We start from the raw sequence: 115,343 nt of genomic DNA on the forward strand, positions 1-115,343 counted from the left end.
ATTCACGATGAATATATCGCCCGGAACGACCTCATAGTTTTTCTCACCGAAGTAAAAAATGCCTCTGCCGGAAACGCAGAGGCCGATCTCCAAGCTGGAATGATAATGCAATGGCTTTGCCGTTACGCTCGGTGTCCAACGGAAAGCATTGATCGGGATGCTATGCTCGTAAGTAATTGTCAGCTTCATTAATGAACCAACCTCAAGGAATAGAATGGTATCAGCGAACAACAGTTTGACCGCTACATTCTCATTCTATCACGTGGCCGGGAACAGCGCTAGGATGTGTTGTCAAACTAAAAAAAATTGCTCAGCACCGACTTGGCACCATCAACCTGAGTGTAGGCAGTAACCCGATCACCGTAATAGTGACGGCCGAGAACGGTACAACCAAGACCTAAACCGTTGCTGTAAACCGCGCGTCTAGAAATAGTAACGGTGGAGGCGGAGGAAGCAGTAGCCATTCTACACCTCCAACGTCCCCAAGCGACGGCACGGTGATTTCCACAGAAGGTAAATTAACACTGCACGCAGGTAAAACAGGCAAGGTTAGTTTGGGAGAGGAAGTCACGGTTTCTGTTCCGGCCGATGCTACGGATAAAGAATTGATAGTAACAATAGAAAAAGTACTGGACACACAAAAGCTCCTAGCGGATAAGATGGTTTAGCCAGCTCAATCCTTGAGATATTGAAAAACTTCCCGGAGAATTTCAGAAAACCGGTAACGCTGACCTTATCATTCGATCCGGCGATCTTGAAGAACAACCAAAGTGCAGCTGTATTCTACTATGACGAAGTGAAAAATGAATGGGTGGAAATCGGCGGCAAGATGAGTGGCCATTATATTACCGTAGAGGTAGATCACTTTACGAAATTTGCGGTCATGCTGATAAATGCGTTGAAGCCCAAAGAAGCAGGAGTGGCACTGACTTTCACAGATACAGCAAAGATACGGACTTGGGATTAGTGTGGCAAGCTTAGATTCTTCTCATGATCAGCTCGACTGGGCCTCTCTTCATCCATTTTCTCCACACATACGAAAAGATAATAGCGATGATGAAATAGCTGCACCCATATGCAATTGCAAAAGAAAGACTACCATTATCCAAATGGCCTACTGCCTCAAGAAAACCCAACCCTATGACTACATGCCCGATATAATGTGTTAACGAAAGCTGACCAGTATTGATTAATGCCTGGGTCAAAAGGGAATTCTGAAATTTGTCGACCACATATAGACTGACCGCAATGATGGCTATGGATGAACATGTCGCGGATAATACATACAGCATCGTGGGCGGCATCGGCTTTGTAGTAAACAAGTAAGTCGCAGCTTCTGTATCAAGTACAGGAGAGCTCCATGTGATCAGAGAATAGGAAATTGCCTCGAAAACAACAGTCCCGGATAACGAATAGAGCAGTACCTTCGGGCGGGTTGCCAAGTCCAGCCAACGCGTCCTACCGAACCACATGCCAATCAGAAAAAAGCACAGCCATGGAAAGATCGGATGGAAGCCATTTAAAAACAGATTGCGGCTAAATCCTTCAATCGTCCACAAATCCAAATATGTGTGAAAGCTCTTGTCCCATCCTTTGCTGTAATCAAATACGATCAAAAACAACTGTGAGGCTAACAGGATAATTGTGTATAGACCCAATAGTTTGTTGCTGGACACCGTAATCAAGACCGAGGCTGCCAGCATGAACACTGCGTAAAAATGTAAAATATCGGCATTCCAGCCCATCAGCAGCAATAACATACCGGCTATACTAAGAAATACAGCTCTTTTGCACAAGCTGATCCGATTATGACGAATGAGTTCCTTGTCCATCGAACCTCTTGCTTTCATGGTCATCAATGACACACCAATGCCTGCGAGCACGACAAATAGTGCTGATGCTCTTCCCTCGAACAGCCCCGCTATCGCTATCAACCATGTCGATCCGCCGTTCTCAGCCTGCATCGCAAGCTTATAGTTCACGATAATCATTCCGAAGATCGCCAAAGCCCTTGCAAAATCAAGGGCTGTTATACGTGGTGCCGATTGGCTCATTTCGTGTCCTCTCCCTTTACAATGGTCAGGACAGCTTTCGTCCATATGTCAGCATAATTATACTCAAACCCGTAGCTGATAAAATTGTCGATGCTGTCAATGATCATGTTCAGCATTTGCGCTCGAACAAGCGTATCTTTATCATGGATAGCCCCAATTGAAGCGCCGTGCCGCAGCAGTTCGACAAACCCCGTTGTAAATCCGTCCAATACTTCGAGCAATTTTTGGGAATACTTAGGGTTTCTGTAGCCAAGTGCCTGATATTGTTTCATGATGCGCGAATAATTGTCGTCTACTTTCTGTTTGGTAATGACATGAAGGCCATCAGCTATGAGCTTCTCTTCGAAATTATCCTTCGTGTAGTGCTGGATATTAAAAAAGTTGGCAAAATCGATACTTTTGCATATTTCTTCAAACAGCACATCAATAATGACTTCCTTCGACAAAAAATGATAGTACAACGCAGGTTTTGATATGTTCACTTCCTTGGCAATCATGGTCATACTTGTTTTTTCAAAGCCGTGTTCAGCGAATAAGCGGTAGCCCGTATTCAAAATATCAGCATAGGTTGAAGTCCTCTTCATGTTTTAATGTCCTCCCGAAATAACTTACTTACCGTACGGTAAGTAAAATTTACAGGAAATTGCTATTTTTTGCAATATGTTTTTTGGAATGACGATTTAACTAATAATTTATAATGGTAGGATGATCTATAAATATATTATAATTGCCACGTGTTGCGAGAACAGAACAGCTCGAGGATGGAAGGACAGCAACTATGCAAAGGGGATTCCAATGATAATCAAAAAAAATATTTTTTCTAAAATTAATGCCGTCATCTTCATATTTCTCATACCGATCTTACTTCTTTACGGCTTATCGAATCAGGTTAGCGTTCAGGTGGTGGAGGGACTGCTGCAGAAGGAAAAAAGCAATCAGCTGGAGTTTTTCCGCAAACAATTAGATTCGATAGCCCTAAGCTTAGCTATGAATGCGATCACACTTACGAGAGATACAACGGTCCTGGGCATGGAAAGAATTATGTTGGCTGGTGAACAACAGCTTTTCAATCAGATTGAATCGACCGTTCAGGAGAAGCTGACTCTTCAAAGCTCCGCCAACAGCTGGTACAACGATATTACACTGTATTTTCCATCCGTTCACAAAACGCTGTCTACCACGTTGCGTCAAGTTCCTTATGACGAGCAGAAACTAGATACAAATGTAAGAAATTCCGGTTGGAGCTACAGGTCAGATCCCTTCCGTCCGGATATGTCATCCTTCATTTACTATGCTGGCGGACCGATAAATGAAAATGGAACACTGGATCAAAGTGTGGTTATTGTGGAAGTGGCTTTTTATGAGCAAAATATGACTTCTCTGCTGGATCAGTTGAAGGCGGGCAGCAAGGGCGATCCGTTCATGGTTGACAGGCAAAATCATATCAGCTACAACCGAACCTCGGATAAACAAACTACAAATACTGTAGTGGATCACCTTTTTAAAAACCTATTGGAGGATAAGGGAGACTTTGTTACTGAAGTCGGTAAAAAAACCTATCTGGTCAACTACGTCTATTCACAAGCACTTGGGTATTATATTGTCGATTACACACCGCTAGAGCAAATTTTATCTCCCATTACCAAGATTCGAAACTTCTTCTACGGCTTTATTATGCTATTGCTGGCGGTAGGGATACTGGCTTCCTTCCTGTTGTACAAACATGTTCAGGCTCCTCTGCACGCACTTACCGGTGTATTGAAAAAATTCCAAAATGGCGATTTCAGTGTGAGACTGAATCAATGGTTTTATAATGAATTTGATTTTGTGGTTGTTCGATTTAATGATATGGCTGGGCAAATTCAGCACTTGATTGAAAATGTATATGAAGAAAAGAACCGATCTCGATTGGCTACGTTGAGGCAGCTTCAGGCGCAAATTAATCCTCATTTTCTATACAACTGTCTAAACTTCATCATTAGTTCTGCAAGTCTTGGCCGCAAAGAGTCCGTTATCGCGATGGCTTATAACCTGAGTGATTATTATCGTTATATCACCCGGCTTGATGACCCCGATACATGTTTACGGGACGAGCTGAAATTAGTAAAAAATTATTTGGAAATTCATTTGCTGAGGCTGCAGCGGATTCAATACGAAATTAACGTTCCCGAAGAAATGATGGATATACGTATGCCAAGGCTCCTCATCCAACCTATCGTGGAAAATGCTATTGTTCATGGTCTGGAGCCGAAGTTGGGTGGAGGAACCATTGTTATATGCGGAGAGAGGGTAGGGGAAAATGTTTATTTAACGATTGAAGATAACGGTGTTGGTCTCTCTGTGGATAGGCTGCAGCAGCTAACGGAACAGCTTGATCAGCCCATGGATGAAACCATCGGATATGGGCTTTGGAATGTGCATCAACGGTTGAAATATTGGTACGGGGAAGGTTCCGGATTGGACGTGAGAGCTGCATCAAGCTTGACAGGGTTAACTGTAACTATTTATTGGAGAGAGGGTTACCAACATGATTCGATTGCTTCTGGTTGACGATGAACCGGTTATTTTGGAGGATTTGGAAGTTTTTATTACCCAAACCATGAACTTTGAACATGTGTATACGGCTGCATCTGGACCGGAGGCCGTGCAATTTATTGAACAATTTCCCATTGATATTGTGATCACGGACATTCGCATGCCAGGGATGTCAGGACTTGAGCTTTGCCAATATATCAAACAAAAACAAATGGATATCGAGTGTATACTCTTATCGGGTTATGCCGAGTTCGAATATGCACAGCAGGCGTTAAAAACCAATACAGCGGCGTACCTGCTCAAGCCTGTGAAGAAGGACGAGCTGCTGCAAACGATTCTTCAAACGGCTGAGGCCTTACAGCAAAGAAGGAAAGCTACAGTATCAAATCAAAAGGCTCACGAAACACTACGATCTCATTTGGTGCGCTTACAGGCGTCGCTGCTGCTTGATTTACTCAAAGGGAAGAGCTTGGCCCCAGACAAATTGATAGAAGAAATGGAACGGTTAAATATTCCCTTCTTTACAGGGGATCGTGTGGCCATCATGCTGCTAAGAATTGAAAATCGTTTTCTGGAATATGACGAGCACAGCATTTCTTTGTTTGAATATGCCGTCGTTAATATTACTGAGGAAGTACTGCAAGAGCATTTTGAAGTCTGGGCATGCAAGGATGACAGTCATTACCTGGCTTTCTTGATCAAAATGAAAAACAGTGATGTGTCAGACGTTCCCGCAAAAAAGGCTATCGAGCAGTTAATCCCGCAATTGCAGCATTATATAACGATATATTTGCAAGGGAAAATCTCGGTAGTTGTCAGCGACTTCGAAGCTTTCCCTGTTTGTCCCGCGGAGTTATATCAAAAATCTCTGCAGCTGTTCAGAAGGCTGCCCGGCAGCGAGCAGGAGCTCTTTCTTCGCTTATGGGATCAACCCCCACAAACACCATTGCGCCCTCTACAGCGCTTGCATGAGCCTCCAACGTTTTTACAGTTGATTGAAACGGCTCGGTGGCAGGATGCGCTGGAGAGATTAAATTATATTATCGAAGAGTTAAGCAGCAATGGTATGGACACCGCGGAGTATGTAGCGGAAGTATATTTTGCTTTAACGAACGCTTACACCTATGTGATTCATATGAACGGACTGCAAATAGCGGATGTGATAGAGGAGCAGTATATGACAGGGAATCACGTCACCACATTTCGTACGGTGAAGCAGCTTCATGGGTGGGCTATGTTGGTTCTCGAACGAATTCATGAACGCATTTCCGACGGCAGTAAGGTAACGAGGGGCTCCTATGTTTTGCAAATTCATCAATATATTGAACGTTATTTATCCGAGGATGTAACCCTGCAGGCGATTAGCGAGCATGTGCATCTGCATCCAGCCTACTTGTCGGTAACGTACAAGCAAGAAACGGGTGAGAACCTGAGTGAATATATATACCGGTACCGCATGGAGAGGGCTGCCTACTTGTTAAGAAATACAAAGGCCAAAATCTATGAAATTTCCGCCCAGCTCGGTTATCAATATACCCCCTATTTCACAAAATTGTTTAAAAGCTATTATGAAGTATCGCCGCAGGAGTATCGTGCTATGTCTGGCCGGGAATAACATTATCTTTAGATTGTCATCTATGATCTTAAAATATCATCCGTATTCGTCTCCCCCTATTCCATCTATACTTTAGTTATGAATCGCTAATAACTTACACAATAATTAGGGGGACACAGCAATGAATCGCATGATACTTGACACAGATATTGGAACAGACTCAGATGATGCCGTCGCATTGTCGCTTGCACTAAGATCACCGGAAATTCAGCTTGAAGGCGTGACAACGGTATACGGTAACGTACATGTCCGTGCGAAGATTGCCAAGAAAATTATGGCGTTGTGCGGCGACATCGAGGTCGACGTTTATCCTGGAATTGTACAAACCCTACTGCACAACCGTGAAGTGTTCTGGGCAGGGATTGAGGGCGAAGGGCTGGATATTGAAGATCAGAGCATGAAGGATGGCAAACACGCTGTTGATTATATCATCGAAACGGTTATGAATAATCCGGGAGAGATTAATTTAGTGACCATCGGGCCTCTGACGAATATTGCTGCAGCCATTATACGTGAGCCACGCCTTGTCAAGAATGTCAAGGAAATCATCATGATGGGCGGGGTCGTACGATTGGGCAGCAGCGCTATTGAGCTCCCTGCAATTGAACATAATGTAAAATGTGATCCCGAAGCGGCATCGCTGGTATTTTCGAGCGGAGCTCCGATCCTTATGGTAGGGCTTGATGTTACGAGACAGGTGTCCATAACGAGACAGGACAAAGACGATTTGGCAGCCTCGGGAACCCCGCTGGCGGTTACGTTGACCAAACAAATCGAAGGCTATATGGATTATCGGAAAAGAGATTTTACCTTTATGCATGATCCCTTGGCTGTTGCGATGCTGGTAAACCGCCAATTGGTAACAACCAGAAGGATGAGCATCCAGGTTGATTACGATCATAGACATCCGACGGGAATTACGGTTGGGGAGCCGAATGAAGAGGGAAATGTTGAGGTTTGCCTTGAAGTGGACCGTGACTCCTTTCTGAAGCTGTTAAAAGAAAGAGTATTTTGCTGACACGCATTCATTTAGATGAGGGGGATTTACTCTGAAAAAAATACAAACCAGTATCGTGTGCTCGCTTGCTCTGCTGCTAGCTGCAGGATGCTCCAGTGCTCCTGACAAAGGTTCTCAACCCGCCAAACAAGCAGATAATTCTACAGGAACGACTGAAATATCGTACTTGGCTAACTCGATCTGGGAAAAGCCTATCAAAAAGGTTATCGAAGAGTTTGAAAAGGAAAATCCTAATATCAAAGTTAATCTACAGCTCAGTCCTTCGACCAAACTGACCGAAACGATTGAAATCAAGCTTGCTTCCAAAGCTCAGGATCTGGATGTGATCTCTGTCGATGTCCCGCTGACAATGGGCTATTCGTTAAAAGGATACTTGGAGCCGCTTGATGCTCTGCTTGGCGCTGATGCTAAGCAAAAATGGATACCCTCGGCAACAGATGCAGGGTCTTATCAGGGACAATTAATGGCAGCGCCGATGAACACCTCCAGTGTCGTCCTGTTTTACAACAAAGAGTTATTCCAGAAAGCAGGCGTTTCGTTTCCATCCGATCAATTGACATACAGAATGACTTGGGAGAACGTACTGGAAATCGGCAGGAAACTATCCAAGGATACGAACGGCGATAATCAAAATGATCAGTTTGGCTTCAGCTTCGACCAGGTTGGCAAAGCTTATCAGCTTATATCTCTTGGACAAAGTAAAAATGCGAAGGTGCTGAGTGACAACGGTCTGATAGCCAAGGATTACACGAATTCGCCGGAAATGGTGAGCGCTTTTCAGTTCTACTCGGACCTGTTCAATAAAGAGAAGATTAGTCCGAAAATCAAACGTGAGGAAGCATTGGATTACTTTATTTCCGGTAAAGTAGCGATGTTCTTGGCTTCAACCCAAAATATGCCCCGGATTAAAGACGCAGGTATGGATTTCGGGATAGCTCCTCATCCGTATTTTGCAGGAGGTAAAGTTGCGACTCCTACAGGCAGCTGGCATGTGGGTATTTCCAAATATTCAACGAAAAAAGAAGCAGCAGCCAAGTTTATCAAGTATTTGACTTTAGGAAAAGGCTCACAAATCTGGTTCAATGAAAATGGTGCGCTGCCAGCCAGCCTGGAGCTGCTGGATCAAGTTGATAAAGATCCTAAATATAAGGACTTCCCGAATAGCATTATGAAATTAGCTGCAGGCGAAGCACGCGAAACAGCAGCTGTACGCCCGAAAACGCCAGGTTATCTGGAGTGGGAAAACAACGTGAACAAGGCATTCGAGGATATCAAAAATGGAACGGATCCGAAGAAAGCATTGGATGATGCCGCAACTTTAATAGACAGTCAATTAAAGAAATATCAATCCGTGGTGAAGTAAACTACCGCGCTGGGATGGGGAGCCCATTTCCTCATCCCTTTCTTTTGGGGCTGTTAGAAATCTGGAGGATTGAAGGTGATTGGTATTAACGCAGGGAGAATAACCCCGTATATATTTTTATTTCCAGCCATTGTCGGCTTGTTGATGTTCAAGCTGTATCCGGTATTCAAAGGCTTGGAGGACAGCTTTTATGCACCGTCTTTTTTAAACGCAGGCAAAGCGTTCATCGGCTTGCAAAACTACAGCTTTCTTTTTACAGATCCGGTTTTTTGGAGTTCTTTGAAAATTACGCTGCTCTTCAATGTATTCGTTAATCCGATTCAGGTCATTCTTGCTTTTATGCTGGCCCTGCTGCTTAATGCCAAACTCAAGCATATCGCGCTGTTTAGAGGGATACATTTTGTTCCTGTTGCCGTTTCGGTTTCGACCGCTTGTATCCTGTGGAACATCATGCTGAGTCCTGAACAAGGAGTTGTCAATTCCATGCTGGTTGGTCTGGGAATGGAGCAGCAGCCTTTTCTAACTGGCGCTAAGCAAGCTCTTGCTTCCATTATCGGCATAGCGACCTGGAAAGGCATCGGGTATTGGGCTATCTTTTTTTTGGCCGGTTTGCAGGAGGTTCCTGTGTCGTTATACGAGGCGTCATCCATGGATGGAGCATCCCGCTGGCAGCAGTTTAAACAGGTCACTTTTCCGATGATGAAACGTTCCATCACCTTTGTTGCGGTATCCGTAACGGTATCCAATTTCTTGTTATTTTCCCCGATGTACATTCTTACCCAGGGAGGACCGGAGCACAGCACGAATGTCCTGATGCTGGAGAGCTATAACAGTGCTTTTCTTTACTCCGATTCAGGCAGGGCTTCTGCGATTGTTATTATTTTGCTGTTATTAACTTTGAGTATTGTTGCCTTGCAATTCAAATTTCTGAAGGCAAAGCACTAGAGAGGAGGAGATTCCATGAAACGTAATCAAGGCTCGGTTCCTTTACTGTATCTCGCTCACATCCTTCTGGGGTTAATCATTCTGCTTCCTTTGGCGTTTGCACTTGTATCTTCGCTGCGACCTCTGGATGAGATTTTTCGCTATATGTCTCCTGTTTCCTGGAGAACGTTTGTCCCGACTCAGATTACTTTTGATGCTTATACCTCCTTATTTGTAGAAAGAGGCTTCGGCCGTATTTTCTTTAACACGTTTTATGTCTCCATTGTTAATGTTGTGGTGGGGCTGGTCATCGCTTCTATGGCTGCTTTTGCTTTTGTATATTTCGAATTTAAGGGTAGAGCTTTATTGTTCTTCCTCGTTATTCTCACTTTTATGATACCTTTTGAGGTTATCGCGATTCCTCTTTATGGTTTGGTTGACAGCTTGGGGTGGATTGATACTTACTCCGGTATCATTGTTCCGGGCCTAGCTAATGGTTTAGTCATTTTCCTTTATAGGCAATTTTTTCTTGATCTGCCCAAGGCTCTTATCGAATCGGCTCGAATTGACGGGGCATCGTGGTTCAAAATATATGCGGGCATCATCCTTCCGCTGTGTAAGCCTGTTACGGTAAGCGCGGGATTGTTAATTTTTATCCATCAGTGGGAGTCTTTCATGTGGCCGTTGATCGCAACCCGCTCGAAAGAGTATAAAGTCATACAGGTTGCTTTAAGCGACTTTGTTACCGAGTTTGCAACCTATTGGAACGAAATGTTCGCCGGAATCATCATAGCTGTAATCGTACCTGTCCTTGTTTTACTGCCGCTTCAGCGTTATTTTGTCAATGGTATCGCAAATACGGGATCGAAGGAATAGTGCCTCGAAGCGGCTGATTGCATTTAGTTAGACATGGTGAGACAAATATGCATTTTGGCCAGGACAAAAAGGAGGTCGTTTTAATGGGAGGTATAGTGGTTGTAGGCAGTATTCATATGGATTTTATCTGTTATATTCGCAAGCTTCCGCTGCCAGGAGAAACGCTTCAAAGCTATAAGACAGAGATAAAACCCGGCGGTAAAGGAGCCAATCAGGCTGTTGCAGCGGCGCTTTCGGGTGGTAAGGTAACGTTAGTCGGGGCGGTTGGAAACGATTTGTACAGCCGTGATATCGTGTCTGGTATTAAAAGTCACCAAGTCAATATAGATCGAATACTGCGGAAAGATAACGACACTGGCATGGCTTTTATTGCAGTGGATGAGTCAGGTCAGAACAGCATTGTCCTTAGCGAAGGGGCAAATGGGTGCTTGACTGTAGAAGATTTAAAAGGGTTGCCAGAGCTGTTTGAGCCATCATCGGTTTTACTTGTACAGAACGAAATACCGTGGGCCTGCACGCGCTTCGCTCTCCAAGCAGCAAAGCAACGAGGAATAGTGACTTATGTAAATCCAGCTCCAGCCTCAGTGATTGATGAGGATGTATTTCCTTTAATCGATGTCATGATATTAAACGAATCCGAGGCGGATTGCTTGACTAAAGTGCCAGTGCGGCTAGATAAAGATTTAATTAACATTCAGCAAGCGGCTAGTCAGATTATTGCATTAGGGGTCAAAGAGGTCATTATTACATTGGGTGAAAAAGGCTCTTACTATATGAATAAACAGGAAGAAGCTATCTTTACACCTGCTTATTCTGTACATGCCGTGGATACAACCGCTGCAGGTGATACGTTTATCGGTTCATTTATTGTCGCTAGACAGCAAGGACTGGGAGTCGGGGATGCTTTGCAACAAGCCAGCGCTGCTTCTGCCATTGCAGTGTCACGTACGGGAGCTCAAGAATCTATCCCAAGTGCCGACGAAATTGCCGATTTCTTGAGCGAATATAACAAGCAGAAGCCCGTATGAGTTCATCGGGCTTCTGTTTGCTGTCATTTATTTAATCATAAGCCTAAGCATGTCTGATAAACTTCTTGCGATAGTTGAGCGGCGAGATTCCTTCCTTTTGAGAGAAACACGAAGAAAAATAGGAACCGTGATGGAATCCGACCTCCTCGGCAATACGGGCTACCGACCACTCGGTTTGAATTAGCAGCTTTTTGGCTTGCTCGATCCGATACAGCTGTAAATAATGGATCGGCGTTGTGCCGTAAACTTTAAGCATACATTTTGCCAAATAATTAGGGTGGTAATTCATTTCCTTGTGAAGCAGGGCATTGGTTATCGTGAGCGTATAATTTTGCCGTATAAATAATTCAACTCTTTCGGCCACATGAATGGCTGCCGCATCGGTCGTAGCCGCCATTTGTCGATCCAAATGCTGCATGAAAAGCTGAAAGGAATTTTGCCTTTTCCAATTTCGCAGTGAACGCGGCTCCAAATCCAGCAGAAAAAATTGCTGTAAAATGTCCATCGCTTTCGGAGTCAGCTTCATATATTTGGGAATAAAGATCGAACACACTTCGCTATGGTTCAGATAGGCGGTTTGTTTGTGTTTGTGGATTAGGCTGGATTGATTTTCAAGGCAATCACTCATGCTGCTGCACTCATCCCAGGCGCCGAAGGTGTGAAAGTGAATCCAGATAATATCGGTCTCCTCTTTGCAAGTCTCAGTTCCATAGTGACTGGCATCAGGTCTTAATATGCATGCCTCTCCCTGGTCAACCCTCCACTGATCATTTCCCTCCCCGAGAAATAAGGTACCCCTCGTAACCACGATCAAATCGAATACGCCAATTTGATTTCTGCTGATATGACGTTCGCCAATCCGATAAAAGTCCTTACCGCAATCAATAAAATAAGGAACAGGGGGAGAAATAAAATGAAGAATAGGTGAGTTCAATTGGTATCCCTCCAAAAGGTTGATATTTTTAAAAAACAGGTTGGTATTTATTGTATTAATTCCATAATATAACATGTATGATAATCAATAAAGCGCTTACTTGAAATAACCAAAACAAACAAAGGAGCTGCGCATCATGAATCAATTATTAAGCTCCAAACCCATTCCACTCAGCCATTTGCGTATTCAGGATAACTTCTGGTCCGAGTATGTCCGGCTCGTTCGGCATGTTGTCGTACCTTACCAATGGGAAGCGCTGAATGATCGGGTAGAAGGAGCGGAACCAAGCCATGCTATACAAAATTTTAAAATCGCGGCCGGTCTGAAGCAGGGAGAATTTTATGGCATGGTGTTTCAGGATAGCGATGTGGCCAAATGGCTTGAGGCAGTCAGCTATTTGCTGGAAACCGGTCCAGACCCCGAATTGGAGGCTGTGGCCGACGGGGTGATTCAGATTATTGCCAAAGCACAGCAGGCGGATGGATATTTGAACACCTACTTTACATTAAAAGAGCCAGGTAACAAGTGGACTAATTTAGCGGAATGCCATGAATTGTACTGCGCTGGCCATATGATCGAAGCCGCTGTTGCCTACTATCAGGCGACCGGTAAAAAGTTGATCCTGGATGTGGCCTGTCGCTTGGCGGATTGTATCGATTCGGTCTTTGGCACCGAGGAGGGCAAGCAAAAAGGCTATGACGGTCATCAGGAGATCGAGCTTGCGCTCGTCAAGCTGTACCATACGACATCACAAAAGAAATATTTGCGCTTAAGTCAGTTTTTTCTCGACGAACGGGGGCGGGAGCCGGATTTTTATGAAATGGAATTTGCGCGCCGTGGACACAAGGTCCATTTTCCAGCTTTGGATATGGTGCATGATAAGGCATACAGCCAAGCTCATTTACCAGTGCGACAGCAAAAGTCTGCCGAGGGTCATGCCGTGCGTGTCGTTTATATGTGCTCGGGTATGGTGGATGTAGCACTTGAAACAGGAGACCAGGAGCTGCTTGAAGCCTGCAAAAGCTTATGGCGTAATATAGTGACTAAACGCATGTATATTACCGGAGGGATCGGGTCGTCAGCCTATGGGGAAGCCTTCACGATGGATTATGATCTGCCCGGCGATACTGCTTATGCCGAGACCTGTGCGTCGATTGGACTGATCTTTTTTGCACAAAGAATGCTTCAATTTGAACCGGACAGCGAATATGCCGATGTGATGGAGCAAGCACTTTACAACACAGTAATCAGCGGGATGTCCAGAGACGGCCGACGTTTCTTTTATGTGAATCCGCTGGAGGTTTGGCCGGATGCCTGCGATAAGAATGCCAATGTTCACCATGTCAAGTCGGAGCGTCAAGGCTGGTTCGGTTGCGCCTGCTGCCCACCCAATATTGCCAGATTGCTTGCTTCGCTTGGCCGTTATATGTATTCACTTCAGGATAGAATCATTTACTCGCATTTGTATATAGGAAGTGATGTGTCCATGAGCTGGGAAGGAGGGGATGAGGTTAGATTAGTACAGGACTCACGTTTTCCATGGGAGGGTGCTGTACGTTTTGAGATCACAACAAGAAAGGAGACCGAGTTTACATTAGCGCTGCGGATTCCCAAGTGGTGCAGAGCAGAGGCAGGTCTTATGTTGAGCATCAACGGAGAAGAGGCTGCTTATGAGGGTCTGATGATTAAGGGATATGTACATATTCATCGGAGGTGGCAGTCGGGAGATGTGGTTGAGTTGCTGCTTCCTATGCAGATAAGCCGGGTACGCGGACATCCGCTAGTCCGTGAGACAATTGGAAAGGTAGCGCTTCAGCGAGGACCTATCGTCTACTGTCTGGAAGAAGTGGATAACGGAGCGAATCTACATCAAATCATTTTGGATAAACAAGCGGTGGAGGAGGTTCAGTTTGAATCGGAGCTTCTGGGTGGAGTTCCTGTCATTACGGTTCCGGCTCAAAGGGTTCAAGCCACCGACTGGGAAGGACAGCTGTATCAAGCCGATTCGGAAGTTCAAACCATGCCTGTAACGGCGCGGTTCATTCCTTACTTTGCTTGGGCTAACCGGGGACGCAATGAAATGTCAGTTTGGGTTAAAGAAGAATCGTAACAGCCTTTTAAGGAAAATGGAGGTAAGCGAATGTTCGGAAAATCAAAGCAAGGCCTGATCATTACGGCATTTATCGGTTTGGCAGCCTTAGGACTTACACTTTTCACGTCGGAGACAGCACGGGCATTTCCGTTGTCCAACAGCAATTTCAATATTCAGACAGGAAGCAATGGTGAAATATCCTCACTTCAGTTAACGGGAGATGCATTTCCTACCAACTATGTGATGAATGCCGTCAATGCGCCTAATCAAAATACAGCCGACCATGCGTGGCTCGGAGAGCTGATGTTCACCTACAAGCTGGGCAGCGGGGCTTGGACGAAAGCTTCCACTAATAAATCAGCGGATGTCAGAACACAGTCGCAAAACGGAAATGCTGTAACCGTTACGTACCAGAACTCCACTAACGCTGAGGGCATCAAAAACTTCAAGGTGGAGGAAACGTACTCGCTGGTCAGTGATTACCTATACTGGCAAATCAATGTAACGAACACCAGCACGCAAAATATTGAAATTGGCGATTTGGGCTTGCCGCTGCCGTTCAATCAATTCTGGTCAGGAGGCGATGAAATCTATGAAACCCGAGTTGTACCGCATTCCTTCATTGGCAATAACAGCTCATACATTACAGCGTCCAGGCCAAGTGGTATCGGTGCCTCCCTGCTGATGACGCCGGATGCAGCGACAGGTGCGGGATTTGAATATCAGGATCATTGGAGAGTCGAAGAGCATCCGGGCAGCACATGGGCACAGGATCAAGGTGGTTGGGCCAACGGGTTGAACGTATACTACATTCACTCCAATGTGATCAAGAGCACGAACAGAGGGTATTTGCCAAACACAAGCCTCATCCTTACACCTAATCAAAGTAAAACCTATGCGTTTAAATTTTTCAAAGTAGCGGATCAAAGTGCCGTACAGGATAAATTGTACAGTGAGGGCTTGGTGGATGTAACAGCGATACCAGGGATGATGTTCTCTACGGATATGACCGCCAAGGTTGATCTGCATACATCCAAAACGATTACTTCGGTTACAGCGCAGTATCCTTCCGAAACGACGATTACGTACTTGAATACCGTCGGCACCGATCATAAAATTTATCAGTTAAATCTGAACCATCTCGGACCCAATAATATTACGGTCAACTATGGATCAGGTGAAAAAACCGTCCTGCAGTTTTATGCCATAGAGCCAATTGCTAATGCGCTCCAAAGGCATGCGACCTTTATGGTGGAGAAGACACAATGGAATGACCCAACCAAAATTTATAACAAAGTATTTGATGATTGGATGATGAACACGAAGGCAAAGAGAGGCTCATTCTCCGGTTATTGGGGATGGGGAGATGATTGGGGCTTGACGCATGGTCAGTTTTTGGCTGAAAAGAATGTCATCACTCCGGTTGCCAGCGAAATAACGGCCGTGGATGAATATCTGGAGACGGCAATCTGGAATCAACTGATGGCAAACAATCATACCGACTATAAAATATATGATTTCCTGATGCCTGCACCAAACACGACACCAAATGGTCGGGGTTATGCTTATCCGCATATTTACAATACGTACTTCAGTATGTATAAAATAGCGAAGCTGTACCCTTCCATCATTACGTACAAAAATCCAAAAAATACGTATTTGCTTCGTGCGTACAACATTTTCAAGGCTTTGTATGGTGCAGGGGTTTCCTACAACTACAATACGGGGTTGATGGGCGAGTTGACCACACCGGACATTATTAAAGCCCTGCAGGATGAAGGTTTGACGACCGAGGCCAATGATATCATCGCCAAGATGGCGACCAAGTATAACAACTTCAAAAACACGACCTATCCATACGGTTCCGAATACAATTATGACAATACCGGCGAAGAAGCAGTTTATACGCTGGCGAAGATGAACAACAATACGAGCATCATGGGCAAAATCAATACAAAAACCAGAGCCGTACGCGGATCCCAGCCTGTTTGGTATTATTATGCCGACCCGGTAACAATTTGTGGGGAAAACTGGTGGAATTTCCAGTATACTGTTTCTTTAGCGGGATATGCGATGGATGACTGGCTGAGAAATCATTCAACTACACCTGAAAAAGACGAGCGGATGTCCTATGCGGCCAAAATTGCCAATGTAGGCAGTATTAACTCGGGACAGATCAGCTCAGACCCGGCGAATATTGGAACCGTATCCTGGACGTACCAAGCGGAAAAAGGCAACCTGGGCGGACAGGGAGTAGGCAACGGCACGCTGCAGAACGGCTGGAGAGATATGGCTGGTGAAGCTGATTTGGGCTTGTTCGGTGCCTTGAAAATTCTGAGCGCCGACATAGCTGTAGATCCGATATTCGGTTTGTTCGGATATGGCAGCGATGTTACTCAAAGCGGCTCCAATTATGTGATTACGCCAAAGGATGGCTTGTTCCAGAAGCTGAATCTGATCACGCAAAAGCTCTCAATGGAAATGGAAAGGGATCAGTATACGTCCGCTACAGTGGCAATTGCAAAAAACAATGTGAACCTTTCGCTGAAAAATGTGACTCCTGGTACGGCGCATACGACCAAGATTACGTTCACAGGGCTGGCAGCAGGCTCCTATAACATCCTGATCAATAATACAGCGGCTGGAACCGTTAATGCAGTAAATGGAGCCAAAACCGTTGTCAGCCTCGCAATCGGAACAGCTGCAACCTATGATGTCAAATTGCAGCTGGGAGCAGCAGCTCCGAATACCGCACCCGTTGTGAACGCTGGCACTAACAGCACTTTCACACTGCCTGCGAATGTAGTTTTAGCAGGTACGGTGAGTGACGACGGACTTCCAGGCGGAGCAGTTGCGACAGTTTGGAGCTTACAGAGCGGACCGGGAACGGCTGTCTTTGCCAATGCTGCAGCATTGAATACGACGGCAGTGGTATCAGCGGCAGGAACTTATGTATTTAAACTGACCGCCAATGATGGTGCTTTATCGTCGACAAGTACAGTTACGATGACCGTTAATCCTGTCGGCACCGTAAGCAACATAGCTCCTCAGGGTACGGCTACAACCTCGTTCGTTTCATCCTGGGAAAGCATAACAGGATTGAACGATGGTTACAGTCCAACGAGCTCCAATGATCGAGGGCATCCGGTGTATGGAAACTGGGATAACCCTGGAGCGGTGGAATGGGTTCAGTATGACTTTAGCCGCAGCTACACCATTTCGAGCACGAATGTGTATTGGTTTGATGATGATCAGGGTATCGACCTGCCGGCATCGTATTCGATTCAATACTGGAATGGTACAGCTTGGGTGAATGTGACAAGTCCTTTAGGTCTTGGAGTTGTAGGCAATCAATTCAATACGACAACCTTTACACCTGTCTCTACCACAAAAATCCGTCTTAACATTACAGCCAAGACGGGACTTTCTACAGGAATCGAGCAGTGGAAGGTAAACGGCTATTAAATGACGAACACCGATATTATTTGGAGGGATTTATATGGGAACGATTGGGCAGCTTTTGAAAATGGGAACCATTTCGGCATTTGCATTAGCTTTGGCAGCGGGATGCACCTCGGCAGGTACGCCGGCAGCAGGAACAACGACGACGGATGCCAAGCAAGCAGGCAGTGAGCAGGTCACGATCAAGTACATCGATTGGGGCGAAAAGGAAGAGCATGCGGCCAATGCCATTGGGATAGCGAATTTTGAAAAGGCGCACCCGAATATCAAAGTGGATTATCAAAGTATTCCCTATGATCAATACAACACGAAGCTGAGTGCCATGGCTGCATCCAAAACACTACCCGATTTGGCGAATCTGCTGGAAGCACAAGCTTTAAAATGGGCTGAATCCGGCGTCCTTCTCGATCTATCGCCCTATTACAAGGACGGCTCAGTGAAGCCGAAGCTGGAAAGCAATAAATTTACGACACCTGACGGCAAGGTCGTAGGTTATAGTGTGGCGAACGAAGTCGTTCTGCTGCATTACAATAAGGATTTATTCGATGAAGCCAAGGTGCCTTACCCGCCAGCCGAAACGGAAAAAGCATGGACATGGGATCAAATGGTAGATGCCGCCAAAAAGCTGACGAAGGATAAAAACGGCAAACACCCGGGAGAGAGCGGATTTGACCCGAAAAACATTGTGCAATACGGGATACAAATGAGTACTGGCGCAGATTTTTTCTGGACCCCGTTTGCAATCAGCAATGGCGGCGGAGAGGTCAGCCAGGATGGCAAGCAGCTGCTGCTGGACAAACCGGAAACGATAGAAGCCATTCAAAAAGTCGCAGATTTGGCACTGGTCGAGTATGTCTCTCCAAATCCCGCGCAAGCTAAATCACTGCCCGGTGATGTAGGGACAAAGCTATTCACCAAGAAGGTAGCGATGGTCGAGTCCGGTCAGTGGGAGCTATCCAATATTGGACCCCAGGTTAGTAAAGGCTTGAGGAACGGTATAGGTGTACTTCCGATCTTCAAGAAGCCGGCAACGACCAATACAGGAACACCGCTTGTTATTTTTAACTCATCCAAGCATGTCAAAGAAACCGTAGAGCTCTATAAATTTTTGATGGACCCAAACAATAACTTGGCTTTGATTGATAATGGAACCTGGATGCCTGCCGAAACGCAGTGGTATACCGATCCTGAATTGATCAAAAGATGGACGCAAAACCCTGTACATCCTCCTGAGTACAAAACTGCTGTTATTGATTATGCACTGAAAGCCACTTACCCGACCCCATGGTTTTTTCTTCCAACATATGGTAGAATTTCGGATGTGCTGAACCCTGGACTGGATCCGGTATGGTTAGGAACGAAGACAGCCAAGGAAGCTATTCTTAATGATATTATGCCTAAGGTCAAACCGATATTTGAGAGCGGCAAAGCGAATTAATTATACTTTGCTGCCACTGAATCGCAAGTGTGCTGAGACCTCTGTGCCTGCGAGTCTCAGCATGCTTCGGTTTGGAACATTCATTTCCAACAACTTTGAGGAGGATCTCCATGTCTGTGTCAAAGCCAGCTGCAATCCAGACCGCGGCAAGCAAGACTTTTACTGCAAAGCCAGCCAGCTACAAAAGTTTTTACAGGCAGCGGGTATGGGTGGGCTACATTTGTATACTCCCTGCCATACTTGGGATTTTCCTGTTTACCATAGGTCCGATGCTGTACAGTTTATATTTGAGCTTTACGGATTGGAACATATTAACCGATGCCAAGTGGATCGGGCTGGCCAATTATACGAACATCTTTACACAGGATTTGTTTTTCTATAACTCCCTGAAAGCTACAGCTATCTATTCCGTAGGCGCTGTCGCGGCTTCGATGATCTATGCGTTTATTATTGCGTTGTTTTTGAATCAGAATATTAAGGGTAGATCTTTGTTTCGGGCCATCTTCTTTATACCCTCGATCATTCCTGTTCTGGCGAGCAGTATACTTTGGACGTGGCTGTATGATGTGGATTTTGGTGTGATCAATCATATTCTGGGCTGGTTTGGAATCGAGAAGCAGTTGTGGATAGGCAGCCCGCAAACCTCGGTAATGTCGTTGATTATTCTTGCAGTGTGGGGCTCAGGTAATGTGATTGTTATATTTCTCGCAGGCCTGCAGGATGTTCCCCAGCATCTGCATGAGGCAGTTGAAATAGACGGTGGGAATTGGTGGCACAAGCTAAGAGCAGTTACGATTCCACTGATGACGCCAATTATTTTTTATAATGTGATTCTGGGTTTGGTTAACTCCTTCACGACATTTACCCAAGCTTATACGATGACCAAGGGCGGGCCTGAGGATTCGACGCTGTTCTACGCATTTTTTATACACCGCGAAGCCTTTGAGCATCAGAGTATGGGGTATGCGTGTGCGCTGGCTTGGATTCTGTTTGTAATCATTTCACTACTAACCTATCTGCTGTTTAAATCATCTTCAGGCTGGGTTCATTACGAAGGAGGCAAATCCTGATGAACTCTCGAACATTAGGCGCTATTTGCACGTATGTATTTCTCATATTGATGTCCGTTTTAGTGTTTTTGCCGATCTATTGGCTGCTTCGCAGTTCTCTTATGGATACCATGGAAATTTATGCATTTCCACCGATCTGGTTCCCGCACGTTTTTAGATTTGAAAACTATACGGAGGCCATGACCCGAGTTCCGTTCCTGCTTTATTTTAAAAATACACTGATTATTATCATCCCCGTCCTGATAGGTGTGACCTTAACCAGCGGTTTAGCTGCCTTTGCCTTCGCGAGACTGGAATTCCCGTTAAAAAACCTTTGGTTTACCATTGTCATCATGACCATCCTGCTGCCAAGCATCGTAACGCTGATCCCCACTTACATCGGTTGGTCCCGAATAGGCCTCGTTAATACATTTTGGCCATTGATTATTCCTGCTTTTTTTGGTGGGGGAGCCTTTAATATATTTTTGCTCAGACAGTTTCTGCTTACGATCCCGAAGGAACTGGATGAATCGGCGGTTATTGACGGTGCTAATTATTTTGTTGTTTATTTAAAAATCATTCTTCCATTGATCAAGCCTGCGATGGTGGTTGTGCTGCTGTTTACATTTGTTGGCGTCTGGAATGATTTCCTCGGTCAATTGGTTTACCTTGGTGATCAGCAAATGTTTACGGTCGCTCTCGGCCTGTTTCAATTCAGAGGCAATTTAACTACGGCATGGAGTCTGCTGATGGCTGCGGCCGCGGTACTGATAGCACCTGCTGTTGTGGTATTCCTGATCGGGCAAAGATACTTTATCGAAGGACTGACGATGACGGGAATCAAAGGATAAGGTTATACCTTCACAATCGTATGCATGCCATATAATCCAGCTTTCCTGTTTAAGGGATTGCTGGATTATTGTTTAATTTACAGCTGCAAGCAATCACAAACCGATGACTGCTGTTAATCATTGTGGGGATCCGAGCTTCCTTCTGTCAGCTCTGCTGCTTCATCACCGGAAGGTCGGGTTATTTTAATAACAATGTCCACACGTGTCCAGCGTCCCCACTCGGAAGTAATCACCATACCGCTGGATGGTTCATTTTGTGAATATAATCGGATACGCTCATGAACATTGTAAAGTCCGAAGCTCTGGATGGTGGCTGGTTCCGCAGATGGTTCAAGCAGCGTTTCAAGATGCTCTGGCGGGATGCCTACACCATCATCCAGCACCGTAATTGCCAGCAGCGAATTTTTTATGGAGGCCGTAATTGTGATCGTACCATGCTTGGGACGCTTCTGATTGATACCATGGAGAACGGCATTTTCAACCAATGGTTGAATAATCATTTTGGGTAGGTCGCAATAACGTGCAGCGTCTTCAATAAGGTAGACCATCTGGATTCCATCATCATTGCGTTTGTTTTGAATATGCATGTACGACCGTATCAGCTGCAGCTCTTCTTCAAGCGTTACGATATAACGGCCCTTGCTGAGGCTTTGCCTGAAATAAGCAGATAAGGATTCGATCATATCACTGATATCATCAGCTTTCCTTCTGACAGCCATCCAGTGAATACTATCGAGCGTATTATAAAGAAAATGCGGGTTGATTTGGGATTGCAGCACTTTGAGCTGCGAGTCCCGCTCCAATAGCTTGGCCTGATACGATTCAGCGGTGAGGTCATGAACGGTTTGCACCATACGAGCTACACCCTGCTCGAGCTTTCTGAGGTCGCCGCTATTCTGAGAATCCAGCCGGTCGATGCCTTCCGTCTTCAGAACCAGGATCAGCTCCCGGAGCCTGCGGTTTAACCTTTCAGCTGCATAGGCAAAGGCGAGTACCAGAATAAATATGAAAACGATAGAGAAAGCTGCGAGAATAATGACAGCCGAAATTTTGGTCAAGGCAATACTTTCTCCGGAAACCTCAACCGATGGGAGCTTGGCTACGATAGTCCAATCGGAGAGAGGAATATGACGATACAATATCGTGAGGTCCGAAGAATCGCCAGTTTGGAAATAACCGGCCCCCTGCTCCCATATGGTGTTCATTTGCTCTGCTGACAGCTCGGAATGACTCCCGATTCTGGATTCGTCAAGGAAGGAAACAATAGTTCCCTCCTTATCGATGATAAATACTTCCTGTGAGGGAGCAAGCTCAATGCGATCAAGAATTTGTCTTAATAATTGCTCCTTCACATCAACGACCAATGCACCAATTATCCGGTCGTAATTCTTCGGATCATGTAAGATGCGCGCTGCAGAAGCGACATGAACGGGTTCGCTTCCAATATAGGACTGCAGATGGGTGCTTCCCCAATAAATCGCGCCATTCCTCGAACGAGCCTTATCCAGCCAGCTAGAGTCCTGAATATCCTTAAGCGAAAAGAAATGTATGTCTTCATTCGCATAGATCAGCTCAGGCTTGACGAATATCCGGATCTGCCGAATATCGCGGTTTCTTTCACCGCTGCCCACCAGCTTTTCCAATACTTGAAAGTCATCGTATTGCAGGTAGGACGGCTTGTCGAGACTGGACAAAAAGCCAAACACATCCGGATTGGCTATGAATCCATCAGAGATGTTTTCGATGAGATCAAGTCGTCCTGAAATGTTATATTCAGCTTGCTTGAGTGTCTGGAGCATGGAGGTGCTCATGTCACGTTCGAGAATGGCAGATGTTTTACGGTAGTAGCCATACATAAGCAAGCAGCTGGGCAGCAGGATGAGAACCAAATAAATCAGCAGGGATTTCTTGATAATGCTGGATTTGGAAATGCCGGACAGAAGGAAGGCCAGACGGGTTCTCATAAGGGTATCTCCCGGAATTCACTGGGAGTGAGGCCTGTATGCTTCTTGAAAAGCTTACTGAAATAGCTGGGGTCCTTATAGCCGACCGCATAACAAATATCGTAGGTCTTATGCTGAGGATCGGCCAGCATTCGCTTGGCCTCCCGCAAACGCACTTCAATAACGTAATCGTTGATCGTCATACCCGTTTCCTGCTTGAACAACAAGCAGATGTACGTCGTTGTCAGATAAACCGTAGCGGCGATTTCAGCTATGGTCAGATCCTTGGCGTAATGCTCCTCAATATAGCCTTTAATCAATGTGACCACATTACGTGTCTTATGCTCCCGCTTGTCGGCAATCGCATCATAGGTCAAGCGGACATGCTCCAGCAGCGCAGACATAAGCTCGGAAACGGTTTCAAATCCGGCCAGCTTGTTCATCAGACGCTGTTCACTCTCCTGGATTGCGGTGACGGAAGCTTCCAGCTCAAGCAGCAGCTCGGAGCATGCAATAATCATATACATACTAATAATGCGTCCGTACTGAACCGGTGCGGTTCCTTTGCCTTTTCCAAAGACCTCATTCAGGAAGCTTGTAACGGTTATCCAGTTGGGTGCTTTGAGTACGGTTATGCAGGAGCGTACATCCAACTGCAGGGTATGATGGTGTGGTCCGGGGACGCTGGCCAGACTGTCCATTGTAATGATTTGATTTTTCCCGAGGAACCATCGATGCTCTGCTGCATCTGCGGCAATTCGATAGGATTCGGGGAGTGAGCTCCAATCCCGGACCGTGCAGCCGACGCCAATCGTTACATTCCGCTTGAGCAGGCGATTGATTTGGTTTCTGCATTCCTGAAGGGTCGTAAATAGCTGCTCTTCATCGTCATCGGTATGGAAGTGAACAATTCCGGCATATTCACCAGGCTTGGTCTCAAAGGTATGACCGCAGTAGTCCTGCTTCACAATATCCTCGCTAATATTCAGCAGTGCAAACGAAAGCAGTTGCTTTTCCCGCTCTGACATCTCGCTCAGAGCGGTTGAATAATCATCGATACGGATGACAAAAACACCCAATCGCGCCGCTTTTACAGGTAGATCAATATTAAGCAACTGAAATTTCTCCTGAAGGGTTTCGGTTGAGTGAGTTCCATCCACCACCAGTGTAGTTAAATATCTTTCGCGCAATAAAGGAATGCTTTGATTGAGCTTGATCTGTTGAGCCAGCCAGCTCTGCCTGGTCTGATCCTCTTCCTGCAGAAGACGGACCACACGCGTAAGCACCTCATGAAGCTCCTGAAGCCGAATAGGCTTCAGTATATAATCTACGGCTTCCAATTTAATGGCCGATTTTAAGTAATCGACATCCCCAAAGCCGCTGATCATGACAACCTTGACGGCTGGATGCATGTCCCTCAGCTTCTGCGCCAAAGCAATTCCGTCCATATGGGGCATTCTGACATCCGTCAGCACGATATGGATGGAGCTTGACGCTACCAAGGAAAGCGCGATTTCTCCATCCTCCGCCTCGCCGGCAAGCTCCAGACCGAGTGGTGCCCAATCCACACAATCCCGCAGACCGGAACGCACAGATGCTTCATCATCCACAATGAGTACACGATACATACCAAATTCCTCCTTGGATCCAACTTCACGAATGTGTATAAAGCAACACCAGAAATCGTAATCCGCTCCTCTGTATTCAATAACAGGATCCCTATACAATACATACAGAAGCTTCTTCTACCCAAATCTATTGTAAGAGTAAAGAGAATGCGGTGTAAACCCTTTTTCGGAAAGGAATGATGTTGGATGAGTAAAACGACCGCGTTACCCGGAAAGCCTTCAGTCGGGGAGAAGACTCGCAAGACAGGAGCAAGCCAATCAGGCTTCTGGGGCTATGCTCGAAAAAATATCGATTTATATCTCATGTCCATTCCCGGCATATTGTTCCTGGTGGTATACAAGTTTATTCCGCTATATGGACTTACGCTGGCCTTCAAGGATTTTAATCTATTTATCGGAGACAACATTGTGGATTCTGTGATGAAAAGTCCCTGGGTGGGTTTAAAGCACTTTGAGCGGATTTTTCATGAGCCGGTTTTCCTGCAAGTCATTGCCAACACGCTGATGATCAGCTTGTACAAGCTGCTGTTCTTGTTCCCGGTTCCGATCCTTATTGCCCTGCTGCTCAATGAGCTGCGTCTGCAGTGGATGAAGCGTTGGATACAGACGATCGTGTATATGCCGCATTTCCTGTCATGGGTCATTATTTTCGGATTATTTTATTCGATGATGGGCTCGTATGGGATGGTAAATCAGCTCTTGGGGGCACTTGGCTTTGAGAGTATTAGCTTCTTCTCGGATGCCAGTTGGTTTCGAACGCTGCTCGTCTTTACGGATGGCTGGAAGGACACAGGCTGGAACACGATTCTGTTTCTTGCAGCGATGACGTCGATTGATCCGCAGCTGTATGAAGCGGCCATCGTGGATGGAGCCGGACGATTCAAAAGAATGTGGCATATTACTGTGCCCAGTATCGGACCGGTCATCTTGTTGGTGTTTGTACTTCGATTGGGGCAAGTGCTCAATGCCGGTTTCGAGCAGGTGCTTGTGATGTACAATCCCGCCGTATACGATGTTGCGGATATTATCCAGACGTACGTGTATCGAATTGGACTTGGAAAGCTCGATTTCAGCATGTCTACGGCGCTTGGACTGTTTGAGTCGGTGGTTGCCTTCATTCTGATTATGTCCAGCAATGCGATCAGTCGTCGTTATCTGGGAAGAAGTATATGGTAGGAGGGGTTAAAGCATGAAGAGTAGAAGCATGGGAAGTCGCTGGTTCGATGCACTGAATGTTGCTTTTCTTGCCATGGTCGGAATCGTATGTATACTGCCTTTCCTCCATGTGCTTGCCAAGTCGTTAAGTGATCAAGCCTCAGTGATGGCCAATAAGGTTTCCTTTTATCCGATTGGCATGAACCTGAGTGCATTTGAATTTGTCATTACCAAATCGCGTTACATGGAAGCTTTGGAGGTGACGCTGTTCGTCACCATCGTAGGTACGATTCTGAGCATGGCCATTACGATCATGGCCGCCTATCCGCTGTCCAAGCCGGAGTTTCGGGGACGTAAGCTTATTGTACTCCTGTATGTGTTCAGTATGCTGTTCTATGGTGGGATTATTCCGGGTTATATCCTTATGAAGGGTCTGGGTCTGTTGGATACGGTTTGGGCGATGATTATTCCATTGCTGGTCGTCCCATTCAATCTGTTTGTTTGCAAAACCTTCTTTGAAGGCCTGCCGGAAAGTATAGAGGAATCGGCCAAGATGGATGGCGCCTCCAATCTTCGGATACTGGTTTCGATCCTTCTGCCTATTTCCCTGCCTGTTGTGGCAACACTGGGTATCTTTTATGCGGTGGGCTACTGGAACAATTATTTTCACCCTTTGATTTATATTAATGCTGTGGATTTAAAGCCGCTTCAAATCTATTTATATGATACGATTTCCAACACGGAGGATGTGTTGACCCAGCAGCCTGAGGATGTCCGGTTACGTTTGTCTTCTGAAGGACTCAGGGCGGCTACCGTGATTGCGACGATTCTTCCTATATTGCTGGTGTATCCGTTTCTGCAAAAATATTTTGTGCATGGTTTAACGGTTGGTTCAGTCAAGGGGTAACAAATCCAGCTTCAGTAATTATAGATGATAATTTTTGAGGCAATGCCTTAAAATAGATTACAAGATGATAAGGGAGGCTACACGGCATGAATGGAACTAAACGAACGATGAGCACGTTGATGTCGACTGTTTTAACGTTATCCTTACTTGCAGGCTGTTCAGCAGGAGGAAATCCGGAAACCAAGGGGGCGGATCTCAAGCCCGGAGCAAGCAGCGCCTCAACAGATGCCAACAAACCCAAACCGGCGCTTAAGGTGCTGGGATTCAATGTGGCCTTTGATCCGAACACCGATCCCGTGGCCAAGGATGTGGAAGAACGAACGGGGTACAAAGTGAATTATTCCGTGCTGCCCAAAGATAAACCTGAGGAGAAGCTGAATATTGAAATCGCTTCAGGTACGGAATATGACATTCTGGATTTGACGCCTTCCCAGTTCTATACGTTGGTCGCTCAGGGGGCCTTGCAGCCTATCGACGAGCTTGTCAACAAGAACGGCACGAATATGAAGCAGGCGATCTCGGCGTCCTCCTGGGAGCTTGGCAAATACAACGGGAAGCTGTACGGAGTGCCGCAAAAAAATGAAAGGGCCAATATTGAAAAAACGATGATTCTTCGGCAGGACATCCTGACTGAGCTTGGTCTTAAGATCCCTGAGACACTCGATGAATTATATCAGACGCTCAAGACAGTCAAAGAGAAAAAGCCGGACATGATTCCATTAACCGGCAACAATATGGACGTATTTATGATCTATAGCGGATTCAATCTATATACAGACTGGTCTGAAGTGAATGGACAGCTTCTTCCAAGAATTAAACAGCCTGCCATGAAGGACTATATGGCTTTTATGCGTAAGCTGTACACCGAGGGATTGCTGGATAAGGATTGGGCTGTGAACAAGACGGCGCAGGCACAGGAGAAATTCGTCAGCGGGAAATCATTTATGATCTCGGGTTCATGGAACGATGCTTCCAACATGAATGCGGCCTTTACGAAAAATGTACCGACCGGGAAGATGGGCTATATGCTTCCTCTCAAGGGTGCTGACGGAAAAGCAGGCGTACAAATGGAAGATAAGCTGCTGTATGTGCATGCCATTCCCAAATCCTCCAAGCATGCCGAGGATGCGATCAAGTTCATGGACGCGAAGCTGCAGATGGATACCTTCACCTTCCTGACACTTGGTGAAAAGGGTACCACCTTCAATGAAGAGAACGGTGTATACAGCCCCATCATGCCTATTTTCACTGAAAAACGGGGAAATGCTTATTGGTTCCTGGATGGAATTCAGGAGGTCAAGTACGCGGATATGTGGTTAGCCAGATTGCGCCGTACTCCAACGCTGTTCGAGGCTTTCAATGCGATTAACAAGGATTTTGACAAGTATGCCAAAAAGAATCCGATTGCTTTCATGCCTCCCATTGAGGTTGTTGGTAAGAACCAGGCAAGCCTGACACAAAAAGAAACCGACTATTTTATTAAGCTTCTGCTGGGCGGAGAATCGATCGAAAATTTTGATAAGTTCATTAAGGATTGGGATAACTCTGGAGGCAACGATGTAGTGAAAGCGGTCAATGAATGGTATAAAACTACCAAGAAGTAAGGCAAGGGTCCAGCTAATCTTATTAAATAGGAGTGGAGATACAATGAATGTTTACAATGAACCGGCTATGCAGGTGCCTGTAGTGGCTGAGCCTGACGTACTTGTTATCGGTGGTGGACCGGCGGGGATCGGTGCTGCGGTTGCGGCGGCCCGTAATGGAGCCAAGGTATTATTGGTGGAACGATATGGATTCGTAGGGGGTAACTTAACCGTTGCCATGGTCAATCCCATGTTTACCTTTCATGACGTGAACGGAAAGCAGGTGATCAGAGGAATTGCCGGAGAGCTTGTGGATCGGTTGGTAGCGAAGACCGTATCGCCAGGACATGTAACGGATTTGACGTTTGACAATGCTTCCATGTCCCCGTTTGACCCGGAGGGGATGAAGCTGGTGCTGTTTGAACTGCTTCAGGAGGCCGGAGTGGAGTTGCTGCTCCATTCTACATTCGCAAATGCATACTCGGACGGAAACGGTAAGGTCACGACGATTATTGTGGAGAATAAATCCGGGCGGCAAGCGATCTGCCCCAAATTAGTCATTGACTGCTCTGCGGATGCAGATGTTGTCGCCAGGGTCGGTGCACCCTTCGTGAAAGGACGTGAATCCGATGGGGCGATGCAGCCGGTTACGCTTTTCTACAGAGTAGCCGGAGTCAACATGTCCAACTTGAAAGCCTGGATGAAGGCAAACCGTCTCCTGCTTAAGGATTCCCCTACAGACGAAGAGATTGATGCACAGAGTGCTCTGGCCTTTCTCGGTATGAAGGAAATTATTAAGGAAGCGATGGAGCGCGGTGAATATCCGAAGGATGCAGCTCCGCGAATTCTGATGTATGAGCTGCCACAAGATGGACAATTTGCTATTAACTGCACGAGGTTGCAGGGTATCGATGGAACGAATGTATTCGATCTGACACGGGCTGAGGTGGAGACACGCTATCAGGCTTGGGCTGTGACCGAGTTTATGAAGCGTACTATTGGAGGCTTTGAGCATGCTTATATTCTTGATACGGGTGTTCAGGTAGGCATACGTGAAACGAGACATATTGTTGGCGATTACGCAATGACAGAACAGGATGTATTGAATAGCCGATCGTTCACGGATGGAATTGCCTGCGGAACGTTTGCTATTGATATTCATCCCCCGGAAGGCGAGCAGCAGGTGTTCACAGGCTCGGGTAAAGCCGTGTATGAGGTTCCTTATCGCTGCTTGCTGCCCCAGGGATTCGATAATTTGCTCGTTGCGGGTCGCTGCATTTCCGCATCGCATACCGCTTTTGGTTCGGTTCGTGTGATGGCTACGGCTATGGGGATAGGACAGGGAGCAGGTACGGCAGCAGCCATGGCTGCTGCGAATAGTCTGACCACACGTCAGGTCGACGTGGAGCTGCTGAGAAGTCTGCTTGTGGAGCAAGGCCAATATTTAATTACAGATGAAGCTGAAGAGCTGGTAGACCCTGGCTTGCGTTTATCGAAAGAGAACGGTTCAGGGGGAACGGCGAGTCATCACAACCCGTTTGCTGATCAAGTGAGTGGCAGCAAATCATAAAGCTTGATCGTGGAGCGAGGGACCGGAAAGTTCCTCGCTAATTAAGAGGGAACAGGAGCTGGAGAGATCGATGAAAGCATACTTGAAGGTGTATTCAGAAGAACGTCTGGGTGAGGTGAATCCGTATATTTACGGCCAATATTTTGAGCATTTGGGGAACTGCATCTATCCTTCTGTCTGGGACGATCAATCCTCGCATGCGGATGAAAGCGGCGTTCGGCTTGATGTGATTGAAACGGTCAGGGAACTGGGTGTTCCCGTGATTCGTTGGCCTGGCGGTTGTTATGTGGATTTGTATGACTGGCGTGATGGTATAGGTCCCAAAGAAGAAAGGCCGACGCGCGTTAACTGGCATTGGGGCGGACTGGAGTCGAATCAGTTCGGAACCGATGAGTTTCTGCAGTGGTGCGAGAAGGTAGGCACGGAGCCTTATGTCAATGTTAATTTGGGTACGGGGACGCTGGTCGAGTCACTGCGGTGGATGGACTATTGCAATGGAGCCGGAGAAACCGCCGATGCACAGTGGCGCAAGTCAAACGGACATGCCGAACCTTATAATGTCAAGCTATGGGGTATCGGCAATGAAACCTGGGGTTTCTGGGAGGCCGGTCAGCTGAGTGCGCGGGAATATGCACACAAGCTTGCCAATTGGGCGCAGTTTTATAAGAAATACGACGCTTCGCTTCAGCTGCTTGGGGTAGGCTCCAATTACGGCAATGACCCCGAATGGGACAGTCAGGTTGTCGTTCAGGCAGGGAAGTATCTGGACTATTTAACCTTCCATTTGTATGGAAGCTCGGTGGATCGGGAGAGCGGAAATGAATATTATCCGGTTGTTTTTACGCCTGTCTACTTCGAGAAGCAGCTGCGCAGGATGATCGACACCATCAGGACCACCATAGTGAATCATAAGCTTCAGCTTCATCAGCAGATCCGGATATCCATGGACGAGTGGAACATCCGTCATTATGAACCCGATCCTGAGAACATTGGGCATTATCGCTTAAACCGCAACAGTCCCCGCAATCTGCAGGACGCGTTATTCGTAGCCGGGGTATTCAACGCGATGATCCGGTTAAGTCCTTCGGTCGGAATGGCCAACTATGTATTTCTGATCAACGGCAATGGGGTCATTTCGGTTACAGAGGATGTAGTCATCAAGACGACTTTGTTTTATGTATTCAAGCAATATGCGGAATGGATGACCGGGCATTCGGTCCGGGTGAATGTGAGCTCGCCTTCAATACGCATACCCGCGCCTCAAATCATCGGTCCGGATATGAATGAGAAGATTCAAGCGATACATGAACCAAGCGACGAAGCCTATGTGGATGCTGTGGCCGTCCTTCGTGAGGATGGCGACCTGAATATTGCTGTTGTAAATCGTCATCAGGAAGAAAAGGCAGATGTAGAGCTTGAGCTGCCTGAAGGCTACCGTCTCGCGACCGTCTGGACCTTGACTCATGACGATATTTATGCGGCTAATACGTTAGATGCGCTTGGGAATGTGGTGCCCGTTCTGACAGCTGTGGACGATCAGGAGCTGCGGACATGGAAGGTTCCGGCACATACTGTAGTGTTATTGCAATGTAGGAAAACGTCTGCCGAGGCCGTTCAAGGATGAGCGACCGCGATTTCTGCGGAAGGTGCAAGCTCGGTTACATGATTTAAAATATAAGACCATCATTTGCCCAAAGCAAAGCTTCCTATACCGCTCAAAAGTGGAATAGAAGACTTTGCTTTTTCGTCGTTTGGATTTCAGAAAATTGTTCAGGACAGTAAAAGGGCAGTATTCGTATTTTGTGCTACAATACTAAGAAATAACGAAACGCTGCAAGGAGGATTTAAATGTCCGAAATGTCTTACACAGTCGAGGAAATCGCCAGGCTTTTGAGGATTTCCAAGGTCACCGTCTATGATTTGATTAAGAAAGGTGATCTGGTTTCGTATCGAGTGGGCAAACAAATGCGGGTAGATGCTGCTGACCTTGACGCTTACAAGAAACGTGAGAAAGGTGTATCACCGAACCCTCAAGAGGATTTTACGGATCGTCCTGCGGATCGCTCTCCATCTTATCCAGCGGTGGCTGCTGCCAACGGTATGCGTACCATCGTCATCACAGGCCAGGATATCAGTATCGACATTTTAGCCAGGCATATTGAGAAAAATGTTATGGGAATTCGGCCGTTACGCGCTTATGTGGGAAGCTTGGACAGCCTGATCTCTTTGTACCGAGGCGAATGCGATGTTGTCAGTACGCATTTGCTGGATGGGGAGACAGGTGAGTATAATCTGCCTTACATTCGCAGAATATTTATCGGATCATCTTATCTTGTTGTCAATCTGCTTTCCAGACCATGCGGATTTCTGGTTGCCAAAGGAAATCCTCTTGATCTCCATGGCTGGAAAGATCTCAAGCGTCCTGGCCTGCGGATGGTGAATCGTGAGAAAGGAGTCGGGGCCCGTGTGCTGCTGGATGCGCAGCTGTGCCTTCATGGTATACGGTCGGAGCGGCTTATCGGGTATGATCAAGAGGAGTCGAACCCGATCGGGGTAGCAGCCAAAGTTGCCTCAGGTGAAGCGGACATCGGGATTGGACATGAGAAAACGGCTGCGATGATGGATAATGTGGATTTTGTCAAATTGATCGAAGAGCGGGTAGATCTCGTGATGTTAAAAAAACCTCACAATCGCGAGTGGATCCAGGCGCTTCTGCAAATTTTAAATTCCAAGGCCTTTTTGAATGAATTACGTGTTATACCTGGAACCGATATATCGCAAACCGGTACGGTTATGCTGGAAACTTAGGGAAGCCAGCCCACAAGTTCCATAGGAGACACTTTACAAGCAACAGCTTGGTGAAGGTGTCTTTTTTAGCTTGTTGATGGCAGCGTAAATAATTGATGACATTAATAAATATCTAATATATTTGTTAATTTAATATCATTTGATATCATTTAGATAAAATTAGAGTTGTTTATAAATCTAAGATATGCTAAATTCATAATTGATTATCATTATCAATAGAATCTATATCTATTACTTAGGAGGAACGGCAATGTTGGAAATTCATATTCGGGACGGACGAACAGGTGAGCATCATAAAAAAATCAGGTTTGAGGATATTGAGAAATATCATTGCGGTCAATATTTAATGGCTATTGCTGTCGCATTTCGAATGCTGCAGGCAGGGATTCAAGAATTATGCGGCGATCAGGCGCCTCTAAGAAAAGATATCACCATCATGTCGGGCCATGGAGGACCAGGATTTCGTGATGCGATCGAATATGTGACAAGAGCGACGACGCATGGAACTTTAACTGTTGATGTTAATTATCCTGTAGCGCAGTACGATCCTCACCGTGCCCAATCCTACACGTTTGTTATTACTATATCGGGGGGCGATTCCGTGGAAATATCGTTGAACGACGGATTCTTGCCTCTGGAGTTTTATGATTTGTTGGAAAAAGGCCGGGCCGGCACGAGGACGGAGAACGATGAGCTGCGTCTTGACCAGCTGAAAAAGGAGCTATGTGAACGCGCATTGGCTATGTCTACAGAGGAATTGCTCACAATAAAACGTCTTAGCTCAGTAATCTGATTGTATGTTGGGGTCATCTGTGTTTTGCTTCATCAATAAGCTTCGAGCCATTATTTGTCTAATAAGGTGTCTTTCCCGTGGAGTCAGCATAGGGAAAGACACCTTTAATTTTTAAAATAAGTTGTGCTTTAATTGGATATTGTGAACTTGAAATTCAAGTGTTATTATAACTTTATATACATATCATATGAGTTGGTGAATACGTTGAAAGAGCTTGCGAGCACGAAAATATTGAATGAATTGTTACAACGCATCGATCAGGAGGTGTGGAAAGCGGGCGAGAAGCTGCCGTCTTTGGCGGCATTGGCCAAGGAATTACAGGTCGGAGTTTCTACCGTTAGGGAAGCGCTGCGTATATTGGAAAATAAGGGTTATTTGCTGATTGAGCATGGTCGGGGAATGTTTGTACGGAGCCGGAATCATTGGAGGCAGGACAACTCTCTCGATCTGACCTCACTTCCTGTCGGGGACCTCTTCTCCCTGCTGGAATTTCGTTGTGTACTGGAGCCTGAGATGGCTGCGCTTGCGGCAGAAAGAGGCTCACCTGGGCAAATTCGCAATATTAAAGACGCCGCGGCCCAAATGATCGCAGATTTGACCTCAGGTGAGGATTATTTTGCGTCTGACATTGCTTTTCATGATCATATTGCGGAGGCTTGCTCCAATGTGGTGATGGCCAGTGTCATGAAAGGAATCTCGGAGCTGCTATTGGAAAGCCGAAGAAAGACTACGCGTATCAAAGGCAGTGCAGAGAGAGCTGCGCACTTTCATATGCTGATTGCCTTGGCGATCGAGCAGAGAAATGTTCAGCTGGCGAAGGACATGATGAGGTCGCACCTGCTGGATGTGAAGCAGGACAGTATGAAGCTTAAGGAAAGCTTGGAAGGATAGCATAAAGCTTAAAAAAGCTTGAAAGTTTAGGCTTTCTGTATGCATGGGTCAGGGATCTGTTTGTAGATGATTCGGAAACGGGGAAGCGATATGAAAATAACAATTCAGAACAAGGCCAATTCCTATCAGGGCAATGTGCAGGGAAAGGCCAATGAACCGATAACAGTTGCAGGGCTGTTGGATCGCGCCAGGCGGGGGCTTGATGGTTATTATGGGGGCGGTGAGCCTGATTGGACGCTGGAACATATATACGATCGTCTGGAGCATAATGCACCGAGAATCGCCATCATTGGTGGGTCATCCGACCATCCGGCGCACATTTTGGATCACGAGACCGTATTCAAGGCTGCTTTAAAAATTTGGCAGGAGGGCGGTGTGCCTTTTTATTTCAGCACCCCGGTGCTTTGTGACGGAACGGCCCAGAACAATATCGGAATGTCGTATTCGCTGCAAAGCCGCAACGCAATAGCTGAAATCGTCGTCAACCAAATGGAAGCGCATTCTTATCATGGTGCCTTTGTGATCCAGGGCTGCGATAAGCAGCCCCTCGGTATTTTAAGCGGGCTTGCGCATTTGGATCGGGTTCGCCGTTACCGTGGGGAGCATCATGTATTTGCAACCTTTAGTCCTTCCCATGTGTTGAAGGGCGGTACGATTCCTGACGATTTGAAGCGGGAGCTGGCGGATCTGGCATCACAGGCCGACACCGCAGGTTTTGATGATATAGGTGCCGATATCCGCGAGGCCGTCAGCTATATTTTGCAATGCTCCTCCAATACATCCTTTCAGGGCGTGTTTCAACGTGCTGTGGAGCGTGGGCTTATGACGGTAGAGCAGCACCTTGATTTTGAAAAAAGACTGGCCGTTAATACCTGTGATTCCGCAGGCGGTATTTGTGCGTTTCATGGTACGGGCAACAGCTCGCGAGATATTACCGCAGGCTTCGGTATCGTAAGCCCTGTTCTGGAGCTGCTGATTGAGCCACCTACCCAGGTACAGGTCGACAAAGCGATTGAGCAATTATTTTCCATTATCCAGCTGCCGGAATGCAGTGTGAGTGAATTGGTACGGGCGAATATTGGCAATACGATCAAGCTGCACAGCGCCGGAGGCGGCTCGACGAACCTGATGATGCATATTGTCGGTGCGATGATTTATGCTGGATACGATTTTTGCTTGAGTGATCTGGAGGCAATCGTGAATTCACATCCCATTCCCGATTTGTTCGATTACAGCCTGACGGAGGGCAGAGACATCTATACCTTGGCGCAGCAGTGCTGCTCAGGGCAAATCCGAGGCATGGAGACTTTGATTTATGAGCTGTCACGCAATGGAGTCCCCATGGATTTGGATGCACCTACAGTAACGGGCCAAACCTGGCGGCAGCGGTTGTCAGACACAACGAATCTAAGTGCGGATGGCGTCAAGGAAAATCAGATTATATTGAGTACACCAAGAAGAAGCTTTAGCGGTGTCGATGTGCTGAGCAGCAACTTTTTTAACAATGCAGTCGTGAAGATTAGCGGAATGCCGACCAAGCAGCTGGATTTATTTGATCAAAGAATTGCATTTGTGCTGTATTACGAAAATGAAGAGGAGGCTAATCATCATCTGCTGGATGTGAACCTGCTGGATGGATTGAAAAAGCGCAGGTTATTCCGTCTGGAGCATATGCGGCAAATGGCCTGTCATAACGCAGCGGTTCCCCTGGATCAGCTGAAGGACATGGATTATGATGAGCTGTTTGATCAGATGATTCAGCAGGAATGGCTGAGGTTGGCTGTCATTATATCCGGACAAGGGCCTGAGGCATTTGGTATGCCGGAAATGATGACGCCGATGCAGCATATCAATGCAGACCGCAAGCTAAGACGCCTGACTACTTTAATCAGTGATGGACGGTATTCGGGTGTAACCTTTGGAGCAGCGGTTGGGCATGTGACTCCGGAGGCTTATCATGAGGGGGGCTTGCTGTATATGCAGGAGGGAGATCTGCTCCATCTGCAGTTCCGCAGCAAAAGAATTGATTTGCTTGATTCTGAAGCCTTCATTACTGGAGAAGTAGCGCTTTTTCAAGGAGAGCTTCATGTGCAGCGTAAGGAATTGGGTATGGCAAGACTGGATCGATTACGTCATCGACAGCGGATGGTAGCGGCATCTAACCGTCTGCGAGACTGTACGGATGCTTCACGAGGGGTTGTTCCGATGGGGGTGGCACTGGATGCGGACATGAAGTGGCCGCACAGCAGGATGCCGCAAGAGGCGCAATATCAGTAAGTTGCGGCCAGGCAAGTAAATGAATAAATCAGCAAGGGAAGGGAATGTGATTAGATGGATAAATCGAGAGCGTTATTAAAATCATTAGGTTTTCTGGAGCGGGAGGCTTATGACCTGCCGGATTCGCCAAAACGATTTCCCGATGGTGCGCAGTATCGGGTGGAAATTCCAAGTGTTGAAGGACCGGAGGCGTTAAAGACCGTTTTTGAGGAAGCGGACCGTTACGGGATTGTGATTCATCGCGTATCTCAAGGGAGTGGCATTATGCTGCTTACCGACGCGGAAATTTCTGAAATGGTCGAGCTCTGTGCAGCACGCGGCGTTGAACTCAGCTTATTCGTCGGACCGCGTGGAACATGGGATATTAGCGCGCTGCCACTAACACCTGCGGGTAAGGTCGTAGCGCTGCGCCATGAGGGTATAGATCAGTTGGTTTATGCTATGGAGGATTTACAGCGGGCTAACCGTTTGGGAGTACGTGGTGCGTTGGTCGCAGATGAGGGCTTGCTGCTGCTGACCAAAGAAATGAAAAAGCAGGGATTAATCGCAGCGGATTTTGTCGTCAAAGTATCGGTGCAAATGATGGCAGCGAATCCGGTTTCGATCAAGCTGATGGAGGATATTGGTGCAGATACGTACAATTTACCTACCGCATTGACACTGCCCAAGCTGGCCTCAATCCGTCCGGCTGTCGATATCCCGCTGGATCTCTACGTGGAAGCACCGGACGGCTTGGGTGGATTTATTCGTCATTATGAGATACCGGAATTCATTCGTGTGTTATCACCGGTATATATCAAATTTGGTCTGCGTAATCATCCGGATGTATACCCGAGCGGGCAGCATCTGGAGCAGATTAACATTAATTTATGCCGGGAGCGTGTTCGGCGGGCTTATATGGGCCTTGAGCTGCTTAAGCAGTATGCACCGGATTTGATAACCTCCGAGCTCGGTGCAGCAGATTTGGGAATTCCGATTCCCCCCAGGCCGTAGAGTCTTTTCATTGTTACCTTCTTTATGCTAAGGTGTTAATAGGAGTCTGACCGGCAAATTGTGGTTTGCGTTTTGTGGAGAAGACCCTTAGATAAGGAAGTGTGGAAGCCATGAAAAGGGTGCTCATAACAGGGTACAAGGCAACGGAGCTGGGTATCTTTTCGCAGAAGCATCCGGGAATTGCCATTATCAAGAAAGCGATTGCCAAACAAGTGACGGCATTAATGGACGAAGGTCTGGAGTGGGTCATCGTTAGTGGTCAATGGGGTGTAGAGGTGTGGGCCGCTGAAGCGGTGATTGAGCTCAAGCAGCAGCATCCCAATCTGCAGTTGGCAGTAATCACCCCATTTTTGGAGCAAGAGGAAAAGTGGAGCGATGACAAAAAAGAAATTTATAATCATGTGCTGCAGCACGCCGATTATGTCAATAGTGTAACGAAAACCAAGTACGAGGGACCGTGGCAGTTTAAGGAAAAAAACAGGTTCTTGCTGCGTAATTCCGATGGTATGATACTGCTTTATGATGAAGAAACCGAAGGCTCGCCCAAATATATGAGGGAACAGGCATTAAACCAGGCGGCAAAAACCAATGCGTATACACTTTATACAATTACAGCATTTGACTTGCAAAGTATCGCAGAGGATGAACAGAATCGCTATGATTAAAAAGTCAGGAGGAATGGCGATGTTTAAAGAAAAAATTCCCCGTTAATCTCGTGGTCCACCTCTTCTTCTATATATTATTGTAACCTGTTCAATAAGATAAGGAGAGGATGACAGCGATGTGGCCTAAATCTGTGGATTGGAAAGCCCTGAAATTTGGCATTGAGATTGAGTTTGTAGGTGGTAATCCGGAAGGCCTGGAGCTTTTACCTGATTGGGTTATATCCTTGGATGAACTTCAGATAGACGAGACAGGATCTGAGTCAGGCAGTGAACTTAAACCACCACCGATCCTGTGGGAGGATAGAGATCAAATACGAATCATGTTGAACCGGTTGCAGGAACAAGGTGCTACAGTAAATTGGAGCTGTGGTTTTCATGTTCATATTGGTTTGGAACCATGGGGAGAAGACATTGTGCTGCCGCTAATCGACGCAGCGCTGCTGTATCAACAAGCTATTCAAGAAATAGTGAGTACCAGCGAGCATCGGCTGCTGTATTGCCCTTCGCTTACTTCGGAGATGCGAAGTGAGTTTGTTGTAAATCCGGGTCCAAAGGCAGTTCGCCATCGGGGACGTCCACAATCTCATCGCTCTGGAATCAATACAGCAGCTTGGTTTGATATCGGCACTGTGGAAATTCGTTATGCTAACGGTACGATGAATTATGAGGAGATCCTCAATACGATTGAGCTTTATTTAAGGTTCGTGGCAGCGGTAGGTGCTGACCGTAAGCTTTCTCGCGATCCCCACAGCTTGGCAATTGAACTCGAAGCTCCTGTTAAGGGTTATCCGGCACCTATTCCGCCTCCAAGATGGTATCTAGAAAGAACATGGCTTGACGAAGCGATGATTCCCGCATTAACTACTCTTGCCAATGAACTTGTACCGGATGGGGAAATCCATCATGTGCTGCCTGTAGCTGACGGGATTCTAATGGCGATAGAAAACAATGGGGGCAAGCTGTCCAAATATGTTGTTCAACCACCTGCGGAGGGGTGGAAGCTTATCCGCAAAATCTTATAATGTGAATAAATGGTAAAAAATCAGACCCATTCGCAATAAAGACGAATGGGTCCTTTCTTTTGGATACCTATAGCGGCTCGCTTATTCCACACTTTTTGCTCTGCCGGCACCTGCCCAGCGCATAAGCCTGGGTGTGACGATCAGCAGAAAGCATAAGGAGCCAAGCACACGGAAGGTGCCTATTAAGGTCATACTCGCGTCATAATTAACGACAGTAAACAGCTTCATACCAACAATTGGAGCAAATATAGCTGAAATCTGCGATAACGTCGTATAAATCGCGATGCCTCTTTGTCGACCCTGCTCGGGGACAATTTCTAGCAGCCGATTAAAGACCGATTGCTGAAAGCCGGCTGTTGCAATCCCACCTATAAAATCATACAGATAGACCCAATTCATATTGGGGGCATGCAGCCAGAAGTAAGGGGTAAGTCCAAGCACCAATGCTGAGACAAATACGGTCCAGGCAGTACCTCTGCGATCGGCATAACGGGCAAATAAGCGATAGCCAAGCAGGGCGCCAAGTGCCCCTGCAATGACGTCGATGCTGATCATCGTATTGGTGGCGAGCAGTGTATCCGCTTTGATTTTGGCGTAGATCGGCCAAGCGGCCTGCCAGGCAAATATATAAACAATCGCGCTTCCACAGAACAAATAGTAGGTTCTTCCCTGGTTCAGCTTATACCGTTCGATCCAGCTATTGGACTGAAGACTCTGTTTATCCGGGACGATCTGTTCAATAATTTGATTGTGGGGAATGATTTCTTCACTGGGTATGCGAAGTCTCATGAAATACCACGTTTCAACGAAGGCAAATACGAAGCCAACGGAGAAGGCTACCTGATAGCCAAAAGGATAAGTAAGACTATCGATGCCCCAGCCTGCAATAAAAGCAACCAGGCATCCGCACAATCCCGTCCACATGTTACGCTGTGCAAATACCTTGTTGCGGTAGCTGGCGGGAATAATCTCGCCCATCATCGATTGCCATGCTACGGCAATAACCGAATTGGTGGCATTGTAGAGGCTAACCAATAAAATCAATGCCGTTATGGAGGACACACCCATGTAGGGGACGAATATTAACAAAAAATAAAACAAACGGCAGATCATGATTATACTGGCAATGATCCGCTTTTGCTTATGAAAGCGCCCGATAATAATGGAAGCTGGTATAACAAGCAAAATGGTAAACAAGGCAGGAATGGAAGAAAGCAAGGCATAATCATTGTTCGTGGCGCCTAAACGGGCAGCAAGCACGGCAATGAAAGGAGTCACGCAATTGAATCCGATTGACCAGGCAATTCCGTTCCACAGATTATTATGAATATTATTCCGCAGAACCTTGTATTCAGCTTTCATCAAGTCACCTGGATTCCTTTGTTATTGGGTAGGCACGTTCTGTGAAATCAGGTTAGAGACCGTCACGAATTGATAGCCGTGTTCTTTTAGATAAGCAATGATTTGCGGCAGCGCCTGGACCGTGTTGGACAGATTACCATTTTTACCACCAGCCGAATGCTGTAATATAATCGCGCCGGGCTTCACTTCTTTTTTTATATTTTGCAATATCCGTTCCGTGGAAATACCCTCCCAATCTCTGGAATCCACCGACCAGTTAACAATTTTGTGCGATTTTTCCGCGTATTCGACCACCTGCTGCGTTAAAGCTCCATAAGGAGGGCGGAGTAATGTTGTTGGCTGATTCGTTAAGCTTTGGATGATTTCATCGGTTTTGTCAATTTCCGCCTCCAATTGCTGCTCATCGAGCTTGGTCAGGTCTGAATGACTCCATGAATGATTGCCAATCTCATGTCCAGCGCTAATGATTCGCTTCATGACGTCTTTGTGAGCAGCAGCATGCTCTCCTATGACGAAGAAGGTTGCTGTTATATTTTGTTTTTTTAATAGATTGAGAATTTGATCCGTATACTTCGTATCAGGTCCATCGTCAAAAGTAAGGGCTACTACCTTCTTTTGGTTGCTGCGGGCACCAGAATATGTCACGTGCTCCTTAATGTTGTAGGCCTGGCTAACGGATAGTGCTGGGCCAATGACAACAGGCGCTTGCGTGGGTGTCGGTGCTGATGCGGAGACAGGTGTTGGCCCTTCAATAGGCTGATTTTCCGCGATGGGTGCCGGAACCGTAGCAGTTGGAGCAGGATCAACAGGGTGTCCACAGCTGGTAAGTACGAGCAAGAGCGTGAGCATAATTATGGCAATAATCTTAGGTTGCATGAAATCATCTTCTTTCTTAAGCCTTATATTACCATTATAATAGATTTGGAGAAAAATGTCGTTTACTAAAATAAAAACTCAGATAATAGTTGTTCATTGCTAGAAAGATTGCTAGCATATGGATAATAGATGGTTCTACCATTCTGGAACAGGCTTTGGGAAAGGAATGGAATCCGCGTATGACATTGTTTCAAATATGGGCGATTGCACCACGAGAGATTAAGATGCTGTATGTGACGATTTTTATGATGAACATGGGCTTTTATGCACTAATTCCCTATTTGACGCTATACCTGACAGGCAGCTTGATGTGGTCGATGGCACTAACGGGTGTTATGCTCGGCGTGCGTCAATTTTCCCAGCAGGGCATGACCTTTATGGGAGGACTAATGGCTGATCGGTGGGGCTGCAAGCAAACGATGGTTCTGGGTCTGGCTGTTCGATCCATTGGATTTATGGCTTTTGCGGTTAGTCTGTACCCGTGGCATTTTTTTGCTGCCGCTATAGTCGCCGGCTTGGGTGGAGCCCTCTTTGAGCCTGCGATCCAGGCTGCCTTTGCCAGATTAGCGCCTGAGGCTCATCGTAAGCAGCTTTTTTCGTTAAAAAATATGATTGTTAATATCGGCATCATCGCCTCTACGTTAATGGGCAGCATGCTGCTTTCAGTTGATTTTCATTATCTGGGGATTTTTGCGGGTTCGGTATTTTTGTTTCTAGCTATATATATCTATATGGTGCTGCCCGCTTTGGACATTGAAATCACAAAAAGTCATTTTCGTAAGGATATCGGCAGTATTCTCAGAGATGCGCCGTTTGTTGGCTATACCCTTATTTTGATCGGCTATTTTTATTTATATATGCAGCTATTCCTCACCATTCCGAGGCTTGCGGTATCCGTTACTGGAGATCCTTCCAGTGTCGCTTATGTCTATGGTACGGTTTCAGGAGCCGTTATATGCTTTCAATTGGCTGTCACCCGTTATTTTGAGCGCTATCCAAACCGATTTATTTTGATTGGCTTGGGCGCTCTGCTGATGGGAATCGGGCTCATGTTGTTTGGCTTATCGAAGGGACTGCTGATGCTCTGTATAGCCTCTGTGTTATTTGCTCTCGGCACGATGATCTCTGCTCCCCTGATGCTGGATGTGGTGCAAATGTTTGCTCCACCCCGGCTCATTGCCTCCTATTATGGTTTTAACGGGTATTCGATGGCACTTGGGGGAGCACTCAGTACGAGTCTTGGCGGCTGGTTCTATGATATAGGGCAAGCCAGAGGCATGCCGCTGCTGCCGTGGAGCCTATGTCTCGCAGTTTCAGTTCTGGTGACGGGTGGCATGTGCTTTTTCAAGGAAAGGAGTGGCGTTCAGCTTACGAAATAATCTGAAAATCTGGAGTCAACAGCAATCGGAGGAACACCTTGACCACATAGCGGAGACTTATTCACCGGACTTGGATCTGGAATCTTGCGAAGTCAGTTTTGCTACTCAAAACTTTAAGGAGGAAACAATCATGTCTACACAGCTGCAATTTCGACAAGATGGAAGCTTTACCATCGTTCAGTTTACCGATATCCACTGGAAGGATGGAAGCGCTAACGATTGGCGCACGGATGCCTTAATACGTGAGGTTATTGCGACAGAAAAGCCGGACCTTATCGTCATAACCGGTGATGTCATTCACAAGAAAGAAACCCCTCAGCCTTTGAGCGCATTCAGACAGGCGTTATCAGCGATATGCGATAGCGGCGTACCGTGGGCGTTTGTATTTGGCAATCACGAATTGGAGGCGGAGGTGGAGCCTGCTCAGCTGGTTGATATTTTACAGCAGCTTCCTAACAGCTTGTTCGAGACTGGACCCTCACATATTCAGGGCTTATCCAATTATGTGCTGCCTATCCGTGGAAGTCGGTCTGAGGCCATGTGCGCGCTGCTGTATTTGCTCGATACGGGTGCCAAGACGAAGATGCCTTTTGGAGGTGCGACATGGGTCCACCGAAATCAGATTGATTGGTACCAGAAACAATCAGCGGCAATGACCGAGAGGAATGGCGGTAGTCCGCTGCCTGCGTTGGCTTTTTTTCATATTCCACTTCCCGAATACAACGAAATATGGGATTTTCGGATTTGCTACGGAAGCCAGAACAAAGGCATAGACAGTCCACGAATCAATTCAGGCTTGTTTGCAGCTATGGTAGAAATGGGCGATGTGATGGGTACCTTTGTCGGGCATGACCATCTCAATGATTTTTATGGAGATTTGCATGGCATTCGGCTTTGTTATTCACGACTGAGCGGGTTCAGCGGCAAAGCTCCTGAGGATTTCCCAAGGGGAGCTCGGGTAATCAGGCTTCACGAAGGAGAACGCAGCTTTGAAACTTGGCAGCGTCTGGATGACGGTAGTGTGCTGAGCGAAGTGCCTGTGCATCTTCCTGAAGGCATAGACCGTTTCGGTAAGCGTTCATTGGGAGCAGCGGTTGAAAAAAGTGAAAAAGGTGAGGAGTAACTACTAGCAAATCATAAAACGCGTGGGTAAAATAACGAATAAAAGTAAATTGACAAAAAAGGGAATTTGGTTTACGATTTTGGTAACGTTTCCGGTAACGTTACCAATTATATGTTTCTACATATTTCAACCCAGTTAAGTACTGAGCTATTGCTTCCGAGATGAGTGTGTAAAGCTGCACTTCGCTCATATGAAAGGTGGTTGCAGAGTCACCATGAATATATTGCTTATAACAGTTGATCAACTGCGCTGGGATGCCATATCCTGCTCCGGCAATCATGAAATTGAAACTCCGCATATCGATCGGCTCAGCAGCCAAGGAGCTCGTTTCACTCATGCATTTACGAATGCGCCAGCCTGTATGCCAGCCCGATCATCGCTGCTGACGGGAAGATTCCCACATGCACATGGTGTTCGGGGAGGCGGTGTGCGGCTATCAGAGCAGGAAGTGACCTTTCCCCAGATATTAAGTCAGCGTGGCTATCATACTGCGCATATTGGCAAGCTGCATGTGCAAAATCATACTTATCGTGATCATACTTCCCCGCATCCCAGCTACGGCTATCGCACGCTACAGGTAACCGATGAGCGAGGGACCTATCGGGATCCCTATACCCAATGGGTGGAAAGGCACTATCCTGAATATGCCAAGGCTGTTCGAATTGAACCTGGTGCTTCGAGAGTAAGAAATGGAACGGATCATATGTCCTCTGAAGGCAGCTTTCCGGCTAAAGCCTCACACAGCAGATGGGTGAGTGACACCTCGATCGAATTTTTACGAGAGCATGGCGGTACGCCTTTTATGCTGTGGGCGAGCTTTTTTGATCCCCATTCACCTTTTATCGTACCTTCGGATTGGGCCGATAAATATGATCCTTACAGCCTGTCTTTACCCAGAAACTGTGAGATTACTCCAGAGAACGAAGACACTATACGCAGCAAAAAAGCTGCTTATTATGCTTTGGTATCCCATGTTGATGATTGTATCGGAAGATTGCTTCATTATTTGGACGAATCCGGACTTGCTGAGCATACAGCGGTGATGCTATCAAGCGATCACGGAGAATTTCTCGGTGATTGGGGCCGTTGGGGCAAGGGCAGATCGGAGGATGAAAGCATACGAATTCCAATGGTAATTCGAACTCCGGATATGAAAGGGAAATCTCGCGTTATTGAAGATGTTGTCCAACTGTTCGATCTGGCTCCGACCATCTGCGACTTAACGAACAGCATGAAGCCGCAATCGATGCAGGCCCGATCCTTGCTGCCCTTACTGAGGGGGGAGTTGGATGAAGAACGTACACCCTTCGCCTTGGTAGAAATCAATATGGAGGTTTCACGCATAAATACGACCGAAGTTTTTGAAAAAACATATCGCAGCAAGGATTACCGCTTAACTCTGTGGAGCAGCCGGCAGGAGGGCGTATTGTATGATCTGAATAAAGATCCGCTGCAATTGAACAATGTATGGGGCGAGCCCGATTATAAGGATATTCAGGCCGAGCTGATTTGGCAGCTGCTGCAGAGGCTTATGGAAACAGAGAATACGCTGCCGGCCCGAACCCATCCATTTTGAGAGGAATTATAAGTCCGTACAGCTTATGTGTAAATGCAAATCAAGTTTTAATTGACAAATACGGGGTTCTGTTTTACAATTTCGGTAACGTTACCGGAAACGTTACCGAAAAGGAAGTGAATGATGATGCCGACGATAAAAGACATAGCAAAAGAGCTGGGGATTTCCGTCTCTACCGTATCCAGAGCATTAAATAATCACCCTGATATACGTCAGGAGACGAAGCAGGAAGTGCTTGACGCGATGAAGCGCTTCAACTATACACCTAACGCTGTAGCTAGAAGCTTAATCCAGCGAAAATCGAATACGATCGGATTAATGATCCCCGACATCACGGACCCTTTCTTTTCGGCAATGGCGCATGATGTAGAAGAAGTATTGTCAGATAGTGGTTATCAAGTGGTCTACGTGAATACGTCCAGACGTCCTGAGAAAGAGAAAAGATTTCTGATCAGCGTATTGGAGCGAAAGATGGATGGTATCATTGTAACCCCGGATTTTCTTGATGAAGAGGCTATTGAACTGCTGCATCGCTTGAAGATACCTGTTGTGTTTCTTCGCAGAAGACCTCCGCAGGGCTTGAATGTGCCTTTTGTCGATGTCGACCATTACAAAGGTGCCTGCAATGCAATGGACTACTTGTTTTCACTGGGCCATAATCAAATCGGGTTTATAGGGATGCCGAAATATTCCTTCACAGGTAAAGAAAGATATCGTGGTTACATGGACAGCTTGAACAGGCGTGGTCTTGAAGCTGATCCGAGAGGTGTGACCTTCGATGGAAGGACCATGCAGTGCGGGTACCGTGCAATGGACAGTTTAATGGACAAATACCCATCAATGACAGCCGTTTTCGCAGCTAACGATTTGCTTGGAATCGGCGCATTGGAGTGGCTGGCTGAGCATAACATTTCCGTTCCCGGACAGATCAGTGTTATTGGCTTCGATAATCTTGAGGTAGCGAACCTGCATTGGATTAAGCTTAGCACGGTTGCCCAGCCTCGTAAGGAAATGGGAAGGAAAGCAGCAGAGCTGCTTATGGAGATGCTGCTATCCAACGAATTGACAGCGGAATCCATTTTATTGGATACAAATCTGGTTATCCGGCAAACCTGCTCGGAAGCTCAAATCGTCCGCACAAGATAAAAAGGTGCCAATGGGCACCCAATCATTTTCTCAAAATGAGAACGCTTACTTGCAGCTGGGTTGATGGATTCAGAAGAAATACATTCATGAGAGGAGAATGCTCGTGCCTGAACATACTAATGTGCAAGCAGAAGAAACTGGCGTTTATTTAGTTGTAGAAAGGGATAATGATAAGGACGATTTGCCCAAAAGATTTCGGATGTGTACATCAGAGATCAGCGGAGAAGATAGCGTGCTTCCTGACCTGCAAGGTTTTACTGAATTGAAAGCGTCCGCAAGTGGTCAATATTCCCAACGACAGCTGCAAACGATGAAAAAGAGCATTGGCGACGTTCCAATTATACTTGTTGACTTGCGTCAGGAGAATCATGGATTTGTTAATGGTATGGCTGTTAACTGGTTTGGCCTGCATAATGGAGCTAACAAAGGGATGAGTAATGAGGAAGTGCTCTCCAAGGAGCAGCAGCTGCTGGACGATTTGAGGGTGCAGCCTTCCATCACCTTTGACCAGGTAAAAGGGAAATCAGTGGATATCGGAGGACCTGTCCACGAGCCCAAGCTGATTATGAGTGAAGCGCAGCTGGCAGAGCAAGAGGGGGTAGGCTACAAGCGATTTTTCGTTACGGATCATCACCGTCCTTCCGATGCGGAAGTTGATCGTTATGTGGAGTGGGTGAAGACATTGCCCAAGGATGTATGGCTGCATTTTCATTGCAGAGGCGGGGTTGGGAGAGCCAGTTCCTTCTTCTGTATGTACGATATGCTGAGGAATGCCGACACGGTAGACTTCGATACTATAATACAACGCCAAGTTCTGATCGGTGGCAGGGATTTTCAAAGAATGGATCCCAGTGAAACCTATAAGTATGGCGCAGCATTGGAACGCTTGGCATTCATAAAGTCATTTTATACGTATTGTTCAGAGCATATCGGTAATCAATTTGATAAATCGTGGTCACAGTGGCTTGAGGAAACGAATTCCTGATAGAGCCTATTATATGGAATTATAAATACATTTAGATTAAGCGCTTAACCCCAAAAGGAGGGTAGTACAATGAATTTGAAAAAGAGATTCACGGTCAAATCGGCTGTAGCTGTGATGCTGTGCAGTACGGTATTGATGGTAAGTGCATGTGGCTCCAATACAGCGAATCCAGCAGCAAGTGGCTCTGACAAAGGTGCGGCGGGAGGCCAGACAAGCACAGCGTCCGCTTGGGCGGAAAAAGTTGGGCTTAACAAAACAGAAACGGCAGATGAACTGTACGCCAAGGCCAAGGAAGAAGGCTCGGTAGTCATCTACTCCATGTCAAGCCGGATCAGCGATACGAAGGATTCGTTTGAGGCCAAATATCCCGGTGTTAAGGTTGAAGCGTACAATGTCAGCTCCGTCGATATGCTGGAGAAGCTGATCAGGGAGCACGGCGCAGGCATCTACAATGCTGACGTAGTTTTTACGAAGGATACGGGTGGTACGTTCACGTTGGAGCTGTTGAAGAAAGGGATCGTGCATAAGTATATGCCGGTCGATCTGGTATCCAAAATGCCAGAGCCCTACAAGAGTCAAGTCGAAGGCTTGGTGCCTTACGTCGAAGTCAGAGGGATTTTCTATAACACGGATGTATACAAGACACCGCCTGTAACGAATTGGTGGGACCTGACAACACCGGAATGGAAAAGCAGAGTCATGCTGAGCGACCCGATGAAATCAGCGGATACGATGGACCTGTTCCTGGCGATGATTCAAAATGCCGATGACATGAAGCAGGCTTACAAAGAGAAATTCGGCAAGGAAATTGAATTAAACGGCTCCCCTAATGCCGGCTATGAATTTATTAAACGATTGTCCAAAAATGATCTGATTTTGACCAACTCCGGTGGAGATATTGTAAAAGCGGTCGGTAAGACAGGTCAGGCCAAGCCACCAATCGGTTTAGCGGTTTCCACCAAGCTTAGGGAAGGACAAAGCCAGGGACTCAAGCTCGGTGTTTCGTATGACGTCAAGCCCAAGGTATCGCAGGTTGAGCAGGCGCTTTTGTATATCGGCGACCAATCGAAGCATCCCAACGCAGCCAAGCTGTTAATACGCTGGATGGCCGGGGAAGCGGATGGCAAGTCAGCAGGCTTGAAGCCGTTTAATCTATCAGGATCGTGGCCGACAAGGTCCGATGTTACACCTGTTGAGGAATTGCCGTTGGCAAAGCTCAATGTGTGGAAGTACGATCCGGTATTCTTTTATGAGAATTCTCCAAAATTACGTGATTTTTGGTTGAAGCAGCAGTAAATCGGTTCGTTAATCAATCGGAGGTAAGGTATACATGAAAAAGCGAAAGTCTTATGGCTCATGCTTGATTGCTTTATCCTTAATGATAGCGCTTACTGCTTGTAACTCCAAGTCTACAGACACCAAAGCAGCAGATACAGCCAATAAATCTTCAGCAAAAACCGATGTCAGCGCGGCAGTTACATGGGCTGAGACCAACGGCTTGAACAAGACGGAAACGGTCGATGAGCTGTACAGTAAAGCAAAGCAGGAAGGCAAGGTCGTTGTTTACTCGCAATCCAGCCGCATTAAGGATGTAAAGGCGACATTCGAAGCCAAGTATCCAGGCATCAAAGTGGAAGCGTTTAATATGTCAACGAATGATATCGTGGAAAAAGTCATTCGCGAGCAGACAGCCGGTATTTATAACGCGGATGTGATATTCGTCAAGGATGCCAGCGGAGCGGTAACGACCGAGCTGACAACGAAAAAGCTGGTGCATAAATACATTCCCAAGGATCTGTCCGAGAAAATGGTTGAGCCTTATAAAAGCAACAGCAGTGGCTTGGTGCCTTACTTTAGCTTGCGGGCAATCTTCTACAATACGGATGTATATAAAACATCGCCAGTTACGAACTGGTGGGACCTGACAATGCCGGAGTGGAAGGGCAAGGTGCTGATGAATGACCCGATAGACTCTGCGGATATGATGGACTTGTTTTTGGCCATGATCCAGCATTCGGATGAGATGAAGCAGGCCTATAAGGAGAAATTCGGCAAGGATATTGTACTGGAGGGAACGGAAAACGCCTCGTATGAATTTATTAAACGTTTTCTCAAAAATGATCCTGTCTTGATGAAATCCAGCGATGAGGTTGTGGAAGCCGTTGGTGTCTCGACGCAGGGAAAGCCGCCAATCGGGATCGGGGCATCCAGTAAATTAAGAGATGTCATTGAAAAAAAGCTCAGTATTGCGGCTACGTATGATGTATTGCCGAAAATTTCGGTTGTCGGTCCTTCGTACCTGTATGTTGCTGATAAAGCGCCGAGCGTGAATGCAGCCAAATTAATGATTCGTTATATGGCAGGCGAAGCGGATGGTAAATCCGATGGCTTCAAGCCCTTTAATGTCATGGGCTCCTGGTCAACCCGGACGGATAATGGCCGGACCGATCAACCGTCAATCGACAAGTTGAAGGTATGGAATTATGACTCAGATTATTTTTATAAAAATTTTGTGAAGTTTCGTGAGTTTTGGCTGAAGATGCAGTGAGGGTTAAGGATGAAAAAAAGGAAAGCAGGGATAATTTCATGAAGATAACAAGAAATGCTCTTCCCATATTAATGACTTTCACCATCGCACTAGCCGCCTGCAGTAATACAGCTCCCGTAGTCAACAATGAAAAAACGACCGGAGGCGCAGCAGCCTCTGCAGCCCCCACAGCTTCCGCAGCAGCTCCCAAATCGGCATGGGCAGAAAGCGCCGGCTTGTACAAAACAGAAACGGTCGAAGAATTGTACGAAAAGGCCAAGAAGGAAGGGAAAGTGTCGGTATACTCCACCTCAGGCAGAATCAACGACGTTAAAAAAACTTTTGAAAAGAAATATCCAGGCATTGATGTCGAGACGTTCGATTTGAAATCCAATGTCATTATGGATAAGGTCATTCGCGAGCAGGCAGCCGGAATTTTTAATGCCGATCTCGTTTTAACGAAAGAAGTAGGCGGGGCGATTGAAGAGGAGCTGGTGAAGAAGGGTATGCTGTTCAAGTATTTGCCAAGTGACATCGCAGCCAAAATTCTTGAACCTTACAAAAGCGAAGGGATCGCCTTCGTGCCCTACTTCGAATTCCGTACGTTGTTCTATAACACCGAGCAAAATAAAACACCTCCTGTCAGCAACTGGTGGGACCTGACCACATCGGAATGGAAAAACAGAGTGTTGATGGTTGATCCGCTCCAGTCGCCTGCCCAGATGGATATGTTCGTTGCCTTTGTGGTCAACTCGGAGGATATGGCCAAGGCGTACAAAGAAAAGTTCGGCAAAGATATCGTGCTGAATGGCACCAAAAACGCAGGCTATGAATTTTTGCAGCAATTCTATAAGAACGTGATATTGGTCAAAAGCAGTGGGGACGGTCAAGATGCAGTTGGAAAAGCGGCACCTAACAAGCCAGCACCTGTATTTATCGGGGTATCCGGCGATATTCGGAAAATGTCGGAAAAAGGCTTGAAGGCAGACATTATATGGGATTTGAAGCCAAAGCTGTCTGTGGTGGATGAAGGGCTGCTTTTTGTAGGCAACAAGGCACCGCATCCTAATGCTGCGAAGCTGCTGGTCCGCTGGATGGCTGGTGAGGCCGACGGCAAGGGTGAAGGAACGGTACCGTTTAACGAGGTAGGCTCCTGGATGACACGCGCCGATGTTCAGCATAAGAATAGCAAAAATATTAATGAGCTGAACGTATGGCAGTACGATAGTGAGAAATTTTATAAGGTATATCAGGATGTTGTGAACTTTTGGATCAAGAATCAATAAGAAGATCAAAAACCAAGAGAGATGGGATGAAGGAATATGCTGGGATTTTCAATTCAGGCCCCCGTATTTTTGGGCAAGGCAAGCAAGGACAGCACGAATGACCTGATTGCGCATTATGACAACGTAGAGAAGCTGCTGGATGTTTTAAAGACCGCAGGTGTGGGTTCGATTGAGGTTCGCATTCTTCCTCGCGGTGCCGATGAATCGGCTTATCGGGAAGTGATCCAGTTAATCTGGAATGCTGGCTTGCAACTGTCGATTCATGGGCATGTGGCGGGAGATTTTGCGGGCAGTCGTTTTGCTGAGAATTATCCGTCGATGAGCTACGTATTATCCAATTTCCATAAATACCAAACAGGTTTGACCATGGCACTTCATGCTTTTGACGCCAAAACTGGTGTCGAAGAGGAACTGCATCAGCAAACCGTCAAGCTGCTGCATGAATGGGTGGCGATAATCGATGCCGAGCAGCTTCCTCTACGAATTGCTGTGGAAAATAACCGCAAGAAGTCAAGCAAGGTAGACCCGGGTGATTCGATAGACGGTGTGCTGCGGATTGTTGCAGAAGTGAATAGTCCACATGTAGGCATTACGTGGGATATGGGGCATTTTTATTCCAATTTAATGGATACGCATGGTCTGAAGCTTCCGCCGGAAACCTATCTGGAGCAGCTTCCGCGGGATGCTTTTCTGGAAAAGGTTATCCACACGCATATTCATGGACTTGGAGCAACGGGAACTCACAATCCTTTGACAGACCGCAGGAGCTTGCCTCTGGAGCTGTACGTGAATGCCCTTCAGCGGGTCGGTTACTCAGGCTTGTACAATCTGGAGCTGACCATGAACAAATTTGATCAGGATCAATCTCTCGGTGAGCATGTGCTGGCATCTGTCCACAGATTGAAAGAGGCCACATCATGAGACGACATAGGATCAGCCCATGGCTGAGAAGGGGTGCATAGCCAGTGAGCAAACTAGAATATTCGAGACCTGCCTCCAGGTTTACGATGACTCGAGCTGTTAATATTCTCAAAAGTATTTTTACAAATCCACTACATTTGATTAGCATTTTTGCGATTTTATTTCTCGGCTATACGATCGTTATTCCGATGTGGGAGATCGTGTCCCATACCATGACCTGGCATCCTGAGGACATCCGGGCCAATCCGCAAGCCGTACCTGGCAATCTTACGCTTAATCATTGGCTTCACGTGTTGTACAGCGATATCAGTCAATCGATTTTTTACAAGCCGCTGTTGAACTCGTTTAATATTGCTGTGTTCGTTTCATTTTTCTCCATGGTCATTGGGGGAGGGTTGGCCTGGCTTGTAACCCGGACAGATCTGCCGTTCAAAAAAACGTTTGCGTTTCTGGCCATTATTCCTTACATGCTTCCTTCCTGGATCAAGTCGTTTGCCTGGCTGATCGTTTTCAAAAACGACCGGGTTGGCGGCACACAGGGGATGCTGCAGTATGTATTCGGTATTAATCCACCGGATTGGATCTCTTACGGGTTTTTACCGATTTCCATCGTGCTGGTTGGCCATTATTATACGTTCTTTTATCTGCTGATTGCGGTTTCCCTTAGCTCTATCAACAGCAGTCTGGAAGAAACAGCAGATATTCTCGGAGCGAGCCGTTTTACGATTTTGCGAAAAATCACATTTCCACTCGTGCTTCCGGCCATTTTATCGGCATTGATACTAACGTTCTCCAAAAGTATGGGTACCTTCGGTGCCGCCGCATTTCTCGGACTTCCGGTCAAATATTATACGATTGCCACGATGCTGTACGGCAGTATGAAAAACCGGATGATCTCGGACGCTTATGTATTAAGCTTGATTCTGATCATCATTTCCGCATTGACGATTTACTTTAATCAGCGTGCAATTGGCAAAAGAAAAAGCTATGCCACGATAAGCGGCAAGGATTCGCGGAAAAATCTGAATCCGCTTGGCATATGGAAAATTCCTTCGGTAATGCTGGTCTTTCTGTTCATGTTCCTTGCCGGCATATTCCCACTCTTGCTGCTGTTCTGGCAAACGTTCATGCTGCAGGACGGGAATTACAGCCTGAGCAACCTGACCACGCACTACTGGTTTGGAGATTCGGATTTCTCGATTGCCTCCGGCGAGGTAGGTATTCTGAAGAGCGATTCGATTCTGTTGGGCTTAAAAAATTCACTGCTTATCGCACTTGCTGCTGCGTCTGTTGCCTCGGTAATGGGACTCATATTCGGTTATGTGATTTCGAAGGGAAGAAAGGCGCTTTCCTCTCGACTTGTTGAACAATTATCGTTCATGCCTTACCTGATTCCGGGTATTTCCTTCGCAGCGATCTATCTGTCCATGTTTGCTCAGCCTCACTTTCTGCTGCCGGCTTTATATGGAACCCTATCGATCGTAATTCTGATCACGATTGTTAAGGAGCTGCCATTCGCCACGCGATCAGGAACCAGCACGATGCTGCAAATCAGCGGAGAGCTCGAGGAAGCAGCCAAGCTGCACGGCGCATCGTTCATGCTGCGATTTTTCAGGATTATGCTGCCGCTCAGCCGCAAGGGTTTGATCAGTGCGTTCCTGCTCTTGTTTATAAGTGCGATGAAGGAGCTGGATCTGATCATCCTGCTCGTCACGCCGAAGACCAGCACCTTAACGACACTTACGTTCCGCTACGCAGAGAAGGGCTATCAGCAGTATGCGGACGCTATCGTCATTATTATTATCGCATTAATCATGATTACGCATTTTGTGGCAACGAAGTGGGGAAAAGCAGATCTTTCAAAAGGCATAGGAGGCTAAACATATGAGTGGAATCAGACTGTCGAAGATCAATAAATATTTTGATAAAAACCATATTTTGAAGGATGTCGATTTGACGATTGAGGAAGGAGACTTCATGACTCTTCTAGGTCCTTCCGGCTGCGGCAAAACGACAACGCTGCGGGTGATCACCGGGTTGGAAAACCCAGAGGAAGGCATCATGACGATCAACGGCAAGGAAATGATCAACGGCGCCAAAAACCACTATACACCACCATCCAAACGTGGCTTGAATCTCGTATTTCAGAGCTATGCTTTATGGCCGCACATGACCGTGTTTGACAATGTTGCTTTTGGGCTTGCGATTAACAAAATGCCCAAATCGGAAATTCGCTCCAAGGTCGAAAGTGCGCTGGAAAAAATGCGGATTTCCAAATATAAGGATCGCTACCCTTCCGAATTATCCGGCGGCCAGCAGCAGCGGGTAGCGATAGCGCGGGCTATTGTGACCGAGCCGAAAATTTTGCTGCTGGATGAGCCTTTATCCAATCTGGATGCCAAGCTGCGTCTGGAAATGAGAGCGGAGCTGAAAAGGCTGCACCGTGAATTGAAAACAACGATTATTTATGTCACGCATGATCAGGTCGAAGCGTTGACACTGTCAACCAAAATCGCGATCTTTTTCGAGGGAAATCTCGTTCAGGTTGACACACCGAGAAATATATACCGTCATCCCACTGATCTGAGGGTTGCCGATTTTATTGGAAATCCAAAGATCAATTTTGTGGATGCTGACTGCACCTATCACAATGGGATGCTGATGACAGAATCAGAGTTGGGCAAGCTTGCGATTCCTTGCACGCAGCCTCCTTCCGGTAAGGTTGTTCTGTCTATTTATCCCGAAGACATTCGTATTTCCGCAGAAAAGGTGGAGAACGGCATTCCGCTGAGAATTTATTCGGTCATGCCAGCGGGCTCGGAAACGTTAATTCAAACGACGAGCAATGGCGAAAACCTGATTCTGGTTAAGGTAATCGGGGAACTGGACTATGATATTGGCAAGATGGTATGGGTCACATTCCCGCTGGATAAAGTCAATGTGTATGATAAGCAAACCGGGATTCTGGTTAACCGGGAGCCGATCGACACCTCTACAATTGCTCCTAAGCAAGTATACGCATGATGGATCCAACAGATTGGGGGTGGGTCGGGTTGTCATTCGCAACGGCAAGTGTTTGGGAAATCACACATCTGGAGCTGGCGCTTCGTATGATATTGGCGGTAGTGCTTGGCGGTTTGATTGGGATTGAAAGGGAATGGAGTAATCATGCGGCTGGCTTTCGTACCCATATTCTTGTCTGTCTCGGCTCGGCTACGATCATGCTTCTGTCAAGCTACGGGTTCTCGCAATTTGTTAATGAGGGTAGTGTACGGATGGACCCCGCACGTCTCGCGGCGCAAGTGATCAGCGGCATCGGATTTTTGGGTGCAGGAGCAATTCTGCGCAATGGCAATATGATCAAGGGGTTAACGACCGCTGCTTCAGTATGGGTGGTGGCGGCTATTGGATTAAGTGTCGGAGCGGGCTTCTATATGGGAGCCATGCTCTGCACCTTTCTCGTACTGATCAGCTTGTATCTGCTCAATAAATGGGAGAAGAGCTTAATGGGAAACCGCAGATACCAGGAAGTGGACATTCAGATTATTGATAATCCCGGCTCACTGGGCAGGATCGCCACGATATTCGGGGAGTATGATTTGCAAATCGTTAACTTAAAAATGATTCCTCATGAAGAAGAGGCAGGTGGCGATGCATCGGCACTTTCCATGCATATGCAGTTCAGTCTGAAAATCCAAAAGCAGGAGAAGCTGGCCACTGCATTGGAACGAATAGCTGCCATGGACGTGGTACTTTCGTTGGAGTCGCATCATATTTCTATAAGGAATCAAGCATCAAAAGAGCATTCATTATCCACATAATTTAAGTAGGCTGGGTGGTTGGAGAACTTGAACAAAATACTGCTGGTTACCGATCTGGATGGAACCTTACTGGATAGACAACAACAAATCAGTATAGAGAATGAAACGGCAATCCGACGATTCAAGGAGCAAGGAGGCTTATTCACTCTGGCGACGGGAAGAATGGAGGCAGCTGTTCTGCCCATTATTCATAAGCTCGGAATTGACCTGCCGGTGATTCTGTACAATGGGGCCAAAATCTATTGTCCGGTCACCGATACCGTGCTGTATGAGAAGCAGCTGACGATCCCGCCTGCACTATGGAGTGTCTTGATGGAGAGCTTATCGGATGAAATCACCTTGCTTGTCTATCAGAATGGTCAGGTATATGCACCTCTACGAAATGCATTGCTGGAGAAGCACGAACGCAAGGATGGTGTACAATGCTTACCCTTTGAAGACAGAATCTTATCAGAGCCTGTGACTAAGGTAATGATCATTAATTCGAATTTAGACAAAGCCAAAAAACTGGAGCAAGCCGTTCTGGACGATGGGGTTCCGTGCGAAATGGTATATTCGGAGTCCAACTATCTAGAAATTTTACCTCAGTATGCTACGAAAGGAACTGCCTTGAAGGAACTGATCAACATCCTGCAGGTAGATGAATTGTATACTGTAGCTGTAGGCGATAATTTAAATGATTTGACCATGATCATCGAGGCAGATCGCGGATATGCGGTTGAAAATGCCAATTCGCAGCTGACCCAGGTTGCCGATGCTGTAACTGTTCACCACGAAAGGCACGCGATCGCGGCTATCATTGCCGAATTTTCGGAAAAGAGGAGGGAATTGGCATGAGTGTTATAGAAACTGCGAAAGCAATAGCGAGAGAAGCGGGTGCGATGATTAAGTCGCATATGGGTACCGGATTTATTACGGAGACAAAAAGCTCGAGCTTCGATGTCGTTACTGAAATTGACAAGGCTTCGGAGCAGCTTATTCGGCAGCGTCTGGCGGAAGCGTATCCTGATCATGCTTTTTTGGGTGAAGAGGAGTCGTTTGCTCATACAGGGGAGCTTCAGGAAAGGCTGGAGCTGGCCAAATCAGAGCCATTTGTATGGATTGTCGATCCGATTGACGGTACCAACAACTATGTGCAGGGGATTCCGGGTTTTACGGTTTCCATTGCACTGTCGTCTTACGGGGAGCTCATCGCAGGGGTCATCTATGATCCTTGCCGTGACGATATTTTCTGGGCTGAAAAAGGCAGAGGTGCTTTTCTGAATGGAGAGCCTATTCAGGTGTCAGCAGCGGATTCATTAGGACAAAGCGTGGTATCAACTGGATTTCCATCTAACACGAAGATGCGTCAAGCCGTCATGGACAGTCTGGAAGGTATCGCTCCTCAATGTCGTTCGATCCGTTCGCTTGGTTCTGCTGCGCTGCATTTGGCTTATGTGGCATCGGGAAGATTGGGAGCATTCTGGGAATATGGCCTCAATGCCTGGGATATTGCAGCAGGTGTGCTTATTATTGAGGAAGCCGGTGGCAAGGTCAGTGATACGCTGGGAAGTCCATATTCAATAACAGTTAAACATGTGGTTGGATCTAATGGTAGGATTCATGACACGCTATTGGAAACTTTGAAACCGATAGGAATTTGAAATGTGGAGTAATTCAGCGAAAAACTAAGGTTTTAACGACAAAACAGACCAATAAAGCGTTTTATCGGTCTGTTTATATATTTGTATAAAACCTAACATGCATCTATAATCCTCTTAGTGGTCACCTTTAATGTTACGTTTCATAACATTAAAGATGAAAATACATACAACTAGGAGGTTTGCATTATGATACTTACACCATCTTCATGGATTAAAACGACTTTTGTAGCAGGGCTTGCGTTAACTATGTTATTTCCATCAGTTTCGGTACTTCCGATTTCCAGCGCTTATGCGGCTGAAGCAGTAGCAGAGCAAACCTTGCCTGCCCCATCCGTACCCGCTTTACCTAAGGTTCAGGTTATTGCTACGGGAGGAACGATTGCAGGCAAATCTGTTGACGAAACCAGCTTCCAGAACTATAAGGCTGGAACTTTATTGATGGAGGATATGGTAAAGGCACTACCGAACAAAGATCAAATCGCGGATGTATCCACCTTTCAATTTGGTAATGCAGGCTCCGGTTCTTATACGATGCAGCAATTATACAATCTCTCTTTAAAAGTAGATGAAGTGCTCGAAACCCAGGACGGTGTAGTCGTCACAACGGGTACAGATACGATGGAAGAGATCGCTTATTTCCTTGATTTGACGGTTCGCAGCCCTAAGCCGGTTATCATCACGGGCTCGATGCGTCCTTGGACAGTAATCGGAAGTGATGCTCAAGCGAATCTGTATAATGCCATTAAACTTGCTGCAAGCGGCAAAACCAAATACTATGGTACTGTATTGATGCTGAATGACGAGTTCCATGCGGCAAGAGATGTAACCAAAACCAATGCGTATCGGACTGATACTTTTGAAACTCCGAAGCTTGGCATGCTTGGATATATCGATGAGAAAAACATTCGTGTGTATCGCGCCAATGCGAGATCGCTCATGAGTGCGGACAAATGGGCAACACCTTTTGATCTGAAAAAAATTGCTGATACCAGCTTGGCGAAGGTAGAAATTGCTTATGCTTATCAGGATGCAGGCGCAGGCGCTATCACAGGCTTTGTGATGGACGGTGCCAAAGGGATTGTTACCTCCGGTACAGGTGCAGGCGGAGTATCCAAGGCTATGGGTGATGCTCGGACGAAGGCTTTCAAGGAGCAAGGCGTGATCTTCGTGGCCACCACTCGCACTGGTTCGGGCAGCAATTACACAACAGGCGATGGTATTATTGCGGGTGACAGCTTAAACGCGGCCCATGCAAGAATTCTGTTAATGCTCAGCCTGTCATTCAGCAGTGATTTTGACACGATTAAAGGCTGGTTTAATACGTATGGCTCCGGTCAAGTTGAGATTCCAGCTAAATAACATAGTGGATTGTAACACCCCTTCTGGCAACAAGGACATTAACTGTTCTTGCAGCTCGAAGGGGTGTTTTTTCGTTGATGACGCAGTCGTGGCTGCTTGATTTTAGACGAGATTGCTAGCATATTAGCCCTATCAGTTACTTTAGATTCACTAGCGCACCTTTTTTTCCATTCTTGTTGAGGTTTGGAAACTTCCCTATAATGGGTATTGTTACTTAGCATTCAATTCGAAGGAGCTGACGTTACATGAAATACCGCAGACTTGGACAGACGGAGCTACAGGTTTCCGTGGTAGGCGTAGGCACATGGCAGTTTGGTGGAGCCTGGGGGAAGGATTTTACACAGGATGAAGTCGATGCAATTCTGGATAAAGCCGCAGAGCTTGGGATCAATCTGATCGATACGGCAGAATGTTATGGTCATCACCTTTCGGAGAGCTTTATCGGAGATTATATCGCACGCAGAAAAAGCAGGCCAGATTGGGTAATCGCAACCAAATTCGGCCATAACCATGCAGATAGAGAAAGCACAACGATCAATTACTGGTCACCTGAACAAGTGCTTATTCAATTGGAGAACTCACTGAAATCTTTGAAAACCGACTATGTCGATTTGTATCAGTTCCATTCAGGGTCTGATGAAGTGTTTGATAACGATGCCCTGTGGACGATGCTGGACAAGCAGGTGCAGGCGGGAAAAGTGAGAAATCTCGGTATTTCAATCGGCAGCAACGATAATTTACATCAGACAGATGCGGCGTCGAAAGTGAATGCCAAAGCGATTCAGGTCGTATACAATCGATTGGATCAAACACCTGAAAATCGCGTGTTTCCATCATGCGAACGTCAGGATCTAGGTGTGCTTGCTCGTGTGCCATTGGCAAGCGGGTACTTGAGTGGTAAGTACAAGCCTGGTGCGGAATTTGCCGAGAACGATGTGCGATCCCGACATAACAAGGAGCAGACCTTGATCAAGCTGCAAAAGGTACAGGAGATTCAACAAAATGAACTGCCGGAAGGCGTGAATATGGCAGAATGGGCCTTGGCCTGGTGCTTGAAGCATCCGGCGGTGACCAGTGTTATCCCAGGCTGCAAAAGTCCGGAGCAGGTGGAATCCAATGCAAGAGCAGCAGATTTTGATTTTGTTAAATAAGAGGGACACTGTCTCCAAGAGATTCAATAAAGAAGCCTCCAAATCACATTTTTCTAATGTGTGTTTGGAGGCTTAAATTATTCGATAGGGGTTTCTATAGCAAGGGGCTCGGCGGGTTGTGCGCGTTTTTTTCTTCTTAATAATAAGAAAATGATGGCGGCAATCAGGATTACAACAACCGCGACCAGGATGGATACATTCACCGTGTTCGGAGCTTTAATGTCCAGATTGACTTCATTATTGGCTCCGGCTAGCAAATCCCATTGATAGGTCTTGCCATCGTCCAATACTCTGGATGCGTTTTGCTGCTCCGCTTTATCAGGTAGTGTCAGCGTAAATTTTAAATCGATCTGACTGATCATCATTTTTTGCAAGCCCATCGTATCTTTGGCATCGGCTTTCATGCTGCTTAAATCAAAATTACCGATGAGATGATGGGTATTAAAGATGAAGCCTTTATCAACCGTCATGTCAATCTTGTTTTCGGCGTTGATACTGCCTTGATTGACACCGACATTTTTAATTTCCTTAACATCCTTAACATGCTTTTTGGCTTGTACACCTTGGTAATCTCCATCTTTATACTGCGAGACTTGATAGCCATCCGTTTCAAAATTCTTTTTTAATTCACCTAACATATCCGTCTTATTTGCACTATTCATACTCATTAATCCGATTAGCTGAGAGCTTAAGGCCAATTTGTAATCCAGCTCAGCAGACTGATCCCGGTTCACCGTTACATGAAAATCCCCTTTAACACAGCTGCTTAACAAAATGATAACAGAACTCAATATCACGAATAAAAGCCATTTTTTGTTCATATGTACCCCACATATCTATTATTTGGCAACATTAACCATTATATAGTGCCTATTACTATTTAGAAAGCCAAATATTTAAATTTGAGGATGTCCCTGATATTCAGTGTCCAGATACCGAAATGGTAGTCAGTAACCACCTCCCGAGTTGATTGGGAGGTGGTTAGATCACTACTTTAAAATGTTCTTAAAATAATAACAAGCAGAATATAGAGAACAAGAATAACGGCTGTAGTAGTTCCAAGACCATAACCTGCACAGCTTCCGCCAACTCCGAGTGCACCCATGTTTATCCCTCCTCGCGCCTTGTATAGTGCATCTTATGAATGTTAGCGGATACGTGATTGGACAGATGCAAAAATGGGTAATTGTCATTGAAAAGAGCAAGTTCCCCCCAATATTAAATATCTCCATATAAAGGGAGTAGAATAATAATAAATGACAAAAAATTCAATAAAAACGAAAATAATGTCGAAGATTTAGTGCTTTAATTCTATAAAAAATAGCGATATTTGTAGTATAATAGAATCGCATACGCAATATCGATAAAGGCAAAGCCATTGAAAAATGGGGACGCAAAACTATTAGGGGCTAAAGTCAATGCGACTATGCCAGCCAGTTACCGAAATACTCTCTTTTTTAAAATCAAAGGAGGAATGTGTATGGAGCTTACTAAAAGTCGACAGCTTCAAAAAGTAAGATTGGTTTTGCTTGTTGCAGAGATTGAAGCCTTAAAAAATTGCATGGTCAATGTGTACGATCAAACGGAAAGTTTACATGACCCTCTCTTGGTCCAACTTAGTGTAATGCTTGATCGAAAATTGAATAAATTTATTAAATATCAAAATTAAATACTTATAAATGTTAGAGCTGTAGACATACAGCTCTTTTTTGATGCCATTTAACGAGCATATGCTAAGGGCCTATGTCCTTTATGGAGTTAGTTTTCTGATGATGGTTTGTAAAACAGGTATGATTTTATGGATAGCTTCTTTTTGTAATGCATAGCCGGAGTCATAACGATTTGAGTTCAGTACACCCGTGTTGGCATTAAAACTATGGATCATTTCTTGAGTTCCGTTAGTTATATCTTGATAGGCCGACATAAGTTGTACGTGCTCGACTAAAAATAGATCAGGCACATTTAATGCTAAAATCTCATGTTGACAATGCACAAATGAGATTAACTCTTCCTTTAAATTCAGAATGCGTTTATCGGGATCCCATTTCTTATCAGGATGTTCATACAGCTCTTTGACAAACTTGCTTGCAGGCTGTATCGAAGCGTTAATCTTTACAATGATTTGAGCATAGTCGATGGGATTTAGATCAGAAGTGTCATCCATTTGTCTTCCTCCTTTGAATAGTAATATTTTAACATCTACTCATATGGAATAAAAAGGTAATTGAGCACATCCTGCTAAAGTTTGATGGGGATTCGTCATATCAATTATGCCCTAAGTCGGATTAATTTCTTGCGCCTGTATGTCATGAGAGGTATTATTACGTGAAAGAGTGTTCGGGGAGTGGACAAGGAATATGAACAACTTGCGGATAAAATGGGGGGATCGGACTTTCTCTGGTAGTCGGAGGTTTCGGCACTTGGCTTTCATCAAGTATGTAGTGTGGTGGTTAGTGGTGGCGGGTGTAGTAGGCGTCATGACCGGCTCAGCCTCGGCGTTATTTCTGTTAAGTCTGGATTCGGCTACAAGTTTACGATACGAACATCCGTGGCTGTTATATTTACTGCCCCTTGGTGGTGCTTTGGTCAGCTGGATGTATCATGCCTATGGCAGCAGCAGTATAAAAGGCAATAATCTGATTTTGGAGCAAATTCATGATGGACGTGAAACCATACCATTGCGTATGGCTCCTTTTGTGCTGATCGGCACGGTGTTGACGCATTTATTTGGCGGCTCGGCAGGGCGTGAGGGAACGGCGGTTCAAATGGGTGGCAGCTTGTCCGAGTATCTGGGCAAGCTGCTGCGTATTCATCCTGACGATCGTAAAATTCTGCTAATGTGCGGTATCAGCGCAGGCTTCGGATCGGTGTTCGGAACCCCGCTTGCAGGGGCTGTGTTTGGTATGGAGGTGTTAATCATCGGCCTGATCAGCTATGAGGCCTTACTTCCGTGCCTGATTGCAAGTTTGGTTGGACATGCGGTGACGTTAGGATGGGGAGTGACGCACGCTCATTATTCGATGGGGCAAGTGCCGCCGCTCAGTGCGGTCGTACTCTTGAAGGTTGCGGTTGCTGCGATCCTATTTGGCTTGACAAGCCGGCTGTTCAGTGAGCTAACCCATAAGCTGAAGGCTATATTTACACGACTATTCAGAAATGCCGCATGGAAATCCTTTGTCGGTGGTTGTATGATCATCGTGCTGACATTGGCTATCGGGTCAAGGGATTATCTCGGATTGGGATTACCGCTGCTCAATGACTCTTTTCAAGAAACAACGGCATCTTTCGCTTTTTTATGGAAGCTGATTTTCACTTCGATTACGTTAGGAGCTGGTTTCCAGGGTGGAGAGGTGACGCCGTTGTTTGTGATAGGTGCAACTTTGGGGAATACGCTGGGTACTCTATTGCAGCTTCATGGTCCATTTTTGGCGGGGATTGGCTTAATTGCCGTGTTTAGCGGAGCAACGAATACTCCGATCGCTTGCTTTTTGTTAGGTATTGAGCTGTTTGGCTCCGAGGCGGCAGTCTACATGTTTGTTGCTGTTGTGATCAGTTATTTATGCTCTGGACATACGGGCATCTACACGGCTCAGAGGCTGAAAGTTGCGAAGGGACGCAGGCTTCAAGATATAGATGAACATGAAACTCTTGGTACTTTAAAGTCCAAGCAATAAAGAGTGACGTTGTACTGTGCTAATTTCCAAAAAGCCCCGCTCGGAATTGGATATCCGGTGCGGGGCTTTCTCTGTTAACCAACAGGTATGAGTTTTTTTTCTTTGTCCTCTTCTTTAGTTTCATTTTCAATAGAATCTACATTCATAGAATCTACAGTTTTCGAAGCTGCTTGTTCAGCAGCAGGTTTCACTATTTTCTCTGTTGAATCTTGGCTGCTTTCATCGATGGCTGCTGTCTGTGGAAGCTGCTCTGGATGAATGGCTTCAAACTCACTCGAATCATAGAGGTTCGCGACAACCTCCTCCTCACTTAAGGCGTCATTAGCTCGACCTGCTCCAAGTTCTTCGATTTCTCCGAGATCTCCAATCTGAAATCGGTTCACTTCTTTAAATAACTTTTGCGATAGCAGCATCATGTCATCGGCTTGTGATGCAATTTGCTGAATGGCTGCATTTTGCTGAATAGATGAGGAGGTAACCTCTTCGACGCCTGCTGCTGTTTCCTGAGCGATGGCTGCAACGATTTGTACAGAATCAATCAGGCTTTCATTTTTCTTCTGGGCAAGGCCAATTTGGGTCTGGATCTGATTAATATCCTGTGAGAGTGCATCCATGGAGCTGCGGATTTCCTGAAAAGCTTCGACACTTTCATTCATTTTACCATTTTGCTGAAGGAAGGATTTACGTGCTTCTTCTATATATAGTTCCAAATCTTTCGTTTGTGCCAGCAGCGAATGTATGATCGAGGCAATAGATTTGGACGAATCATTTGTTTGCAGTGAAAGCTGCCTTACTTCCTCGGCAATAACCGAGAAGCCTCGTCCGTGAACTCCAGCCCTCGCCGCTTCTATCGCAGCATTCAGAGAAAGTACATTGGTTTGTTGAGAGATATCGGTAATCGTATTGACAATTTTGTTGATTTGTACCGAGCTGGCAGAAAGCGATGTCATGGTTCTATGTACTTTATCAAGTATGCTTTCAGACATTTGGGAAGCAGTACGGAGAGCCTCCATTGAGTTGGAGCCAGTGTGTGTATTGAAGGCAGCTTCGTTGCTTCTTTCATGAACGGCTTTGGACAATCCGGAGATCAGCTCGATTTCCTGGCCTAGCTCGGCAATGATATGAGTGCTTTGTTCGGAATGAGAGGCTTGCTGCTCGGCGCCAGTCGATATTTCCTGAATGGCTCGAACGATATCTGCATTTACAGTAGCTGTCGAGCCTGAGAAACCTTGAGACATCTTGGAATGCTCGGATAACGAGAGCGCAATGACTTGGGTATGGGCGAGCATACTTCGGACCTGATCGGTCATGTGATCAAAGCTATTGCTCAAAGCTCCCAGCTCATCCTTCGAGGCGCTGTTGATTTTATTACGCAAATCACCATTAGCCATAGCATGTACCGCATTCTGCAGCCTTTTGATGGGTTTAACAAATGAACTGATCAGCAAGAATGCGATGGCAATACTGGAGATAATGACAATTATGGAGCAAATAAGCATCATTGTTACGGTATTGTTAAGCAAATGCTGGGTATTGGCGACTGCGTTCTCGGCATCCTTTGAATAAGCAACATAGAATTGATCCACATTGACGAAGATGTCGCCCATGAGCGTTTGAGATTCATTGTATAGATATTCCATATTTTTGTTAAGATCGTCCGCTGTCAGCTTATTTTCCTGAACCAGCTTGGCCGCGACGTCAAATGTATTTGTATAATCGACTGTCAGCGAGATCAGCTTGCTGCGCCATTTGGCTTGTTCAGGTGTAGTAGCAGTGTCACCCACACGTTTGATCATTTTGTCGAAAATGGCTCTTTTTTCATTATACTTTGGTATGTAATCGGCTTTCTTGGAAATTTCGAGTCCGGATGCAATAATATTCAGCTCCTGAACCATCTCTTTAAGCTCTAGTGCCATCAGCTTGAGCTCGACCTTATCATTCTGCTGACTGAGCTGAATTCTGATGTCGTTAACCTGCTGCAAATTATAAAGCGCCATTCCCAGGAACAATACCAGCATCCCGGCAAAACCAAGCATGAGCTTTAATTTTAGGGACAACGCAGGAAGTGAAATTGTCTTCTTACTTATTAGAATGCTCATTTAATCCCTCCATTATTAAAATCAATAGTCCAAACGTTACAACTGGGTAGTCGTGATTTGTTTCCTATTATGCGAGTTGATTATTAAATACAAGTCCATAGTTTGTAAAAAAATGATTAAATTTAGCTAAAACTCGACATTAAAAACTTTTACATTCCGTTAACGTTTCGAGGGTTTAGACTTTACACTCGCTTGTTAAGATGTTCAAGTAAACAAAATACTAGAGGATAAAAGGGAGGACATGCAAAGATGTTGAAGCATTTCTCAAGAAAAGGCAGTCTTGCAATGATGACAGTATTATTAATGGGGGTACTCGCAGCGTGTGGTACTCAAACGGCAGCTCCAACTACGGATACAAAAGCACCAGCTACTAATGCAGCAGCACCAGCGGCTCCTGCTAAAGCAGAAACACCTAAAGAATTAACAGGTACAGTAACAGCCTCAGGATCAAGCGCACTGCTTCCATTAGTTAAACAAGCTGCTACTGAGTTTATGGAGAAAAATCCTAAAGTAACCGTTAACGTAACTGCCGGTGGATCTGGCACAGGCTTGAAAAACGTTGCAGACGGCACTTCCGATATCGGTAACTCCGACGTTGCTGCTGGCGACGAGTACAAAGACAAAAACTTGGTTGACCACGTTGCGGCAATTGCTCCTTTCGCATTGATCGTTAACAAAAATGTTCCTGTAGACAATCTTAGCAAACAACAAGCTGCTGACATTTTCATGGGTAAAATCACGAACTGGAAAGACATCGACGGCAAAACAGATGCTAAAATCGTTGTTGTTCACCGTCCAGACAGCTCCGGTTCCAGAACACTTGTTAAGCAAATCGTGCTTGACAACAAAGACTTCACTAAAGATGGCGTTACTCAAGAGTCCAGCGGTGCAGTTGCAACAACTGTAGGCTCTACTCAAAACTCTATCGGTTATGTGGACACGCCTTACCTGAACGACACCATCAAAGCTTTGAAATTTAATGATGTAGCTTTCAGCAAAGATACAATTAAAGATGGTAAATACCCGCTTTACGGTGTTGAACATATGTATACTAAAGGTGAAGCCAAAGATGCTGTTAAAGCATTCCTGGATTACATTACAGGTCCTGAATTCCAAGGCAAAAGAGTTGAAGAATTGAAATTCTTACAAGCCAACCTTTTGAAAAAATAATCTCTATCTCTTAATAACTAGGACACGGCATTCCGTGTCCTTTTTGTGTTTTCTTTAATCCCTAAGGTCAAAGGAAGCGGCAACGCAATGCTTCCTCCGTTCTCTACTACAACCCGGAAGTGCGGTGAATAAAGAGCGGAGGGGACGAAATTGTTTTGTAGAAGCGGAGCGTTCGCCTTTGTTCAAGGATTTCCACCTCTAAATCACTTACATAATGAAGAAATCCTTGAACAACAGCGATCGGAAGAACATTTCGTCCCTGCAGCACCACTTATTCACCGAACTTCCTACATTTTTTACATTCCCTTAACAATTGAATTGTATGGCATTAACAATTGTCCTCTATGATGATTAAAGAACATTCAGGCCGAGCTCACTGTACGTTATTCTTGAAGGCTCGTATGCTAATTTATTTGAGGGGGAACCATCCTGTGAATTCTTTCGCTGATCAACTCACTGAAAGAGCTGCTTTAAAACACAAACAAGTAAGCCAATGGACCAAACGGCAAAATCGGACCGATCAGATGATGAAACTAATTTTTGTCGGAAGCGCCATTATTGTATCGGCCATTATTTTCTCCGTCATCGCATTCGTCGGAATCCAGGGCGTCAAGACGTTTAATGACGTAACACCATGGACCTTCTTCTTTTCTCCAGATTGGACACCGACCAAAGGGGAATTCGGAATCTTCGCCTTTTTGTACAGCACACTGCTGTTGACGTTGATCTCGATAGTCCTATCGGTTCCATTAGCACTATCAGGAGCTGTATTCCTTGCCAAAATCGCACCTCGATGGGTTCGTGAAATTATGCGTCCGGCAACGGACCTGTTTGTCGGAATTCCATCCGTTGTATATGGTCTGATCGGTTTGACTGTAGTGGTACCTGGCCTTGCCAAGCTCACTGGAACCATTGGATACGGAATATTACCAGCGGCTATCATCCTGGCCATTATGATCCTGCCAACGATTCTCTCCATCTCTGAAGATGCGCTGCGTGCGCTGCCAAGTCGGCTTGAAGAGGCTTCATTGGCGCTGGGAGCAACACGCTGGCAGACGATATGGAGAGTGCTTGTACCAGCGGCGCGCCCCGGTATTATTACGGGTATTATTCTTGGCATGGGAAGAGCAATCGGGGAAACAATGGCCGTGTTCATGGTCATCGGTAACTCACCGCAAATCCCGGGTTCTTTATTAGAATCAACAACGGTGCTGACGACAGCTATCGTTAAAGATATGGGTAACACGAATTACGGCACAGTATGGAACAATGCCTTGTACATGATGGCCCTCGTGCTGCTGTTGATTTCCTTGTTCATGATTATCGCCATCCGGATCGTTGCCAAAAGGAGTGAAGTGAAATGACGAGCAAAACAACGGACCGCGCGGCCACTCTGTTTTTCTGGGCTTCTGGTGTTGTCATTATGCTGCTGCTGGCCTGGTTCCTGGTTCGTATTTTAGGGGATGGACTTCCTCAGCTCTCCTGGAACTTCATCACGGGGAAACCATCAGAGGTGATGGCAGGCGGCGGGGTTGGCCCGATGCTGTTCAACTCCTTCTATATTCTGTTTTTATCCTTACTGTTTTCCGTGCCGATCGGGATAGGTGCAGGTGTATACTTATCGATCTATGCCAAGCAAAATCGGTTTACAGATTTCATTCGGATATCTGTTGAGGCTTTGTCATCAGTGCCATCGATTGTTTTCGGATTGTTCGGTTTCTTGTTATTCGTTAATCTGCTTGGCTTGAAATTCTCGATTATCGGCGGTGCCGCAACACTTTCCTTGCTGAATCTGCCTGTATTGGTCCGAGTTACGGAAGAATCGCTTCGCTCCGTACCTGAATCGTATTGGGAAGCTTCGCTCGCGCTCGGCTCTACACGTTGGCAGGCCATTCGCAAGGTGCTTTTACCAGCCGCTATGCCGATCCTGATTACCGGTATTACACTAGTTGCCGGACGAGCTTTGGGCGAATCGGCCATTCTGATCTATACAGCCGGGTTATCGGTTTCCCGCCATTTTCCAGACTTTAGTCCTCTGGCAATGGGAGAGACGCTGGCTACGCATCTATGGTACGTGCAGTCTGAAGCCATTGTTCCTGATGCCAAGAAGATTGCCCAAGGAAGCGCAGCGCTTCTGCTTATCGTAGTTTTGATTTTCAACTTGTGTATTGCCATTCCAAGCAAAATGATTCAAAAAAGACTGACCGGGGGGAAATAATCGTGGCTGAGAAACATAAAATCAAAGTAGAAAAACTAAACCTGTTTTATGGAGATAACCAAGCACTGCACAATGTGGAATTGGATATTAAAAGCAATAATATCGTAGCGTTAATCGGACCTTCCGGCTGCGGGAAATCGACATTCCTCAGAACGCTGAACCGTATGAACGACCTTATCGATATTGTAAGAATTAACGGAAGCATCTATGTGGATGGCCAGGACATTTATGGTTCAGACACGGATGTCGTATCGCTTCGCAAAAAAGTAGGCATGGTATTTCAACGCCCCAATCCGTTTCCAATGAGTATTTACGATAATATTGCTTACGGCCCGAGAATTCATGGAACGAAGAAAAAATCGGTTCTCGATGAGATTGTAGAGAAGAGCCTACAGCAAGCGGCATTGTGGGATGAAGTCAAGGATCGATTGAACAAGTCAGCGCTCGGATTGTCCGGTGGTCAGCAGCAGCGTTTATGCATTGCCCGTTTGTTGGCAGTTGAGCCCGACGTTCTTTTGATGGATGAGCCTACCTCAGCGTTGGACCCGATCTCCACCTTGAAGGTTGAGGAATTGACGCAGACCTTGAAAGAAAAATATACGATCATCATCGTAACGCACAACATGCAGCAGGCAGCACGAATTTCGGACTACACCTCATTTTTCCTGAATGGATTGCTGATTGAAACGGATCAAACGGATAAAATTTTTACAACTCCGTCGGATCAAAGAACTGAAGACTATATTACAGGCCGTTTCGGCTAGAGGGGACAAGAACCAACCATGGATACACGCCATAACTTTCATCATTCGGTGGAGGAGCTGCAAAAGGTTTTACTCAAGATGGGGACATTGGTCGAGGATTCGATATCGAAGGCTATCGAGTCGTTAGCGACGCTGGATGAGAAGCTGGCCGTTACTACTGTTAATCAGGATGATATCATCGACGATTTGATGCTGGAGGTAGAAGAGCGTTGCTTAAGGCTTATCGCCTTACAGCAGCCAATGGCAAGCGATCTGAGAATCATAGGGATGGCTTTGAAGATTGCCACGGATTTGGAGCGGATTAGCGATCACGCAGTCGATATTGCCAAGATCTCGATTCGATTGTCCGGGGAAGAGCTTATCAAACCGCTTGAGGATATTCCTCGGATGGCCATGCTGGTTCGAAATATGCTGCAGGAAAGCCTGCTCTCCTACATGGAGCTTGATATTCACCGTGCTTCAGCGCTTGCCGAAAAAGATGACGAAATCGATAAGCTGTACAGTGCCTTGATGAATGAAATCATTACCCTGATGAGCAGTGATTTCCAACGTAATCGCCAGCTTTCCCATCTGATGTTTGTAGCTCATTATCTGGAGCGGGTTGCGGACCATGCGACTAATATTGGTGAAGGCGTGATTTATATGGTTACCGGCAAGCGAAAAGATTTGAACGTGTAATAGAAGCAAACTGGCATCGTGAGCAAAGAGCCTTACTTATGGCTCTTTTTTTGTATATTCGCTGAACGAAGGTTTTACACAAATTTAACAAAACCCTGGTCATTTTTGACATAGGGATGAAGGTTGTCTGTTATAGTTATGGGTATATAGCAACTTACTCAAAGTAGGGATCAATATGGATACTCACCAGCTTGCGAGTGCGAATGCGCATTCGGAAAATGATTTCCTCAAGGAGCAGTTTCGTAATATTTTGGAAGCCAAGCTCATTCATTCCGTTTATCAACCTATTATTTCATTGAAGGATGGTACCGTTTTCGGCTACGAGGCGTTAACACGCGGTCCGGAGAACAGTCCATTCCATTCCCCAATGAAATTGTTTCCTTTTGCCGAGGAAGAAGGATTCTTATACACGTTGGAAAAATTGGCCAGGGAAATGGCGATCAAAGGAGCTTTTTTCTCACGCAACAATGAAATGCTGTTTATTAATATTTCTGCAGCTATTTTACAGGACCCGCATTTTGCTCCTGGTAAAACCCTAGAGCTGCTTCAGGCACGCGGCCTGCAACCCGGCAACATCGTATTCGAAATTACGGAACGCAGCTCCATTGAGGATTTTACCACGACCAAACGTATACTTGACCATTATCGGAACCAAGGCTATCGTATTGCCATTGACGATGCGGGAGCCGGCTACTCCTCCTTACAGGCAATTGCAGAGCTGCAGCCGGATTTTATTAAAATCGACCGGTCTCTGGTACACCATATCCATCTTCATAAAAATAAAGAGTACATCGTGGAAACATTCGTTTCGTTCGCTGACAAGCTGAATATCAGTTTGATCGCTGAAGGCATTGAATCGCAGGAAGAGCTGCAGCTGCTGACGCGTATGGGAATCCATTATGTTCAAGGGTTTTTGTTGGGCAGACCTGCGGCAGAGATTGCGGTAATTGATCCGAAGTGGGTTGAATTGATTGTTCAGCACCGCAAAATCCGCGAAACGGGCGGCGGGACATTGACTATTGGTGATGTGATTTCGCCAATTCAAATCTTCGACAGCAAAGCGCTCATATCCGAGGTTGCTAATTTTTTTAAAAGCAATGTCAAAGCACAGGGAGCTGTTATCGTATCTAATGGCGAGCCTGTTGGCTTGATGATGCGGGAGCGTTTGTTTCAGAAGCTGGCCGGTCAATATGGCTTCTCCTTGTTCTGGAATCGCTCGATTGATCAAATGATGGACCCGAAGCCATTGATCGTGGACAAGGATACTCCGATTGAAACAGTTTCCCAGCTGGCGACCTCGCGGGATACGAATCTGTATGATTTTGTCATCATAACGAACCAGGGTAAGATGGCCGGTGCCTCTTCCATCCGGGCGATCCTGGAGTGCATCACGAATACCCGAATGGAAAATGCCAAGGTAGCAAGCCCGCTGACAGGGCTGCCGGGTAATATCCAGATTCAGCGTGAGTTGACCAGAAGGCTGATGGAGAAGAAGCCTTTCGCGGTTTTGTATGCAGACCTTGATTATTTTAAATGGTTTAATGACCGATATGGATTTCAAAAGGGTGACCAGTTGATTCAGTTCACGGCAGATGTGCTTCAGCATGCCATCGTGCTGTGCGGCAAGCCATTGGATTTTGTTGGTCATATCGGAGGCGACGATTTTATCATGATTACGTCTACGGATGAGCCAGATCGGATGTGCAAGGAAATCATCCGCCGGTTCGACCAAAGCGTACCGTTATTTTATGAAGGCGATGACTGGACCTATGTGGAGGATCGGAAAGGAAATCGGATTGAAACGAGCGGTTTGACGATTTCCTTGTCTTTAATAGTATGCGAAACCGAGACACCGATCACCCTTGAAGAGATTTCTCAATCCGCTGCAACCTTGAAAAAACTGTCCAAAGCAAGTATCGGAAGCGTGTATTGCAGTACATACCTTGGTTTGGCTGAATTGACAGAAGCGGAACCAGGCAAAGCAGATATGGAGTCCTATTTACTGGAATAGCTCAAGCAGCTGATTAATTTCCTGAATACAATAAATATTGCGTTTCCCGAGCTTTTGTCGGGAAATTTTTTTTGTGTTTCCCTGACTAGTCTGGAGCCAGATCACATCAAGCCCCGCCTTAACCGCACCGCAAACATCGTGTTTCCAAGAGTTGCCGACCATAACAGCCTGCCGCGGGGTTAGCTCCAGCGTCTGCAGAGCTGTTTTGAACAGAGAGCTTCCCGGTTTTTTCTCAGATAGCTTTTGGGCGGTGAATATTCGTTCTGACGGAAAAAAAGCGTGAAGCTGAAATCGCTCGAGCAAATGCATGACCTCGTTATGGGGACTGTTGCTAATAATCGCCAACTTGAAATGCCGTGAAAGCTCGCGAAGTGTGTTTTCTACACCATGTACCAGAGCTTTGCCCTCCATGCGTCTCTGTCGCACAAGCCGAAAAAAATCCTTCGCGAATCCTTGATGAACCGGAATCTGCTGCTCCTGGATCGCTTGCTGGAGGCACTGCTCCTGAAGCTGATCAAACGATACAGACGGTCCCCTCGTTTTTTTGTTGAGCTGCCAGTTGGCTTGGTATCGATCCCATAGGCTATCCACCTCACCTTGATCCTGCTGTAAGCCGCGAGCGGCGTACTCACTGCAGACGGAGCGAAAGGCCTGCTCAAAGTGAATGCCTTGGTGAATTAACGTCTCATTCAGATCAAAACAAATCGCTTTTTTTCCTGGGATCTTGTAAACTTTCCCTGTCAATGGTATCTCCTCCGTTCAAGCTTACTGCACACCCTGATATCCTATGTTTATGCTCGAATGTCTGGCGTCACACCTATGTACAGGAATGTGGGATTAAGCTTTTTATATTGCGTTGTCCTATGCTATCATGGAGGTAGTATGGAAAATGAGGTGCTATAATGTCCAAATTGATCGTCATTGATGGCAACAGTATTGCGTACCGTGCTTTTTTTGCACTTCCACCGCTAAGTAATTCAAGTGGTTTGCACACGAATGCTGTTTTTGGTTTTACTACGATACTTTTGAAGCTAATGGAAGAACACAAGCCTACCCACTTCCTCGTTGCGTTTGATGCGGGTAAGGTGACGTTTCGACATTCGAACTATAAGGATTACAAAGGCGGCAGAGCCAAGACTCCTCCCGAGCTGTCCGAGCAATTTCCGGTACTCAAGGATTTGATCCGGGCATTCGGCGTTTCTCAGTTTGAGCTGGAGGGCTATGAAGCGGATGATATTATCGGAACCTTGACGCGCATGGCAGATGAGCTTGGCAATATCGAGGTCATCGTCGTTAGCGGTGATAAGGATATGCTGCAGTTGGCTTCCGAGCATGTGAAGATTGCTTTGACACGAAAAGGGGTTAGTGATGTAGAGTTGTATGATCCACCCTATATTATGGAAAAATATGGACTGACCCCGAATCAGATCATTGATCTGAAGGGACTAATGGGGGATACGAGCGATAATATCCCAGGTATTCCGGGAGTCGGGGAGAAGACGGCATTAAAGCTGCTGCACGAATACGGTTCAGTTGAAGGTGTGCTCGCCAATACGGATCAGTTGAAGGGTAAGATGAAAGAAAAGGTCGTTGAGCACGCAGATGACGCGAGAATGAGTAAGGAGCTTGCAACCATCTTTCGCGAGGTTCCTATCGGTACACCTTGGGACGAGCTGGCTTATAACGGGTATGAGAAGCAGGCTTTGGCAGAGATGTTTTACAAGCTGGAGTTCAAGTCGTTAATGGAAAAAATGGATCTGACCGGTGGAGATGTGAAGCTGGCGGATCAGCAGCCGCAGGCAGAGCTAGTGGCGATAGCTATTCAAAAACTGGAGCAGCTTGCAGAGCTGACTGATGTGCTGGGCAAGGTCGAATCGATGCATGTCGAGGTCATTGGTGACAATCCTCACGCCGGGTATGTGCTGGGACTCTCGTTTCATACGGATCAGGCCTGTTATTATGTGCCATTCGAGCTGTTGAAAGAGAATAGCTCTGAGGTGGATACGCTCAAAGCGTGGCTGGAATCACCGGATAAGTCTGTTGCTGTGTATGACCAGCATAGAGCTGAGATTGCATTATCGTGGCAGGGGATTGCACTGCGTGGGACTACATTCGATGTGTTGCTGGCAGCCTATTTACTCGATCCTACAGAATCAGCGCTTACCCTGCATGGACTGCTGGTCAAATACAGCCTGCCTTCGCTCAAAGCGGATGAGGACGTATTCGGTAAGGGGGCAAAGTTCAAGGTTCCGGCGATTGAAATCGTTACGGACCACCTGTGCCGTAAGGCTAACGCGATTCACACCCTTTTGATACTCATGAAGCAGGATCTACAGCAAAAAGATATGGATCAGCTGTTCTACGATCTGGAGCTGCCGCTTGCGAACGTCCTGGCTGCTATGGAGCAAAAAGGTATCCAGGTTGATGTTGAAGGGCTTAAGCAGTACGGTGTGGAGCTTGCTGCACAATTGGACAAGATTATGAAAGCGATCTATGAAGCAGCCGGTGGCGAGTTCAACATTAATTCGACCAAACAGCTTGGGGAGATTTTATTCGAAAAGCTGAATCTGCCCGCCTACAAAAAAACAAAAACCGGCTATTCGACGGATGCCGAGGTGCTGGAAAGACTGGAGCCTTATCATCCGGTCATCAGCCATATTCTGAACTATAGGTCGCTTGCCAAGCTGCAATCCACCTATGTCGAAGGTTTGTTAAAGGAAATACGTCTGGAAACCGGTAAAGTGCATACGTATTACAGACAGACGATCGCTGCAACTGGCCGTCTAAGCTCACAATTTCCGAATTTGCAAAATATCCCGATCCGTTTGGAGGAGGGACGCAAAATCCGTAAGGTATTCGTCCCATCACAGCCTGGCTGGTCGATTCTGACCGCTGACTACTCGCAGATCGAGCTGCGTGTACTTGCACATATTTCACAGGATAAGAATCTGATGGAAGCTTTCCTGAACGATATGGATATTCATACGAAAACCGCGATGGATGTATTCGGTGTCCCTGAATCGGCTGTCGATTCCAATATGCGCAGACAAGCCAAGGCGGTTAATTTTGGGATCGTGTACGGAATCAGCGATTACGGCTTGTCGCAAAATTTGAATATTTCCCGTAAGGATGCCGCTTCGTTCATTGAGCAATATTTTGTCGTATTCCAGGGGGTACGCCGTTTTATGGATGATATCGTACTGAAGGCCCGTAAGGATGGCTATGTGACCACCCTGCTGCAGCGCCGCCGGTATTTGCCGGAAATCTCTGCTTCCAACTTTAATTTGCGATCCTTTGCTGAACGTACTGCGATGAATACTCCTATTCAGGGTACCGCGGCTGATGTCATCAAGCTGGCAATGGTCCAGATGGACGAGCGTATGAAGCGTGATGGGCTGGCTAGTCGTATGCTGCTGCAGGTACACGATGAATTGGTATTCGAGGTGCCTGAGAACGAGATCGAAGTGATGCGCACAACCGTAAAGGAAGTTATGGAGGGCGCACTCAAGCTGGATGTTCCGCTCAAAGTGGATGTGGATACTGGCTCCAACTGGTACGAAGCGAAATAACCCTATAGGACAGGTGAGGACATCATGCCGGAATTGCCGGAGGTTGAAACCGTCAGACGAACATTAAACGAATTGGTCATCGGTAAACAGATCGATCATGTTAGTGTTCATTTGAATCGAATTATTATCAAGCCTGAAGAAGTCGGCGAGTTTTGCATACAGTTGGCTGGGCAAACGATTCTTAGCGTAGAACGAAGAGGCAAGTTTTTGCGTTTTCTTCTGGATGATTACGCACTCGTATCGCATCTTCGTATGGAAGGCAGATACGGATTGTATGATAGCAGCGACCCATTAGAGCTGCATACGCATGTTGTATTTCATTTTACGGACGGCAGTGAGCTGCGCTACAAGGACGTGCGTCAATTTGGGACCATGCATCTGTTTCCCAAGGGAAGGGAGCTTGAGGAGCAGCCGCTCAAAAAGCTCGGTCTGGAGCCGTTGGAAGAGGCGTTCGATCTCGCTGCGTTTCGGGCAAGGATTGCCCATCGTTCCACGAAAATAAAGCCGCTGCTGCTCAATCAGGAATATATCGTCGGGATCGGGAATATATATGTGGATGAATCGCTGCATCTGGCTCGAATTCATCCTGAGCGTGAAGCCAATTCATTGACATCCAAGGAGCTTGCCGCTCTGCATGAAGCCATAGTGAAGACATTGAGTGAAGCTGTCGCCGCAGGTGGCTCATCGATCAAATCGTTTGTGAATGGACAAGGTGAGATCGGTATGTTCCAGCATCAATTCAAGATGTATGGGCGCAAGGGGGAAGCTTGCTATTCCTGCGGACATCCCATTGAAAAAAGCGTTGTTGCTGGACGGGGTACCCATTATTGTCCCCAATGTCAGCCTTTGAAACCTGCCAGAGGCAAGAAGATAAAGCCTATATAAAAGCTGCACCCTCCATCCCTATCCGCCATATAGTAGGGTAAAATGGTCGGGAGGGAATGCCATGCTTCCTTTTATCTCCTTAATGCTGCTGGCTTTAGCGGTTAGCTTGGATGGTTTTGGCGTAGGTGTGACGTACGGCCTGCGCAAGATTCGGATGCCCTTGGTATCGATTGCTATCATTTCAGGTTGCTCCGGTATTATTATTTATACATCGATGCAGATTGGTGTCTGGATTAGCTCGTATGTCGATCCGGTTTTTGCAAAAAGCATCGGTGGCATCATCCTGATCGGTATAGGCATGTGGGCGTTATATCAGGTGTTGGGAAGTAAACAGGAATCTACAGAAGCAGTACCGGCAGCAATGCCTGTAACGGCTCAAGCCGCTGCAGTTGCAGCAGAACGCGATGAGGTTGTGTTGTTGGACGCGAGTTATGGAGAACGTGCTGCTGTCGTTGATGAGACGGGTCATAAGACGTCTGTGGTGCAAGACATGGAAACCTCCGCTGGAGTGGTGAACGATCCTCCAGACGTGCAGCCAAGCGCCAAGGAAGTATTGTACATCGAGCTTAAACGCTTTGGCTTGGTCATTCAAATTCTACGAACACCTTCTATGGCGGATATGGATCGATCTGGAAATATTTCTCCTTATGAAGCTTTTCTTCTCGGTATCGCCTTATCATTGGATGCTTTTGGAGCTGGGATTGGCGCGGCCTTGATCGGCTTTACGCCATGGCTGACCTCAATGGTTATCGCTATGGCAAGTGGGGTGTTTTTGGCGGCAGGCTTGCGTGTTGGTTATAAATATGCAGATTTATCATGGATGCGAAGCTTATCTGTCTTTCCTGGATTTGTATTGATTGTGATGGGAATTATGAAGCTGTTATAATAAGCAGATACTTACGAAGTTAGTTTTGCTAAAGCAAAACTTAAAAGAGAATGCTTACGAAGACAGTTTTGCTAAAGCAAAACTTAAAAGGGAATGCTTACGAAGTTAGTTTTGCTAAAGCAAAACTTGGAGGAGACTAGCCACCATGAACATAGGGTTAACCGGAGGCATCGCCTGCGGCAAAAGCACCGTTAGCAATATGCTGGTGCAGCGCGGCGCGATGCTGGTTGATGCCGATCGGATCGCGCGAGAAGTTGTAGAGCCTGGAATGCCGGCTCTTGATAAGATAGTGGACCGGTTTGGCAAGGAAATATTATTTCCTGACGGGACATTGAACCGCAAGAAGCTGGGAGAAACGGTTTTCGGCAATGCGGAAGCATTAAAGGATCTTCAGAATTTACTGCATCCTTCGATCAGGGCATTAATGCGAGAGCGGATGGAGCAATATGAGAACCTATATCCGGACAAGCTGGTCGTTGCTGACATTCCTTTATTGTATGAATCGGGGCTGGAAGCAGAATATGAAGCCGTTATGGTGGTGTACGTTCCCAGAGCCGTTCAGCTTGAACGATTAATGCTGCGCGACGGGATGACCCTGCAGGCAGCGGAGCAGAGATTGCAAGCACAGATGGATATTGAATTGAAAAAGGAAAGGGCTGACATTGTTATCGACAATCAGGGTGACTTGATCCTAACGGAAGGTCAGGTGGACAGGTTCCTCAGGGAAAGGGGGCTGTTATGAGCGTCAGCTTTTGGCGGAAAAAACGGGTATTCGCCCTGCTTTTTTTTACCTTTGTATGTTTTCTTTTTTTAACCAGCAGTTCAGTTAGCAAAATGTTATATCCGATTCGATATCAAACTGAAATTCAAAAAAATGCAGCAGCTTATCAACTGGACCCGTTTCTGATTGCAGCTATCATTCGGGTAGAATCCAATTATCAGACCCATATTGAATCCAAAAAAGGGGCTTATGGCCTGATGCAACTTATGCCGGATACATCGGATTGGATAGTCGATACAGCTCGCTTTTCACCTTCATATAAGAATGATCTACATAATCCTGCTGTAAGTATCCAAATGGGCTCCTGGTACTTAAACTGGCTGCATAAGCAGTTCAAGGGAAATGCAGTGCTTGCGATAGCCGGCTATAATGCCGGACAAGGGAATGTCAGTCACTGGCTGAATGACGAGCAGTGGGACGGAACTCTGGAAAATGTTTCCTCCATACCCTACGGTGAAACAAGACATTACATTCAGCGGGTTTTGTATTATTATAATAAGTATCATAAGCTGTATGCAGAGGACTGGGGCATTCCGGCTGAAAAACAAAGAAGTATAGGACAAGCCACTAAGTAAAAGTGGCCTCCCATACTTCTTGTTCATCATCAAATCATTTGTTATTTAAATTGACCAGCAAGCTGTTGTTCTGCGATTTGTACTAATCGGCGTGTAATGTGTCCACCGATTGCACCAGTGTCACGAGTAGCCATGTTACCGTAGTAACCGTCTTGAGGAATGGAGATACCCAATTCCTGAGCTACTTCGTATTTCAGTTGATCCAATGCTTGACCTGCTTGAGGTACTACAAGAACGTTGCTGCTACGAGATTGTCCTGCGCCCATGTGTGTTTCACCTCCTTGTAGTTGGTAAACCTATTATGTGCGTTTCTGCGAACTTCATTACAGGTATTCGTTGCCAATTACATCCTAGCTTTTAATTCCGTTTAACAAGAGGAGCGTTACCCGATGAAATGTCCTTATTGTGACTACCATGGTACCAAAGTGCTCGACTCCCGAGCCGCCAATGAAAATAAATCGATACGACGTCGCAGAGAATGCGAAAAATGCACAAAGCGCTTTACAACCTTCGAAATGATCGAGGAAACGCCGCTTATTGTGATCAAAAAGGATGGCAGTCGCGAAGAGTTCAGCCGTGAAAAGCTGTTGAGAGGCTTGATTCGGGCCTGTGAAAAGCGACCTGTATCGATTGAGCAGCTCGATATGATAGTATCCGAGGTGGAGAAGCAAATCCGCAATACCGCCCACGCGGAGGTCAATAGCCGCGATATCGGAGAGATCATGATGGAACAGCTCTATCCAGTCGATGAGGTCGCTTATATTCGGTTTGCATCAGTGTACCGCCAATTTAAAGATATCAATATGTTTATGAGAGAGCTCACCGAAATTTTGTCTAAAAATCATGTCGGTGACGATACTAAATAGATACTACCATAAGTTGAGAAAAGACTGTTGACAAGCGGAAAGTACCTATGGTATGATCATTTTTGTCGCCAAACGTACTGGGGTTTTAGATCATCCAGAAAGCAAAAGCAGATCGTGGATTCTAACCCAAGAACAGACAAAACAAAATGACTTACCTTTTCCGAAGTATTATCAACTTGGGGTCATAGCTCAGCTGGGAGAGCGCTTCGCTGGCAGCGAAGAGGTCAGGGGTTCGATCCCCCTTGATTCCACCAAAACATGTAAACTCAAACGACAGAAATGTCGTTTTTTTGTTTTGATCCCACGTATGTCGACTCTTTGTTGACTGAGCAGGACTGAGATCATTATAATTTAGGTATGACTATTCCAATCATATCGACTAAACTATATATGCCTCCAATTCGGTCGAAAGTTGTTATCCGTCCTCGTCTGATCGAGCGGTTGAACGAGGGTCTTTACCGTAGACTGACCGTTATATCTGCCTCTGCAGGTTTTGGCAAAACGACGCTGGTCAGCGAGTGGCTAGCCAATTGCGATCGACCTGTAGCCTGGTTATCGTTGGACGAAGCGGATAACGACCCTATATGTTTTCTTAGGTACCTCTTCACGGCTTTGCAGACGATTGCAAAGAATATTGGAGAAGGCTTGTTTGGTTTGCTACATTCCCCTCAGCTGCCAATCGAATCCATTCTAACGACCCTACTCAATGAAATCACGGCTATCCCGCACCCTTTTGTTCTCGTCCTTGATGATTACCACGTTATTAAGTCTGGCCCCATTGACAATGTTATCTCGTTATTGCTTGAGCGCATGCCACCACAGATGCATTTGGTCATAGCCACCCGTGAGGATCCACGTCTACCTCTGGCCCGGTTACGTGCACGGGACCAATTAACTGAAGTGCGCACCACGGATTTGCGTTTCAACCACTCTGAAGCGGCGGAATTTTTAGATCAGGTGATGAGTTTAGACCTTTCATCTGAAGATATCTCTCTGCTTGAAACCCGCACGGAAGGCTGGATTGCTGGTTTGCAATTAGCTGCTCTTTCCATGAAGGGAAATAATGATCCTTCCAGCTTCATCCAATCTTTCAAAGGCAGCCACCATTTTATAGTTGATTATTTGGTTGAAGAAGTTTTGCAGCAGCAATCCGTGAGCATTCAAGCCTTCTTGCTGCGCACATCAATCCTCGACCGATTGTGTGGGCCTCTTTGCGATGCCATTCTTCGCAGGGGGGCCGCGGGGAACCAAAGTCCCATTTTTTCCGGGCAAGAAACCTTGGAATATCTCGAACGCGCCAACCTATTCATCGTCCCGCTGGACAACGAGCGGCGTTGGTATCGTTATCACCATCTCTTTGCTGATTTGCTGCGCAAAAAGCTGTACCAGAGTATCACCACGAATCATCTAGGTGAAGATAAGACATATGTAGCTGAATTACATATACGCGCCAGCATATGGTATGAGCATAATGGACTTGTGATTGAAGCTTTTCACCATGCCGCTGCTGCCAACAATACTGAGCGTGCCGCTCGTCTGATGGAGGGTGAGGGTATGCCCTTGCTTTTTCGTGGTGCGGTGGCACCTGTAATGAATTGGTTGGGCTCATTACCAAATGAGGAACTGGATGCAAAGCCCTCATTGTGGGTAATGTATGCCTCTGCCTTGTTGATGGTTGGCCAAATGGCCAGCGTTGAACAGAAGCTGCAAGCTGCTGAAAAAGCCCTGCAAGGTGCTGAGCAGGACGGTAAGAACCAAGATCTTATCGGACATATTGCCTCCATACGTGCCACTGTGGCTGTCAGCAAGCACGATGCAGAAACCATCATGACCGAGTCGCATCGTGCTTTGAAATATTTGAAACCAGACAACCTGCCTGTTCGCACAGCTACTACCTGGGCGTTGGGGTATGCTTACCAGCTACAGGGGAATCGTGCCGCGGCCAGCAAGGCTTATTCCGAAGCTTTATCGATCAGTCAGAGGATCGGACATATGATGATCACTATTATGGCTACGCTCGGCCTTGGGAACATACATGAGGTAGAAAACAAGCTTCATGTGGCGGCTGAGACCTATCAGCGTGTACTGGACATGACAGGCGATCCACCGCTGCCGATTGCTTGTGAAGCGCACCTTGGCCTAGCTCGAATATATTATGAATGGAACGACTTGGATGCTGCTATGGTGCATGGTCAACAGACAGTCCAACTCGCTAAGCAGTTTGAACAAACGGACAGAGTCGTTGCAGGTTGGGTGTTTCTTGCACGACTGAAGCTTACGCGTGGTGAGGTGAACGAAGCGGCCACTATTATAGCTAAGGCTGACCATGACGCTCGTCAGCATCATTTCGTAAATCAGATATTCGATATTAATGCCGCACATGTGCTTGTGCTGCTTCATCAAGGTAATCTGGCGGAAGCTTCACAGCTGGCGCAGAAGCACGAGAATCATATTAGCCAGGCTCGGGTAAATTTGGCACAGGGAGACACGTCCGCAGCACTTATGATACTTGAGTCATTTCGAAAGCAGCTAGAGGCAAAGGATCTGAAGGATGATCAGCTCAAGGTAATGGTATTACTGGCGGTTGCTTTACATAAGCATGGTGAAAATCTTAAGGCTAAGCAGCTACTTTTAGACGCTCTGACGATGGCCGAACCTGGGGGTTTTATCCGGATCATTGTCGACGAAGGTATCCCGATGTATAAATTATTATGTGAAGCAGCTTCTCATGAAATAATGCCGATCTATGTCGGTAAGCTGCTGGCTGAATTTGAAGCTGTGGAACTTAAAAGTGAAGTCCAAGCTGATCAACGATTAATCCAGTCTATGAAGTCCCTTATCGAGCCACTGAGTGAACGTGAGCTAGAGGTTCTGCGTCTCATTGCTCAAGGATTATCGAATCGACAGATTAGCGAGCGGCTTTTTCTCGCACTGAGTACGATCAAAGGACACAACCGGATTATTTTTGATAAACTGCAGGTGACACGGCGTACCGAAGCTGTTGCACAAGCGCGCAAGTTGGGTTTGTTATAAAACAATACTTTAGTATCTATATATCCATACCGTGTTGCAGATATACTAATTGCATATTGTGGTTAGGAGGAAGCCCATGAAAGCAATAGTATGCACAAAATACGGATCACCGGATGTTTTGGAGCTCACTGAGGCAGAAAAACCTATTCCCAAGAACAATGAAGTACGAATAAAAATTCATGCGACAACCGTATCATCGGGGGACTGTAGAGTTCGAGGTTTCAAAAGCCCTTTCTTGTATAGGCTCCCGATGCGACTATTTTTAGGCCTCAGAAAACCAAGAAAACCGATACTCGGTACAGAGTTAGCCGGAGAAATTGAAGCCATAGGCAACGATGTGAAACGATTTAAAAAAGGTGATCAGGTTTATGCATTTACTGGTATGGGATTTGGTGCCTATGCCGAGTACACCTGTCTACCTGAAGACGGATTGGTGGTAATAAAACCTACCAATATGACCTATGAGGAAGCCGCTGCCGTTCTTTTTGGAGGAACTACAGCACTGCATTTTCTAAGAAAAGCCAATATCCAGAAAGGTAGTAAAATTCTTATCTATGGAGCTTCTGGAGCAACAGGAACTTCCGCGGTGCAGCTTGCCAAATACTTTGGGGCAGAAGTTACGGGGGTATGCAGCTCCACAAATATAGATTTGGTGAGATCTCTGGGAGCCGATACTATCATTGATTACACGAAAGAGGATTTTACGAAAAGAGAAGAGCTCTATGATATCATCTTTGACGCAGTTGGGAAAAACACGAAATCAAATTGCAAGAAAGCACTGACGCCGAACGGGACATACGTGACAGTTGAAGGGCAGGGGGTTGCAGAGGTGCGTACGGAAGATTTAAGCTTCCTCAAAGAGCTTATAGAGATAGGGAAGATTAAATCCGTCATAGATAGATGCTATCCACTGGAACAAATTCCTGAAGCTCATCGATATGTAGAAAAAGGACACAAAAAGGGAAATGTAGTCATAACGGTCTCATAAAGCATTTTCATCCATGACTGCAGATAAAAAGGATCGCCTTACCCTTACTTATTGGGCAGGTGATCCTTTTTTGCTTTGGTGCAATACTAAGTTGAAAGGCAGTCAGTTGATTAATTATTGAATAGGCTTTAGCGAATCAACTTCGGCTTCGGATAGTCCACTTGCTTTGACAATGACTGAAACTGCGATTCCCATCGAGAGCATATTTTTAGCAATCTCAATGGCTTTCTTTTGTTCTCCTTGAGCCATGCCCTGAGCCATACCTTTTTCGGTAGCCCATTCAATCATGGAAGCTTCGTCATGCAAATACTTCTGCCGTTCCTCATACAAGCGGCGAGCTTCCCGATCCTGGCTTAGAAACTCCAGCGTATCCATCGCTTTCTTCAAAGTCGGCTCATTCATCCTCAGCACCTCCCAATTCGATTTGTCAGCACCTTTCAAGAACAATAACCAGTTGATCAAACCCCCTTCGACGGGAACAGATTGATCGTCCAGCTTGGACAGTTCCATAAAATGAATCTCGATATCGTCGCTTAGTTCAAGACCCGTATGGTCTTCCCTCAGATGGAACACATTATGGTAACGTTCATTAGAAATAAACGAGTAGTTCAAGATATTAATGGTGACACATTTTTTCAGTTCCTTGTAGGTTTGCCCTTCCTGCAACTGGCCGGAGTAGCGCTTGCTCCAGTAATAAAGTGTGCGCTTTTCAATATCGTATTTATTGAAAAGTTGCATCTCGATGTTGATCAATTTGTCCTCGATTGTCTTGGCCCAAATGTCGAAAATGGACTGCTTATCGAGTGGGGCATCTTTATCGGTGTATGGGTTCAGAAGAACGATCTCTGTCAGTGGCGGCTCACCCGACTCGGCAAACGTTCGATTCAAGAAAGCGAGCAGCACATCTTTATTGTCTTCACTGCCAAAAATTCGTTTGAACACGAAATCATTCCGGGGGTCAAGCAAATCCGGCATCTGACAATCAACTCCATTTCTTTTTATTATACCATGGTTTGGCTTGGGGATAACATTTTGGATGTTATGGACTTGAAAAACTCCATAAAACAAACAACCGATCCTGCTAGGGTCGGCTGTTTGCTCTGAAGTTGCCTTCAATATATTGTTCACCCAGAATTTCGTGGATTGTGTAAGCTTCGGGCGGAAGGTGTTCTTGTATAAAGGAGTCAAATTGATTGCGCTCAAGATCATACATAATCTCAACCTCTTTTGCGAACAAACGAGTTTCTTTTTCAAGAAGCTGGGCAAGCTCCGGCAACGGTTTGGCTTGAAGTGATTCTGACGGTAGAATTTGTTCCAGTCCTTTTACATAGTATTCCAGTTGGCGTGCACCGACGATTTTGACGCCTTGATTACTCTCGTTGGTCATAATGATCGTAGGGAACCCGCGTACACCGAGCGATCTGGCAAGGTCAAAGTCCTGTTCTAACAATTGCTGAGCGGCCGGAAGCTCTGCATGATCCACTATTGCTTCCCCATCAAGACCCATTTGATTTACAATATCAATCAGCACCAGGCTTTCCGCGATATTCTGATTATGTGCAAAAACAGCTTCTTTCGCCCGGCGCAGAAAAACTGTAGCCAGATGCTCATTTTGTTGTTGGATCACTTTAAACACTCGGGAAGGAGGATATGAAGAAAGAATTGGATTATGAAGCCATAATGAGCCGTCAATCGGCATACGGGAATGTGCGCCAACTTCTTTCCAGTGACCAGCTACATCGGCTGGACTGCCAATGCCATTCTTGACGTCAGCAAATCCATCCCAACCTTCCAATAAACCACCCATCACTGTATGGAAATTGACATAATGTCCGTACTGCTCCCCAAAACGCCGTAATACGGGTTCAAGCGCCCAACAATGGGAGCAGATCGGGTCAGTGATATAGTAAAGGTCAGCCTTTTTCTTGGACGGCTTAAGATCAATAAATTGTATGGACTCTTCATCTGCAGTACCGCATACGCCTGTTTCTAAATCGCAAATCATCTTATTGTTAGGGATTCGAATCGCCTCTTCCTTACAGATTCTTATATTCTTGTGCCCATTTCTGGACGGATTGGAGTGCAGTTGTGAGAGATCGTCCTTTTTCCGTTAATTCATACGAAATGATCACATTGGAGCCAGTCGTTACTTTTTTCTCGATTAAAGCATGCTCGACAAGTTCAGTCAGTTTCAATGAAAGTGCTCTTGGAGTAATATCAGCAAGATCCCTTTTGATTTCAGAAAAATGTGCCGCTCCATTCGGACAAAGGGAAAGGTAATGTATGATTAGGCCGTTCCATCTCTTACCCAATATCTGAAACGAGTATTCTAAATACGGACAAATGTCGATAACAATCACCACCTTGATATATATAGTATACTAGATATAATAAATATATCAAGATCGATAATTTAGTTGGGCGTATACGTACATATTGACATATAGTTAAGTTAGATTATGCTAATTAGCATCAAGAAAAGGAAACGGAACTCAAGCTCAAGCTCAAGGCATGCACCAGCATACGGAAGGGGAGCATCTATGTCTGGATATTTACGGGGACAAATGGCAAAAATGGCTAACGTGAATGTTGAAAATTTAAGATACTACGAGAATCATGGTTTAATTCCCTCACCCCTACGTTCGGAATCCGGTTATCGTCTTTATTCGGATGAAGTGCTAAGTAGACTAGTGTTTATCAAAAACGCCAAGTTTTGTGGATTCACGTTGAAGGAAATTAAAAAAGCGTTGACCAAGTCCGAAAGCAGCAGTATCAGTCTGGCTGATTTTTTGACTGTTATTGATAAAAAAATGGATAAAATTCATGTAGAAATGGCCAGGCAGCAAAAAACATTAGCGATGTTAGCAGAGCTGAAAACAAATTTGCAGGCAGAGGATAAGCATCCCGAGGTGCAGGCCACGCTCCAAATGCTTAACATGGAATCGTAGCTTGACTTTGTACCTTACTACAGGCTTTACAATAACGTTATTCTAACCTGTAGGGGGAATTCAATTGGAAATGACGAATATGGAACAGCTCACTGCAATCAAACAGTATTTGAAGGAAACAAGCAGATTTGAAGAAAAATCAGTGGACCTTCTTCGGCAGGAAATGGCTGAGTCTGCAGCTAAGATGAGCATCCATCCTACCGTTACGGTCCAAAAGGCAGCAATCGGATATTTGAATGGGGAGTGGATTATTCCTGCAAATCTTGCTCCTGAAATGGACCGAACTGTGATCCTTTATTACCATGGTGGTGGGTTTATTGCAGGTACCTGCGAATTTTACCGTGATCTGTGCGCGAGAATAGCAGAGTCCAGTGGTGTCAAACTATTGATCGTCGAATACCGTCTGGCGCCGGAGCATCCGTATCCCGCTGCGAACGACGATTGTTTGAGCGCCTATCAATGGCTGCTTGCGAACGGATATTCAGCAGGCAATATCATATTCGGGGGAGATTCAGTTGGAGGAAGTCTTGCGCTTATGACGCTGATTACTTTACGAGATGACGGCAAGGCGCTTCCGGCAGGCGCTTTTCTGATTTCACCACATACCGATCTTGTTCATCTGGATGGGGAGTCCTATATGAGTCGAGCGGAGCTTGATCCTACAGGGAGCATGAAGGGTAATCAAAGGATAGTAGATGCTTATCTTGGCAACGTATCGGAAGAAGTCTCCTTGTTATCGCCATTAAGGATGGATTTGAGCGGGTTACCTGATATATTCATCCAAGTTGGTGATCATGAAGTTTTGTTAAGTGATTCTATACGGTTTGCGGATCGTGCCCGAGCTGCAGGTGTTATTGTACATCTGGAGATATGGGATCATATGTGGAGTGTATTTCATTTTTTGGCCTACATGCTGCCAGAGGCACAGCAGGCCATTGCTCAGATTGGTCAATATGTTCAAACGAGGTTGAAGTAAGCAATCCATAAGAAATCGCAGCTCGATTTTATGTTACTATTTACTTGTGGAAAGTAAATATGATGTGAAAAGGAGCATACCAACATGCAAAAAATTAACCCGTTCTTGTGGTTTGATGGCACTGCCGAAGAGGCGATGAACTTTTATGTCTCGATCTTTAAAAACTCCAAAATTGAAAGTGTTGCTCGCTATGGAGAAGAAGGACCAGGACCGAAGGGTTCGGCAATGTCTTGTACATTCCAACTGGACGGTCAACATTTTATGGCATTAAACGGTGGCCCACACTTCACGTTCTCACCAGCCATATCGTTCTTTGTGAACTGCGAGACCCAACAAGAAGTAGACGAGCTGTGGGAGAAACTATCTGAAGGCGGGGAGAAGCAACGATGCGGCTGGCTGAAAGACAAATATAATTTGTCATGGCAGATCATTCCCACTGCATTAGGCCAAATGCTTCAGGACAAAGATGCAGAGAAATCGTCAAGGGTGATGCAGGCCATGCTGCAAATGGACAAGATTGATATTGAAATTCTAAAGCAGGCATATGACGGACAAGTACATTAAATCCAAATGTTACCAAGTAGCTCAAACGGCAGAGATGCCGTTTTTTATTTTGCTATATAATCGTTACATACGAGACAATTTGCTCTTAAAAAGAACTCAACAGACTTTCTTGACTAATCAGTCCGAAAAAGATAAGATAGATTTCAGCAGGGAGGTAATCAAAAAAAATATGGGCAGAAGTAAGGAATTCGATACTACGCTTGTGCTGCACAAGGCGATGGAAGTATTTGGCCATTATGGATATGAGGGCACTTCATTGCAAAATTTACTTGATGGGTTAGGCATAGCCCGTCAGAGCCTCTATGACACCTATGGCACCAAAAGGGATTTATTTATTTTGGCAGTGAAGCATTATGTGAATGAGAAAACCGCGGCAGTCATTTCATATTTGAAGCGTCCCGGTTCGGTGAAGGAAGCCATTGCCGCTATCTTCAGTGAAGCCGTAGCTGTTCTGAAGGATGAACATCGTCGTAAGGAATGTTTCATCATGCACAGTGCCATTGATCAGGTTCCTCATGACCCGGAGATCGCAGATTTATTCAAACAAGATATGGAACGTTTGGAGCAAGCTTTTTATGAAGCATTAGTTCTTGCTCGCAAACAGGGTGAATTGAGTGATCGCCAAGATGACCTGCTGGCTCTTGCCAGATATTTGAATCATGCGAGATATTCGTTGACTCAGGTGGCCAAATTAACCAAGGACCCTCGGATTCTGGACGATATTGCAGCCGTTACCCTATCCACGCTTGATTAATTATGGAGCGTATTTGACGCTTCATTATTTTTTGAATATATTGGACTGAACGATCTGGAAAAGAGGTGTTTAACTTGTTAAAATGATTCGTTTTGGAACTGGCTTAAATTTTTTTTGATAATTCCAGACTATTTAGTCTAAAAATGAAAGGATGCATATGCTCATGAATCAGAACAAACCAAAAGGCTTGGCATTAATACTCCTAGCAGTATCGCAGTTAATTTTGGCCCTTGATTACACGATTATTTTTGTTGCGTTACCTTCTCTAGCAGCTGACTTAGGCTTTACAGCCAACCATTTGCAATGGGTAGTTAGTGCTTATTCCTTGGCGTATGGTGGATTCTTGCTCATCGGAGGAAGATTGTCGGATTTGTTAGGGCGGCGGAGAATGTTTATGATTGCAATAGGCCTCTTCGGTTTAGGTTCTCTACTGGGCGGTTTGGCTGATTCTCAGCTGCTTCTTATCTTGGCCAGGGGACTTCAAGGTCTTGGTGGAGCGCTTCTGTCGCCTGCAACCTTGTCTCTTATTATGTCTAATTTTGAAGAAGGCAAGGAACGTAACCGTGCACTGGGGATTTGGGCTGCTATGGGTGGAGTCGGTTTATCACTTGGATTATTGCTTGGCGGAGTCCTGACCAGCTACGTTGGATGGGAATCCACTTTCTTTGTGAATGTCCCGATTGCTTTTCTTGTCATGATTCTTGCTCCTGTCGCCCTTGTGGAAAGCAGGACCGCTTCGGCAACACGTCAGTATGATCTGGCAGGTACGATTTCGGTAACGGCCGGGATGATTTTAATCGTCTATTATCTCATCCAATCCCCGATTGAAGGCTGGCTGCACGTAAATACGATCATCCCTGGTCTACTAGGGATTGTCTTGCTTCTGCTATTTGTAGTCATTGAGAATCGTACGCAGGAACCTCTGATTCCCTTTAGATTGTTCCGTTTACGAAGCTTAACCGGAGCTGCCTTTACCGCCTTTTTATTTTCGGCATCATTCGGAACTCTATATTATTTCCTGACTCTGTACACTCAAGAGGTATTGCATTACTCAGCTATTCAATCGGGATTCAGCTTTTTGCCGCTGACTCTAAGTGCACTCTTAGGTGCAAAGCTTATTAACAGGATGATAGCGAAGCTTGGCATAGCTGGCACCATTGCATCCGGTATGGGACTTGGTGCAGTCGGTTTTATGCTGCTCACTGGGCTTTCTGAAACAGGGACAGCGTGGGGATTCATTCCAGGTACAGTCATCATAGGTCTGGGTCAGGCGTTCGTATTTACAACGATGTATATTGCCGGCGGTACAGGTATTGATATGAAAGAACAAGGTATCGCATCCGCTATTGTCTCCACAGGACAGCAAGTTGGCGGAGCTATTGGATTGGCTGTAACGATGGCGATCATCTCTGCAAGCCTGGGTACTAGCGCTGCTATGGAATCGATGAATGCTGTACAATTGAATGGCGCGATACAGACTGCTTTTGTGATTAACGCTTGTATTGCTCTCATTGGCATCGTTATAGCTTTAATTGCACTTAAACCCAAAAAGTCTTCCACCGTTGATAGTAAGTATGGAGATGTTACGGCGAAGTGAACCGTATAACTGCAGCACAGGAAACAAGCCTGAGCCAGGATCCTTTGATCTTGTCCGGGCTTTTTCTGCTGACTGCTGTACGTATTGATTTGCGTAGGTGGGTATGAGACCATAGACTTGTCTTGTAGTCGCAGTCTAATTCTTACTAATAACAGAAAGATCAGGTGTTGAGAGTGGATTTACTTCAGCTTAAGTACTTTCAAACTGTAGCCAAATATGAGCATTTATCCAGAGCAGCTGAGGAATTAAGAATTGCTCAGCCGTCATTGAGCCAAACGATTTCACGTCTGGAAAAGAGTCTGGGATATCAATTGTTTACGCGCAATGGGCGAAAAATTGAATTAAATGAATGCGGCAAAGCCTATCTCCGGAGAATCGAAAATGTATTTATGGAGTTAAATGAAGGGCTTAGGGAAATGGAAGAGATTAGCCGGAAAAACAATGAGAAAATCGCAATCGCAGTAACCATTCCGAGCATCCTGCCGGATTTAATAGTTGGATTCAAAAATTTGTATCCTCAGGTCAGATTCAGACAGTATCAGTCATCGTCAGCGCTGATGAGCAAGCAGTTGGAAAATGCCGAGATTGATTTGGGAATTTCAACGGTAGAGCTGATCAGTGAGAATTTGCAATGGATTCCGCTGCTGCGAGAGGAAGTATTGCTGACGGTTCCACCAGGGCATCGTTTGGCGGAGCGCACAAGCATCAGACTAAATGAAGTGAAATCTGAGCCATTCATAGCTATGCCTGCGGGTCACGGGTTCAGAGACATCACTGAGGATTTTTGCAGGGAAGCCGGCTTCACACCTTTTACCGCGTTTGAAGGGGACGAGGCAGGCATTACACAGAAATTAGTAGCCAGAGGACTCGGGGTCGCTTTTTATCCATCGATTACGTCCTTTAATTCAGCTTCTTCAGATACCGTCAAATTGCGGATTGAAGAGCCTTCTTGTTTCAGAACCATCGGGCTATTATTGAATAAGAAGCATTACCTTACCTCCACCGTGCACAATTTTATCGATTTTGTTATTGACCATTTTGAACAAATCAAAATCAATCATCCATGACTCACGTTTCATATAGTTCTAAACCTATGAATATATACAATTAAATGTATTTATTATTATAAGTGGGATTCGTTATAATTTAGCTTATCATGAGTAAAGAGAGATGAGCTGATTGAATAGCAACCGGATATGGACCAAAGATTTTATGGTTATATGCATGAGCAGTTTTTTTATTTTTCTAAATTTCTATATGCTTGCTGCCGCGCTGCCGTTATTCGTGAAAGAGGTGCTGAATGGCAGCAAGCAGCAAATGGGATTGGTCATTACTCTATGGTCTCTGGGCTGCGTACTGATGCGCCTGTTCTCAGGGAGATGGGTTGATCGCTTCGGCATGAAAAAGCTGTCTGTAATATCATTATCCATTTTCGTAATTGCATCTTTTGTGTACTTTGGGGTATCCGGTATTTTATTATTATTGGTCATTCGTGCCATTCATGGCGGAAGCTTCGGAGTCGCGGCTACTTCCACGAGCGCATTGGCGACAGACATTATTCCGGAATCCCGCAAAGGAGAAGGCATTGGTTATTTTAGCATGTTTATGAGCATCGCCATGGTTGTTGGTCCGGCACTTGGGATCATGTTATGGAATCAATTCGACAGTGAAGCTGTATTGTTCACCATCAGCGCGGGTATTTCGTGTCTGGCTCTGGTATTCACCATGCTCGTCAAAAAGGATAATAAGCGTGAATCCATTCCGCAGGCAGCAGAAAAAATGTCATGGCGGAATCTGATCGAGAAAAAAGCGCTGCCGATCGCGTTTTCTGGAATGGTACTTGCGTTCTCCTACAGCTCCTTAACTTCATTCATTACCGCTTATAGTATAGAGCTCCATCAAGACAATGCAGCAGGGCTGTTTTTTATCGTATTTGCCGTGATGATCATTATTTCCAGACCGCTTGTTGGTAAAATATTTGACAGGTACGGTGGGAACTATCTGACTTATCCGGGTGTCCTTTGCTTCGCGATAGGTATGTTGATACTGAGTCAAGCGGATTCGAGCTTTGTGCTGCTGCTTTCCGGTGCTATCATTGGACTGGGTCATGGAGCTTTGGTTCCCTCCTTTCAGACACTCGCCATCCAATCGGTTTCCAGTGAGCGGCGTGGTGCTGCTACGGCAACGTTCTTTTTATTGTTTGATTTTGGTTACGGGCTGGGTTCGTTTATTCTTGGTCTGATTGCTGGCGCTGCGAACTACCGCATCATGTTTCTTGTTGCATGCGTTGTAGTGCTGTTATCGGCTTTCATTTATTACTTCATGGTTCATCGTCGAACCGCTCGTATGGTCAATTAAATGGAAGAAATGTCTACTATTAAAGCGACAGAAATGTCGTTTTTTTGTTGCATTTGAATGGGACGAGGCCGCACGGGTGGTGTGATCATATACTAATTTGGTCAATATTGGTATGATAAATGAAAGGATCTGATAACTTTTATTTCTACAAAGGGAGCTGTTAAGGTTGAATAGTTTTGTACAAACGGTTGTCATTTATTTTCCAATTGTATTTTGGTTAGCTGTTATTGTGGGTGTCATTACTCTTTTCAGAAGAAGAAATTTCCGATTCTCAAAAAAAGTTCGTGAATTTGATTTTGAATTATCCCAAAGAGGAACAGGATGGATAAAAATTCAGCCGTTAGAGGCCGTTCATATTGAAGAAGTGACGCAATGGGACGCGAGGAAGCAAATCATAAGCTTGAAGGATGGAACGCAAAAGAAAGTGCATAAGGTTCGTGCGGTTGGTATGGATAAGGAATTGGAATTTGTAAGAAATCAATTGGGGATCAAATTATCTTGAATTTAAGGGGAAGCTACGGAATGGAAGAAGAAGAATTGGCAAGAGAAGAGCTGAGGGTCCGATTAATTGAGGCTGAAATTGCTTTAAAAGAAGCTGAGGAAGCCTATGCGCTGTATGTCCAACAAATCGATCATTACAAGAGGACTATACGAAAGCAAAAGGTTGTGATTCTAGGAATCAAATCGAGTCTGGCCCATCATTTGCATGGAGACATAAATTAGGGCAGTGTAATAGTGGGTATATTAGTACTCATGAGATTGTGAGGAGTTGACCGATAAAATGAAGTACGAGGCAAATAGTCCAGAAGCCTATATCAGCCAACTACCTGAAGACAGAAAGCAAGCGATGGACAAGCTGAGAAATACGATCAAGGAGAATCTTCCAACAGGCTTTCTAGAAACCATATCCTATGGAATGATTGGTTATGTCGTACCCCATAGTATTTATCCGTCTGGGTATCATGTTAATCCTGAGGAGCCTCTACCCTTTATAAGCATAGCTTCCCAGAAGAACTATGTGGCGCTTTATCATATGGGAATTTATACATTTCCAGAGGTTTTAGCCTGGTTACAGCAGGAATATCCTAAGCATGTTCATACAAAGCTTGATATGGGAAAGTCATGCATACGTTTTAAGAAGATGGAGAGCATTCCTTATGACTTGATAGCAGAGCTGTGCAAGAAGATAACCTTAGAGGATTACCTCAAGAAGTATGAGATTGAAGTGAAACGAATAACAAAGTAATACTTTGGCATGAGTGTGACGGTTGCTTTCATTTATGCGAAAAGAATAATAGGCGGGAAAACAATTTATGTTTTCTTCGTCTTTTTTTGGATCTTGGGATAAACAGAGGACCCTCTTCTGACTTGTCTGAAATATCTTTGGATAGTAGCAACGTCAATTCTTCATTGGTTATTCCTTGAGAATTCATCTGTACACACCCTTTGAAGTAGTCTCGATTAGCTTATCATATTATTGAATAAAATAATGTATCAGATATCACGTTTTGATCGAAAGACACACTTATCGTCACGAAGGAGCTTAAATGATTGAAATGGGAGCTTTCCATAATTAGTGTGCCTTTTGTTAGCGGATTTAAACATAAGCATATCAACATGCACAGCAGATTTGTACAATATCGTTAATAACGAATTAATCCGTTGTATGATCGGAAATCATATACTACACTTTACATATTCGAATACAAGGCAGTATGAAAAGAGGTATAAAAAATTGAGCGCTAATAACTGGGAAGCTTTTTTTGATACGCATGCTCCTTTTTATATGAATAATGGTTTTACTAAAAATACGGCTGCCGAAGTTGATTTTGTTCTTGACGAATTGCAACTTCCCTTTGGTAGCTTCATTCTCGATGTGGGGTGTGGGACAGGAAGACATTCCATTGAGCTTGCACAGCGTGGGTATCAGGTTACAGGTATCGATATATCGTCCGGTATGCTGGAAGAAGCAATGACAGCAGCCAAAGCAGCAAAGGTTAACGTCGAGTGGATTCATCGTGATGCAGTAAAATTCTCCCGAAGCGAATCTTATGACGCTGCAATTTGTCTGTGTGAAGGTGCCTTTGGTTTAGTGGGTCAAGATGATGATCCCCTTGAGCATGATATGGCAATCCTCAGCAATGTGAGTCATGCGCTTAAACCGAAGGCTCGCTTTATTCTGACCACTTTAAATGCCTATTCAAAAATCAGGAAATTTACTCAAGAAGAGGTCGAACACGGTATTTTTAATCCGGTAACGATGATTGAGCAAAGTGTCGTTGAATGGGATTTGCCGGAGGGGAAAAAAGAAATACAGATGAAGGAACGCAGATATTTTCCAACAGAGCTTCAACAGATGTTTGACAACGCAGGATTTCACGTTGATAGCATCTGGGGTGGTACAGCAGGACGATGGGGGAAAAGAAAGATTAACCTCGATGAAGTGGAGATTATGGTAGTGGCGACCAAAAAATAATACAAAAACAGGGATTGCCGATGTTCAGGCGATCCCTGTTTTCATTGTAGACTAATGCTCTCTAAACATTAATGCCTTTATGGCGAATCGAGGCAAAATCAGCTGTCTTCGCCACCTCGACGGTTGTTTAATTAACCGATACAACCATTCTGCATGTAATTTCTGCCATACCTCAGGTGCCCGCTTGACCTTACCTGCAATAACATCAAGACTGCCTCCGACACCGATAGCGATTTTGGCATTCAGCTTTGATTTATATTTATGAATCCATCGTTCAGCGTATGGAGCCCCAAGTGCTACGATTAAGAAGTCAGGTGCCAAGGACTGAATTTCTTGAACAATCCTTGCATCATCCTCCTGTTTAAAAAAGCCATGGTGCCTGCCCAGTATGGATACATTCGGATAGGTTTGACTAATCACTTCCGCTGCTTTTTTACTTGTAGCATCGTCTGCGCCCAGAAAGTAGAACGACCATTTTTTGTGATTTCCAGCCTCCAGCAGCTTGAAGAGCAGGTCACATCCGGTAACCCTTTCTGGAAGATGCCCACCTTTCAAACGGGAAACCATGACGATGCCAATACCGTCAGCCGTAACGAGACCGGCCTCATCAACAATGGAACGCAGCGATTGATCGTGTTGGCAGGACATTACGATTTCCGGGTTACCTGTAACGACATGGAAAAGTTCTGATTTATGTTGATCTATGACCTCGTCAAGTACGTGTACGGTTTGGTCCATTGTCATTTTGGGAAAAGGAATGCCCATGATTTTGGCGACATTATCCATTGAAGAAACTCCACCTTCGTTTCAGATATCCCTATATATTAACACGATTTAAGCTAAGGGGCTATACTGCTGTCCAAGAAGTAAACGAATGTATCTGCCGATGTGCAACCGGGTACACGATGACAACAAACCGCAGGAAAAGGTGAAATTAGGGTCTGGCTACTTTTCAAATTCACGTTATAATCAAGGTGATACGGAGATTGCCATATCAGCTCGTCACACTTGTCATGAATCCGTTTGAATGCTGAAGATGGTAGAGGAGGAGTCAAAATGAGTTCAAATGCAAGTAAGCCTGTAAGCGTAATCATTGTAGGTGCGGGACAACGCAGTCTCGTCTATGCATCCTACGCAGAACGTTATCCCGACCAATTACAGATTGAAGGTGTAGTGGAGCCGGACCCGGAGCGCAGACAATTGGCTGCGGAGCGTTTTGGAATTTCTGCTCACAATACGTTTGCCTCCGTAGAGGAATTGTTAGACCGTGCTCAACTGGCGGACGCAGTGATTAATGGTACGATGGACGAGCTTCATGTCTCAACAACCCTGCCCTTGCTTGAACACGGATATCATGTGCTGCTGGAAAAGCCGATTGGTGTGACGGAGGAGGAGACGCTGGAGCTGGAAGCTGCCGCGCTCAAATATAACCGGATTGTGATGATATGCCATGTGCTTCGTTATGCGCCCTTTTACAAGAAAGTCAAGCAGTTGGTGTCTGACGGCGAAATCGGCGAAATCTTGACGATGCATACCTCGGAGCATGTGAGCTATCATCATATGGCGGTATCCTTTGTCCGCGGCAAATGGAGCTCCGAAGCCCAATGCGGGTCCTCGATGCTGATGGCCAAATGCTGCCATGATCTGGATTTGGTGTCCTGGCTGATGGGGGAGGCCCGGCCTCATAAAGTAAGCAGCTTCGGCAGTCGTATGCAATTCCGACCGGAGAAAGCACCTGTGGGAGCTGGCAGCCGCTGTCTGACCGATTGCAGCATTGAAGAATCCTGTATGTACTCAGCGCGTAAGCATTATTTGAATATGGAGCGCTGGGGCTTTTATGTGTGGAATAACTATCATCTGGGTATGAGGATGAGTGAGGAGGATAAGCTGGAATCGTTGCGTACGGATAATCCTTACGGCCGCTGTGTATGGCATTGCGATAACGATGTTGTAGACCACCAGTCTGTCATTATTGAATTTGATAATTTGGCAACAGCATCCCACAATATGGTAGGTACCGCTTCAAGATCCTGTCGTATCCTGCATATCATCGGTACGCATGGGGAGATTCAAGGGGTTCTTGAGGACGGCTATTTCTATTTGCGTCAGCCAGACCCGGTTAAAGGGCGGGAATACAAGGAGCACAAGATTGCCGTAGATGTAGCCGATGACAGTCATGGCGGGGGTGATCTACTATTAGTGGAAGATTTCGTGCGTGCGTTGCGCGGAGAACAGCCCTCTATCTCGTCTACTACACTTGAACAATCGGTAGATGGTCACCGGATCGGCTTTGCAGCGGAACGATCCAGACGTCTTAACCAACTGGTAACACTCGAATTTAAATAGAACTCTTCAAGTGGGATTTGCCTACTATGATTGGACCGCCCGGTGACAGCCCGAGCGGTTTTTCTATGATATAGCTGTTTTTACAGTTCATATTGCGAAAAGACTATATCATTTTTTCTAATGAAAACTATCATTTTTAATAATGAAATGGGGTAAATCAGGGCAAATCACCCCGATTTCTATGTCTTTTTGTTTAAAATGGATATTAATGTAATAAAACCATTTATCAGGATGAAATGTCTCCGTTGATCGTTTTGTTGTAATATGTTAGGTTAGTATTTGATGAAATGTCGATTTGGATAGAAAAAAAGATTTTATGTTTATGAGAGGTGGATATTGTTGCAACTTCAGGTAACGAACAGTCCTTTTAATCAGGAGCAAGTCGAGCTTCTTAATCGCCTTCTGCCAACCTTAACAGATTCACAGCAGGTATGGATCAGCGGGTATTTGTCCGCCCTACAAAGAACGGCAGCATCGGCACCGATCGTCGCTGATCAGCAAGCAAGTGCGGTCGCAGTGATGGAAGCACTTCCTACAGTCAGTCAACCTGTTATTTCCCGTGAAGTGACGATTCTTTTTGGTTCCCAAACCGGTAATTGTCAGCGTCTGGCTGGCAGCTTGTCCCGTAAGCTCGAAGAGCAAGGGTTTCAGGTAACCTTGTCTTCCATGAACAACTTCAAATCGAATGGCTTGAAGAAGGTCGAGAATTTGTTGGTGCTGGTAAGTACCCATGGTGAAGGTGAGCCGCCGGATAACGCCCGGTCCTTCCACGAATTCCTTTATAGCAAAAGAGCCCCTCAATTAGAAAACCTGCGTTTTTCCGTGCTTGCCTTGGGAGATACTTCATATGAGTTTTTCTGCCAAACCGGCAAGGATTTCGATACTCGTCTGGAGGAGCTTGGCGGTCAACGATTGACTCCGCGCGTTGATTGTGATCTGGATTATGACGAACCGGTAGCAGAATGGTTTGAGCATGTTCTAAGTTCTTTAAGTGGAAGCCAACATACATCTGCAGCGGCATCGAATGCTGCCCAAGTATCGGTTAGCACCATCGGGCAAGAGCAGTCTGAATATTCCCGTACGAACCCTTTTAAAGCCGAGGTGCTGGAAAATTTGAATCTGAATGGCCGCGGCTCAGATCGGGAAACCCGTCATCTTGAGCTGTCGCTTGAGGGCTCCAATTTGCAGTTTGAACCTGGTGATTGCGTAGGGATTTATCCTGAAAATCACCCGGAATTAGTAGATTCACTGATTAAGGCTATGAACTGGAATCCTGAGGAGTCCGTTCCGGTGAACAAGAAGGGTGAAGAGCATCCTTTACGTGAAGCGCTGCTGTATCATCTTGAAATTACGGTGCTGACAAAGCCATTATTGGAGCAGGCTGCGCAGTTGTTCTCCAACCCTAAGCTGAGCGAGCTGTTGGCACCAGGACATGAGCAGGAGCTTAAGGCGTATCTGGATGGCCGTGATTTGCTGGATTTGGTTGAGGATTTCTCACCGGGTCAAGTTTCGGCTCGCAGCTTTACAACTATTTTGCGGAAATTGCCCGCACGTCTCTATTCGATAGCCAGCAGTCTTAAGGCTAATCCGGATGAGGTGCATGTTACGATCAGGGCAGTTCGTTATGAAGCCCATGGCCGGGAACGGTATGGCGTATGCTCCGTTCATTGTGCAGAGCGTTTAGAGAATGGCAGCACCTTGCCCATTTATATTCAGCACAATCCGAATTTCAAGCTTCCAACGAATCCGGATGTCCCTGTTATTATGATTGGGCCAGGTACAGGAGTCGCTCCATTCCGGTCTTTTCTGGAGGAACGTGAGGAGCTTGGTGCACAAGGAAAAACGTGGCTGTTCTACGGCGATCGGCATTTTGTTACCGATTTTCTGTATCAGACCGATTGGCAGCGTATGCTTAAAGAGGGCGTGCTGACACGTCTGGATGTTGCGTTTTCTCGCGATACAGAAGAAAAGGTCTACGTACAGCATCGTTTGCTGGAAAAAAGTAGCGAGGTTTTCGGATGGCTTCAAGAAGGTGCACATATCTATGTTTGCGGTGACGAGAAGCATATGGCACATGACGTCCATGCTGCGTTGGTCACTATCCTCCAGCAGGAGGGCAACATGAGTCCTGAAGAAGCTGTCGCTTATCTGGACAATTTGCAGCAGCAGCAGCGTTACCAGCGCGACGTGTATTAATAGAAGATGGATTGAGTGCGAGAGGAGATAGCAACTATGGCGAATGATCAATTGGTGAAGCCTGTAGGCGGTCCGCCAAGTGAAGTTGAGCATATTAAGAGCGAAAGCAATTACCTGCGTGGTGCGCTCGTAGAAACGATAGGAAACCCGATAACCGGCGGTTTGCCCGAGGATGATAATCGTCTGTTAAAATTTCATGGGAGCTACATGCAGGATGATAGAGACTTGCGTAACGAGCGTGAAAAGCAGAAGCTGGAGCCTTCTTACCAGTTCATGCTTCGCGTAGTGGCGCCAGGCGGCGTAGCTACACCAACCCAATGGCTGACTATGGACAGTTTGGCTCAAAAATATGGTAATGGAACGCTGCGCGTAACAACACGTCAAGCTTTTCAAATGCATGGGGTTCTCAAATGGAACTTGAAAAAGACGATTCGCACCATTAACGACACGCTGATGACTACATTAGCTGCCTGTGGTGATGTAAACCGTAATGTAATGAGCAATCCGAATCCTTACCAATCTGAGGTTCATGCTGAGGTTTACGATTGGGCACGCAAGATTAGCGATCACTTGTCCCCGCGGACACCGGCTTATCACGAAATATGGCTGGATGGCGAAAAGGTGCTAGACAGCACGGAAGGCCAGGCAGAAGTAGAGCCGATTTATGGTCCGGTGTACTTGCCGCGTAAGTTCAAAATCGGTATGGCCGTTCCTCCTTCCAATGATGTAGATGTGTTTTCTCAGGATCTGGGTTACATTGCCATCGTAGAAAATGGCAAGCTGCTTGGGTTTAACGTTACGGTTGGTGGCGGAATGGGCATGACTCATGGCGATACAAGCACTTACCCGCAACTGGGTCGTGTTATTGGCTTCTGCACACCGGAGCAAGTGATTGATGTAGCAGAGAAGACGGTTACGATCCAGCGCGATTACGGAAACCGTTCGGTCCGCAAAAATGCTCGTTTCAAATACACGATCGACCGCCATGGTCTGGAGTGGTTTGTAACCGAGCTGCATAACAGATTAGGCTGGCAGCTGGAAGCAGCGCGTGCTTATCATTTTGATCATAACGGCGACCGCTATGGTTGGGTGAAGGGCAGCAACGGCAGATGGAACTTGACGCTTTACGTTCAAAGTGGACGGATTCAAGACCAAGAGGGCTACCTTCTGATGACCGCACTGCGCGAAATCGCCAAGATTCATACGGGTGACTTCCGGTTGACACCGAATCAGAACGTGATCATTGCCAACGTAACCACGCCGAAGAAGCGTAAAGTTATGGAGCTTGTCGAGCAGTATGGACTGTCTGATGGTGCTCATCAATCTGCATTGCGCAGAAGCTCCTTGTCCTGTGTGGCCTTGCCAACCTGTGGGCTGGCCATGGCTGAGGCCGAACGTTATTTGCCAGTCTTGATGGAAAAGCTGGAGCTGATCCTTGATGAAGTCGGTTTGCGCGAGGAAGAGATTGTGATTCGGATGACTGGCTGCCCTAACGGGTGCGCAAGACCTGGATTGGGTGAAATCTCGTTTATTGGTAAGGCGCCAGGCAAATATAATATGTATATGGGTGCTGGTTTTACCGGAGACAGGCTGAACAAGCTGTATCGGGAAAATATCGGTGAGGCGGAAATTCTGGATACACTCAAGCCTATTTTCCATCGGTATGCGAAAGAACGGACACAAGGTGAGCATTTTGGAGATTTTGTTATCCGCACCGGCTATGTAAAAGCAGTGACTTCAGGATTGAATTTCCACGACTAATTGGCTGTCATTCATATTGTAAGCTCAAAAAGACCAGAGACATTCGACTCTGGTCTTTTTGATATATTTACAATATTAAAGATATAAAAAGTCCGGTGAATAAGGAGCGGAGTGGTCAAATAATTCTGGAGAAGCGTAGCGGTCGCCTTTGTTTCCGTATATGTACAGCTAAATGTCTTATAGGATCAGAAAAATACGGAAACAACAGCGATTGGAAGGATATTTGACCGCGCAGCGGAGACTTTTTCAACGGACTTTTAAAGCAAGCAGCTATTTGGGTACACCATTTGAAGATCTAGATATCAAGTATCCCTTTTCCATTAATCTGTCAGATAGTATTCGTTCGCATTGACGCTGATTATATTTAGCCATACACACCCTCACCTCTATAATTTTTTAGCTATATTTTACCACATATTGAATACTAAATTGAGTTTGGGTTCAGCGAACTGAAACCTTTCACAATTGAAGTGCTGAGATCTGTCGAGAGTCGCCGGACCGGTTTTCGTACTGCCGTCTGTGGCCTGCTTGGCAGCTTTCCCGGGGAAAACGGGCATTTGGCCGTGGATATAGTGAAGCAGGCGGAGGATGGCAGCGGGTTGATCGTCCGGCTTCACGAGTTTGTCGGTGTCCGCGGGACCGTGGAACTGTCCAACAGCTCCCCTGTGAAGTCCTGGCAGGAATGCGATCTGCTGGAGCACATTGCGGGAGAGGAGACAGGGGCTCCGGTCATAAAAAGCGGCTGTACAGCCTTATAAGATCAAAACGTATTTGCTCCGCTTCTAAAGGTGCAGGATGCAGGGATGAAGCATCCCCGTGTGCTGTTAACCCGCCGCAGGCCCACAGGCTTGCGGCGGGTTTTTGTGAAGCTTCACATAAACAAATGCTGTGACAATGTGCAAATTTTATGGGAAGTTGCCGAAAGAATATGCAAAACCGGTCCAATCTACCCTTATTTTTGCGGCATTATTCTGCGCTTCATTACCGGAATAATGTGCTAATTCACACGTAAAGGTCTATATACAAGGCTGGGTCGGCTGCTTCTACGTGGCGCGGACACGAAGTTTCCTACCGATCACCCCACAGTCGGACAGGCCGTTTGAAAGCGGATTCAGGTAAATAACAAAAATCGTACAGAAAGACCTAAAGATTCTTAAGGCCTGGAATGGACGGATCACAGTACAGTGTAAGCATCCATGGAGCGAAGCTTTTAGTGAAAATGAAAGCGGTTTATTGTGAGCAATCATTTCCTGTCTGCCACAAGCTCCACATAAAATTCCCAAGGGAGGAAATTGTTGAATGAGGAGAATAGGTTTGTTTGCTGTGTCCCTGGCGGTACTGCTCGTAATGATGCTGACCAATATCGCCTATGCCGATGTATCATCCCATTATCTTAACCCGCTGATGAAGGGAGCCGACCCTACCATTGAACGTCAAGACGATGGATACTATTACTCGGCTGCAGGCGATGGCAATGTTGTATTGAAACGGCATGAAACCATTCTTGGCGTTTCCACCGCGAAGAGTAAAGAAGTATGGAAGTTACCTGAAAACCTGGAATTTATATGGGGGCCCGATGCGCACAGGATCGATGGCAAATGGTACATCTATTTCGCTTCCGGTCCGAAGACTAGTGATCAAGCGGGGCGCTTTGCTTATGGCCATCCCAGCTCCTATGTTCTGGAGAACAGCTCGCCCGATCCATTTGAAGGGACCTGGGTACTGAAGGGAACCTATGATAATGGAGACGGACTTACACCCCAACAGGGGTTGCTGAATACGCAAAGCTATGGTCTTCCTACCGGCTTTGTCACCATCAAGGGGCAGAGATACCTTACCTACACCAAATATTTCTATTTTATAGATCCAAAAACGGGAAACCAGAGATTTGATGAATGTCCCACGATTGTCAAAATGAAAAACCCGTGGACATTGGAAGGCGAAGAGATTACGTTAGCCAGGCCGACCTACGACTGGGAGAAGTATGTTGATAATGTTAATGAAGGCGCAGCCGTCGTGGAGCGAAACGGTAAAGTTTATTTTGCCTATTCCGCCAGCAGCTACACGCATGACAACTATGCTGTCGGCCTGTCCTGGGCCGATCTGGCCCAAAGTGTGGAGAATGAAGCGGCGTGGAATAAACATCCCGTGCCGATCATGAAACGTTCGGATGAAAACGGTTCTTATTCGACAGGCTCGCCGTTATTCCTGAAATCCGAAGACGGCACAGAGGACTGGATTACATACCATGGCATACCGACCCATAGTCAAGGCGGCAAGAACAGAGAGGTTCGCGCCCAGCGGATCAATTGGGACGACAATGATTTCATTAATCTGGGCATCCCGTCCAACCCCGGCACCGTGCTTAGCCGCCCCTCCGGGGAGGAGAAGAGCGAAGTCTATGAAGCGGAAGACGCGCAATTATCAGGGGCTGCAAGAGCAACCATGAACAGCATCTATGCCTCGTCCGGCCGATATGCCCGGTACAGCAATGGCAATAACAGCGACTTTGTAGAGTTTACAGTCAACACGAATGCAGGGGGGATTTACTCGCTGGACTTCCGCTACAACAACAATACGACAGAACCGGTCACCATGACACTGGGCGTGAACCAGGAGGCTCCTACCGCGCTTGTATTCCCGTCTAATGCTGGACCGGAGAACAAGCTGAACTTCGACTTGAAAACCGTTCACAACATCCGGCTGAATGACGGTAGCAACATCGTACGTCTTTCCGGCAAAAGCGCTTTAGGGCTGGACGCTATCATTGCCAAGAAAAGCGTCTTGTATGAAGCGGAGGGCGCAGTGTTGTCCGGAGGCACGGGAATTGCTCAAAATCATACGGGATATAGCGGTTCAGGCTTTGTCAGCGGGTTCTCGGAGCCGAACGCGGCGATCAGCTTTACGGTAAACGCTCCTCACGCGGGCAGCTATTCGGTCAAGCTGGCTTATGGCGCTGGAACTGGGAAAGATCGAACCTTGACCATGTATGTGAATGGCACCAGGATCAAACAAGCGAATTTCTTCGGTCTGAAGGGATGGAACAAGTGGGCCGACAGATATGACAATGTATTCCTGAAAGAGGGAAGCAATGTCATCACCTATAAGTATGATAGCGGCGATACGGGGAATGTCAATCTGGATTATATCACCGTTACCGATGCGGCGACCTGGACGTATGAGGCGGAATCCGCCAAAACGACAGGTGGTGCGGATTCCGCGATCGTTCAGGCTCAGGATGGGAACACGGGAATCGGTTATGTGAGCGGTCTGTCCCAAGTGAACTCGTCCGTGGAATTCTCTGTGTATACCGAGTATGCGGCTTCTTATGATCTCAAGCTGCGGTACGCCACAGAGCAGGTCGGCAAAATATTGTCGCTGGAGGTGAATGGCACGCCTGTGCAGAACATGGTCCTTCCCTACTCAGGGGGCGCCAATGTGTGGAAGGAAGAGATTGCAACCGTTCCCCTGAACAAAGGGAAAAACAGCATCACCTATAAGAGTGCAACCGGAGATTCAGGTGTCGTCCATATCGATCATATTCATCTGAATAAGCGCACGCCCTGGAAATATCAGGCGGAAGCAGCAGCCCTCTCAGGCACGGTGGGTATCGGAAGAGACCGTCTATGGTTTGAAGGCAACGGTTATGTCGGCTTATTCCAGACAAAGGGTGATTCGATTGGGTTTGAAGTGAATGTCCCCTATACAGCGGCCTATACGTCAACCTTGCGCTATTCGGGTGTACAGTCGTCGAATCGAACCATGAGCATGTATGTGAACGGCCAACGGGTCAAGCAAGTTTCCTTGCCGCCGACAGCGAATTGGGATACCTGGATGGACGCAACCGAGACGGTCAATCTGGCAGCGGGGAAGAATAGCATTGAATTCCGCCGTGAGGAAGGGGACACCGGACAGCTCAATATAGACAGCCTGATCCTGGATAAATTCAGCGGTGGATTCATGAGCACGACGGCCAGGGAACTTACTCCCGAGAAGATGGTGAAGATCCAGCCGAAGCATAGCGGCAAGGCGCTGAGTGTGGCAGGTGAGAAATACAATCAGGGAGCAGCCGTTACCCAATATTCCAATGGCGATACCAATAGTCAATTGGTGCGATTCTTGGATATGGGAACAGGCTATTACCGGATCCAAGTTATGCGTGGAGCACGCTTCCTCGATATCAAGCCTGATTCGGATATCCAGGAACTTATTCTCAATCAGACTATTGAAACTGCGCCCACCCCCTCCGATACTGAACTGTGGCGTCTGGAAAAGGAGGGCGATTATTACAAAGTGATCAACAAAAGCAATGGAAAGGTGATAACGGTCAATGAAGCGTCCAAAGGAAACAACGCTGTTATGCGGTTGGCCGATGACGAGGGTAAAGACAACCAGCGGTTTAAGATTGAGCTGCGCAACCTTTATGACACTACATTCCACGCGGTGTCGGACATAATTGCTGTCCCGGCTGCAGCGCAGGCAGGACAGGAGCTGACCCTATTCGGAACAGTCTCACCAGATTGGGCCACGCGCAAAAGTATCACCTGGAGCATCAAGGATGCCGGGCAAACAAGAGCTACCCTAGAAGGGAATGTGCTGTCCGCCACAAGAGCGGGAAAAGTCATTGTCACCGCTACAATTGAAGAAGGAAGCGAGATCGGCGTGAACTACTCCAAGGACTTCACCATTACTGTCTCCAAGAAAGACGCGGATGTTAGTCCTGAAAAGGCCACCTATGATCTCTATGTTCCCGGGGATGTAAGTACCAGCATCATATGGAATGGAGCCAAGTCTGTGACCGGGGTGGTATACGCATCAACAGTAACAGGTGCCGTATACAATGGCACATTGGGAACGGATGGTTATACAGTCAGCGGGAATATGTTGACCATCAAGCGCGAGACTATGGCAGCGCTGGGGTTGAAGAGCGGCGATAAGGCGGACTTCTCTATCCTGTTTAATCAGGGGAATCTGGCTGTGTTCAGTGTCAATGTGGCGGACAGCTTTGCTTTGACCAGCCAAAGTATTACAGTGGCAACCGAGGGACACGGCACTACCGGCGCCAATGTACCGTGGGCGGTCAGGGATACGGAGATTACCTTAACCGCCACGCCAGTCCGGGCCGGCTCTTTAAGGACTGGAAGGTGAATAATCCCAGTAGACTGAATGTGATTGGCAATACCTTCACCATGCCAGACGAGGCGGTGGTGATCACGGCGATATTCGGAACGCCGTCCACAGCGTGGCCTATAAACGGCAAGCGGTCTCGCGCCGGTAGGTGACAGCAGCTATGAGCAGGACGTCACGGTATCGGTCTATGGCAATACTGGCAATCTGAAGAGGCCGGGCTATCTCTTCGCCGGCTGAATGTATGGGCGGATGGCAGCGGAGCCAGCTACACTTAAGGCCAGGTATTCACAATGGGCGGGGCGAATATGACCCTATCCACCCTGTAAGCGCAATGGACGGTTGAAAAATCGGGTGGTTCTTCAGGAGGAGGGGCCACTTCTATTACCGTGAAGGTGAACAACGTTGCCAAGGTTGCGGTATTCGGCGTCGATCGAGCGGCAAGCCTGACCGCTCCGAAACCGACGGTCAACTTGAGTGACCTGGTGGCACACTGGGCGGAGTGCGATGTCAAACAAACGATTGATCTGGGAATCGTCAGCGGTTATCCCCAAAAAAATCAATACAACAAGGGAACGAGAAAATGAAAGCAATTTATGTAACTCATCAGGGCTGAAGGGTGGTGCTTCTACAGTTCGTACCGCGGGTAATCTATTGGCTTCTCTAGGTGAGCATGAACGCCATAGACAACAGGATGATAGGATTCCAAGGAGGATTGCACATGGTCAAAAAAAAATTCAGACATCTGCTGCTTTGTCTCGCAGTGCTGCTGATGCTGCCGCAATGGAGCGGAGTGGCTGCGGCGGCAGAGCCGACGTCAGCTAAGCCGGATTCGACGACTGCGCAGGAGGGGAAGAATGTGTCGGATTTCTACAATGTAATCATGCAGACAGGAGCCGATCCCTGGGTTTACAAGCACACGGACGGCTACTATTACAATGTATTTGCCAACTCCAGCGGCATCATGATCCGCAGAGCGAAGACCATCACCGGCATTGAGGCAGGCGAGAGGAGCCTGGCCTGGACACCGGTAAAGGGTACCATGTATAGCTCCAATGTTTGGGCGCCGGAAATGCACTATCTCAAGGATACCGACGGCAAATCCAAATGGTATATTTACTTTGCTGCTGACAACGGAACCAACGCAAACCACCGCATGTACGTGCTGGAGAACGCCAGTGAAAATCCGTTGACCGGCACCTGGGAGTTCAAAGGGAAGATTACCGATTCTACCGACCGTTGGGCGATCGATGGCACTGTGCTGACTGTAAATGAGAAACACTATTTCATCTGGTCCGGTTGGGAAGAAACGGACGGAAGCTTCCAGAATTTATATATTGCGCAGATGAGTGACCCACGGACCATCAGCTCGGAACGGGTATTGCTCTCGACGTCTGAACATGATTGGGAATCGTCCCCGGCCAGAATCAATGAAGGCCCCCAAGTCACGATAAAGGGCGATACGATCAATCTGGTCTATTCCGCAAACGGAAGCTGGACAGACAGTTATTGCCTCGGGCTGATCACGGCCAAGACCGGCGACGATTTGATGAATCCCGGCTCCTGGGTGAAAAAAGACATGCCGATCTTCTCCAGCGCCAATGGCGTTTACGGCCCGGGCCACCACAGCATCGTCACGTCTCCTGACGGCACAGAGGACTGGATCATCTACCATGCCGCCCGCTGGCAGGGATCGGGATGGACCCGCAAAGTCCACACGCAGAAATTCACCTGGAACGCAGACAATACGCCGAACCTGGGAAAGCCCACCGATCCGAACACACCGATTGCCAAGCCTTCGGGCGAGCCGGTGCGGAAGCGCTATGAAGCAGAAAACGCGCTGCTGGTGAAGGATCCGGGCGGTGAAACTTCTCCTGCTGTCCGGCTGGAAAGTACAGCTTCCGGCGGGATGAAGATCGCCAACATCAAGAACGCCAAAGATTATGCCCAGTTTACCGTAAACGTGCCGGAGGCGGGATTTTATATGCTGTCCGTGCGCAATGCCAACGGCTCACCCAATGCGGCCGATGCCTCCCATATCTTGTCGGTCAACGGGAGCTCCGGCGCCAATTTGAACATCGTCTATTCCGGCCTGAATCGTTGGGGACTCTCCACGGCGAAAGTCTATCTTAGGGAAGGCAACAATATTCTCCGCTTCTCGAAGGGGAACAACCTTGCCGAAATCGACAGCATGGATATATTTAAGCTGGATGCATCGGAAATGTTATTCGATGCCCCGGGGTACACGTTGGGGTTGGGTGAAACCCGCAGCTTGCCCCTGTATACCGTAACAGGCACTACCTATACCGCTGTTGACACAGGAGCAATCTTCAGTTCTTCCGATACGAAGGTCGTCGTTATTGACGGAGGGGTTAGGGTTAAGGCTGTAAGTACGGGCAGTACGACAATCACCGCCACATATAACGGGAAAACGGCCACAGCTACGGTTACCGTTGCTGCGGAGCCTAAAGCTGTGCAGTCCGTTGCCATCGGCGGATTGGATCGCATCCTGACCAGCGGGCAGACAAGCGGGCCCTTGCAGGTGACGGCACGCTATAACAACTATGAGGTTCAGAATGTGACAGCGGCCGCCCAGTATACCAGCAGCGATCCTGGGGTGGCCAGGATTGATTCGGATTCTGTGACCCAATCGGTATATGCGGTTAAACCGGGCACAGCTCTTATTACAGCCGAATACAACGGCAAGAAAGCAGCGCTCAACTTGACCGTTATCGCAGCTTCTGATGCGGTTCAGGTTGCTTCCGTAGTGAAGATTCCTTCCGGAGTGGCCCCTAAGCTGCCCAGCGTTGTTGATGTTGTCTACAACAGCCAGTCGAAGAAGGCAGAGGTTGTCAGCTGGGAGCCGGAGGGACTTGACTTCAACTCCCTTGGCACTGTTCAGGTGCCAGTCACCCTGAAGCTGGATGTCCGTGATTTTCTTTCCACCGTTGCCGTAAACGTTATTCCGGGATGGGGCCTTGATGAGATTGTGAATCAACTCCGCAACAAGCTGACCAACTTCTCCTATCCTTTGGGCGATGGGCTGGGCAACTACAGCCAATCCAAGTATGATGCCTTCGTGGCCGAAGTGAACAAGGCACAAGAGCTGGCCGTAAACGCCGATCTGAGCAAAGAACAGTTTGACGAGGAACTGGATAAGCTTGCTCAAACGGAAGCAGCTTTGTTAGGTTCGCTGAACAGCATTCGGGACGGGGTAATCTATAACGCTTACCGTGATTTCTCCGGCGATACGGTTGGCAAGTACCCTTACGGCATTACCACCGAAGATCTGACCAATGGCGCTACCGCCACTGTGCAGGAAGAGGCCGGGAATAAATTCCTCCGGCTGACCACAACCGCTACTTCGGGCAAGGCAAACCTGCTCCTGCCGTATGCAGGCGAGGTAAAGGCTGATGCGGATCAGCGCATCGTCATCGAATACCGCGCCAGACTAAACACCAGCTTCCAGTACGCCAATGGCGCCATGATGCGAAATGACAGCGGCACAGGCAATTATTCCATGGTCACGGCTTTTGATATGGGTAAAATTGTAGTCCAGAATGGACCGTCCACTAAGGTCAAAGTCAAAGACTTTCAGTACAATACATGGTACAAAATCAAAGTGGTGGCAAACTGGGACGCCAAGACTTATACCGTCTATATAGACGGTGTTGAGGTGGCCACTAACTACAACTTCCGCCACGCAGGCGGCGACAAGCTGACCGGCCAGCGGTTCGGCATTGATGGCTATGCCAACGCCTCCATCGACTTTGACGATTTCAAAGTGATGGTTACCGGAGGACCAAAAGCTGCTCCCGAGGGGCTCAAGCACACCAATGAAACAGCGGTTGGGGCCAATGATGGACGCATCACCGGGGTCAACCCCTCCATGGAATGGTCCTCCGACAATGGGAGCACCTGGTTGAGTGTCGAAGGGGATACCATCGCAAATCTTTCTCCCGGGACTTATTGGGTTCGTTACTGCGAGACGGATACCCATAAAGCCAGTCCCCATGTGGGGTTGACCATTGCAATCTATACTCAGCCGGTGCATGTCACCGGGGTAAGCCTGAATCAGACCACCGCCCAGCTGTATACCAACCATGGGAATTCGAATGTCCAGCTCACCGCAAATGTGAAGCCCGTTAACGCAGCTGACAAAACCTTGACCTGGACCACTTCAAATCCGGCTGTAGCTACTGTGGATGAACATGGTCTTGTGAAGGTTCATACCACAGGTACAGCCGTTATTACGGTAGCCACTGAAGACGGCGGTTACACCGATACATGTACAGTGACCGTAAGCGTGTACACTGACTCTGAAAATCCTGGGACACCACCAGTCCATGTGACGGGTGTGAGCCTGAATCAGATCACCGCCCAACTGTATACCAACCATGGGGATTCGACTGTCCAGCTTACCGCAAATGTGGAACCCGATGACGCAGCCAACAAGACGGTGGCCTGGAGCAGTTCCAATCCGGCTGTAGCTACCGTGGATGGACATGGGCTTGTGACGGTTCATGCCCCCGGTAAAGCCGTTATTACGGTAACCACTGAAGACGCCGGCTCCACAGCTTCTTGTGTTGTAACTGTGGGTGTATACGATAACGACAGCGGTGAAAGCGGAGGAGATTCCCAAATTGGCGGCAGCAATCCCGTCGCCCCAACTACGTCGTCTTCTGGGGTCAAAAACGGGGATGGCAGCACTACCACCAGCATCACCGATCAGACAACCGGTACGGTGACGGAGACTACTGTCTGGCCGAATGGCGACCGTGAAGTTATAACGAAAGAACACAATGGTACAATTACCGAGGTTGTCACCAAGCAGAATGGAAGCAAGCGTGAGACCGTGAGCAAGCCCGATGGAAGCAGCCGCTCTGTCACCACAGATACGCAGGGAGTCAAGGTTGAGACCGCCACGACTTCTCTGGGGGAAGTAACTGCCGCTGTCCATCTGCCCGAAGGCGTAGCGCAAGCGCGGGTCACAATTCCGTTCAAGAATGCTTCTGCTTCCACGGTGGCCTTTGCGATTCGGGAAAAAGGAACCAAGGAAGTGATCGGAACGGTAATCACCGAAGCCGGATTGAGCTTTACCGCCAAGGGCAATATGACGGTGAAGCTGATCGACAATAAGATTGTTTTCCAGGATGTGCCCAACAGCCATTGGGCTGCGGAGGCGATTGCCTTCACATCAAGCCGCGAATGGCTGCTCGGAACGGAGCAGGGAATCTTTGCTCCCAATGTATCCTTGAGCCGCGCCATGCTATTTACCGTGCTGGCCCGTTTGCATGGCGTTGAGACCGAAGGCGGGGAATATTGGTACAGCAAGGCGAAGAACTGGGCTACCGCTTCCGGGATTAGCGATGGCAGTAACCCTGAAGCTTCCATTACCCGGGAACAACTGATTACTGTCCTGCACCGTTACGCCGGACAGCCTGCTGCAAGCAGCAATGGCAAGAGCTTTGCGGACAGCGTCGAAGTGTCCGCCTGGGCACATGATGCCATCGATTGGGCTGTATCGGCAGGTATTCTTAACGGCAAACCGGGGAACCTTCTGGAGCCTGCCAGTGTTGTCTCCCGGGCGGAAGTATCCGCCATGCTCGCGCGCTTTATAGCGTGGCGCAGCAACTAAAACGGTTGAATAGATCATAGGTAAAAAAACCGAGGAGCCAAGCGGGAACATCCACCCGGCTCCTTGATTTTTTACGTCCCGCGTGGGCAGACGGCTTTAGGACTCCCCAAGTGGGCGGATTTGTCAGGGCGCAGGTTTTTTGCCGTTCCGCAAAGCCGGATTCCGAATGAGGATGTTACCCATTTCCGGGCGGCTCCTGCTGATTTGAAGGAGAAACAAAAATCGCACAGAAAGACCTAAAGATTCTTAAGGCCCGGAATGGACGAACCGCGGTACATTATAAGCATCACGTCCAACAAAAACTTTTAGCAGGAAAGAAGGGGGAGCCATGAAAACAACGCCTGACGCCGTAGGAACAGATAGAGCTCCGGCAGCCAAAGAGGCGTTTTACCAGACAAAGCGGTTTCAGCAGAATATTCCGCTATTTGCCATGCTTATACCGGGAGTGCTTTATTATCTGATATTCCGCTACTTGCCTATGGGCGGTCTTGTGATTGCTTTTAAGAACTACAATTTTCACGATGGCATATGGTCAAGTCCGTGGGTGGGGTGGAAATATTTCGAAATTTTATTCCAGTCCCACGTCACACTGCAAATTATCTGGAATACTCTTGCCCTGAGCGTTCTGAACCTGATCTTCGGGTTCCCTGCGCCGATTATTATCGCCATTGCCTTGAATGAGGTCCGGAAGAGCTGGCTGAAGCGCTGGATTCAAACCATTATTTATCTGCCTCATTTTTTGTCCTGGGTTATCGTTGCAGGCATTATCCTGACCTTGTTCTCCATCGACGGCGGCACCATCAACAAGCTGCTGGGCCAATGGGGGATAGAGCCGGTGCCTTTCCTGTACCGCGCAAACTCATGGATTGCCATCTTTATCGGCTCCGGCATGTGGAAGGAGATGGGCTTCGGCGCTATTATCTATCTTGCCGCTCTCTCTGGCATTGACCCCAGCCTGTACGAATCCGCGGGGATGGACGGCGCAGGTAAACTGAGGCAGATTTGGCATATCTCCCTGCCGGGTATCCGACCTACGATTATTCTGCTGCTGATTCTTGGAATGGGCCGTTTGATGGAAGTAGGGTTTGACCAGGTTTACAATTTGCAGAATCCCACTGTCCTGCAGAAAGCGGAGGTCATCAGCACCTACGTGTACAAAGTGGGGCTGCAGCAGGCTCAGTTTGGCCTGACCACAGCCATGGGCTTGTTTGAATCCTTTGTCGGCCTGGTGCTTGTGCTGTCGGCCAATGCATTGGCCCGTAAATTCGATCAGGGATTATTCTGAAGAAAGGAGGGAAATCCTCTTGAGGGAATCGACAAGCGGAAAAATTTTTGTATACTTTATTCACGTGGTATTGATCATCATCTCACTCACCTGCATCCTGCCTTTCCTGCATTTGATTGCGTTGTCCCTAAGCTCGGGGCATGCGGTTGACCTGGGTCAGGTCTGGTTCTGGCCGGTGGGGCTTGATTTCACCGTTTACAGATACTTTTTTGAGAATACGCCGGCCTTGCGCGCCTTCACCAACAGCGTGATCATTACCTTATTCGGAACGGCCCTGAGCATGCTGGCCACGGTGCTGACGGCCTATCCCTTATCCCGCCGTTACCTCTACGCCCGCAAGTCGATCACAACGGCCGCATTGTTCACCATGCTCTTCAGCGGAGGCATGATTCCTACATATCTGGTCATGAATAGCCTGCATTTGACCAATACTTACTGGTCCCTCTGGTTTGGCGGGCTGATCAGCACCTATAATATGCTGATAATGAAAA

98 protein-coding genes, 1 tRNA gene and 1 riboswitch (2 of these 100 cut by a window edge) are annotated in these 115,343 nt (G+C 46.5%); of the genes, 80 read left to right on the forward strand and 19 right to left on the reverse strand.

Going from position 1 to position 115,343, the window contains the following annotated elements:
* Nucleotides 1-189, reverse strand: partial view of an AraC family transcriptional regulator gene (locus tag BK127_RS05380; protein ID WP_076228989.1) — the 5' end (the start) only. 693 nt of this gene lie to the left of the window's left edge; 189 of the gene's 882 nt are visible here — the first part of the coding sequence; the start codon lies at nucleotides 187-189; the stop codon falls past the left edge of the window.
* Nucleotides 190-397: 208 nt separating this feature from the next.
* On the reverse strand, nucleotides 398-637 hold the full coding sequence (locus BK127_RS42925; RefSeq protein WP_144026377.1) for a hypothetical protein: 240 nt from the start codon (nucleotides 635-637) through the stop codon (nucleotides 398-400).
* A gap of 51 nt (nucleotides 638-688) precedes the next feature.
* On the opposite strand from BK127_RS42925, the gene BK127_RS05385 reads away from it, so the two are divergent.
* Nucleotides 689-967: a hypothetical protein gene (locus tag BK127_RS05385; RefSeq protein ID WP_076228990.1), complete on the forward strand. Its 279-nt coding sequence runs from the start codon at nucleotides 689-691 to the stop codon at nucleotides 965-967.
* A 10-nt stretch (nucleotides 968-977) separates the two neighbouring features.
* On the opposite strand, the gene BK127_RS05390 is transcribed toward BK127_RS05385, so the two are convergent.
* Together BK127_RS05390 and BK127_RS05395 are read right to left on the reverse strand one after the other, a co-directional pair.
* Complete coding sequence (locus BK127_RS05390; protein ID WP_076228991.1) at nucleotides 978-2,054, reverse strand: DUF418 domain-containing protein; 1,077 nt, start codon at nucleotides 2,052-2,054, stop codon at nucleotides 978-980.
* The gene (locus tag BK127_RS05395; RefSeq protein ID WP_076228992.1) at nucleotides 2,051-2,638 is read right to left on the reverse strand and encodes a TetR/AcrR family transcriptional regulator; all 588 of its coding nucleotides are present in this window, start codon (nucleotides 2,636-2,638) and stop codon (nucleotides 2,051-2,053) included. Before BK127_RS05395 ends, BK127_RS05390 begins: the two co-directional genes overlap by 4 nt.
* 211 nt (nucleotides 2,639-2,849) lie before the next feature.
* Here BK127_RS05395 and BK127_RS05400 point away from each other — a divergent pair, with 211 nt between their 5' ends.
* The 7 genes from BK127_RS05400 (at nucleotide 2,850) to rbsK (ending at nucleotide 11,413) form a co-directional block, all read left to right on the forward strand.
* Complete coding sequence (locus BK127_RS05400; protein WP_076228993.1) at nucleotides 2,850-4,604, forward strand: sensor histidine kinase; 1,755 nt, start codon at nucleotides 2,850-2,852, stop codon at nucleotides 4,602-4,604.
* Nucleotides 4,582-6,204 (forward strand): response regulator, encoded by a 1,623-nt coding sequence (locus BK127_RS05405; protein ID WP_076228994.1) that lies wholly within the window; start codon nucleotides 4,582-4,584, stop codon nucleotides 6,202-6,204. The genes BK127_RS05400 and BK127_RS05405 overlap by 23 nt, the downstream gene beginning before the upstream one ends.
* Before the next feature lie 121 nt (nucleotides 6,205-6,325).
* On the forward strand, nucleotides 6,326-7,222 hold the full coding sequence (locus BK127_RS05410; protein WP_076228995.1) for a nucleoside hydrolase: 897 nt from the start codon (nucleotides 6,326-6,328) through the stop codon (nucleotides 7,220-7,222).
* A 55-nt stretch (nucleotides 7,223-7,277) separates the two neighbouring features.
* On the forward strand, nucleotides 7,278-8,585 hold the full coding sequence (locus tag BK127_RS05415; protein WP_256711180.1) for an extracellular solute-binding protein: 1,308 nt from the start codon (nucleotides 7,278-7,280) through the stop codon (nucleotides 8,583-8,585).
* 75 nt (nucleotides 8,586-8,660) lie between these two features.
* The gene (locus tag BK127_RS05420; protein WP_240418838.1) at nucleotides 8,661-9,530 is read left to right on the forward strand and encodes a carbohydrate ABC transporter permease; all 870 of its coding nucleotides are present in this window, start codon (nucleotides 8,661-8,663) and stop codon (nucleotides 9,528-9,530) included.
* A gap of 15 nt (nucleotides 9,531-9,545) precedes the next feature.
* Nucleotides 9,546-10,385, forward strand: coding sequence for a carbohydrate ABC transporter permease (locus tag BK127_RS05425; RefSeq protein WP_076228997.1), 840 nt, complete (start codon nucleotides 9,546-9,548; stop codon nucleotides 10,383-10,385).
* A gap of 83 nt (nucleotides 10,386-10,468) precedes the next feature.
* Entirely contained in the window at nucleotides 10,469-11,413 is a 945-nt protein-coding gene (gene rbsK / locus BK127_RS05430; protein WP_076228998.1) for a ribokinase, read from the forward strand.
* Nucleotides 11,414-11,456: 43 nt separating this feature from the next.
* Here the strand turns inward: rbsK and BK127_RS05435 are convergent, their stop codons facing one another.
* Nucleotides 11,457-12,347, reverse strand: a complete 891-nt coding sequence (locus BK127_RS05435) for a helix-turn-helix transcriptional regulator (protein WP_076228999.1) — start codon at nucleotides 12,345-12,347, stop codon at nucleotides 11,457-11,459.
* 136 nt (nucleotides 12,348-12,483) lie between these two features.
* Here BK127_RS05435 and BK127_RS05440 point away from each other — a divergent pair, with 136 nt between their 5' ends.
* From BK127_RS05440 to BK127_RS05460, 5 genes are all read left to right on the forward strand, one after another.
* Entirely contained in the window at nucleotides 12,484-14,457 is a 1,974-nt protein-coding gene (locus BK127_RS05440) for a glycoside hydrolase family 127 protein (RefSeq protein ID WP_076229000.1), read from the forward strand.
* A 30-nt stretch (nucleotides 14,458-14,487) separates the two neighbouring features.
* A complete protein-coding gene (locus BK127_RS05445) occupies nucleotides 14,488-17,904 on the forward strand; it encodes a DUF5695 domain-containing protein (RefSeq protein WP_076229001.1) in 3,417 nt (1,138 codons plus the stop codon).
* A gap of 34 nt (nucleotides 17,905-17,938) precedes the next feature.
* Nucleotides 17,939-19,339 carry an ABC transporter substrate-binding protein gene (locus tag BK127_RS05450; protein WP_083689079.1) on the forward strand — a complete coding sequence of 467 codons (1,401 nt, stop codon included), beginning with the start codon at nucleotides 17,939-17,941 and terminating at the stop codon, nucleotides 19,337-19,339.
* Between the two features lie 110 nt (nucleotides 19,340-19,449).
* Complete coding sequence (locus BK127_RS05455) at nucleotides 19,450-20,409, forward strand: carbohydrate ABC transporter permease (protein WP_083689080.1); 960 nt, start codon at nucleotides 19,450-19,452, stop codon at nucleotides 20,407-20,409.
* Complete coding sequence (locus BK127_RS05460) at nucleotides 20,409-21,239, forward strand: carbohydrate ABC transporter permease (protein ID WP_076229002.1); 831 nt, start codon at nucleotides 20,409-20,411, stop codon at nucleotides 21,237-21,239. The genes BK127_RS05455 and BK127_RS05460 overlap by 1 nt, the downstream gene beginning before the upstream one ends.
* A 113-nt stretch (nucleotides 21,240-21,352) precedes the next feature.
* On the opposite strand, the gene BK127_RS05465 is transcribed toward BK127_RS05460, so the two are convergent.
* Nucleotides 21,353-23,203: a cache domain-containing sensor histidine kinase gene (locus tag BK127_RS05465; protein WP_076229003.1), complete on the reverse strand. Its 1,851-nt coding sequence runs from the start codon at nucleotides 23,201-23,203 to the stop codon at nucleotides 21,353-21,355.
* Entirely contained in the window at nucleotides 23,200-24,810 is a 1,611-nt protein-coding gene (locus BK127_RS05470; protein ID WP_076229004.1) for a response regulator, read from the reverse strand. The genes BK127_RS05465 and BK127_RS05470 overlap by 4 nt, the downstream gene beginning before the upstream one ends.
* A 186-nt stretch (nucleotides 24,811-24,996) precedes the next feature.
* On the opposite strand from BK127_RS05470, the gene BK127_RS05475 reads away from it, so the two are divergent.
* The 12 genes from BK127_RS05475 to BK127_RS05530 all read left to right on the forward strand — a co-directional run bounded on the left by BK127_RS05475 (nucleotide 24,997) and on the right by BK127_RS05530 (nucleotide 39,474).
* Entirely contained in the window at nucleotides 24,997-25,986 is a 990-nt protein-coding gene (locus BK127_RS05475) for an ABC transporter permease (protein WP_076229005.1), read from the forward strand.
* Nucleotides 25,987-25,999: 13 nt separating this feature from the next.
* Complete coding sequence (locus BK127_RS05480) at nucleotides 26,000-26,872, forward strand: carbohydrate ABC transporter permease (protein ID WP_076229006.1); 873 nt, start codon at nucleotides 26,000-26,002, stop codon at nucleotides 26,870-26,872.
* An 86-nt stretch (nucleotides 26,873-26,958) separates the two neighbouring features.
* Entirely contained in the window at nucleotides 26,959-28,476 is a 1,518-nt protein-coding gene (locus tag BK127_RS05485; RefSeq protein ID WP_083689081.1) for an extracellular solute-binding protein, read from the forward strand.
* Nucleotides 28,477-28,519: 43 nt separating this feature from the next.
* Nucleotides 28,520-30,025, forward strand: coding sequence for an FAD-dependent oxidoreductase (locus BK127_RS05490; protein ID WP_179097387.1), 1,506 nt, complete (start codon nucleotides 28,520-28,522; stop codon nucleotides 30,023-30,025).
* Between the two features lie 70 nt (nucleotides 30,026-30,095).
* Complete coding sequence (locus BK127_RS05495; RefSeq protein ID WP_076229007.1) at nucleotides 30,096-31,649, forward strand: alpha-L-arabinofuranosidase C-terminal domain-containing protein; 1,554 nt, start codon at nucleotides 30,096-30,098, stop codon at nucleotides 31,647-31,649.
* Between the two features lie 224 nt (nucleotides 31,650-31,873).
* The gene (locus tag BK127_RS05500) at nucleotides 31,874-32,833 is read left to right on the forward strand and encodes a helix-turn-helix transcriptional regulator (RefSeq protein WP_076229008.1); all 960 of its coding nucleotides are present in this window, start codon (nucleotides 31,874-31,876) and stop codon (nucleotides 32,831-32,833) included.
* 250 nt (nucleotides 32,834-33,083) lie between these two features.
* Entirely contained in the window at nucleotides 33,084-33,626 is a 543-nt protein-coding gene (locus tag BK127_RS05505; RefSeq protein ID WP_076229009.1) for an FmdE family protein, read from the forward strand.
* Nucleotides 33,627-33,767: 141 nt separating this feature from the next.
* Nucleotides 33,768-34,517: a FadR/GntR family transcriptional regulator gene (locus BK127_RS05510; RefSeq protein WP_256711204.1), complete on the forward strand. Its 750-nt coding sequence runs from the start codon at nucleotides 33,768-33,770 to the stop codon at nucleotides 34,515-34,517.
* A gap of 90 nt (nucleotides 34,518-34,607) precedes the next feature.
* Nucleotides 34,608-36,794, forward strand: coding sequence for a dihydroxy-acid dehydratase domain-containing protein (locus BK127_RS05515; RefSeq protein ID WP_076229273.1), 2,187 nt, complete (start codon nucleotides 34,608-34,610; stop codon nucleotides 36,792-36,794).
* 54 nt (nucleotides 36,795-36,848) lie between these two features.
* Complete coding sequence (locus BK127_RS05520; RefSeq protein WP_076229011.1) at nucleotides 36,849-37,787, forward strand: U32 family peptidase; 939 nt, start codon at nucleotides 36,849-36,851, stop codon at nucleotides 37,785-37,787.
* A gap of 110 nt (nucleotides 37,788-37,897) precedes the next feature.
* Nucleotides 37,898-38,452 (forward strand): SLOG family protein, encoded by a 555-nt coding sequence (locus tag BK127_RS05525; RefSeq protein WP_076229012.1) that lies wholly within the window; start codon nucleotides 37,898-37,900, stop codon nucleotides 38,450-38,452.
* 116 nt (nucleotides 38,453-38,568) lie between these two features.
* A complete protein-coding gene (locus tag BK127_RS05530) occupies nucleotides 38,569-39,474 on the forward strand; it encodes an amidoligase family protein (RefSeq protein ID WP_076229013.1) in 906 nt (301 codons plus the stop codon).
* An 81-nt stretch (nucleotides 39,475-39,555) separates the two neighbouring features.
* Here BK127_RS05530 and BK127_RS05535 read toward each other — a convergent pair whose 3' ends face one another.
* Nucleotides 39,556-40,836, reverse strand: a complete 1,281-nt coding sequence (locus BK127_RS05535; protein ID WP_076229014.1) for an MFS transporter — start codon at nucleotides 40,834-40,836, stop codon at nucleotides 39,556-39,558.
* Nucleotides 40,837-40,857: 21 nt separating this feature from the next.
* Nucleotides 40,858-41,712 (reverse strand): polysaccharide deacetylase family protein, encoded by an 855-nt coding sequence (locus BK127_RS05540; RefSeq protein ID WP_083689085.1) that lies wholly within the window; start codon nucleotides 41,710-41,712, stop codon nucleotides 40,858-40,860.
* A gap of 179 nt (nucleotides 41,713-41,891) precedes the next feature.
* Here BK127_RS05540 and BK127_RS05545 point away from each other — a divergent pair, with 179 nt between their 5' ends.
* The 16 genes from BK127_RS05545 to BK127_RS05620 all read left to right on the forward strand — a co-directional run bounded on the left by BK127_RS05545 (nucleotide 41,892) and on the right by BK127_RS05620 (nucleotide 60,629).
* The gene (locus BK127_RS05545) at nucleotides 41,892-43,091 is read left to right on the forward strand and encodes an MFS transporter (protein ID WP_076229015.1); all 1,200 of its coding nucleotides are present in this window, start codon (nucleotides 41,892-41,894) and stop codon (nucleotides 43,089-43,091) included.
* 130 nt (nucleotides 43,092-43,221) lie between these two features.
* Nucleotides 43,222-44,214 (forward strand): metallophosphoesterase family protein, encoded by a 993-nt coding sequence (locus BK127_RS05550; RefSeq protein ID WP_076229016.1) that lies wholly within the window; start codon nucleotides 43,222-43,224, stop codon nucleotides 44,212-44,214.
* Between the two features lie 214 nt (nucleotides 44,215-44,428).
* Nucleotides 44,429-45,790, forward strand: a complete 1,362-nt coding sequence (locus tag BK127_RS05555; RefSeq protein WP_076229017.1) for a sulfatase family protein — start codon at nucleotides 44,429-44,431, stop codon at nucleotides 45,788-45,790.
* 126 nt (nucleotides 45,791-45,916) lie between these two features.
* Nucleotides 45,917-46,936 (forward strand): LacI family DNA-binding transcriptional regulator, encoded by a 1,020-nt coding sequence (locus BK127_RS05560; RefSeq protein ID WP_179097388.1) that lies wholly within the window; start codon nucleotides 45,917-45,919, stop codon nucleotides 46,934-46,936.
* Nucleotides 46,937-47,039: 103 nt separating this feature from the next.
* On the forward strand, nucleotides 47,040-47,921 hold the full coding sequence (locus BK127_RS05565; protein WP_076229019.1) for a protein-tyrosine phosphatase family protein: 882 nt from the start codon (nucleotides 47,040-47,042) through the stop codon (nucleotides 47,919-47,921).
* A 69-nt stretch (nucleotides 47,922-47,990) separates the two neighbouring features.
* Complete coding sequence (locus BK127_RS05570) at nucleotides 47,991-49,217, forward strand: ABC transporter substrate-binding protein (protein ID WP_076229020.1); 1,227 nt, start codon at nucleotides 47,991-47,993, stop codon at nucleotides 49,215-49,217.
* Nucleotides 49,218-49,251: 34 nt separating this feature from the next.
* Complete coding sequence (locus tag BK127_RS05575) at nucleotides 49,252-50,469, forward strand: ABC transporter substrate-binding protein (RefSeq protein WP_076229021.1); 1,218 nt, start codon at nucleotides 49,252-49,254, stop codon at nucleotides 50,467-50,469.
* 38 nt (nucleotides 50,470-50,507) lie between these two features.
* Nucleotides 50,508-51,734 (forward strand): ABC transporter substrate-binding protein, encoded by a 1,227-nt coding sequence (locus tag BK127_RS05580; protein WP_076229275.1) that lies wholly within the window; start codon nucleotides 50,508-50,510, stop codon nucleotides 51,732-51,734.
* 36 nt (nucleotides 51,735-51,770) lie between these two features.
* Nucleotides 51,771-52,655, forward strand: a complete 885-nt coding sequence (locus BK127_RS05585; RefSeq protein ID WP_076229022.1) for a sugar phosphate isomerase/epimerase family protein — start codon at nucleotides 51,771-51,773, stop codon at nucleotides 52,653-52,655.
* A gap of 44 nt (nucleotides 52,656-52,699) precedes the next feature.
* Complete coding sequence (locus tag BK127_RS05590) at nucleotides 52,700-54,535, forward strand: ABC transporter permease (RefSeq protein ID WP_218638997.1); 1,836 nt, start codon at nucleotides 52,700-52,702, stop codon at nucleotides 54,533-54,535.
* A 4-nt stretch (nucleotides 54,536-54,539) separates the two neighbouring features.
* Nucleotides 54,540-55,679, forward strand: coding sequence for an ABC transporter ATP-binding protein (locus BK127_RS05595; RefSeq protein ID WP_076229023.1), 1,140 nt, complete (start codon nucleotides 54,540-54,542; stop codon nucleotides 55,677-55,679).
* Nucleotides 55,676-56,476 (forward strand): MgtC/SapB family protein, encoded by an 801-nt coding sequence (locus BK127_RS05600; protein WP_256711181.1) that lies wholly within the window; start codon nucleotides 55,676-55,678, stop codon nucleotides 56,474-56,476. The genes BK127_RS05595 and BK127_RS05600 overlap by 4 nt, the downstream gene beginning before the upstream one ends.
* Before the next feature lie 27 nt (nucleotides 56,477-56,503).
* Nucleotides 56,504-57,313 (forward strand): Cof-type HAD-IIB family hydrolase, encoded by an 810-nt coding sequence (locus BK127_RS05605; protein ID WP_076229024.1) that lies wholly within the window; start codon nucleotides 56,504-56,506, stop codon nucleotides 57,311-57,313.
* Complete coding sequence (locus BK127_RS05610) at nucleotides 57,310-58,119, forward strand: inositol monophosphatase family protein (protein WP_076229025.1); 810 nt, start codon at nucleotides 57,310-57,312, stop codon at nucleotides 58,117-58,119. Before BK127_RS05605 ends, BK127_RS05610 begins: the two co-directional genes overlap by 4 nt.
* Before the next feature lie 186 nt (nucleotides 58,120-58,305).
* Nucleotides 58,306-59,478: an asparaginase gene (locus BK127_RS05615; protein ID WP_076229026.1), complete on the forward strand. Its 1,173-nt coding sequence runs from the start codon at nucleotides 58,306-58,308 to the stop codon at nucleotides 59,476-59,478.
* Nucleotides 59,479-59,723: 245 nt separating this feature from the next.
* Nucleotides 59,724-60,629, forward strand: coding sequence for an aldo/keto reductase (locus tag BK127_RS05620; RefSeq protein WP_076229027.1), 906 nt, complete (start codon nucleotides 59,724-59,726; stop codon nucleotides 60,627-60,629).
* Between the two features lie 77 nt (nucleotides 60,630-60,706).
* Here the strand turns inward: BK127_RS05620 and BK127_RS05625 are convergent, their stop codons facing one another.
* Together BK127_RS05625 and BK127_RS44470 are read right to left on the reverse strand one after the other, a co-directional pair.
* On the reverse strand, nucleotides 60,707-61,450 hold the full coding sequence (locus BK127_RS05625) for an LppM family (lipo)protein (protein ID WP_076229028.1): 744 nt from the start codon (nucleotides 61,448-61,450) through the stop codon (nucleotides 60,707-60,709).
* 173 nt (nucleotides 61,451-61,623) lie between these two features.
* On the reverse strand, nucleotides 61,624-61,734 hold the full coding sequence (locus tag BK127_RS44470) for a sporulation protein YjcZ (protein ID WP_218638998.1): 111 nt from the start codon (nucleotides 61,732-61,734) through the stop codon (nucleotides 61,624-61,626).
* Between the two features lie 253 nt (nucleotides 61,735-61,987).
* A riboswitch (cyclic di-GMP riboswitch) is annotated at nucleotides 61,988-62,074 on the forward strand.
* A gap of 35 nt (nucleotides 62,075-62,109) precedes the next feature.
* Here BK127_RS44470 and BK127_RS05630 point away from each other — a divergent pair.
* On the forward strand, nucleotides 62,110-62,298 hold the full coding sequence (locus BK127_RS05630; RefSeq protein ID WP_076229029.1) for a Spo0E family sporulation regulatory protein-aspartic acid phosphatase: 189 nt from the start codon (nucleotides 62,110-62,112) through the stop codon (nucleotides 62,296-62,298).
* 81 nt (nucleotides 62,299-62,379) lie between these two features.
* On the opposite strand, the gene BK127_RS05635 is transcribed toward BK127_RS05630, so the two are convergent.
* Nucleotides 62,380-62,793: a hypothetical protein gene (locus tag BK127_RS05635; protein WP_076229030.1), complete on the reverse strand. Its 414-nt coding sequence runs from the start codon at nucleotides 62,791-62,793 to the stop codon at nucleotides 62,380-62,382.
* A 202-nt stretch (nucleotides 62,794-62,995) separates the two neighbouring features.
* Here BK127_RS05635 and BK127_RS05640 point away from each other — a divergent pair, with 202 nt between their 5' ends.
* Nucleotides 62,996-64,303 (forward strand): voltage-gated chloride channel family protein, encoded by a 1,308-nt coding sequence (locus BK127_RS05640; RefSeq protein ID WP_372237344.1) that lies wholly within the window; start codon nucleotides 62,996-62,998, stop codon nucleotides 64,301-64,303.
* A 74-nt stretch (nucleotides 64,304-64,377) separates the two neighbouring features.
* Here the strand turns inward: BK127_RS05640 and BK127_RS05645 are convergent, their stop codons facing one another.
* Nucleotides 64,378-66,402 carry a methyl-accepting chemotaxis protein gene (locus BK127_RS05645; protein ID WP_144026379.1) on the reverse strand — a complete coding sequence of 675 codons (2,025 nt, stop codon included), beginning with the start codon at nucleotides 66,400-66,402 and terminating at the stop codon, nucleotides 64,378-64,380.
* Between the two features lie 249 nt (nucleotides 66,403-66,651).
* On the opposite strand from BK127_RS05645, the gene BK127_RS05650 reads away from it, so the two are divergent.
* The 6 genes from BK127_RS05650 to BK127_RS05675 all read left to right on the forward strand — a co-directional run bounded on the left by BK127_RS05650 (nucleotide 66,652) and on the right by BK127_RS05675 (nucleotide 73,243).
* Entirely contained in the window at nucleotides 66,652-67,572 is a 921-nt protein-coding gene (locus BK127_RS05650; protein WP_076229032.1) for a phosphate ABC transporter substrate-binding protein, read from the forward strand.
* 431 nt (nucleotides 67,573-68,003) lie between these two features.
* Complete coding sequence (pstC, locus tag BK127_RS05655) at nucleotides 68,004-68,936, forward strand: phosphate ABC transporter permease subunit PstC (RefSeq protein WP_076229033.1); 933 nt, start codon at nucleotides 68,004-68,006, stop codon at nucleotides 68,934-68,936.
* Nucleotides 68,933-69,790, forward strand: coding sequence for a phosphate ABC transporter permease PstA (gene pstA, locus BK127_RS05660; protein WP_076229034.1), 858 nt, complete (start codon nucleotides 68,933-68,935; stop codon nucleotides 69,788-69,790). The genes pstC and pstA overlap by 4 nt, the downstream gene beginning before the upstream one ends.
* Before the next feature lie 2 nt (nucleotides 69,791-69,792).
* The gene (gene pstB / locus BK127_RS05665) at nucleotides 69,793-70,554 is read left to right on the forward strand and encodes a phosphate ABC transporter ATP-binding protein PstB (RefSeq protein ID WP_372237345.1); all 762 of its coding nucleotides are present in this window, start codon (nucleotides 69,793-69,795) and stop codon (nucleotides 70,552-70,554) included.
* 18 nt (nucleotides 70,555-70,572) lie between these two features.
* Nucleotides 70,573-71,232: a phosphate signaling complex protein PhoU gene (phoU, locus tag BK127_RS05670; protein ID WP_076229036.1), complete on the forward strand. Its 660-nt coding sequence runs from the start codon at nucleotides 70,573-70,575 to the stop codon at nucleotides 71,230-71,232.
* Nucleotides 71,233-71,407: 175 nt separating this feature from the next.
* Nucleotides 71,408-73,243: a GGDEF domain-containing protein gene (locus BK127_RS05675; protein ID WP_076229037.1), complete on the forward strand. Its 1,836-nt coding sequence runs from the start codon at nucleotides 71,408-71,410 to the stop codon at nucleotides 73,241-73,243.
* On the opposite strand, the gene BK127_RS05680 is transcribed toward BK127_RS05675, so the two are convergent.
* Nucleotides 73,232-73,987 carry an HAD family hydrolase gene (locus BK127_RS05680; RefSeq protein ID WP_076229038.1) on the reverse strand — a complete coding sequence of 252 codons (756 nt, stop codon included), beginning with the start codon at nucleotides 73,985-73,987 and terminating at the stop codon, nucleotides 73,232-73,234. The genes BK127_RS05675 and BK127_RS05680 overlap by 12 nt on opposite strands.
* Nucleotides 73,988-74,145: 158 nt before the next feature.
* Between BK127_RS05680 and polA the strand changes: the two genes are divergently transcribed.
* The 5 genes from polA to BK127_RS05705 all read left to right on the forward strand — a co-directional run bounded on the left by polA (nucleotide 74,146) and on the right by BK127_RS05705 (nucleotide 79,939).
* Entirely contained in the window at nucleotides 74,146-76,812 is a 2,667-nt protein-coding gene (polA, locus tag BK127_RS05685; RefSeq protein WP_076229039.1) for a DNA polymerase I, read from the forward strand.
* A 24-nt stretch (nucleotides 76,813-76,836) separates the two neighbouring features.
* Complete coding sequence (gene mutM / locus BK127_RS05690; RefSeq protein ID WP_076229040.1) at nucleotides 76,837-77,697, forward strand: DNA-formamidopyrimidine glycosylase; 861 nt, start codon at nucleotides 76,837-76,839, stop codon at nucleotides 77,695-77,697.
* A 61-nt stretch (nucleotides 77,698-77,758) separates the two neighbouring features.
* On the forward strand, nucleotides 77,759-78,583 hold the full coding sequence (locus tag BK127_RS05695; RefSeq protein ID WP_076229041.1) for an MntP/YtaF family protein: 825 nt from the start codon (nucleotides 77,759-77,761) through the stop codon (nucleotides 78,581-78,583).
* A 145-nt stretch (nucleotides 78,584-78,728) separates the two neighbouring features.
* Nucleotides 78,729-79,325, forward strand: coding sequence for a dephospho-CoA kinase (coaE, locus tag BK127_RS05700; RefSeq protein ID WP_076229042.1), 597 nt, complete (start codon nucleotides 78,729-78,731; stop codon nucleotides 79,323-79,325).
* Nucleotides 79,322-79,939 (forward strand): lytic transglycosylase domain-containing protein, encoded by a 618-nt coding sequence (locus tag BK127_RS05705; protein WP_076229043.1) that lies wholly within the window; start codon nucleotides 79,322-79,324, stop codon nucleotides 79,937-79,939. Before coaE ends, BK127_RS05705 begins: the two co-directional genes overlap by 4 nt.
* 41 nt (nucleotides 79,940-79,980) lie before the next feature.
* Here the strand turns inward: BK127_RS05705 and BK127_RS05710 are convergent, their stop codons facing one another.
* Nucleotides 79,981-80,205, reverse strand: a complete 225-nt coding sequence (locus tag BK127_RS05710; protein ID WP_076229044.1) for an alpha/beta-type small acid-soluble spore protein — start codon at nucleotides 80,203-80,205, stop codon at nucleotides 79,981-79,983.
* 123 nt (nucleotides 80,206-80,328) lie between these two features.
* On the opposite strand from BK127_RS05710, the gene nrdR reads away from it, so the two are divergent.
* The 4 genes from nrdR (at nucleotide 80,329) to BK127_RS05730 (ending at nucleotide 84,826) form a co-directional block, all read left to right on the forward strand.
* Nucleotides 80,329-80,805 carry a transcriptional regulator NrdR gene (gene nrdR / locus BK127_RS05715; protein WP_076229045.1) on the forward strand — a complete coding sequence of 159 codons (477 nt, stop codon included), beginning with the start codon at nucleotides 80,329-80,331 and terminating at the stop codon, nucleotides 80,803-80,805.
* A 178-nt stretch (nucleotides 80,806-80,983) separates the two neighbouring features.
* Nucleotides 80,984-81,059, forward strand: a tRNA-Ala gene (locus BK127_RS05720).
* 103 nt (nucleotides 81,060-81,162) lie between these two features.
* A complete protein-coding gene (locus tag BK127_RS05725) occupies nucleotides 81,163-83,838 on the forward strand; it encodes a winged helix-turn-helix domain-containing protein (RefSeq protein ID WP_076229046.1) in 2,676 nt (891 codons plus the stop codon).
* A 76-nt stretch (nucleotides 83,839-83,914) separates the two neighbouring features.
* Nucleotides 83,915-84,826, forward strand: coding sequence for an NAD(P)-dependent alcohol dehydrogenase (locus BK127_RS05730; RefSeq protein WP_076229047.1), 912 nt, complete (start codon nucleotides 83,915-83,917; stop codon nucleotides 84,824-84,826).
* Nucleotides 84,827-84,940: 114 nt separating this feature from the next.
* On the opposite strand, the gene BK127_RS05735 is transcribed toward BK127_RS05730, so the two are convergent.
* From BK127_RS05735 to BK127_RS05745, 3 genes are all read right to left on the reverse strand, one after another.
* Nucleotides 84,941-85,801 (reverse strand): Rpn family recombination-promoting nuclease/putative transposase, encoded by an 861-nt coding sequence (locus BK127_RS05735; protein WP_076229048.1) that lies wholly within the window; start codon nucleotides 85,799-85,801, stop codon nucleotides 84,941-84,943.
* Nucleotides 85,802-85,907: 106 nt separating this feature from the next.
* On the reverse strand, nucleotides 85,908-86,831 hold the full coding sequence (locus BK127_RS05740; protein WP_372237346.1) for a DsbA family oxidoreductase: 924 nt from the start codon (nucleotides 86,829-86,831) through the stop codon (nucleotides 85,908-85,910).
* A gap of 31 nt (nucleotides 86,832-86,862) precedes the next feature.
* The gene (locus BK127_RS05745; protein WP_076229279.1) at nucleotides 86,863-87,177 is read right to left on the reverse strand and encodes a winged helix-turn-helix transcriptional regulator; all 315 of its coding nucleotides are present in this window, start codon (nucleotides 87,175-87,177) and stop codon (nucleotides 86,863-86,865) included.
* A 213-nt stretch (nucleotides 87,178-87,390) separates the two neighbouring features.
* Between BK127_RS05745 and BK127_RS05750 the strand changes: the two genes are divergently transcribed.
* From BK127_RS05750 to BK127_RS05800, 11 genes are all read left to right on the forward strand, one after another.
* Nucleotides 87,391-87,774 (forward strand): MerR family transcriptional regulator, encoded by a 384-nt coding sequence (locus BK127_RS05750; RefSeq protein WP_179097390.1) that lies wholly within the window; start codon nucleotides 87,391-87,393, stop codon nucleotides 87,772-87,774.
* A gap of 70 nt (nucleotides 87,775-87,844) precedes the next feature.
* Nucleotides 87,845-88,750, forward strand: a complete 906-nt coding sequence (locus BK127_RS05755) for an alpha/beta hydrolase (protein WP_076229280.1) — start codon at nucleotides 87,845-87,847, stop codon at nucleotides 88,748-88,750.
* 84 nt (nucleotides 88,751-88,834) lie between these two features.
* Nucleotides 88,835-89,314 carry a VOC family protein gene (locus tag BK127_RS05760; RefSeq protein ID WP_076229051.1) on the forward strand — a complete coding sequence of 160 codons (480 nt, stop codon included), beginning with the start codon at nucleotides 88,835-88,837 and terminating at the stop codon, nucleotides 89,312-89,314.
* A gap of 169 nt (nucleotides 89,315-89,483) precedes the next feature.
* The gene (locus BK127_RS05765; RefSeq protein ID WP_076229281.1) at nucleotides 89,484-90,068 is read left to right on the forward strand and encodes a TetR/AcrR family transcriptional regulator; all 585 of its coding nucleotides are present in this window, start codon (nucleotides 89,484-89,486) and stop codon (nucleotides 90,066-90,068) included.
* 163 nt (nucleotides 90,069-90,231) lie between these two features.
* Nucleotides 90,232-91,665, forward strand: coding sequence for an MFS transporter (locus BK127_RS05770; RefSeq protein ID WP_076229052.1), 1,434 nt, complete (start codon nucleotides 90,232-90,234; stop codon nucleotides 91,663-91,665).
* A gap of 173 nt (nucleotides 91,666-91,838) precedes the next feature.
* Nucleotides 91,839-92,732 carry a LysR family transcriptional regulator gene (locus BK127_RS05775; RefSeq protein ID WP_076229053.1) on the forward strand — a complete coding sequence of 298 codons (894 nt, stop codon included), beginning with the start codon at nucleotides 91,839-91,841 and terminating at the stop codon, nucleotides 92,730-92,732.
* Nucleotides 92,733-92,889: 157 nt separating this feature from the next.
* Nucleotides 92,890-94,023: an MFS transporter gene (locus BK127_RS05780; RefSeq protein WP_179097391.1), complete on the forward strand. Its 1,134-nt coding sequence runs from the start codon at nucleotides 92,890-92,892 to the stop codon at nucleotides 94,021-94,023.
* A gap of 166 nt (nucleotides 94,024-94,189) precedes the next feature.
* Nucleotides 94,190-94,525, forward strand: coding sequence for a hypothetical protein (locus tag BK127_RS05785; RefSeq protein WP_083689093.1), 336 nt, complete (start codon nucleotides 94,190-94,192; stop codon nucleotides 94,523-94,525).
* 20 nt (nucleotides 94,526-94,545) lie between these two features.
* Nucleotides 94,546-94,746, forward strand: a complete 201-nt coding sequence (locus BK127_RS05790) for a hypothetical protein (RefSeq protein ID WP_076229055.1) — start codon at nucleotides 94,546-94,548, stop codon at nucleotides 94,744-94,746.
* Nucleotides 94,747-94,804: 58 nt separating this feature from the next.
* Nucleotides 94,805-95,269, forward strand: coding sequence for a DUF1801 domain-containing protein (locus BK127_RS05795; RefSeq protein ID WP_076229056.1), 465 nt, complete (start codon nucleotides 94,805-94,807; stop codon nucleotides 95,267-95,269).
* Between the two features lie 489 nt (nucleotides 95,270-95,758).
* Nucleotides 95,759-96,499, forward strand: coding sequence for a class I SAM-dependent methyltransferase (locus BK127_RS05800; protein WP_144026380.1), 741 nt, complete (start codon nucleotides 95,759-95,761; stop codon nucleotides 96,497-96,499).
* A 51-nt stretch (nucleotides 96,500-96,550) separates the two neighbouring features.
* Here BK127_RS05800 and BK127_RS05805 read toward each other — a convergent pair whose 3' ends face one another.
* Complete coding sequence (locus BK127_RS05805; RefSeq protein WP_076229057.1) at nucleotides 96,551-97,285, reverse strand: WecB/TagA/CpsF family glycosyltransferase; 735 nt, start codon at nucleotides 97,283-97,285, stop codon at nucleotides 96,551-96,553.
* Between the two features lie 270 nt (nucleotides 97,286-97,555).
* On the opposite strand from BK127_RS05805, the gene BK127_RS05810 reads away from it, so the two are divergent.
* The 11 genes from BK127_RS05810 to BK127_RS05860 all read left to right on the forward strand — a co-directional run.
* Complete coding sequence (locus BK127_RS05810; protein ID WP_076229058.1) at nucleotides 97,556-98,845, forward strand: Gfo/Idh/MocA family protein; 1,290 nt, start codon at nucleotides 97,556-97,558, stop codon at nucleotides 98,843-98,845.
* A 339-nt stretch (nucleotides 98,846-99,184) separates the two neighbouring features.
* Nucleotides 99,185-101,041: an assimilatory sulfite reductase (NADPH) flavoprotein subunit gene (locus BK127_RS05815; protein WP_076229059.1), complete on the forward strand. Its 1,857-nt coding sequence runs from the start codon at nucleotides 99,185-99,187 to the stop codon at nucleotides 101,039-101,041.
* Nucleotides 101,042-101,077: 36 nt separating this feature from the next.
* Nucleotides 101,078-102,802: an assimilatory sulfite reductase (NADPH) hemoprotein subunit gene (gene cysI, locus BK127_RS05820; RefSeq protein WP_076229060.1), complete on the forward strand. Its 1,725-nt coding sequence runs from the start codon at nucleotides 101,078-101,080 to the stop codon at nucleotides 102,800-102,802.
* A gap of 470 nt (nucleotides 102,803-103,272) precedes the next feature.
* Nucleotides 103,273-103,560: a glycosyl hydrolase-related protein gene (locus tag BK127_RS43575; protein ID WP_218638999.1), complete on the forward strand. Its 288-nt coding sequence runs from the start codon at nucleotides 103,273-103,275 to the stop codon at nucleotides 103,558-103,560.
* Between the two features lie 541 nt (nucleotides 103,561-104,101).
* Nucleotides 104,102-107,950, forward strand: a complete 3,849-nt coding sequence (locus BK127_RS05830; RefSeq protein WP_083689094.1) for a CBM35 domain-containing protein — start codon at nucleotides 104,102-104,104, stop codon at nucleotides 107,948-107,950.
* Nucleotides 107,951-108,324: 374 nt separating this feature from the next.
* On the forward strand, nucleotides 108,325-108,516 hold the full coding sequence (locus BK127_RS43580) for a hypothetical protein (protein WP_179097392.1): 192 nt from the start codon (nucleotides 108,325-108,327) through the stop codon (nucleotides 108,514-108,516).
* Nucleotides 108,437-108,754 carry a hypothetical protein gene (locus BK127_RS42930; protein ID WP_144026381.1) on the forward strand — a complete coding sequence of 106 codons (318 nt, stop codon included), beginning with the start codon at nucleotides 108,437-108,439 and terminating at the stop codon, nucleotides 108,752-108,754. Before BK127_RS43580 ends, BK127_RS42930 begins: the two co-directional genes overlap by 80 nt.
* Complete coding sequence (locus BK127_RS05840; protein WP_083689095.1) at nucleotides 108,651-113,567, forward strand: family 43 glycosylhydrolase; 4,917 nt, start codon at nucleotides 108,651-108,653, stop codon at nucleotides 113,565-113,567. Before BK127_RS42930 ends, BK127_RS05840 begins: the two co-directional genes overlap by 104 nt.
* A 63-nt stretch (nucleotides 113,568-113,630) precedes the next feature.
* Nucleotides 113,631-113,807, forward strand: a complete 177-nt coding sequence (locus tag BK127_RS43585) for a hypothetical protein (protein ID WP_179097393.1) — start codon at nucleotides 113,631-113,633, stop codon at nucleotides 113,805-113,807.
* A gap of 88 nt (nucleotides 113,808-113,895) precedes the next feature.
* Nucleotides 113,896-114,852: an ABC transporter permease gene (locus tag BK127_RS05855; protein WP_076229064.1), complete on the forward strand. Its 957-nt coding sequence runs from the start codon at nucleotides 113,896-113,898 to the stop codon at nucleotides 114,850-114,852.
* 19 nt (nucleotides 114,853-114,871) lie between these two features.
* Nucleotides 114,872-115,343, forward strand: the 5' portion of a protein-coding gene (locus tag BK127_RS05860; protein WP_076229065.1) for a carbohydrate ABC transporter permease. It continues 401 nt past the right edge of the window; 472 of the gene's 873 nt are visible here — the first part of the coding sequence; it begins with the start codon at nucleotides 114,872-114,874; its stop codon lies off the right edge, out of view.

It is taken from the genome of Paenibacillus sp. FSL H7-0331, from assembly GCF_001956045.1.

Coding starts and splice junctions, on each gene's coding strand:
- BK127_RS05595 (WP_076229023.1), top strand. CDS start 54,540: ATGAGTGGAATCAGACTGTCGAAGATCAATAAATATTTTGATAAAAAC.
- BK127_RS05405 (WP_076228994.1), top strand. CDS start 4,582: ATGATTCGATTGCTTCTGGTTGACGATGAACCGGTTATTTTGGAGGAT.
- BK127_RS05675 (WP_076229037.1), top strand. CDS start 71,408: ATGGATACTCACCAGCTTGCGAGTGCGAATGCGCATTCGGAAAATGAT.
- BK127_RS05575 (WP_076229021.1), top strand. CDS start 49,252: ATGAAAAAGCGAAAGTCTTATGGCTCATGCTTGATTGCTTTATCCTTA.
- BK127_RS05770 (WP_076229052.1), top strand. CDS start 90,232: ATGAATCAGAACAAACCAAAAGGCTTGGCATTAATACTCCTAGCAGTA.
- BK127_RS05450 (WP_083689079.1), top strand. CDS start 17,939: ATGGGAACGATTGGGCAGCTTTTGAAAATGGGAACCATTTCGGCATTT.
- BK127_RS05790 (WP_076229055.1), top strand. CDS start 94,546: ATGGAAGAAGAAGAATTGGCAAGAGAAGAGCTGAGGGTCCGATTAATT.
- BK127_RS05555 (WP_076229017.1), top strand. CDS start 44,429: ATGAATATATTGCTTATAACAGTTGATCAACTGCGCTGGGATGCCATA.
- BK127_RS05830 (WP_083689094.1), top strand. CDS start 104,102: ATGAGGAGAATAGGTTTGTTTGCTGTGTCCCTGGCGGTACTGCTCGTA.
- BK127_RS05475 (WP_076229005.1), top strand. CDS start 24,997: ATGAGTAAAACGACCGCGTTACCCGGAAAGCCTTCAGTCGGGGAGAAG.
- BK127_RS05410 (WP_076228995.1), top strand. CDS start 6,326: ATGAATCGCATGATACTTGACACAGATATTGGAACAGACTCAGATGAT.
- BK127_RS05460 (WP_076229002.1), top strand. CDS start 20,409: ATGAACTCTCGAACATTAGGCGCTATTTGCACGTATGTATTTCTCATA.
- BK127_RS05695 (WP_076229041.1), top strand. CDS start 77,759: ATGCTTCCTTTTATCTCCTTAATGCTGCTGGCTTTAGCGGTTAGCTTG.
- BK127_RS05480 (WP_076229006.1), top strand. CDS start 26,000: ATGAAGAGTAGAAGCATGGGAAGTCGCTGGTTCGATGCACTGAATGTT.
- BK127_RS05455 (WP_083689080.1), top strand. CDS start 19,450: ATGTCTGTGTCAAAGCCAGCTGCAATCCAGACCGCGGCAAGCAAGACT.
- BK127_RS05630 (WP_076229029.1), top strand. CDS start 62,110: ATGGAGCTTACTAAAAGTCGACAGCTTCAAAAAGTAAGATTGGTTTTG.
- BK127_RS05585 (WP_076229022.1), top strand. CDS start 51,771: ATGCTGGGATTTTCAATTCAGGCCCCCGTATTTTTGGGCAAGGCAAGC.
- BK127_RS05445 (WP_076229001.1), top strand. CDS start 14,488: ATGTTCGGAAAATCAAAGCAAGGCCTGATCATTACGGCATTTATCGGT.
- BK127_RS05470 (WP_076229004.1), bottom strand. CDS start 24,810: ATGTATCGTGTACTCATTGTGGATGATGAAGCATCTGTGCGTTCCGGT.
- BK127_RS05505 (WP_076229009.1), top strand. CDS start 33,084: ATGTTGGAAATTCATATTCGGGACGGACGAACAGGTGAGCATCATAAA.
- BK127_RS05620 (WP_076229027.1), top strand. CDS start 59,724: ATGAAATACCGCAGACTTGGACAGACGGAGCTACAGGTTTCCGTGGTA.
- mutM (WP_076229040.1), top strand. CDS start 76,837: ATGCCGGAATTGCCGGAGGTTGAAACCGTCAGACGAACATTAAACGAA.
- BK127_RS44470 (WP_218638998.1), bottom strand. CDS start 61,734: ATGGGTGCACTCGGAGTTGGCGGAAGCTGTGCAGGTTATGGTCTTGGA.
- coaE (WP_076229042.1), top strand. CDS start 78,729: ATGAACATAGGGTTAACCGGAGGCATCGCCTGCGGCAAAAGCACCGTT.
- BK127_RS42930 (WP_144026381.1), top strand. CDS start 108,437: ATGTCAAACAAACGATTGATCTGGGAATCGTCAGCGGTTATCCCCAAA.
- BK127_RS05500 (WP_076229008.1), top strand. CDS start 31,874: ATGTCCGAAATGTCTTACACAGTCGAGGAAATCGCCAGGCTTTTGAGG.
- BK127_RS05390 (WP_076228991.1), bottom strand. CDS start 2,054: ATGAGCCAATCGGCACCACGTATAACAGCCCTTGATTTTGCAAGGGCT.
- BK127_RS05530 (WP_076229013.1), top strand. CDS start 38,569: ATGTGGCCTAAATCTGTGGATTGGAAAGCCCTGAAATTTGGCATTGAG.
- cysI (WP_076229060.1), top strand. CDS start 101,078: ATGGCGAATGATCAATTGGTGAAGCCTGTAGGCGGTCCGCCAAGTGAA.
- BK127_RS05760 (WP_076229051.1), top strand. CDS start 88,835: ATGCAAAAAATTAACCCGTTCTTGTGGTTTGATGGCACTGCCGAAGAG.
- BK127_RS05810 (WP_076229058.1), top strand. CDS start 97,556: ATGAGTTCAAATGCAAGTAAGCCTGTAAGCGTAATCATTGTAGGTGCG.
- BK127_RS05485 (WP_083689081.1), top strand. CDS start 26,959: ATGAATGGAACTAAACGAACGATGAGCACGTTGATGTCGACTGTTTTA.
- BK127_RS05750 (WP_179097390.1), top strand. CDS start 87,391: ATGGCAAAAATGGCTAACGTGAATGTTGAAAATTTAAGATACTACGAG.
- nrdR (WP_076229045.1), top strand. CDS start 80,329: ATGAAATGTCCTTATTGTGACTACCATGGTACCAAAGTGCTCGACTCC.
- BK127_RS05570 (WP_076229020.1), top strand. CDS start 47,991: ATGAATTTGAAAAAGAGATTCACGGTCAAATCGGCTGTAGCTGTGATG.
- BK127_RS05520 (WP_076229011.1), top strand. CDS start 36,849: ATGGATAAATCGAGAGCGTTATTAAAATCATTAGGTTTTCTGGAGCGG.
- BK127_RS05625 (WP_076229028.1), bottom strand. CDS start 61,450: ATGAACAAAAAATGGCTTTTATTCGTGATATTGAGTTCTGTTATCATT.
- BK127_RS05440 (WP_076229000.1), top strand. CDS start 12,484: ATGAATCAATTATTAAGCTCCAAACCCATTCCACTCAGCCATTTGCGT.
- BK127_RS05735 (WP_076229048.1), bottom strand. CDS start 85,801: ATGCCGGATTTGCTTGACCCCCGGAATGATTTCGTGTTCAAACGAATT.
- polA (WP_076229039.1), top strand. CDS start 74,146: ATGTCCAAATTGATCGTCATTGATGGCAACAGTATTGCGTACCGTGCT.
- BK127_RS05580 (WP_076229275.1), top strand. CDS start 50,508: ATGAAGATAACAAGAAATGCTCTTCCCATATTAATGACTTTCACCATC.
- BK127_RS05490 (WP_179097387.1), top strand. CDS start 28,520: ATGAATGTTTACAATGAACCGGCTATGCAGGTGCCTGTAGTGGCTGAG.
- pstA (WP_076229034.1), top strand. CDS start 68,933: ATGACGAGCAAAACAACGGACCGCGCGGCCACTCTGTTTTTCTGGGCT.
- BK127_RS05765 (WP_076229281.1), top strand. CDS start 89,484: ATGGGCAGAAGTAAGGAATTCGATACTACGCTTGTGCTGCACAAGGCG.
- BK127_RS05725 (WP_076229046.1), top strand. CDS start 81,163: ATGACTATTCCAATCATATCGACTAAACTATATATGCCTCCAATTCGG.
- BK127_RS05635 (WP_076229030.1), bottom strand. CDS start 62,793: ATGGATGACACTTCTGATCTAAATCCCATCGACTATGCTCAAATCATT.
- BK127_RS05535 (WP_076229014.1), bottom strand. CDS start 40,836: ATGAAAGCTGAATACAAGGTTCTGCGGAATAATATTCATAATAATCTG.
- BK127_RS05650 (WP_076229032.1), top strand. CDS start 66,652: ATGTTGAAGCATTTCTCAAGAAAAGGCAGTCTTGCAATGATGACAGTA.
- BK127_RS05610 (WP_076229025.1), top strand. CDS start 57,310: ATGAGTGTTATAGAAACTGCGAAAGCAATAGCGAGAGAAGCGGGTGCG.
- BK127_RS05645 (WP_144026379.1), bottom strand. CDS start 66,402: ATGAGCATTCTAATAAGTAAGAAGACAATTTCACTTCCTGCGTTGTCC.
- BK127_RS05840 (WP_083689095.1), top strand. CDS start 108,651: ATGGTCAAAAAAAAATTCAGACATCTGCTGCTTTGTCTCGCAGTGCTG.
- BK127_RS05805 (WP_076229057.1), bottom strand. CDS start 97,285: ATGGATAATGTCGCCAAAATCATGGGCATTCCTTTTCCCAAAATGACA.
- BK127_RS05495 (WP_076229007.1), top strand. CDS start 30,096: ATGAAAGCATACTTGAAGGTGTATTCAGAAGAACGTCTGGGTGAGGTG.
- BK127_RS05730 (WP_076229047.1), top strand. CDS start 83,915: ATGAAAGCAATAGTATGCACAAAATACGGATCACCGGATGTTTTGGAG.
- BK127_RS05515 (WP_076229273.1), top strand. CDS start 34,608: ATGAAAATAACAATTCAGAACAAGGCCAATTCCTATCAGGGCAATGTG.
- BK127_RS05795 (WP_076229056.1), top strand. CDS start 94,805: ATGAAGTACGAGGCAAATAGTCCAGAAGCCTATATCAGCCAACTACCT.
- BK127_RS05780 (WP_179097391.1), top strand. CDS start 92,890: ATGAGCAGTTTTTTTATTTTTCTAAATTTCTATATGCTTGCTGCCGCG.
- BK127_RS05550 (WP_076229016.1), top strand. CDS start 43,222: ATGTCTACACAGCTGCAATTTCGACAAGATGGAAGCTTTACCATCGTT.
- BK127_RS05560 (WP_179097388.1), top strand. CDS start 45,917: ATGCCGACGATAAAAGACATAGCAAAAGAGCTGGGGATTTCCGTCTCT.
- BK127_RS05465 (WP_076229003.1), bottom strand. CDS start 23,203: ATGAGAACCCGTCTGGCCTTCCTTCTGTCCGGCATTTCCAAATCCAGC.
- BK127_RS05425 (WP_076228997.1), top strand. CDS start 9,546: ATGAAACGTAATCAAGGCTCGGTTCCTTTACTGTATCTCGCTCACATC.
- BK127_RS05400 (WP_076228993.1), top strand. CDS start 2,850: ATGATAATCAAAAAAAATATTTTTTCTAAAATTAATGCCGTCATCTTC.
- BK127_RS05540 (WP_083689085.1), bottom strand. CDS start 41,712: ATGCAACCTAAGATTATTGCCATAATTATGCTCACGCTCTTGCTCGTA.
- phoU (WP_076229036.1), top strand. CDS start 70,573: ATGGATACACGCCATAACTTTCATCATTCGGTGGAGGAGCTGCAAAAG.
- BK127_RS05545 (WP_076229015.1), top strand. CDS start 41,892: ATGACATTGTTTCAAATATGGGCGATTGCACCACGAGAGATTAAGATG.
- BK127_RS05755 (WP_076229280.1), top strand. CDS start 87,845: ATGACGAATATGGAACAGCTCACTGCAATCAAACAGTATTTGAAGGAA.
- BK127_RS05740 (WP_372237346.1), bottom strand. CDS start 86,831: ATGATTTGCGATTTAGAAACAGGCGTATGCGGTACTGCAGATGAAGAG.
- BK127_RS05615 (WP_076229026.1), top strand. CDS start 58,306: ATGATACTTACACCATCTTCATGGATTAAAACGACTTTTGTAGCAGGG.
- BK127_RS05705 (WP_076229043.1), top strand. CDS start 79,322: ATGAGCGTCAGCTTTTGGCGGAAAAAACGGGTATTCGCCCTGCTTTTT.
- BK127_RS05600 (WP_256711181.1), top strand. CDS start 55,676: ATGATGGATCCAACAGATTGGGGGTGGGTCGGGTTGTCATTCGCAACG.
- rbsK (WP_076228998.1), top strand. CDS start 10,469: ATGGGAGGTATAGTGGTTGTAGGCAGTATTCATATGGATTTTATCTGT.
- BK127_RS05395 (WP_076228992.1), bottom strand. CDS start 2,638: ATGAAGAGGACTTCAACCTATGCTGATATTTTGAATACGGGCTACCGC.
- BK127_RS05855 (WP_076229064.1), top strand. CDS start 113,896: ATGAAAACAACGCCTGACGCCGTAGGAACAGATAGAGCTCCGGCAGCC.
- BK127_RS05710 (WP_076229044.1), bottom strand. CDS start 80,205: ATGGGCGCAGGACAATCTCGTAGCAGCAACGTTCTTGTAGTACCTCAA.
- BK127_RS05525 (WP_076229012.1), top strand. CDS start 37,898: ATGAAAAGGGTGCTCATAACAGGGTACAAGGCAACGGAGCTGGGTATC.